Source organism: Mycobacterium sp. BMJ-28 (genome assembly GCF_054404835.1).
In genome coordinates this window covers 5489643-5603807 of the sequence record NZ_CM136783.1, presented here as the reverse complement: position 1 = coordinate 5603807, position 114165 = coordinate 5489643, and the positions used below count along the sequence as shown (strand labels likewise).

Here is a 114165-nt window from a genome sequence, read left to right as displayed (position 1 = left end):
AGAACGACGGTGATTCGTGGTGGTCGTGCACCTTGGCCAGCCGCGCCGGCAGCAAGCCCTTGCCGGCCAGCACGAACTGGTAGCGCGCGATGACGTTGTGGAAGGACAGCACGCAGGCGAACAGACTGCTCAGCAGTAGGACGTTGACGATGTCGCGGCCGACGGTGCCCAACATGTCGCCGGTGGTGTCCAGCAGCATATTGCCTTCGCCGGCAAGGGTTTTCTGCGCAACCGCAGCTACCTGATCCGGCCCGACGGCCACCACGAACGCCCACACGGTGATGGCGTAGAACGCGCCGATGATGATCACCGCGGCGTAGGTGGCGCGCGGGATGGTGCGCTCGGGATCGCGGGCCTCGTCGCGGAACACGGCGGTGGCCTCGAAGCCGATGAAGCCGGTGAGGGCGAACAGAATGGCGATGCCGATGGTGCCCTGGGTGAAGATCGCTGGTTCGAAGGACGTGAAGGTGACGCCGGCCGGGCTGGGCTTGGTGACCATCACCGCGTCCAGCACGACCACGATGCCGATCTCCAGGGCCAGCGCCACGCCCAGTACCTTGGCGCTCAGCTCGATGTGCCGGTAGCCCAGCACGGCGACGATCGCCAGTACCACGAACGAGTAGACGGGCCAGGGGATTACCGGACCGTGATAGTGGGCAACGGTGTCGGAGATGGCCCAGCCGATGTAGCCGTAGATGCCGATCTGGATGGCGGTGTAGGCGATCAGCGCGACCACCGCGATGCCCTTGCCCATGCGCTCGCCCAAACCGACGGTCACATAGGAGAAGAACGCCCCGGCCTCGGGGACGTGCGGCGTCATGGTCACGAACCCGATGCTGAAGACCAGCAGCACCAGGGCGGCGATCACGAAACCCACCGGTGCGCCTGCGCCGTTGCCCAGACCCATCGCCAGCGGCATGTTGCCGCCGATGACGGTCAGCGGGGCGGCCGCGGCGACCACCATGAAGACGATGCCGACGGGGCCCAGATGCCCGGACAGGCGCCGCCTCTGCGTGTCGGCCGGTGCTGTGGTCATGAGATCTCCTCGGTTCCAGAGGTGTTGAGGTGCAACGCGTTGCGCAGCAGATCGTGATCGATGGCGTGGGCGGTGAAACCGTGGTGACCGGTCATGGTGGTGGCGGCCACCATCGCGTTGACGATGGCCTCCTCGGTGGCCTCGATGGTGAGATCGAACAGCCGCGTCATCAGCTGCGGTGCGACCATCCGCAGCGGCACTTCCGGGTGTGCCGTGCCGGCATCTTCGTCCCACGCATAAGGCGGGATGCCGCGGTTGCCCGTCGAGAACGCGAGCATGAGGTCGCCGCTGTACTGCTCGCCGGTCCCGCCCAGGCGGCTCACGGCCAACGCCGAGCGTTGCGCCAGCCGGGTGCATTGATGGGGGAGCAGCGGGGCGTCGGTGCCGACGATGACGATGATCGAACCCGATCCCGGCTCGTACTGCTTGGGCAGGTCCGGCAGCGGCACCTGGTCGGCTCCGATGAGTTCACCCACCGGTACGCCGTTGATCCGGAGCCGCTCCCGGCGACCGTGATTGGCCTGGACCAGGACCCCGACCGTGTACCGCCCGACGGCCGTCTCGGTGATGCGGGACGCGGTGCCGATGCCCCCCTTGAAGCCGTGGCAGATCATCCCGGTGCCGCCGCCGACGTTGCCCTCGGCAGGCGGGGCCGTGGAGGCGGCCGCGAGCGCTTCGCGCGCGTGCTCGGGCCGGACGTGAAAGCCGTTGATGTCGTTGAGCAGGCCGTCGTAGGTTTCGCCGACGACCGGTAGCGACCAGTAGAGCCCTTCGCCGCGGGCGCGCACCTGGGCGGCCACCAGTTCGTCGCGGACGACGCCGACGCTGTGGGTGTTGGTCAACCCGATCGCGCTGGTGAGCTCGCCGGATTCGCGGATCCATTCCAGGCCGGTGAGCTCGCCGCTGCCGTTGAGGCGGTGCGAACCGGCGAACACCGGCTCGGTCCAGATGCCGTCATGCGGGACGACGACGGTGACGCCGGTGTTGATCCCGTCGCCCTGCAGGGTGGTGTGCCCGACCCGCACGCCCGCGACGTCGGTGATGGCGTTGGCCGGCCCGGTGGGGTGCTCCCCGATGACCACGCCGAGATCTCTGGCACGCATTACTTCTCCCGGGTTATTTTCCTAATCGGAAAAGAACTATGCGCCCGTGCGCTGCACCGCGCAACAGAACGGGCAAGATTGGTGCCATGGCCCGGCCGAACAAGCAGGAGGAGCGGCGTCGCGACATCATGGACGCCGCGATCGCACTGATCGAGCGACACGACCTGGCCACCCTCAAGCTCGCCGATGTCGCCGAGGAATTGGGGCTGACCACCAACGCGGTGCGCTACTACTTCAAGGACATGACGCAGTTGCTCTCCGAGTTGGCGCTGCGATCCGACGTCCGGTTCTACGACGAGCGGCTCCAGTTGCAGAGCTCATCGACCGATGCGCGTGAGCAGCTGGTGATGACGATGGCCGCCGGCCTGCCCACCGGGCCCGAGGACGCCGAGTGGCGTGCCATCTGGCGGGCGGTGCTGTCGGCCGGGTTCGAGCTGGACCAGCGCAGCGACGTACAGGGCATCTATCACCGGCAGGTCGGGCTCTACGCCGATCTGCTGTCGGCCGGGGAGGACAGCGGGGTGTTCCGGCTGCGGCACCCGGCCCGCGATATCGCCATGACGCTGATGTCGATGGAGGACTACTTCGGCTACCGGATCGCCGCGCGTGACCCGGACCTGAGCCGGGCGACCGCGCTGCGGCTGATGCGCCAGTACGCGGAGCTCGCAGTCGGGGTTCCCTTACCCGAAATATTCTGAGCTACACCGTATTCACCGACCGGCGAGCTGCTCGTCGAGTTGAACTGCTGCGGCCCGCCGGCCTCTGCATAGCTATCGCATATGTTCGTCCCACACCTCACCCATACCCACGTCGCATGATCGTCGGCATGACCAAGATGCTGACTGATTCCGCGGCCATCGAGGGTGACCTGTGCACCCGCTCGCGGCCCAGCCTGCTGGCCGATGCCGCCCGCCGCGGCGTCCCGGTCCTTGACGTCGTGGTGCCCGTGTACAACGAGCAGGCGGCCCTGTCGGGTTCGGTGCATCGGCTGCACCGCTACCTTGCCGACACCCTGCCCTACCCGGTGCGCATCACCATCGCCGACAACGCCAGCACCGACGACACGCCTCGCATCGCCGCCCAGCTCGCCGAGGAACTCGATGGTGTCCGGCTGGTCCGGTTGGAGCAGAAAGGCCGCGGCCGTGCGCTGAATGCTGTCTGGTCGACGTCGGATGCCCCCGTACTGGCATATATGGATGTCGACCTGTCCACCGACCTGGCCGCGCTGGCGCCTCTGGTGGCGCCGTTGATCTCCGGTCATTCCGATTTGGCGATCGGTACCCGGCTGGCACGTACGTCACGGGTGGTGCGCGGACCCAAGCGCGAGATGATCTCGCGCTGTTACAACGTGATCCTCAAGACGACGATGTCGGCGCGGTTCTCCGACGCGCAATGCGGTTTCAAGGCCATCCGCGCCGACGTGGCGCACCGGCTGCTGCCCTTGGTGGCGGACACCGGATGGTTCTTCGACACCGAATTGCTGGTGCTGGCCGAACGATCCGGCCTGCGCATCCACGAGGTGCCGGTGGACTGGGTCGACGACCCCGACAGCCGGGTCGACATCGTCGCGACCGCGACCGCCGACCTGTTGGGGATCGCCAGGATGCGCAAGAACTTCGCCTTCGGCCGGATCCCGGTCGACGAGGTGGCTGCGGATCTGTGCGCACCCCGGATACAGCCCGCCCCGGCCCGTGGAACGATCCACCAACTGGCCGTCTTCGGCGCGATCGGGGTCATCAGCACCCTGGCGTACCTGTTGCTGTTCAACGCGCTGCACACCGCAGTCGGTTCGCAGACGGCCAACTTCTTCGCCTTGCTGTGCACGGCGATCGCCAACACGGCGGCCAACCGGAGGTTCACCTTCGGCCTGCGCGGACGGCAGGGCAGAGCCCGTCATCACGGTGAGGGTTTGCTGGTCTTCGGCATGGCGCTGCTGATCACCGGCGGGTCGTTGGCCAGTGTTCATGCGCTGGTGAACCCGACCCCGCCCTGGCTCGAGTTGGGCGTGCTCGTCACGGCCAATCTGGTGGCCACCGTGCTGCGCTTCATCGTGCTGCGCTCCTGGGTCTTCCATCCGAACCGCTGATTCCAGCCGCCACGTCACCGGAGAGAAACAATGACTGCCACAGCCGATACGGCCGACAGCACTGCCGAAGCCGCAAAGCTAGGTGCCACGCCAGACCCGCGCTGGGCCAAGCCTGGCCTCATCGCGCTGCTACTGGCCACCGCCGTGTGCTGGATTATCGGGCTCGGTCGCAACGGCTGGGGCAACTCGTTCTACGCTGCCGCCGTCCAGGCCGGCACCGAGAGCTGGAAGGCATTCCTGTTCGGCTCCTCGGATGCGGGTAACTCGATCACCGTCGACAAACCGCCCGCGTCGTTATGGGTGATGGAGATCAGCACCCGCCTGTTCGGTATGAACTCCTGGGCCCTGCAGATACCGCAGGTGCTGCTTGGGGTGGCCTCGGTGGCGCTGGTGTATGCCGCAGTGCGAAGGACGTTCGGCCCGGGCGCGGGTCTGATCTCCGGGGCGGTGCTCGCGCTGACACCGGTGGCCACGCTGATGTTCCGCTACGACAACCCCGACGCTCTGCTGGTGTTCCTGATGGTGGCCGCGACCTGGGCGCTGTTGCGCGGCATCGACAGTGGCCGCACACGATGGATTGTGTTGTGCGGTGCTCTGATCGGGTTCGGCTTCCTGACCAAGCAGCTGCAGGTCATGCTGATCATGCCGGGCCTGGCGGTCGCGTACCTTGTCGCCGCTCCGCCCCGCTTGCGGACGCGAATCGTCCAACTGTTCGCCGGACTCGCGGCCGCCATCGTGGCGGCCGGCTGGTGGGTCGCGCTGGTCGAATTCTGGCCCAAGTCCGACCGCCCCTACATCGGCGGTTCGTCGAACAACAGCTTCCTGCAACTCACCCTCGGCTACAACGGACTCGGTCGGATCCTCGGCGGTGGCGCTGGCGGTGACGGTGGGATGCCTGCGGGTATGGGGCACGGCGGCCCGATGTTCGGGCAGGCCGGCATCGCGCGGCTGTTCACCACGGAATCGGGCACGCAGATCTCCTGGCTGCTGCCCGCCGCCCTGGTACTGCTCGTCGCTGGTCTCGCGCTGTGCGGACGTGCGACCAGAACAGACGCCAGGCGCGGCTCGTATATCGCGTGGGGCGGATGGCTGGTCGTGACTGCTCTCACGTTCAGCTACATGTCGGGGATCTTCCACGACTACTACACCGTTGCCCTGTCGCCTGCGGTGGCCGCGTTGGTGGGCATCGGCGTGACGCACCTGTGGCAGAACCGTAAAAAGCGTTGGGTGACTGCCATTCTGGCGCTGGTGGTCACACTGACTGCGGCATGGGCGTGGGTGCTGCTGGGCCGAGCGCCCGATTTCCTGCCCTGGTTGCGTTGGGTGGTCGTGGTCACCGGTGCCGTGGCGGTCATCGCGCTGCTCGCGTCGCTGATCCGGCCGGGCTTGACCGTCGCCGGTCGCGATCTCAAGGTGTTCGCGGCCGGGCTGGCCGTGGTCGCCGCCATGGCAGGACCGGTGGCGTACAGCATCCAAACGGTGACCACCGCGCACAGCGGCCCCGTCATCACCGCGGGGCCGTCGTCGAAGAACGGCGGGATGCCGGGCTTACCGGGCGGCGGTCCCGGTGCTCCCGGTGACAAGTCGGGTACTGCTCCGTGGGGCCCCGGCGGAGCCAAGGTGTCCGCCGAAGTGACGTCGCTGTTTTCGGCCAATGCCGGCGACTACAGATGGGTCGCCGCGACCAGCGGGTCGCTGGAAGCCTCGGATTATCAACTGGCCGCCGGTCATCCGGTCATGCCGATCGGCGGGTTCGGTGGAGGGGATCCGGCACCGACCTTGGAGCAATTCCAGGGATACGTCCGCGACGGACAGGTGCACTACTACTACCTGTCGTCACATCCGGGGATGCCGTCCTTCGGTGGTGGCACCGGATCGAAGTCGGAATCCGACAAGATTTCCGACTGGGTCAAGCAGCACTACACCGCGAAGACGGTGGACGGCGTCACGCTGTACGACCTCACAGCACCCGCGCACTGAGCTGTTGCTTTCCTAACTGCGCGCTAGACGCACCACAGTAGGCGCCCATGTCAATTGCGGACAATGGCGCGGTGAGTGCGCCACAAGACAGGGTTCCGCTGCCGGGGTGGGATGCCCCCAGCAAGCAGGTGGCCATGTGCCGTCCCGACGGATCACCCCTGCGGGCACTGGTGGTCGACGACGAGCCGGCATTGGTGGAGGTGATCGCCATGGCACTGCGTTACGAGGGCTGGCAGGTGGCGACGGCGGGCAACGGTGCGGCGGCAATTGCCACCGTCCGTCGGCATCCGCCCGACGTTGTCGTCCTGGACGGAATGCTGCCGGATATGGACGGTTTGGAAGTCCTGCAGCATCTTCGCGCCCAGAGACCGGATCTGTCCGTGCTGCTGCTCACTGCACGCGACTCTCTTGAGGAGCGCCTGGCCGGATTGACCGCGGGCAGTGATGACTACGTGACGAAGCCATTCAGTTTGGAAGAGTTGATCCTTCGCCTGCGCGCTCTGGTGCGCCGCGGTGGCGCGGCGGTCGTCGATGGTAGCGCCGAGATCGTGGTCGGTGATCTTGTCCTGGACGAGGACAGCTTCGAGGTCACCCGAGCCGGACAGCCAATCAACGTGACGTCCAGAGAGTTCGAGGTACTCCGACTCCTCATGCGCAACGCCCGCCGAGTTGTCAGCAAGAACGAAATTCTCGAACGGGTTTGGGATCACGACTTCGGGGGGCGAGTCGGCGTGGTGGAGTTGTACATTTCGTATCTGCGCAAGAAGATCGATTCCGGCGCGGCGCCGATGATTCACACTGTTCGTGGCGCTGGATACATCATCAAACCCGCGACTCGATAACGGCTTGTCAGCGCTGCGACCTCGTGGCATCGCCCGATGCCGGTTTCAAGATGTAACCGTTCAAGCGCAGCGTGTGGATCATCGGCGCCGCGCCCAGGTTGATCTTCTTGCGCAGACTGGAAACATAGAGTTCGACGATGTTGGAGCGCCCCGAAAACCCGTATGGCCACACCCTGGCCAGTATCTGCTGTTTGGTCAGCAGGCGGTGCGGATTTCGCATGAAGTACCGCAACAGCTCGAACTCGGTGTACGTGAGGGCAATAGCCCGCCCGGCGCGTGTCGCCTCCCGACCTTCCTCATCGAGTACCAGATCGCCGACCACCAGATCCGCCAGGCCGCCCTCGACTCCGTCGTTGCCGCGCGCCAACAAGATTCGCAATCGCAATGACAGCTCCTCCACGGAGAACGGTTTGGGCAGATACTCGTATCCGGTGGCGAACCGCGCGAGGCGCTCGTTGGCCGACCCTGTCGGCAGCAACATCAGCACCAGTAGGGCAGGCTGCTCCTGGCGCAACCTCAGCAGCAGTGACAAAGGGTCGGTGTCGGGAAGCTGCGGGTCCAGGACCACCACGTCGGGTCGGTGCTTGCGCGCCAGTGACAACGCCTCGGCCCCATCGTGTGCGGTGATGACCTCGGCTCCTTCCCAACTCAGCATGATCGACACGATCTCTGCGGCCACTTGGTCGTCATCGACGACGAGCGCGGTGATCGGAGCAGCTCCCCGAAGTGGGTGACGTTCCCGTGACCTCGGTCCGACCGAAGTCGGCGTGTTGTCGAAAGGGCGTGGCATCATGGGCTGAGTCTCAGCGGCACAAATCTGCGAATACCTTCGGAAAGCTGTGAATGAGTTAGGAATTGACTGCCTGACCGCAAATTCAAAGGCAGGGCATATGCCCGACACAGTTTTGGGCTAACTGCGTGGGTCACGATCTGCGGGTGAGAAAGTCATGAGCGTTGCGTCTCACGACGAGATGGTCGAACCTGCAAACGGCTTGTTCTGGCGTACCCGGCATCCCAGCAGTTGGTCGCTTCGCGTCCGTTTGGTGGCCGTCCAGGCGGTCTTGCTCGCGTTGGTGTGTGCCGGCATCGGCGCCGGAGTGTTGCTCGCGCTGAATCGTTTCCTGATGGATCAGCTCGATGACCAGGTGGTCGACGCCGGGTGGCGCTCCTCGATGTTGTACACCTTGGGCCCACCGCCGCAGGCCCCGAACGAACAACGGCCGTCCGGACCCGGTCCGTTCTTCCTCAACGCTCCCGGCCAAGCCAGCGGCACGGTTGGCGGTGTCTACCAGGACGGACGGGTACGCGATGCGGCGGTGATCACCGGCCGCGGGAACCTGCGTGCGCTGACTGCCGGCGCACGCGAACAACTCGGGATGCTCGCGGCTCAACCAGAATCGAGGATCCTCGACGGTCTGGGTCGGTATCGGGTGATCACCACACCGGGCCGGGGCGGTGAGGCGGTCATCACCGGGCTGCCCACCAAGTCGGTGGATGACACGCTCTTCGCGGTGGTCGGCATTCTCACCGTCATCGGGGTCGTGGCGTTGACGGCTGCGATCACGGCGGGGGTGTTGATCTTGCGGCGCCAGTTGGCGCCGCTGTCGGCGGTGGCCAGTACCGCACAGCGGATTGCGGACTCCGAACTGGACCATGGCGAGGTCACCTTGCCGAGGGCGCAGAGTTCGACCTCGGCGGGTTCGCGGCACACCGAGGTCGGCAGACTGAGTTCCGCCTTCGACCGAATGCTGCACCGGATCGGGGAGGCCATGGCCGCCAGGCATGCCAGTGAGACACGAGTGCGGCAGTTCGTGGCGGATGCCAGTCACGAGCTACGAACGCCGTTGGCCGCAATCCGCGGTTACACCGAACTGGTTCAACGCCAGTATGATTCGTCGCCAGATCAATTGGCTCACGCGATGAGCCGGATCGATTCGGAAGCCAAGAGGATGTCGAGGTTGGTGGAGGACCTGCTGCTGCTGGCCCGCCTCGATGCGGGCCGGCCGCTGGAGCACGTTCCCGTTGATCTCTCGGCTCTGGCCGTCGATGCAGTCAGTGACGCCCACGCGGCGGGCCGGGGGCACCGATGGGATCTGGAACTGCCGGATGAACCTGTCGTGGTGACCGGGGATGCGGGCCGCCTGCACCAAGTACTGGCGAATCTGCTGTCCAATGCCCGGGTGCACACTCCGGAGGGCAGCACGGTCACGACGGTGCTCGCCCGGGAATCGGATGCGGTGACCATCAAGGTCGTCGATGACGGGCCGGGTATACCCGAAGAACAACGGTCGGAGATCTTCGGCCGATTTGTGCGTGGCGACAGCTCGCGATCGCGCCGGGGCGGCAGCACAGGTCTGGGGCTGGCCATCGTCTCCGCGGTCGTCCAAGCTCATGGTGGGTCGATAACGGTCGAAAGCGTGCCGTCGGCCACCTCATTCACCGTCACCTTGCCGTTTCGCGGTGACGAGCCACCACATGACCAGGCGGCGGAAACCTGTTCTAGGTGAACACAAGTCGGAGATGGGTGTGAGGCACTTCGACGTGCCTCACACTTCCATCGCCGAACTCACAGGAAAGGAATGAGCCCACCGAACACGTTCGGTCCGGGGCCGGGTCCGCCCAGTAGGGGAGGTGGCGGAGGGCCGGCGCATGGCAGCAGCGGGATGCACAGCCCCGGCCCCGGCATCCCAGGCCCGGGCGGCCCCGGCGGTCCCGGGAACGCCGAGGCGACGCCAGATCCGAATTCGACCGCGCCTACGGTCAGCGCACCGAACATCACTGCGGTGCCGGCCATCAGCCGGATACGTGTGGTTGCTCCGTTCATCATCTGGTCCTTCGTTGTTGGTTTCGAGCGGACACGGGACACGCTAGGGGGTCAGTGTGAGGGTCGTGCTGACTCGGCTTAAGAATTCGATATGCGGCGAAATATGCTGTGCGCTAGCGCATTCTGGGTGCACGGCCAGTTCGCTCAAAGCGATGACATAGCGCGCATTTCGTGATGATGACGTGTCGTTAGTGTGACGAGTTGAGGCGAAAGTTACTGCTGTGCAACTGATGACGAAGTTGCAACACGTCCATGAAAAGGAGATTCGATGAGCGTTCGAAGGAACAATCTGGCTGCGGCCGCGACGGTCTGTGGTGGCCTGCTACTGGCCGGACTGGGGCTCGGTGCCGGCGTGGCCAATGCCGGGCCACCGCCGCCGCCGGGACCGGGAGGCCCGCCCGCACCCGCGCGCTGCCTGCCGCTGGTGCCGTGTCCGCCTGCTCCCGTCCCGCCGCCGCCCGGGCCGGGCGGCCCCGGTGGCCCGGGCTGGCGCTAGCACCGGTTGGTGTGGTGCGCGCGATCCTGCGTGCGCCACACCGCTCGGCCATCAGTCAGGTGGAGGGGTCAAATCGATGACCGCCGAATGCATATGGACATCACAGCTGGGCTGGGGGATCACCAAAGTTAGGCCGCTAGTTTGAGTTTCGTCCAGATGAAGTAACGAGAGGATGAGACATTGACCGTAAATCGTAGCGTCAGAAACGCCGTTGGATCGGCCGCGCTGATCGCAGGGCTGAGCATGGCGGCGGTGGGTATCGGTGCGGGTGTCTCGAACGCTGAGCCGCCTCCGCCGCCCCGTCCGCCGTGCGGGCCGGTGGGCGTTCCGTGCCCGCCTCCGCCACCGCCGCGCTAAACAGCGTGTAGAGGCCCCGGGCTCAGGGTGGTGCCCCCCCGCCCACCCTGAGCTCCGGTCGGCAAAAGCCAGCCACCTTTGCCCGTCAAGCTCTGCAGCACTGGATGTTTCGTCGCCGTCAGGCGTGGTGATGAACACTAGACACGCGGCCGGTCGTATCCGTTCGGATGCTCCCGCAGTCATCCCCAGGTCTTCAGAATGTCTGGTGCGACGACTGCGAGGACGAGGTTCACCGATGCGACGAGTCCGATGATGAGTTGACCACCGATCCACGTGCGGTATCCCCGGACCAACGGGACTAACGAGTCTGTCCAGCCACCGTCGACTGGTTCGTTGTTGCGTCGTCGCGCGAACGCGTAGCCGTGAACGGCTTCATGCTGTGGCCAGTGTTCGTTCTCGAAGTCTTCGAGCCAGTGCGCATCGAAGAGCTCGGCTTGGCGGTGACGCGCCATGAGAGTGATACATAGGTAAGTCACTACGAGTGACAGCAATGCGGCAATGACTCTGGCCACCTGTCTGCTTTCGCCACCGAGTTGGATGGTGAAAAGGAAGGCCTGCGCAGTGAGGCTGAGGATAGGTACTTGCCAAAGCAAGTTGTCCCACTGCAGGCGTCGAGCAGCGACAGTCGCGTACACCACTTCTCGTGACATTTGGCCGTTGGCCGAGTGGGTGGACGTCGGAATCGACGGTGGCCTCTTGCTGAAACCGAACATGCTCGTCTCTTACCCGTCCGCGGTCGAGTCAGCTTGGTCATGGTCTGATCTCAAGTCCGACTATTCGCCAACGGCAAGTTAGCAGGCGCTGAGCTTCGGCGGAGGGTGTCCGTCGTCGTGGACACTCGGTCAGAAGAATCGACTGATGCGTGGACAGATCATCGCCGCGGACTGGAAAGCCGATCTCATCCGGGCCGTTGAAGGCCATCATGGACTCGCGCGCCTGGATGCGTGGCGAGCATTAAGGCCTGAGGATCGAATTTGCGGGGAAGTACGGGATTGGTCCAAGCATGTGTGGAGCCGATGACGGGAATCGAACCCGCGTATTCAGCTTGGGAAGCTGATGTTCTGCCATTGAACTACATCGGCGTACCAGCGGTGCTGGTGATCTGGAAGGTTAGCACCGCCCTCGGCGACGGCCGCAACTAGGCCGCGGGGGCTTCGTTGGCGGGGTCGGTCTTGGTGTCGACGCCGGCGTTGGTTCCGGTCGTAGTGCCAGACGACGTTCCGGGCGTCGTACCCACGGACGTGGTCGTATCCACCGTGGTGGTCGTCGTGGTGCCGCCGACGGTGGGCGTCCCCGTCGTGGGGGTACCAACGGTGCTGCCGGCACCCGGGGTGTCCTCCACCTTCGATCCCGGCTCGAACTTGTTGCCGGTCTTGATCACGTCCTCGGTGGGTTTGGCAGTGGGCGTCGCCGAGGCGGTGGGCGTGGGTGCCGCAGTCGCCGTCGGGGTGGCGGTCGCGGTCGGCGTCGGCGTCGCACCGGTGGGCGCGGCGGGCTTGATCTCCGTCGCTGTTCTGAGCGTGACCACCGTCGTGTCGGCTGTGTTGGGCAGCGCCGCGACAGACAGCGCCGAAGCACCCGCCACCGACGATTCCCGTGCCAGCATGGTCGCGGGCTGGGTGGCCAGCGCCTCGGCGATTGTCTGCTGCGCGAACACGATTCCGTCGACGATCTTGCTTGCCCCCTCGCCGAGCCCCTGCGCGATCAGCTTCACACCACCGACAAGCGCGTCGATCACGTTGCCGATGTTGATGGGCAGCAGCGAGCCGACCAGGTTCTGCCCGGCGATGATCACCGACCGTGCGAAGTCGTCGAACCCGGCCACCAGCGCGGTGCCCAGGCCGATGAGTGCGGCAGGCACGGCTTGTTGCATCGCCTGATCCACCGCGAGCGAGCGCTGGTTGCGTTCGATGACCGAGGCCAGCAGTGGGCCGCCGATCGCGGTGATGGCGCCGGCGAAACCTTGCTCGATCGTGGTCAGTGCACCGAGCAGGTCTCCGGAGAACACCTGTTGAGTCAAAGTGCGGATGAAGGCCGGGGCGCCGCGCAACGCGTCACCGACACCCTCGCCGGCCTTGGCCCAGCCCACCGCGAGCGTCGCGACATCCCGTACCTGGTTGAGCACCCACTGCTGTAACGCCGGGAACTGCAAGATGTCGGCCACCGTGGCGGCCAACTGGATGTCGGGCATGTGCAGGCTGTGCACCACCGACGGCGCGGCGACCGACAGGACCGGCGGCGGGGCGGCGGGCGTCACGGTGATGACCCCGGCGGCGATCAGGGCCGCTGCCGGAAGGCTCAAACGTGCTGTCAGTGTGTGCATTTGGAAGCTCCTGACCTGGGCAGAACCTCAACGTACGCTGACGTTAGCGTCAATTATGTGAATTCGCTGAACATGACCTGCGGGCACGCGGTCTGCCACGTGCGGGCGGCGCCTGACTAGGCTCGTCCCGTGCTGCTCTCCGATCGCGATATCCGCGCCGAGATCTCTGCCGGCCGTCTGGCGCTCGACCCGTTCGACGACTCCTTGATTCAGCCGTCGAGTGTCGACGTCCGCCTCGACAACCTGTTCCGGGTGTTCAACAACACCCGCTACACCCACATCGACCCGGCGCAGCGTCAGGACGACCTGACCTCACTGGTCGAGCCGAAAGAGGGCGAGCCGTTCGTGCTGCACCCCGGCGAGTTCGTGCTCGGGGCGACGCTGGAACGCTGCAGCCTGCCCGACGATCTGGCCGGGCGGCTGGAAGGAAAGTCGTCGCTGGGCCGGCTGGGTCTGCTTACCCACTCCACCGCCGGTTTCATCGACCCCGGGTTCACCGGCCACATCACCCTGGAACTGTCCAACGTGGCCAATCTGCCCATCACCTTGTGGCCGGGCATGAAGATCGGCCAGCTCTGCCTGCTGCGGTTGACCAGCCCCGCCGAGAACCCCTACGGCAGCGCCGCGGCCGGGTCCAAATACCAAGGTCAGCGTGGCCCGACACCGTCGCGCTCCTACCAGAACTTCCTCAAGTCATAGCCTCTGCACAGCCTGCGATGGCATGGTGTGGTCCAGTGACGGCCGAGCTTTCGCGCCGATGCCCGAGTAGGGTCTATTAAGTGGTCTAGCTAACGCCATCGGGTGTAACGACGCCCCTGGTGAAGGCGATGAACTATCTAGTCGGCGCTTTGTGCCGTGTACGGCGGCCTCAGTGGACTGGGTAGCGCAGCAAACACTTTGGAGGGGTTAAGTGGACATCGTACTAGGTGTGTCTCTGACACCTACGACGGTGCGCATGGTGCTGGTCGAGGGTGAAAAGGCCGACGGAGCAACCGTCGATCATGACGTCTTCCCGGTATCGCCGTCGAACGATTCAGCAACGCCCAGTGCAGCCGATCAAGTGGTTCAGGCGGTGCTCGGCACGCAGGAGAGCGCCGAGGCCGGCGGCCATCACCTGGCCCACGTCGGCGTGACATGGACCGACCACACCGAAGCCGCGGTGCTGCGCGATGCGCTCGCCGCGCACGGCATCGCCGACGTCATGCTGGTGTCCGAATTGCACGCGGCCAGCGCGCTCGCCAAGGCCGCGGGTGCGGCGGTCGGGTACGCCTCGACCGCGCTGCTGTTCTTGGACCGCGACACCGCCACGCTGTCGGTGGTCAACGGTGACGACGGTTCCGTGGTCAAGGTGCTCAGCCGCAGCCTGCACAGCGCCGACGCGATGGCCGTCCTGGCCGAGATGGCGGCCGCTGTCGCCGGCCGGGAGTCCGCACCGCAGGGCATGTTCGTCGTCGGCTCCGGCGTCGATGTGTCCTCGGTCAAGGATCATCTCGAGCATCTGGTGGAGATCCCGGTCAGCGCGCCGGAGGAGTCCGAATTGGCGCTGGCCCGCGGGGCCGCGCTGGCCGCCGCCCACGCGCCCACCTTCGAGGCGTCGACCGTCGGGCTGGCCTACTCCCAAGATCCCGATGGGCCGACCGCGGGATCGGCGTACGCGGCGATGGCGGCCGCTGACACCCAGATGGCCATGCCGCCCGCGGACGCCCCGCTGTTCGTCGATGATGTCGACGCGGCGTTCGCGCAGGCGCCCGCGCCGGTGGAGGAAGACCGCAAGCCCTTCGTCCTGGTCGGCAGCGCCCTGATGTCGATTTTCGTGGTCGGCGTTGTGGCCCTTGCCGTTTCGCTTGCCGTCAGCATCCGGCCGACTGCCGATCAGCGCCCCTCTCCGGCGCAGAACGCGGTTGCGCCCAGTGCGCCGGCCGTCGCACCTGCACCGGTGCCCGAGGCCGCTCCGGTGCAGCCGGCCGCGCCGCCACCGCCGGCAGAGACGATCAAGGCACCCATCCCGGTGGTGCAGGAAGCGCCTCAGCCGCGCAAGGTGTACGTCGAGCAGGCGCCCGCTCCGGCGGCGCCAGCACCCGAACCGGCCGCACCGCCGCCGCCACCGCCCGCGGCGCCGGCACCCGACCCCGTCCCGGCGTACGTCCCACCGGTGGTGGCCCCGCCGGTGTTCCAGTGGCCGCGTCCGGTCTTCCGCGCGCCGTGGGATCCGCCCCCCAGGCAGCAGTACCCGGACAACGGTGACTACCCGGGTCAGTACCCGGGCGGTTCCAACGGCGGTTATCCCGGCCAGTACCCCGGCGGCAACGGCAACGGTGGCTACCCGGGCCAGTACCCGGGCGGCGGCAACGGCGGTTACCCCGGCTCGGGCAACCCAGGTGGCAACGGTGACTATCCGGGTCAGTACCCGGGCGGCGGCAACGGCGGCTACCCCGGCTCCGGAAACCAGGGCGGCAACGGCAATGGCAACGGCCACAACGGTCATGGCGATGACGGACCCAAGCGCGGCGGATCCGGCCCTTGCTTCCTGATCTTCTGCGCACCTCGCTGACGGTCGTATGCTGCAAGTCATGCGGCAACGAGTGCGTTGGCTGGCGTTACACGGGGTGGTGCGCGGGATTTCCGCGGTGGCGGCGCGACGGGGGGATCCGCAGGGGCGACTGATCGCCGATCCGCTGGCCCGCTCCGACCCCGGCGCCTTCGCCGACGAGATGCGCGCACTGGGCCGGGTGGTCCGCGGCCGGGCGGTGCTACTCACCTTCGACCACGGTGTTGCACAAGAGGTGCTGCGCTCGGAGGACTGGCGGGTCAGCTCGCTGGGCATCAACCTGCCCAAGCCGCTGCGCTGGGTCGTCGAGCGCACCTCCAATGACCTGTTGCACCCCATCGAGCCGCCGTCGCTGCTGTCCATCGAACCGCCCGAACACACCCGGATGCGCAAGCTGGTCTCCTCGGTGTTCACCACCCGGGCCGTGGCCCGGCTGCGCGAGCGCGTGCAGGAGCGGGCCGATCAACTGCTCGACGAACTCGGCGGCGACACCGTCGACGTCGTCGACCGGTACTGCTCGCAGCTGCCCGTCGCGGTGATCGGGGACATCCTCGGTGTCCCCGAACCGGACCGGCCGAACATCCTGCATTTCGGTGAACTGGCCGCGCCCAGTCTCGATATCGGGCTGTCCTGGGCGCAGTCCCGGAAGGTGGACGAGGGCATCGCCGGATTCGACAGCTGGCTGGGCGGCCATCTTCGGCAGCTGCGCCGCAACCCCGGCGAGGACCTGCTGAGCCAGATCATCGCGGCGTCCGACGGTGGTGCGGCCGGCGAACCGCTCACCGAACGCGAACTCAAGGCGCTGGCCGGGCTGGTGCTGGCAGCGGGTTTCGAAACGACGGTGAACCTGCTGGGCAACGGCATCCGGATGCTGCTGGACCATCCCGAGCACCTGGACACCCTGGCGTCCCGGCCCGAGCTGTGGCCGAACACCGTCGAGGAGATCCTGCGGCTGGATTCGCCGGTACAGATGAGTGCCCGCATCGCCGGTCGCGACCTCGACTTGCCCGGCACCTCGGTGCAGCGCGGCGAGCTGATCATCATCCACCTGGCCGGGGCCAATCGTGACCCCGCGGTATTCGCCGATCCGCATCGCTTCGACATCGAACGCGAGAACGCTGGCCGGCACCTGTCCTTCTCCGGCGGGCGACACTTCTGCCTGGGCGCGGCACTGGCCCGTGCCGAGGGAGAGGTCGGGTTGCAGACCTTCTTCGCGCGCTACCCGAACGCCCGGCTGGCCGGTACCGGCGTCCGGCGCGACACCCGGGTGCTGCGCGGATGGTCCACCTTGCCGATCGCCCTCGGCGACGCCCGGCCCGCGCTACGGTCGTAAACGTGGACTTTCGGGCCGCCCTGCTGGAGCAGACTCAACTTTTCGGCGAGGTGATCCGCCAGGCGGATCCGTCGACGCCCGTCCCGACTTGCCCGGACTGGACGCTGACCCAACTGTTCCGGCATGTGGGGCGCGGAAACCGTTGGAGCGCACAGATAATCACCGACCGGCTGACCGAACCGCTGGACCCGCGCGACGTCCGCGACGGCAAACCACCCGAGGATCCCGACGCCGCCATCGACTGGCTGCACGGCGGGGTTCAGCTGATCCTCGATGCCGTGGACCAGGTCGGGCCGCAGAAGGTGTGGACCTTCCTGGGGCCGCGCCCCGCCGGCTGGTGGATACGCCGCCGACTGCACGAAATGACCGTGCACCGCGCCGACGCCGACCTGACGGTGGGCCTGGACTACGGGCTGCCCGCGGAGCTGGCCGCCGACGGGGTGAGCGAGTGGATCGAACTGGCCACCGCGCGCGGGCTCGGGCTCGCACCGGGGCAGCGGCTGCACCTGCACGCCACCGACCAAGGGCTGGGCCCCACCGGCGAATGGCTGGTGGTCAACGACGACGAAGGCCTGGGCTGGTCGCACGCGCACGCCAAGGGCGACGCCGCGGTGCGCGGCTCGGCCCTCGACCTGCTGCTGGCCGTCACCCGCCGCCGCACCGACGGAGTCGAAGTCCTCGGTGACTCCGCCGTATGGGATGGCTGGCTGTCCAGCACGCCGTTCTAAAGTTGGCGGCATGAGTACATCCGAGATCGCGACCGTCCTCGCCTGGCACGACGCCCTGAACGCCCGGGATTTCGGCACCCTGGACCAGTTGTGCAGCGACGACATCGAGTTCGGCGACGCCGGTGGCGCGGCACAGGGCCGCACCGCGCTGCGGGACTGGGCACAAGGTCTGGGCGACACGGTGACGGTGGGCCGGCTGTACGTGCACGACGGCGTGGTGGTGGCCGAGCAGACGGTCAGCAGTGACGACGGCGCGGATGCCGACACCTTCGGCTCGGCGTTCCGGGTGGTGCACGACCACATCACCTCGGTGTTCCGGCACGCCACCCTGGAGGCGGCGTTGGCCGCGACCGAACTGTCGGACTCGGATCTGGTTTAGCGGCTCAGGCTTTCCCCGTCCGGGCCCGGTGTCGCGAGCACCGCGGCGATCGCCGTCGTCAGCGGTACCGACAAGGCCAGCGCAATCCCGCCCACCGCCGACCGGGCGACCTCGATGGCCACGCTCTCACTGGTCAGCACGTCACCGAGAGAGCGGTTGGCCACGCTGAACAACAGCAACAGGGGCAGGGCGCTGCCGGCGTAGGCCAGCACCAGGGTGTAGACGGTGCTGGCGATGTGATCGCGGCCCACCCGCATGGCCCCGGTGAAGATGGCCCGCCGCGACGTCGCGTGCTCGGCCAGCTCGAACGCCGTCGACGCCTGCGTGACGGTGACGTCGTTGAGCACCCCCAGGGATCCGATGACGAACCCGGCGAGCAGTAACCCGGTGATCGACACATGGCCCAGATACGCCGCGACCTCGTTGTTCTGGTCTTCGGAAAGGCCGGTCAGCTGGGCCAATTCGATTGCACCCCAGGACAACACGGCCGCCAACAGCAGCGCGGTCAGGGTGCCCAGCAGTGCCGCGCTGGTGCGCAGGCTGACACCGTGGGCCAGATAGATGACCGCGTACAGGATGGCAGAGGAGGCTACCAGGGCCACCGGAACGGCCGAGGCGCCGTCGCGCAGCGCGGGCAGCAGGAACACCACCAGCACGGCGAACGCCACCACGATGCCGACCAAAGCGCGTAATCCGCGCCAGCGCGCCACCGCGACGACCACCACGGCGAACGCCGCGGCCAGCCCGACCAGCGCCCAGGTCCGCTCGAAGTCGAAGAAGGCATAGGTGGTGGCGCCGGCGTCGTCGACCTGGCGGCTCAGCCGGACGTGATCTCCCGCGGCGAGCTGCGGCTGACCGGGCCCACCGCTGAATTCCAGCAGGGTGTCGGCCCCGGCGTTGGGGCCCGATTCTATGGACACCAGGGAGTGCACACATTGGCCGCCGCCGTCGGGTGCGTTCTGCGGTGTGCCGGTGAGCACAGCGCCGGTGGACGGGCTGCCGCAGTTGGCCACCCCGGAGGACAGCACCCGGCCGGCCTCGGTGGTGACCGCACCGCCGGAGGAGTTCTGGAACGGCAGCGGGATGGCGACCTTCTGCTGGCTCGGCCACAACCACACCGCCCCGATCACCGTGGCGACCCCGATGGCCACCAGCAGGCCGACCACGATCCGGGCGGCGAGTGGACCCAAGGGGGAGGGGCCGTCCAGCGAATGGGAATGCCCGTGCGAATGCGTCACCTGGCCAAGGGTAGGCGGTCGGCCTGAACCGTTACTGCCGGTAGCTCACCAGGAAGTTGCCCAGCCGCTCGATGGCCTTGGACAGGTCGCGCGCCCAGGGCAACGTGACGATGCGGAGGTGATCCGGTGTGGGCCAGTTGAATCCGGTGCCCTGGGTGATCAGGATCTTCTCCTGCAGCAGCAGATCCAGCACCAGTTGCTCGTCATCGTGGATCTCGTAGACCTCGGGGTCCAGCCGCGGGAACGCGTACAGGGCACCTTCGGGTTTGACGCACGAGACGCCGGGGATCTCATTGAGTTTGGTCCAGGCGACGTCACGCTGTTCCAGCAGTCGGCCGCCGGGTAGCACCAGATCGTCGATACTCTGGTGCCCGCCGAGGGCAACCTGAATGGCATGCTGGGCAGGCACATTCGGGCACAACCGCATATTTGCCAGCAGGCTGATGCCCTCGATGAAACTGGTGGCGTGTTCCTTGGGGCCGGTGATGACCAGCCAGCCGGACCGGTAGCCCGCCACCCGGTAGGCCTTGGACAACCCGTTGAACGTCAAGCACAGCAGATCGGGCGCAATCGATGCCATGGCCACGTGCTTGGCGTCGTCGTAGAGGATCTTGTCGTAGATCTCGTCGGCCAGCAGCAGCAGTTGATGCTTGCGCGCCAGATCGGCGATCTGCGTGAGGGTTTCGCGGGTGTACACCGCGCCGGTGGGGTTGTTCGGGTTGATCACGACGATCGCCTTGGTGCGGTCGGTGATCTTGGCTTCCATGTCGGCGATATCGGGATTCCAGCCCTGGGTCTCGTCGCACAGATAGTGCACCGGGGTGCCACCGGCCAGTGAGGTGGACGCGGTCCACAGCGGGTAGTCCGGCGCAGGGATGAGCACCTGATCGCCGTTGTCCAGCAGCGCCTGCAACGTCATGGTGATGAGTTCGGAAACGCCGTTGCCCAAGAACACGTCGTCGACGTCGAATTTGGGGAAACCGTCGACCAGTTCGTAGCGGGTGAACACCGCGCGCCGGGCACTGGGGATGCCCTTGGAATCGGAGTAGCCCTGCGCGGTCGGCAGCGCCTGGATCATGTCGCGCATGATCACGTCGGGCGCCTCGAAGCCGAACGGCGCCGGGTTACCGATGTTGAGCTTGAGGATGCGGTGGCCTTCGGCCTCCAGCCGTGAGGCGTGCTCGTGTACCGGCCCGCGGATCTCGTAGAGAACGTCCTGCAGTTTGGTGGACTGCGCGAACGTCCGCGGCCGCGGGTGCTGGCCGGTGTTCTGCCACGACAGCTGATTGGTGCTCACGCGGCTAATCCTCCCATGGGGCCGCAAACCGATTTCCCGGCCGAAGGTTGCGATTTGACGTCAGGGTAGAAGTTTCCTGGGGGTGCGGTGTTAGGTTCCTGAATCACTATGACGCCGATGACACGTTTGATGGGCGCGGCCTGCGCATTGACCGCGGTCGCCGCGCTGGGGTTCGCCGCGTCGGCGCATGCCGACCCGCCGCTGCTCAACGGCACCTATGCCGGCGGTGACGACGAGAACACCTGGACCATCGCCAGCACCTGCGGGCTGACCGGTTGCACGGGCTCGGTGGCCAGCAATCAGGGCTGGACCAGCCCGATGACCTTCACCGATGGCCGGTGGGATTTCGCGGTCACCAAACCCGACGGCTTCATCTGCGAGGACGGTAGTTACCAGCCGGCCGTCATTTCGATATCAGTCGATCCGGCAACACTGGGCGGGGTGATTTCCGCCGACTCGAATGGTGCCTGCCCGGGCGGCATTCTGAGCCAGACGCCGTTCCAATTGCGGGCCGTCTGACGCGATTTGTGGAGCCGCAGCCGTAATCATTACGGCTGCGGCTCCACAAATCGCCGAGAATTAGCGCTTGCCGGGGCGGCGGGCACCCTTGGCGATGCCCAGACCCTTCACCGGGGCCTCATCGCCGACGACGCGGTCGTTGTCCGAACCGTTCGACGACGGTGCGGCCGGCTCGGCGGGAGCCTCGGCGGCCGGTTCGGGCTCGGCCTTCGTCTCCGGCTCAGCCGCCGGGGCGGGGGCGGCAGCCGCGGGAGCCGCTTTCTTCGCACCGGGACGGCGGGCGCCGGACGCGATGCCGAGTCCGACGACCGGGGTCTCCGGCTTGGCCGGCTCGGCGGGCGTTTCGGCCGCAGGTGCCTCGGCGGCCGGTTGCGCTGCCGGGGCCGCCGCGGGGGCAGCGGCTTTCTTGGCGCCGGGACGCTTGGCTCCGGTGGCCAGGCCCAGGCCCTTGACCGGTGCGGCCGGAGCCGCGGGCTCGGCCGGGGCGCTCTCGGCGGCGGGCGCCGCGGGGGCGGCCGCCTTCTTCGCGCCGGGACGCTTGGCGCCACCGGCCAGTCCCAGCCCCTTGACCGGCGCGGCAGGTGCGGCCGGAGCCGCCGCAGCGGGAGCCGCGGCCTTGGCGCCGGGACGCTTGGCTCCGCCGGCGATGCCCAGACCGGTGACCGGCTTGGCGTCGGCGGCAGGCTCGGATCCTGCGGCCTCCTCGACCTTCTCCACCACCGGCGCGGCCACGGCGACCTTGGCCTCGGCTTCCGCCTGCGCGGCGGCCCTGGTCTCCGCACGGGCGGCCGAAGCCGCTGCGGCCGTGCCCTTTTCGGGCAGCGTGTAGATGCTGGTGTCCAACGAGTTCAGCAGCAGCTGCGCGACGTCGAGCACCTCGACCTTCTCGATGTCCCGCGCGGCGGCGACGTCGTCGACACCGTCGGTCATCATCACCCGGCAGAACGGGCAACCGGTGGCGATCGCCGAGGCGCCGGTGTCGATGGCCTCCTCGGTGCGCTCGGTGTTGACGCGCTTACCGATGTGCTCTTCCATCCACATCCGGGCACCACCGGCGCCACAGCACAGGCCGCGGTCGGCGTGCCGGGGCATCTCGGTGAGCTTCGCGCCGGCGGCGCCGACCAGCTCACGCGGCGCCTCGTACTCCTTGTTGTGCCGGCCCAGGAAGCACGGGTCGTGGTAGGTGACTTCCTGGTCGACCGAGGTCACCGGGATGAGCTTCTTGTCCCGGACCAGGCGGTTGAGCAGCTGGGTGTGGTGCACCACGGTGTAATTGCTGCCCAGCTGCGGGTATTCGCGGTTGATCGTGTTGTAGCAGTGCGGGCAGGTGACCACGACCTTGCGGTCGACGGCTTCCACGCCCTCGAACAGCTCATTGATGGTCTCGACGTTCTGCGCGGCGAGCTGCTGGAACAGGAACTCGTTTCCGGCTCGGCGGGCCGAGTCGCCGGTGCAGGTCTCGCCGGTCCCCAGCACCAGGAACTTCACCCCGGCGGTGGCCAGCAGCTCGGCGACGGCCTTGGTGGTCTTCTTGGCGCGGTCCTCGTAGGCGCCGGCGCAGCCGACCCAGAACAGGTACTCGAAACCGTCGAACGACTCGACATCCTGGCCGTAGACCGGGACATCGAAGTCCACCTCGTCGATCCAGTTGGTGCGGTCCTTGGCGTTCTGTCCCCAGGGGTTGCCCTTGTTCTCCAGGTTCTTGAACAGCACGCCGAGTTCACCGGGGAACTCCGACTCGACCATGACCTGGTAGCGGCGCATGTCGACGATGTGGTCGATGTGCTCGATGTCGACCGGGCACTGCTCGACGCAGGCGCCGCAGTTGGTGCAGGACCACAGCACGTCGGGGTCGATGACGCCGCCCTGCTCCAGGGTGCCGACCAGGGGGCGCAGCGCCTGGTCCGGGCCGGAGCCCATGATCCGCTCGAAGCCGGATTCGGGAACGTGGTCGTGCGAGTGCTTTTCGTCGTGCTTCTCGCCGCGCAGCTCTTCACCGAGGCCGCCCTCGGGGGTGTTCTCCAGCGGAGTTTCCTTGTCGCCCAGCATGTACGGCGCCTTGGCGAACATGTGGTCGCGCAGGTTCATGATCACGAGCTTGGGCGACAGCGGTTTGCCGGTGTTCCAGGCCGGGCACTGCGACTGGCAGCGTCCGCACTCGGTACACGTGGTGAAGTCGAGGTAGCCCTTCCAGGTGAAGTCCTCGATCTTGCCGCGGCCGAACACGGCGTCCTCGGCGGGATCGTCGAAGTCGATCAACTCGCCCTTGTGCTCCATGGGCAGCAGCGGCCCCAGACCGTCGGGCAGGCGCTTGAAGGTGACGTTGATCGGGGCCAGGCCGATGTGCAGGTGCTTGGAGTGCAACACGATGAGCAGGAACACCAGCATGACGCCGATGTGGCCCATCAGCGCGATGGTCTCGATCCAGGCGTTGGCGGTGTGTCCCAGCGGGGCCAGCAGATAGGCCATGCCGTCGGAGAAGAATGCGCCGTTCTGGTACGGGAACTCCTCGCCGAGGGTGTTCACCGCGGCACCACGGAAGATTGCGTAGGTCAGGATGACCAGGAAGATCATGAACAGGATTTCCCAGGCGCCGCCGGTGTGCGATCCGTAGAAGCGCGATTCGCGGCCGAGCTTCTTGGGTTCACGCGTGATGCGGATGATGGCGAAGACGATGATGCCGGCCAGCACCGCGAGGGCGAAGAAGTCCTGCAGGAAGCCCAGCACGGCCCAGCGGCCGACGAACGGGATGTGGAACTCCGGGTCGAACAGGACCCCGTAGGCCTCCAGGTACACCGACCCGAGGACGAAGAAGCCCCACATGGTGAAGAAGTGGGCGATGCCCGGGATCGACCATTTCAGCAGCTTCGACTGGGCGAAGACTTCCTTGTTCTGGTTCAGGAAGCGCTTGACCAGATCGTTCTTGCGGCCGCGCTCGTCGCCGACCTTCTGCCCCGAGCTGATCAGCTTGGTCAGCCACAGCACACGCTTGGCGGCGAACACCAAGACGATCGCGGTCATCAACAATCCAAGGATCAACCGCCCCGTCGTGAGCATGTTCTCCAGGTTGTTCTCCACCGCGCGCCTCCCGTAGTTTAAGTTACCCGCTGGTAACTTAAGGTGTGTTACTCGCCAGTAACTTAGGCTAGATGCCTGCTCATAGTTGCATCCGCCCGGGAAGCGCCGCTAGCAAGGCTGACCTAACTCACCATTTGTCACCTTGTCGGGGTCCGGACGGCGCCCTCCTGACATGGGTCCGCCGGTACCGCAAACCGCCCGATGTGGTGGTCACCACAACGCGCTCAGCCGGGGGTGCCGACCAGGGCCCGCAACATCGAGAGCATCTCCGACCGCGATTCGGCGCCGAGCCTGCGCCGGATGCGTGCCACGTGGTGCTCGACGGTCTTGGCCGAGATCAGCAGCTGATTGCCGATATCGCGATAGGGCATGCCCGCCACGACCAGCTCGGCGACCTCACGCTCCCGGTCGGACAACCGGGCCCAGGTCGGCGTCGACGACGCCGGTTGCACGGGCGTGCGCGCTGGACCGCTCGGCACATCCTGTTCGGCGACGTCGGATTTCAGGTCGCGCGCCAACTGCAGCATGGCGCCCGAGATCTTGCCGTCCGGTGTGTGCAGCGCGGCCTGGCTGGCCAGCCGGGTCGCATCCGAGGTCAGCCCGAAGCGGGTCAGCCCGCGCGCCGCGACGCTCACCTCGTCGGGGTCGACCTGATTGGCCAGCACCTTCAACCAACACCGGCCGGCGGTGGCCAGGCTGCGGGCGAACGGACTGTGCGCGGCCGCCGCAGCCAGCGCCTGACCGTGCGGGGCCACCGCGTCGGGGGAGTTGGCCAGGATCCCGGCGTGCACGCCGGCCCAGTGCAGCGGCACCGCCCACAGCACCGGCGTGCCCAGCGCATCCAACAAGGCGAAGGCCTCGTCGATGTGGCTTTGCACCCGGTCGACCTGGCGTAGACGTGCGGCGGCGACCCACAGTTCGCCCAGTGGCAGCACCGAGTAGATGTCCAGCGAGTATTCGGCGAGCACGTCCATGGCGGCGTACCAGTGCTTCTGCACCGCGCCACCGTCGCCGAGCCGGCGTGCGATGGCCGTCCGGAGGGCTGCCGCCCACAGCGCGTCGCGACGGTGCAGCGACTCCGGCACTGCCGCCGCGTCGGCGCCGGCCGTACTCAGCTGGCCGTCCTGCATGCGCACCCACCCCAGCAGCAGCCGGTGCCGGTGCGCGGTGAAGCCGTGATCGTCAGCCGAGTCGGTGGCCGCGGCGCGCGTGATGATGCTGCGCGCCCGCACCGCGTCGCCGCCGTGCAAGGCAGCGAGGGTGACCAGCGCGGCGGGGCTGTCGGGGGCGACCCCGGCGTCCGGGCGGTCGGCCGCGATCGACTGGCTCAGCCGCCCGATCGCGGCGGCGAACGGCTGGTCCAGGGTCTGCAGCAACCCGTCGGCGAGGCTGCGGGCCGCCCGGGCCGAAGATGTCGGCGGACCGCCGTCCTCGACGGCCAGTGCGGCCCGGGCTGCCGCCGCATCACCGGTGCCGATGGCCACGATCGCCGCGGCCGACGCGACGAAGGGATCCGGGTACGGCCCGAGCCAGCCGAACAGCTCGGCGGCTTGGCGGGCCGCGCCGTCATGCGCGGCGATGCTGGCCGCGATCCGGACCGCGGCCGCGCGCTCGCCCGCATCGGCCGAACCGAGCAACTCGTCGGCCAGTCGGGCCGCGGTCGCGCAGTCACCCGTCATGGCTAGGGCATCGGCCAGCCCCGCGCTGTGCGCCCGGGGACCCGCGCCTGCTTCGGCGGCGGCCCGATACAGCCGGGCCGCCCGCGCCGGCTGGCTGCGGTTGTCGGTGGCCAGGGCGACCAGCGCATCGGCGAGCAGGGTGTCCCGCAGCCCGTGCTCGGCCAACCGCAGCGCGAGATCTGTTGACAGAACGCCCATTTCGCTCTGCGACCGGAGCAAGGATATCTCGATCTCGTGATGCCGTGCAGATCCGAGGATTTCGGCGACCGCACGGTGCAGGATGCCCAGGAAAGGTCTGCGGTGCGCCGGGTCGATCAGCCCGGTGGCCCGGGCCCGGTCCATCAGATCCTGCGCGGCGCCGGCGTCGAGAGTCAGCGCGGCGGCGATATCGTCCGCCCCCACACCAGGGCTCAATGAACACAGCGCCACCGCGTCCAGCACCGCCCGGTCCATCCGGTGCAGCCGTTCCACCAGGGCCACGCGGGTGGCGGCACCGATGACGGCACCGGCGGATTCTCCGTCGGGTGCGCTGATGGCCCGCGCCACCGGGCCGAGTAGGAACGGCAGGCCGGCGGTGGCCGCGTGCACCGTGCGCACCAATTCAGTTGGGATGCCGGTGAATTGACTGGGCGGCAGTGGACCCAGTGTCGCCACCGGGTTTTCCCGGGCCAGCGCGGTGAACAGCGCGCTCAGCGGGCCGCGGTGGGCCAGCGGCTCGGCGGCCACGACGACGGTGCGTTCCGGTTGCGCGACGAGTTCGGCGAGGCGGGTCAGTGACGCATCGTCGAGCAGCTGCGCATCGTCGATGACGATTGCCGCCCCGCCGGTTTCGGGCTCGGGTGGCACCGAGGACAACACCGGGCGGTCCGCGCCGCGCAGGGCGGCGCGCACCTCGGCGACGAGCGTCGTCTTGCCCGTGCCGATGCCGCCGGTCACCAGCACCTTGCCCGGCTGGGTCGGCGCGTCGATCAGGGCGGCGATCGGATGACCAGCCATGTGTGGCTATTCGCCGCTGGATTCGAGGACCGTCGTCTGCGGTTTCACGGTGACCGCCGCCTGCGCCGTCGTCGTGACGGGCTCCGGCGCCTTGGTGGTCGTCGGGGGCGCGGCCGACGTGGTCGGCGGTTTCGTCGTGGTCGTGGGCGGCTGCGTGGTGGTGGTCGGCTGCGTCGTCGTCGTGGTCGGCGGCGTGGTGGTCGTGGTGGTGGTCGTGGTCGTCGTCGTGGTCGTTGTGGTGGTCGTCGTCGAGCTGGTGGTGGACGGGGTCGTCGTGGTGGTGGTGCTCACCGGCGGCGGCGGAGGTGGGACCTCCGATGTGGTGATGATGCCGTCGGACCCGGTCCTGGTCACCGTCTCCGTGGTCTGCGGGGCCGCGGTGCTCTCACCGGGCTGGGTGGAGAAGCTCGTCGCCGTCTCGATGACGGTGCCGCCGGGCCCGCTGGTGCCGGTCAGCGTGACCGCCAGGCCACCACCGGCCAACAGCACCGCCGCGGCGGCCGCCCCGAACAACAGCGGCGGGCGCTTGTACCAGGGCAGCGGCGCTGCGACGTCCTCGTGCTCGTCTTCCGGAGTGAACGCCACCTCCGGCCGGGCGTCGCTGAATCCGGTGGCGTAATCCGGCCCCTCGTACGGCAGTGGCTCACCGGTGGGAATCGGGTTGTCCTCGGACCAGGCCAGCCCCGGGGCCGCCGAAGTGGGCGGTGCGGCATCGCCGCCGGCCCACCCGGCCGCGGCTCCGGCACCGGCCCATCCCATGGTGGGGGCCAAGCCGGTCGGGGCGGCATCGGCGGGGGCGGCCGGCGCCAAACCCGTTGCGGCAGCGGCCTCGGAGGCCAACCCGGCCACCAGTGCCGCGCCGACGGCGGTGTTGACCTGCGCGTACGGGGTGGTGATCACCGGCGCCTGGAGTCGCTCGGACAGCCGCTGGGTGACCAGCGGAATGGCCGCGCCGCCACCCACGGTGGCCACGGCCGACACGCTGGAGACGGGAATTCTGTTGTGCTGCAACACTTCGTCGACCGCATTGAGCAGGCCGCCCAGCGGTCCTTCGATCAGCTGTTCCAGCTCGGGGCGGGTGACCCGGATATCGGAGGTGAAGCCGGGCAGGTCGGCGGACACCACGGCGGCGGTCTCGGCGGACAGCCGCTCCTTGGCGCGCCGGCACTCATCACGCAGCCTGCCCAGCGACCCCACTGCCGCGGTGCTGCCCGGGTCGGCGTTGCTCGCCTCGGCGATACCGGTGATGACATGGTTGAGCAGCGCCTGATCGATCTGATCCCCGGAGAAATCCGGGTAACGCTGCGTGGTGCCGATCGGCGCCAGACCCGCGCCCGCGTCGGCCAGCGTGATACTGGTGCCGCTGCCGCCGAGATCGATCAGCGCCACCACACCTTGGCCGGGCAACCCGGGACCGCTGCGCAGGCCGGCCAACGCGGCCACCGAATCCGGCACCAACGTCGCCGACGAGAGAGCGGGTTTGGCGCGCAACGCCACCTGCAGTCCGGCGATGGCAGCCGGGCTCCAGTGCGCCGGCGCGGCGATGGTGATGGGTGCGCCGCCGCCGACGGTGTGCGCCATGGCATCCAGGGCTTCGGCGAGCACCTGGTCGCCGCGATGCGAGGAGCCGTCGGAGGCCACCAGCGGGATGGGATCGCCCACCCGGTCCACGAATCCGCCCAGCACCAGACCGGGCTGATTCAGATTCGGATTCTCGCCGGGCACACCCACCTCGGGGGCGCGGTCGTTGAACAGTGTCAGCACCGCACGGCGCACGACCGGTGGCCGTCCCTCGCGGGCCGCCACCAGATTGGTCGTCCCGATCGACAACCCGAGCGAGTCGCCCATGTGATCTCCTTGTCGACAGCCGTGACGCCCCCACCTTAGTGGTAGCCGAGGCCGGTCGACGTCAATCCCCCTAACGTGTCGAAACCCCTAACGGGGCATCCCCTAATGCGGCCGAAGCGGAGGTGGGTTCGACACCGATTTGCGCCCCTACGTGCGCCGATAGCATCGACTCAACCCACAGAAAGGACGGTGACACGATGGCGAACGAACTGCTGGACTTCGTGATGTCGCTGGTGCGTGATCCCGACGCTGCCGCCCGTTACGCCGCGGACCCGCATCAGGCCATCGCCGATGCCCATCTGACCGATGTGACCACCGCGGACGTCAACCACCTGATCCCGGTGGTCAGCGAATCGCTCCCGTCGGCGGTGCCGTCGGCCGGCGCCGACCTCGGATTCGGTAACGCCGACAACGTCTGGACCAGTGGAGCCGCGACGGCGGCCTTCGATTCGTTCGGCGACTTCGGTGCGGTGAGCGATCACGTGCCGGTGGTGGTCACCGATGACCTGCACTCCGCCGTCAGCGACCTGCCCGGCAGCTTCGACCACGGTGTGCCGGTGACGGTCGACGACTACTCCGCCGACGTTCCGAACTTTGCTGTCGATCCGCACCCCGTCGATGACATCCCCGTCGTCGACACCGGCTTGGACACCCACTGGAATGACGCCGCCGGGGTCGATCACCACGCACCGCTCGAAGATGGCGGGTTCGACATCTTCGACTGACATTTCCCGGAAAGCCCGTCCACCTGCGCTTCAGCGCTCGGTGGGCGGGCTTTTTGGTGTCCGCTCACAGCACACCCCCAATATCCCCTAACCCCCTAATGGGGGCACCCCCTACACCCCTGATGGGGGCAATGAAGGGAGGGGTTCCGGCCCCGTTTCAGCCGGGGTGCGCACTCCATATCGTTGTTCTCAGTTCGCCGGACCACCCGGAAACGAGACCAGACAAGCATCAGAAAGCCACCAAGAAAGGCACTCCAATGACCACTCTCATCGACTACATCCTCGACCTGTTCCGCAGCCCGGACGTCGCCGCGGCCTTCGTGGCCGACCCCGACCAGGCCCTGCGCGATGCCGGCCTGCCGAACGTCAGCGCCGCCCAGCTCGCCTCCGTCGCCGCCAGCGTGGCACCGGCAGGCGTTGCACTCGGCAACGGCGACCCGGTGTACGGACTGCAGAGCGCGGTCTCCAGCTACCACAGCTTCGCCTCGCCGTTCTCGCCGCAGACCTCCTACACCTCGGCCCCGACCTTCGCGCCGCAGACCGACTTCGCCAGCCACAACAGCACCGATTTCGCCAGCCACAACAACGTGCCGCTGCTGAGCCCCAACCAGGACGCCGGCGCCAACGCCCAACAGGGCGCGTTCAACCTGGGTTTCGGTGACATCACCCTGTTCGGCAGCAAGACCACCACGACGACGACCGCCACCAACGGCGGCGTCGTGGTCGACGGCGACACCCACGGCAACGTCACCACCGGGCACGACAACACCATCGGCGACGGCAACACCAACGTCCACGACGTGCTGACCGGTAGCCACTCCCCGGTCATCGTCGGCGCCGGCAACCAGGTGCACGACAGCTCGCAGACCGCAGGCGGCGACGTCATCTCGCATAACAGCGGTCCCGTGATCAAGGACGTCGACACCAGCGGCGGCAACGGCGGCGGGGCGAGCGCCGGCGGCGGCATCCTCGGCGGCGGCCATGCCAGCGGTGGCAACGCCGGCAGCGGTGGCAGCATCGTGATCAACGACAGCCACGGCTCCACCAACACCACGTCCGTCGGCGGCAGCCAGACCACCGTCGGGCACGATCTGGGCAGCGGGAACACCAGCGTGGTCGACACTTCCAGCCACAGCACGACCACGACGACCACCACGGTCAGCGGGCACTCGACGATCGACAACTCGGTGCACGCCGACAGCTCGGTGCACGAGGACAGCTCGGTGCACACCACGGTGACCGACGAGTCGGTGCACCAGGCCGGTGGCATCAACACCTACGCCGACACCGACCTGCACAACAACACCACCACCAACATCGAACCGCACACCGATTTCCACGCGTTCTGATCGACACCACCGATGGCGGGGACCGCAAGGTCCCCGCCATCTGGCGCGCATACCGTGTGATGGTCAGGAGAGGACGACATGACACAACCTCAGGACCGCAGCGCTGCGGCCGGCCGGCCGGCCAGATCAGTCGAAGTGATCGTCGAACTGATCGACCACACCTCCAGGATCGCCGGCGCACACGACCGTGGCGACCTGGTGCAGCGCCTGCAGACCGCCAAGGACCGGATCACCGACCCACAGATCCGGGTGGTCATCGCCGGCCAGCTCAAGCAGGGCAAGAGCCAGCTGCTGAACTCGCTGCTGAACATGCCGGTGGCCCGCGTCGGCGATGACGAGAGCACCGTGCTGGCCACCGTCGTGTACTACGCCGAGACCCCGACGGCCCGGCTGGCGGTCGCCCGCCCCGACGGTGAACCGGAATTCGTCGACATCGACATGGCCGAGCTGCGCAACGACCTTCGCAACGCCCCGGCGGCCGGTGGCCGGGAGGTGTTGCGCGTCGAGGTCGGGGTGCCCAGCCCGATGCTCAAGAACGGACTGACCTTCATCGACACGCCCGGTGTCGGTGGGCACGGGCAGCCGCACCTGTCGGCCACCCTGGGTTTGTTGCCCGAGGCCGATGCGCTGCTGATGGTCAGCGACACCAGCCAGGAGTTCACCGAACCCGAACTGACCTTCCTGCGCCAAGCCGTCGAAATCTGCCCGCTGACTTCGATTCTGGCCACCAAAACCGATCTGTACCCGCACTGGCGCGAGATCGTGGCGGCCAACACCGCGCACCTGCAGCGCGCCGGGATCGATATCGGAATCACCCCGGTGAGTTCGGTGCTGCGCGGCCATGCCATCACGCTCAACGACAAGGAACTCAACGAGGAGTCCAACTTCCCGGCGCTGGTCGCCTTCCTGGGGGACAAGGTGATGTCCCGCGAAAACGACCGGGTACGCGACCATGTCGTCGACGAGATCCGCGCCGCGGCAGATCATCTGGCGCTGGCCGCGGATGCCGAGCTGTCGGCACTCAACGATCCCGACACCCGGGAGAAGCTGACGGCCGACCTGGAACGGCGCAAGCAGGAAGCTCAGGACGCGCTGGCCCAAACCGCGCTGTGGCAGCAGGTGCTCAACGACGGGATCGCGGACCTGACCGCCGATATCGACCATGACCTGCGAAACCGGTTCCGGCACATCACCGCTCACACCGAGAGGGTGATCGACGGGTGCGACCCGACCCAGCACTGGGCCGAGATCGGCGCCGAACTGGAGGAAGCCATCGCCACCGCCGTCGGCGACAACTTCGTCTGGGCCTTCCAGCGCGCCGAGGTGCTGGCCGCCGACGTGGCCCGCACCTTCACCGAGGCCGGTCTGGACGCCATCGAGGCGCTGCACGTCAGCGCCCGCGAGATGGGGGCCAACCTGGGCGAGTTCAAGGCACTGGCGCGCCTGGATGCCAAGCCGATCAAAACCGGCCACAAGATCGTCACCGGGATGCGGGGGTCCTACGGCGGTGTGCTGATGTTCGGCATGCTGACCTCGTTCGCGGGCCTGGGCATGTTCAATCCGCTGTCCTTGGGGGCGGGACTTCTGTTGGGGCGCAAGGCCTACAAGGAGGACATGGAGAACCGGATGATGCGGGTGCGCAATGAGGCCAAGACCAATATGCGCCGCTTCGTCGACGATGTCTCCTTCGTGGTGAACAAGGAGTCGCGAGACCGCTTGCGCGCCATCCAGCGTCAGCTGCGCGATCACTACCGCGGTATCGCCAACCAGACATCGCGCTCGCTCAACGAGTCGCTGCAGGCCACGTTGGCGTCGGCCAAGCTGGAGGAGAACGAACGCAACACCCGGATCAACGAGCTCGAGCGCCAACTCAACATCCTGCGACAGGTCATCGACAACGCCGACAAATTGGCCGCCGGCTGATTCCCCGTCGCATCGCCGGCCCGTTAGGCTGAATTTCGGACATGAGCACCAGCGACAACGTGCGCGCCATTCTCGGCGGCACCATCCGGGCGTACCAGGCCGATCCCGCGTACCGGGATCGGCCCGACGTGCACAACGAACTGCAGCGGATCGGCACCCGGCTCAACGAGCCGATGCGCATCGCGCTGGCCGGCACGCTCAAAGCGGGTAAATCGACCCTGGTCAACGCGCTGGTGGGGGAGGACATCGCCCCGACCGATGCCACCGAGGCCACCCGACTGGTCACCCGGTTCCGGCACGGCCCCATCCCGAAGGTGACCGCCAATCACCGCGGCGGCCGGCGGTCCAACGTGCCGATCGCGCGGGATCCCCACGACAGGGGCCTGACCTTCAGCTTCGACGGCCTGGACGCCGCGGACGTGGAGGACCTGGACGTGCAGTGGCCGGCCGCCGAGCTGATCGACACCACCATCATCGACACTCCCGGCACCTCGTCGCTGTCGCGCGATGTGTCGGCGCGCACGCTGCGGCTGCTGGTTCCCGAGGACGGCGTGCCGCGGGTCGACGCGGTGGTGTTCCTGCTGCGCACCCTCAATGCCGCCGATATCGCGCTGCTCAAGCAGATCGGTGAACTGGTCGGTGGCTCCGCAGGTGCGCTCGGGGTGATCGGGGTGGCCTCGCGCGCCGACGAGATCGGGGCGGGCCGGATCGATGCCATGCTGTCCGCCCGCGATGTGGCGACCCGGTTCACCGCCGAGATGGAGAAGACCGGCATCTGTCAGGCCGTGGTCCCGGTGTCGGGCCTGCTGGCGCTGACGGCACGCACCCTGCGCCAGAGCGAGTTCGTCGCGCTGGAGAAACTCGCCGGCGTGGAGCCGGCGGAGCTGACCAAGGCGATGCTGAGCGTGGACCGGTTCGCCAGGGAGGACAGCTCGCTGCCGGTGGATGCGGCGACCCGGGCCGCCTTGCTGGACCGGTTCGGCATGTTCGGCATCCGGATCTCCATCGCCGTGCTGCGCGCCGGGATCAGCGATTCGGTGGCCCTGGCCGACGAGCTACTGGAACGCAGCGGGCTGATCGCGCTGCGCGACGTGATCGACCAGCAGTTCGCGCAGCGCTCGGATCTGCTCAAGGCGCACACCGCGTTGCTGGCCCTGCGGCGGTTCGTCCAAGTCAACCCGATCTATGCCGGCAGGCAGATCCTGGCCGACATCGATCCCTTGCTGGCCGATGCGCACCCGTTCGAGGAATTGCGATTGCTGAGTCAATTACGTTCCCGGCCAACGACTTTGAACGACGAGGAGATGGCCTCACTGCGCCGCGTGATCGGCGGGTCGGGGACCGATGCGGCCAGCCGGCTGGGGCTGGATTCCGCGAATCCGTACGACGGCCCGCGGGCGGCTTTCGCGGCGGCGCAGCGCTGGCGGCGCCGTGCCGATCATCCGCTCAACGATCCCTTCACCACCCGGGCGTGCCGGGCGGCGGTGCGTAGCGCCGAGGCGCTGGTGGCGGAGTATCACGCGCAGGGCCGATGAGCGCCTGCGCGAAGAGCGACACACAAGGGTAATGGCCACCTACGGCGGCGGGTACAGCGTCCTGGTCTCGTTCAGCCGGGGCCGCCGGCGCGTCGTGGTCTCGTCTCCGGTGGTCGTAGTGTGCCTCGTCTGGGGTCCCTGAGACGGAGTCGTCGAGGTCGACGAAGTGGTCGAGGACGTCGTGGACGACGTGGTGGCGTCCGGATCGTTGATATCGGTGGTGGCCGGCGGGCTGGTGCTGGTGATCGTCTCGGTGGTGGTCGTGGCCGAGGAGGTGGAATGGTCGGAGAAGCTCGGCGTGACGAATTCCTGCGGTGCCTGCTCGGGCTGATCGAACTGGCGGGTGACGAACAATGCACCCAGAACGATCAGCGCCAGGGCGGCCAGGGCGGCGACGCTGGCGGCGGCCAGGGTGGACGTGCGCTCATGCCACTTACGCTCGCCCGTCACGGGGACCGATAGTAACCGCGCAGCCCGGGTACCTGCCGGGTCAACCGAGTTGGCCGATGACCTCGGAGGCGAAGAAGTCCAGGTGATCGAGATCTGCCATGTCCAGAACCTGCAGGTAAACACGCTGGACGCCGGCCGCGGTGAAGGCGCCCAGTTTGTCCACGATCTCTGCCGGGGTGCCCACGGTCGGGGAGTTACCGCGCATCTCGTCCAGCTCGCGCCCGATCGCCGCCGCCCGCCGGGACAACTGGGCTTCGTCGCGGCCGGTGCACAGCACGAAGGCCGCCGAGTAGGTCACCGAGTCCGGTGCGCGCCCGGCCGCGTCGACGGCCGCGGCCACCCGTTCGAACTGGGCGGTGGTGGCCTCCAGCGAATCGAACGGGATGTTGAACTCCGTGGCGAACCGGGCGGTCAGCGCCGGGGTCCGCTTCGGCCCCTTTCCGCCGATGATGATCGGCACCGGGGTCTGCACCGGCTTGGGCAGCGCGGGTGAATCCTTGACGGTGTAGTGCCCGCCGGCGAAGTCGAAGGTTTCGCCGACAGGTGTTTCCCACAGCCCGGTGAGGATCTGCAGCTGCTCGGTGAGCCGGTCGAACCGTTCGCCCAGCGGCGGGAACGGGATGGCGTAAGCCTGGTGTTCGGCCTCGAACCAGCCCGCGCCGATGCCCAATTCCACTCGGCCGCCACTCATTTCGTCGACCTGGGCGACGGAGATGGCCAGCGGGCCCGGATGCCGGAAGGTGGCCGAGGTGACCATGGTGCCCAGCCGGATGGTCGAGGTCTCCCTGGCGATACCGGCCAGCGTCACCCACGAATCGGTGGGGCCGGGCAGCCCGGTTCCGCTCATCGCCAGGTAGTGGTCAGACCGGAAGAATGCCGAATAGCCGAGCCGTTCCGCGGTCTGGGCTACGGCGAGCTGATCGCCATAGGTGGCACCCTGCTGCGGTTCGACGAAGACGCGGAAGTCGGTGGTTCCCATGCCCTCAACATTAGAGGCCGCGGCGGGCCGCCCGCACCGCGGCGACGGCGTCGTCGTCGCCGTGCAACGTCACCTGCGCGGGTTCGCGGCCGGCAGCGAACAGCAGCAACTCGCCCGGATCGCCGGTGACCGTCACGGCGGCGCCGCTGCCCGCACTGGCGAGCACCTTGCCGTCCGGGGTGGACAGGCTCACCCGGGCCGGCGACTTGGACAGCGTCATCCGGGCGAACTGGGCGACCTGACGTGCCAGCGAAGACACCGTCTCATCATCGAGAACCCTTGGCTGCCAGTCTGTTCCAGCGCGCCGCACATCCTCGTGATGAATGAACATCTCGGCGACGTTGACCAGGGCATCGAGCAGGATGAACGGGGAGTAGACCGGCGGACCGGAGGCGACCTTGTCGATCAATTCGGCCCAGTCGTTGGATGCGGTCACCTGCTCCTGCACCTTGGCGGTGTAACCGGCCAGGGCGGGAACCAGGATGCCGGGTGCGGCGTCCATCCGGCGCTCCCGCACCACCAGGTGGGCGGCGAGATCGCGGGCGGTCCAGCCTTCGCACAGGGTGGGTGCGTCCGGGCCGGCTTCGCGCATGGTCGCGACCAGCGCGGCGCGCTCGCGCCGTGCCACCGTCATCTACTGATCCCGTCGCTTCGCTCGCCCAGGGCATCGATCCCGTCGCTTCGCTCGCCCATTCAGAAGACCTCTACTCCCTCGATGCGCACCAGCATGCCGTGACCCGTGCCGTCATTGGTGAACCGGGTGCCGTCGGCGGACGCGACGATGGTCCAGTCCAGCGCCCGATAGGTTCGGTAGTCCAGGGGCACCGCGGGGATGTCGCCGAGATTGCCCAGGATCCAACGAACTTGGCCGTCGGAGGTCAGCCGCACGCCGTTGGCGGGTGCGCCGTCCACCTCGGGGGCATTCTGGAACTGCGCCTCGCATCCCACCTCTGCGGTGGAGATCTGACACCGGGTCAATCCCGACTTCGTCTCGATGAAGACGTACCCGTTCTGCGGGGCGAGGGTGTCGGTCCCCGGCGGCATCGCGGTGGCCGATGGGGATGGGGCCGCCGGACTGGACGGGCTGGGGGGAGCCAGCGTGCTGCGGCTGGGCCGTGGGGTCTGCACCGTCGGTTCGATACCGTCGGTGTTCGGCGATCCGGTGGGGTTGCCGTGGATGAAGTCGGAGCAACCGCTCACGCCGACCACGATTGCGGCCGCCCAGACCGCTGCTCGTATCCCCTGGCCCACACGTCGAGGCTACCGGCTGCACGGTCGCTGCTTTGGGAACGTTTGGTCGCGTCTCGGTAACTTCACAGTGTGCCGACCTAGGGTCGGCGGGATGTTCGGCAGACATGGCCTCCGGTTACTCGATCAGTTCCTGGACTCCCCGTTCTCCGGTCTGGCGCCCTGGGTGTGGATGGCCATGCTGGCCGGGCCCGGCCGGTTCGAGATGGCGGTCGCCGGCGCACTGGTGGTGTCGCTGCTGGTGCTCGCGCTGTGCTGGCGACGGGCAATTCCGGTACACGTGATCGAGTTCCTCGGCGTCTCCTATTTCGTGGCGCTGGCGGTCATCGGCCTGCACGCTTCCAGCGCGACGAAGGCCTGGCTGGAACTGTGGTCCGGCGATATCACCAATGCGCTGCTGGCCTGCTACGCCGCCGTGACGCTGGTGATCGGGCAGCCGTACACGATGGCCTACGCGCGCCACAAGGTGCCGCCGCAGCTTTGGGGCACAACACTTTTCGTGCGGACCAACATGGTGGTGACGGGTGTGTGGGCCGCCGCGTTCGGCTTTGCCGCGATCAGCGGCTTCATCGGCGACGCGCTGGTCCATGACACCGACAACTTCTGGACCGGCTGGGTTCTGCAGCTGGCTGCCCTGTGGTTCGCGGTGGCGTTCACCGAGTTCTTTCCCGAGCATGCGCGGGCCAGGGCGCGCGGCGACGCCGACATCCCGTCCTGGGTGCGGGTCATCGAGTGGGTGCCGACGTTCGTGATCGGCACCGGGGTGGCCGGTTGGCTGCTGCACGCGGTCCCCGACACGGGCTGCCTGGCGCTGGTCATCGTCGGGGCGGCGGGCGTCGCCCTGATTCACCGGCGACCGAAAGTTGCCGTTCCTACTGATGCAGGATGACGCGCGTCAGCTCCGACATCGCGACATGCGGCGGTTCATTGCCGAAGTTCTCGATGAGCTGCACCTGGATCTCGCCGACGATGCCACCGAGGACCGCGCCGACGGCGATCATGGTCGGCTCGTCGTCCTTGAACACCGGGCGCAGGATGGATTCGTACTCCTCGTTGGAGAGCTGGCCCATCTTGTCGATGATGGTGCCCTCCAGGTCCATGGCGCCGACCGCGTAATCCTGGGCGTGCTGCAGCGTGTCGGGCAGCCGCTCCAACACCATCTCCACCAGCGTGTTCTTCACCGCGTTGTAGCGCTGGGTGCCCACCGCGAACTTCACCAGCGGGGTGGCGATCCCGGTCTGGGCGTCGATGGCCGCGTCGACCTCCTTGGCGATCAACGAGAACACCTTGTCCGAACCCGGGCCGCGGAGCACGCCGTCGAACAGGATCTCCGGGGAGAACAGATCCTCTGACAGGATCCGGGCGTAATCCCGGGTGACGGTGTCGCGCTGCGCGTGCAGCAATCCCTGGAACGGGATGAAGCCCAGGATCTTGGTCGGCTTGACCGGCCTGAACAACATGTTCAGGGCGATGTAGTCGCTGATGAACCCGACGCCGAAGCCGAAAGCGGGCATGATCCACGGGTTTTGGAACAGCGCCCAGGCCACCATCTGTACCAGGCCGATGATGAGCCCGAAGTAGATGCCGCTGCGCCGCACGAACGCCATGGCATCGTCGCCGAGTCCGCGCATGAGTTTGTTGAGCTTGTCCTTGTTTTTCACCAGGGTCGTGATGGCCAGGTACTGCACATCGATATAGCGCGGCAGGTCGGCGCGCATCTCGTTGAGCATGTTCTCCACGACCTGGGGGATCGTGGTGTTGATGCGGGACTGGATCGCCTTGCGGCCCGCTTCGGGCAGTGAATCCCAGAGCCCGGGCCGGATCTGTTCGGCGATGTCGCGGGAGATTTCGTCGGCGGCCTGGATCAGCGGTTCGCGCAGCGCCTCGAAAGCCTCCTGGGCGTCGACCTTTGCGAGCATCTCCTCGGGTTTGAGGAGATTCTGGGTGAGCAGCTCGATGGTCTTGGAGCCGACCTTGCCGGCCCGGCGCGGCACGATCCCTTGCCAGCCGAACGGTCCGATGCCCTTGAATTCCTGGGGCCGGTACAGCATTTCCAGCGCGACGATCTTGGTGCTCCAGCCGACGAACGCGGCCACGAACGGCATGGACAGATAGATCAGCCAGTTGACACTGAAATCGGCCTTGATCTCCTGCCAGGTCTGGATTGCGAGAATCGTCTCGCTATTCATATGCGCGATCCGCCTTCGGCTTCTCGCTTGTCACGGACCGTCCTGTTGCATTGCTGCCTCCCACAACCCGCGTCCCAGTGCCGACAGGCTCAGGGTCTGCTTCTCCACCCGTGCGACCAGCGGCCCGCGGGACGCGCTCTTCACGGCCCGCAAGACCATGGGCTCGGCCATGAGTATTTCGTAATCGGCCTTCTTGGCCGGATCCTCCGGACCGATCTCAACCAGACCAAGTGATAGCAGATGGCCGACGTACTGCGGGACCATATTGGGCAAAGCCACATTGGCCGTGCGGCCGATCAAGCAGGCGTTCTCCAGCACCGGCTGCCCCGTGTTGCGGGATCGGGAGTAGACCTGCACCAGCGGGGAGGAAGTGCCGTCCGACAAGGCGCCGACGATGCGTGCCTCGTCGGCCACCAGCTGATCCAGTAGGCGGTGGAACAGTTCCACCTGACTGCCTGCGGTGCTCTGGTCCAGCGCGCGGTCGAGCAGTTTGCCCATCTTGGCGTTCAGGGATTCCGGTGCATCGGCGTTGGCCGACGGCACGGTTCGGGGCGCGGCCTCCAGTTGCTCCAGGCGGTTCTTCACCATGGTGGCCAGCTGCTCCTCGCCCCAGGTGGCGAGTTTGAACCCGACCTTGGCCGCGTCCAGGGCGCGGTCGGCGATGCCGAACGGATCGAATCGCTTCGGCACGATCGGACGGCGGCGCGGGGTGCGCAGGATGACGGCGAGATCACCGACCGGGGTGGCCAGCTTGAAGGCGCGGCGCTCGTGCCCGTCCCGGTTCTGCGGTTCGTCGTCGGTGACGTCCGGTTGATGTTTCGAGATGTCCTGCGCCATCGAACTCCCCAGGTGGGCCCGGTCAGCCGTGGTCGACCCTGACCGACGGTTGGTGATTACGGGCACGGTACCCGGTGGAACCGGGCGACGGACCGACCGGGCTTTGGCTATTGCGGCGGCAGCAGCGGTGGGCGGCACACGTTGCCCACCGGATCCCACCACCAGCCGTTGTCGCACGCCAGCGGCACGGTGGCGATCGCGGGGCGGCAGGTGCTGGCCACCGGGTCCCACCAGCCGTTCTCACAGTTGGGGATCGGCTCGGCGAAACCGACCGCCGGGGTCACCGCGGCGGTGAAGGCAAGCGGGGCGAACGCGGCGGTGACAATGACGGCGGCGCGGCGCACTGACGTGTGCATGGTTCCTCCCAAAGCCGTTCGGGCATCGCAAGGCTCACTGTACGACCGGGTTCCCGATGACATCAGCTCTTCGCGGCCGTTCACCCCGAGGCGCTGGACATCAGCTACGCACCGGGCTCCGTCGCCCCACCGTTGCGGCTGCCGCCCCGCCGGGCGGCCGGCTCGCCGTGTGCTGGACGCGGCTGCCTCAGGTACCTCACCCGCTGACAAGGCTCCCGGAGTCATTGTGCAGGAGTGCGATGAGCTGATCGCGGCTGTTGACGCCGACACGTTGGCAGGCCCGAAAAAGGTGGCCTTCCACCGAACGCCTCGACATGCCCAGCCGGTCGGCGATCTGCTTGTTGGTGAACCCCTGTGCGGCAAGGGCGATGATCTCGCGCTGGCGGGCGGTGACAGGCAGTCGGAGCGTGTCGGCGCGCAAGGCGGGCGTGTCGGCGCCGCAGGCGGCGGCCAGGCGTTGCGCAGTGGCCGACGCGGTCAGCGCGGAGCCGCGTTTCCCGGCTCGCCGGTAGGCGTCATTGCCCTGCGCGGCGGCGTCCGCGGCGGCGACCAGGTCGCCGAACTGTTGGTAGCGTGCGGCGGCGGCGAGCAGCCCGTCACCGTCGTCGGCGGCCAGTGCGACGGCGTGGGCCGCGGCCACCGGTGCGCGGGGGCCTTCGACGACGCCGGCGAGTTCGGTGAGCCGGACCGCGGTGGTGCGGTCTCCGAACTGGGTGGCCGTTTGGAGGAGCAGGACTTCCCATGCGGGTCTGCCGAGTTCAGCTTCCTGAGCGGCCGCGGTCGACAGGATCTCGACGGCTTCGGATACCGCGCCTTCGGCGGCGCACACCCAGGCATGGGTGAGCGACCGTTCGACGTGCCACCCGCGTGCCTCAGGGTCGGCGTCCCATCGTTGGATGGGGGCGAACTCTCGGTGGGCGTCCGAGGCCAGGCCGGCCATGGCGAGGGCGTCGGCCAACCAGAGCCGTGCGAATCGTTTGCGCATTCGTCCGCCATGGTCGGCGCCGGCGTCCACCAGTGACTCCCGGCACGCTCGCTGCGCGTTGGCCAACTCGCCACGGCAGATCGCCGATAGTCCGCCGACGAAGGCACGCCACGATTCGGCAACCTGCCAGGACCCCTCGAAAGGGATGTCGAGGGTGTCGCTGCGGATGCGGGTGATCGTCGCGTCGAGCTGTGCCAGTGCGCCGGCCGGCCGGCCGGCGTAGGCGTGCAGAAAGGACAGCGGAACCCGGAGGTGGGACACCTCGGGGTGCGCCTGGGCCAGCGCATAGCCGGCTTCGGCCGCAGCTTCGACCTCGGCGATGCGGCCCAGTCCGGTGAGGCCGCTGATCAAGGCGAAGGTGGACAACATGTAGGCCAGGTGATGGTCGGGCGTGCCGTTCACCACGGCATGTGCCCGTTCGACGGCATCCTCGGCATGGCCCCGCACCGCGGCGATCAACGCCCGTACGGCGCACGCGAGTGGAGCCGTGTTCTCGTCGGTGGACCCGACGTCGTCGAGCACGCGTTCGGCAGCACCCGGCCGGCCCAGGACGGATGCGAAGTTCAGTGCCCGCAGCATCGAGATCTGGACGCGCAGTGGGCTGTTCGGGTCGGACGCCAGCTCGGCGAGGACCCGCTCGGCGTCTTCGCCGCGCTCCTGCCAGGTCAGGGCCATCACCCGGGCGAGTTGGGCTTCGATGCCGCTGCCCGCGGCGACGGCATGCTGGGCGAGGGTGTCGGCGATTTGCAGGGCGAGCAATCGGATGGCGGCCCAGGTGGCGGCGCTCAGCAGGGCCGGATCGGGCGGCAGGTCGGAATCGATGGCCAGGACGGCCCGCCGGACCAGGTCACGGGGGTCGGCCGAATTCTTCCCGGCCAGCTCGGTGGCGATGGCGCCGCGCAGCCGACGCATCCGCAGCGAACCGGTGCGGCGCACCTCGCCGAACATGGGGTGGGCCAGCCGGACCGAACCGCCGTCGATGTGTACCAATCCGAGACTCTCGGCCTCGGCGAGTGCGCCGGGTTCGGTGACTCTCGCCAGTACGTCGGCGCTCAGTGGTTCGGCGACGACAAGGGCGTCGAGGACAGTGCGCACATTTTGGGGGGAGCGGGCAATGCCGGCCTCGACGAGCTCGGTCAGGGAGGCCGACAGTTGTGGACGCCCATCCCACAGCCACACCCCGGACTGCCGGGTGATCCGGCCCGCGCGGACCTCGCTGTCGATCAGATGCCGCAGATACAGCACATTGCCCTGGGTGTACTGCCACAACTGTTGGGCGCAGCGGGAATGTACCGGCCCGTCGAGGGCATGTTCGACCAGTTCGGCGAGAACATCTGCTGGAAGTGGTTGCAGTTCAAGGAGTGTCAGTAGCCCATCGGTCCAGATTGCGGTGATCGCATCAGGTGCCGGCTCGCCGGAACGGATGGTGAGGATGACGGTGGCCAACCCGCGGCTGACCAACTGGTGCACGGCGAACGCCGAAAGGTCGTCGAGCAGATGGGCGTCGTCGACACCGAGGATCACCTCGCCGTCGCCGATCAGGGTGCTGATCACCTCACGGACCCGGTGCAGCGGGTCGGGTCCGAAATCGCTGGCGATATCGGCGAACGCGCCGAGCGGCACGCTGCGGGCCGATGCAGTCCCGGCGATCCACCGGCAGGTGACCGGGGGCCGACTTAGTGCGGTGATCGCTTCGCGGGCCAGGTAGGTCTTGCCCACACCGGTAGTACCGGACAGCACGATGCCACGGGAACGCCGGCCGTCGCCGCGAACGGTGTCGATGATCGTCCGCAGTTCGGCTGACCGCCCGAGCAGTGGCCACTCCAGGATCACGACATGAGTGTGGCAGCAAGACGCACAGAATGTTCACGGAAATATCACAGCTTCACCGCGCATTGTCGAGTGCTACTAACCAATTGGGGTAGGCGTGTACTCCACCAGGCTGATCCGGCGCTGCCGATACTGAGCGGCGAGAGCAACGCCAACGGTGGAAGGGAATGACATGGACATTCGGGTAACGGCGGTCGGTGTGGCGGTAGTGGTGGTGGCCGGTCTGTCCGGGTGTTCATCGCAGGACAAGACGCCCAAGGAAGTGCCCGCGTCGAGCGGGGCCGCCGCATCGAGTGACACCAGGGTCACCATCGACGGGACGGACCAGAAGGTCGAGGGCACCGCCGTGTGCAGTGCGATGGGCGGCACCACGAACATCGCGATCGGTGGCGCCGCCACCGGGATCGCCGCGGTGCTCGGCGCCGGCGACTCCGTGACATCGGTGGGTTTGGGCAATGTCAACGGTGTCACCCTGGCGGTCGCCCCGGGCGTCGGTGAGGCCAAAGCTGTGAAGGACGGTAAGACTTACACCATCTCGGGCACCGCGACCGGTGTGGATATGGCCAACCCGATGCAGCCCGTCAACAAGCCCTTTGAGATCAGGGTGACGTGCCCGTAGCTGTCAGGTATCGGACAGCAGGGCGACGAGTGCGTCGCGGCTGTTGACGCCGACCCGCTGACAGGCCCGGAACAGATGCCCCTGCACGGAGCGCACCGACATGATGAGGTGGTCCGCTATTTGTTTGTTGGACAGTCCTTGTGCGGCGAGGGCGATGATCTCCCGCTGCCGAGCGGTAAGCGGTGAGGGCAGCACGCCGTTCGCGCGCAGGGCCGGGGTTTCGGCGCCACCGCATGCGGTCGCCAGACGCTCCGCGGTGGCCGAAGCGGTCTGCGCGGCCCCGCGCCGGCCCGCGCCCAGATAAGCGCGGGCGGCCTGGGCGGCGGCGTCGGCGGCGGCGATCCGGTCGCCGAAAGCCTCGTAGAGGTGGGCGGCGTCGAGCAGGCCGTCACCGTCGTCGGTGGACAACGCCGTCGCGTGGACAGCGGCCGCCGCCGCGCGGGGACCCTCCACGACGTCGGCGAGTTCGACGAGCCGGGCTGCGGTGGTGCCATCGCCGAACTGGGTGGCGACCTGCAAGAACAGCACCTCCCATCCAGGCCGGCCCCGCGTCTGCGCGGCGGCCTCGTGCAATATTGAAATTGCCTGTGGCACATGATCTTCTGAGGTATGCACCCACGCCTGGGCGATGGTGCGCTCTGGATCCCTGGCACACGCGTCGGGGTCGGCCGACCACCACGGAGTGGCCTCGAACTCGCGTCGGGCGTCGGCCGCGCGGCCCGACATGCCGGCCACCGTGGCCAACCACAGTCGCGTGAAGGACCGGCGCGTGCTCACACTGTCGGGTGTCACGAAATCGGCAAGGGACTCCCGGCACAATCGTTGCGCGTCACCGAGCGCGCCCCGGTTCACCGCGGACAGGCCCGCGACGAAGGCATGCCAAGATTCGGCCACCTGCCATGACCCTTCGATCGGCACATCGATGGTGTCGCGGCGGATGCGGGTGATGAGGGTGTCTGCCTGGGCCAACGCGCCCGCGAGGCGGCACATATAGGCGTGCAAGAACGTCAATGGCAGACGTAGATGGGACACTTCGGCCGCCGTGTCCGCCAGCGCGTACCCCACGTCGGCGATGGTGTGCACCTCTGAGATCCGGCCCAACTCGCCCAGCCCACTGACCAGCACCCAGATGGACAGCATCCGCGCAATCGCATCGGCGGCCGGGTCCTTGATGACGCTGCGGGCCAACGTGACTGCGGTATCGGCGTGTCCGCGATTCACTTCGATCGACGCCCGCAGCGCCAGGGCCGTTGCATCCACGATGGGATCACCCGGGATCACCTGTTTGTCGAGTTCGGCTTCGGCGCAGGAGAGTTGGCCGACGATCACCGCAAAGTTCAAGGCGCGCAGCAGTGCGATCTGAACCCGCAGCGGTCCGTCGGTTTCGTCGGCGAGTTCGGCGAAGACGGCCTCGGCCTGTGGGCCCCGTTCCTGCCAGATCAGCGCCATGGCGTGGGCGATCTTCGCCTCGAGTCCGCCGCCGGCGGCGACGGCGCGTTCGGCCAGGGACTCCGCCAGACGCATATCGGTGAGCTGGATGGCCGCCGACGTCGCCGCGTTGAGCAGCGCCGGGTCCGGTGGCAGATCGGATTCGAGGACGAGCATCACCCGGCGCACTGCATCCCGTGGATCCGTGCTCGGGTGGCGGGCCAACTCGGTGGCGATGCGCCCGTGCAGGCGCCGCATCCGTGGTGAGTCGGTGCGGCGGACTTCGCCGAGCATCGGATGTGCCAGCCGCACGGCTGGGGCGTCGATGCGCACCAGCCCAAGGGATTCGGCCTCGGCGATCGCCTCGGTGTCGGTCAGCTCGGTGAGGATGTCGATATCCAACGGTTCGGTGACCGCCAGGGCATCCAGGACATCCCGGACCGGTAGCGGGACCTGGCCAATCCGTGTCTCCAGCACCTGGGCCAGGGTCGGGGACAGCCGTGGTTGGCCGTCCCACATCCACACGCCGGAATGCCGGGTGATGCGGCCCGCGTCGACCTCACTGTCGATCAGGTGACGTAGGTGCAGGACGTTGCCCTGGGTGTACTGCCACAACCGGTGTGCGCACAGCGAATGCACCGGGCCTTCCAGCACATGCTCCACCAGGGCCGCGATCTCTTCGGCCGACAGTGGTTGCAGCTCAAGGCGTTCCAGATATTGATCCTTCCAGATCGCGGTAATTGCATCGGGCACCGGTTCGCCCGAGCGGATGGTCAGGATGACAGTCGCCAGCTGCCGGGTGACCAACTGGTGCACGGTGAATGCCGACAGGTCGTCGAGCAGGTGGGCGTCGTCGACGCCGATCACCACGTGGTCGGGGTCCGCGCCGCCGATGAGCCCGTCGATCACCTCGCGGATCCGGCGCAGCGGATCGGGGCCGAAATCCCCGGCGATGTCGGCAAACGCCCCGAGTGGGACGCTGCGCGCCGAGGCGGTCCCGAAGATCCAGCACCGACGGGCACCGGGTGGGCCGCTGCCGGCCGCGGCCTCCCGGGCGATCCGGGTCTTGCCCACTCCGGCGGGCCCCGAAATCACGATGCCGCGAGATCGGATGGAATCGCGCTGCGTGGCGTCGGCAACGATGCGCAACTCTTCTGCCCGGCCCAGTAGCGGCCACTCGTGGTTCACCGGCAGAGTTTAGCGATCCACAGCCGAATCTTGCTGCGGTGCGCCGAAATTTCGCTCGTCCCGTAGTTCGGCGTCCTCAGCCGCGGCCAGCTTCGCCTCGGCAATCGTCATCAGTATGGTAAGTGCGGCGACGTCGACACCGATGCACTGGGCGATCAGGGCATCGTCGATACCGGCGTCACGCAACCTCAGGGCGATGCTGTACGGCAGTGGGATGCGCGCCAGCGACGCAGCGTGCGGACCGTCCACCGACTCTCCTTGTGCTGACTGGTGATTCAGCCGTCCGCGCCGTCGGGGCCGGTGCCGCCCGGTGTGTTGGATGCGCCGCCGGTGGCCGCGCCGCCCCCGCCGCCGGTACCGCCCGGGCTGCTCGTGCCGCCGGTTCCGCCAGTGCCCCCGGTGCCGCCCGTTGCGCCGCCAGTGATCGCCGGTATGGAAGTCCCCGGAGGTCCCTGGATGGCGTTCACCGTCGCGGTCCCGCCGCTCCCGCCATGCCCGCCGGCGCCGGTACCGGTGGTGGCAGTGCCACCGCTCCCGCCATGGCCACCGTCCCCACCCGTTGCGTTCTTGTGAAAGCTGGTCGCCGGTCCGCCGTCTCCGCCGTCCCCGCCGGGGCCCGAATGCCCGGAACTGCCGCCTGATCCGCCGCTGCCGCCGGTGGCATCGCCTCTGGTCCCGAAGGCGTACTCGGTGGCGATGACGTTGCCGGTGGAGTTCGACGTGGTGACTGTTACGGAGCCGTCTGTCGTCGCCAGCGCGTCGCCGCCGTCACCTCCGTTGCCGCCGCCCGCGGTCCAGGTGTTAGTGGGGCCCGGCGACGCGTTTCCGCCGGCGCCGCCGGCACCCGCGATGGCGTTGGCGTTGTTGCCTATCACGTCGCCGCCGTCGCCGCCGTCACCGCCTTGGTAGTCGCCGTTGCCGCCGTCGCCGCCCTTGCCGCCAGTGGCATCGCCGGCCGCAAGTGTGGTGGTGGTGATAGTCACGTCACGGTTGGTGGTGATCGCGGTGACGACGCCGAGGAGATGGCCGGGTCCTGGATCGGGCGAATACACCTCGGCAATCCCGCCGTCTCCACCGTCGCCGCCGACGGAATGACTGGTGCCGCCGTTGCCGCCGTCGCCTGCGGTAGCGAAACCGCCTCCGGCGCCGGCGCGGCCGCCGTCGCCGCCCTGGCCGGCAGCGCCGTTGGTGGTGGCGCCGCCGGTACCGCCGTCGCCGGCGACAGCGTTGCCGGCCTGCATGGTCTGCACACCGGTCTGGGGATCGGTGGTGATGACGCCCTGACCGGTCGCGTCGCCGCCGTCTCCGCCGTCGCCGCCGTTGGATTTCCCGATACCGAAGGCGTGACGCCCGAGCCCACCTTGGCCGCCCTGGCCGCCGGTGGCGGTGGCGCCGAAAGTGGATGCGTCGCCACCGTCACCGCCGTCTCCACCGGAGCCGAAGACGCTGCCGCCATTGCCTCCTCGCCCACCGTCCGTCGCGGTGGCTTTGCCCGACGAGAGGATGGCGGAGTATCCGTCGCCGCCGCGACCGCCGTAGCCGATGAGCCCGGCGTTGCCACCGGCGCCACCGGGTAATCCGGCGGTGTTCGAATTCCAGCCATCGCCACCGTTACCGGCGAGCAGGCCGCCGTGGTAACCGTCGGGGTGGAAGATGGTGCCGTCCATCCCGTTGCCCACGAACAGGTTCAGCAGCGGGATTCTCCCGGCGAGATCCAGTGCCGAATTGTTAAGCAGAGGGTTGGCCGATGCGGTGAGTCGCGCGGCCAGTTGCGCTGTCGGGCCGTCTCCCAGACCCATCACCGGCATCGCCGTAGCACACGGTGACACCAAAAACTCTGCACTGCAGAGTGATTGGGCTTGCGGTTGGGCGACGGCAGTGGGTGCGGCGAACAGTGCCGCAGCCGGGGCCGCTGCCAGCAGGCCTGCCCCGGCGAAAAGCGCGACGCTGCACGCTGTGGTGTGGCGCGTCTTGTGGTGCCGGGCCATGGCGTCCTCCGTGACGTGGTGGTGTTCTCCTCTTGAGTGTGGGTATCACCGGCCGCAGCTTCTGGGGTAGCGACGTACCCCAAAAGCTTTGATCGTCTAATATTCCCGCCCGGTGTGTGCGCATCGGGCAGGCCTGCACGTGGTCGGCTGCGGGTTTCGACGCGGCCCTATTGGCGATGGAATCTGCACATTGGGATCGGTAGCGGGGTTGTCGCCCTGATCATTGGGCCATGAATACGACCAAGGCGGCGCCCGCGTTGCTCTCGATCCTGGCGGCCGGTCTGATGGTGGCATGCTCGGCAGAACAATCCACCCCGGACGCCGTGACGGTGACAGTCACGACGTCGGCGACGCCGGCACCGTCCTCCCCGGCACAGGCCCCGTCCCCGGTCACGGTGACCGCGGCCCCGTCCACGCCGCCGGTGGACGCGCCGCCGGGACCGTGCACCGACGCCGACCTCACGGTGTCGCACAAGGACCTGGAAAACCAGGGCTCGGAGTACCGGCTGGTGCTGCTGTTCACCAACACGTCGGCGCGTCCGTGCACGCTGTCCGGATATCCCGGTGCCGACATCGTCAACGAGACCGGTCCGGTGGCCCACGTCGAGCGGCGCCCGCAGAACGCGGCGCCGCACCTGATGCTGCAACCGGGCGAGGTGGCCACCGCCGACCTGCAATCCAGCGACACGCACCCGGCGAGCGGCGACAAATGCCCGCGGTGGGGCTCGGTGGTGGTGATCGCCCCGAACACCTTCGCACCCCGCGACCTGGGGGTTGGCATGCCCTTGTGCAGCCCGCTGATCAGTTCGGTGACCTGACCTGGCGGCGTGAAACCGACGAAATGGTTGCTCCACGACCGCGGTGAGCGGGCCATTTCGTCGGTTTCTGTAGGAAGTCGCTGATCTTGTCGGGGTGCCGTTGCTCCCACCTGAGGATTGTCAATAGCGTGCCGGTGGCCGATTCCCACTAACTTGTCGGAATCCGCAGAAGTAACGCTCCTGCTTGGGGCGTCCGGGTCGTAGCCACGACGGGTGCGATCCCGCTGCGAGGTGCGCTCTGTTCCCCTTCGACGTGCGGGGGACCATATCCGGAAGCAATTTGGGGTTCGGTGACCGGGGCGCCAGCTCGGACGGCTAGTCACACCTGATGCGAGAGTGCGGCAACCGCAATCCTCGCGATACCGTCGAGCTCGTGCCGTGACTCGCCATCACGAGCGCGGTGCGCAAGCCCGCTCAGAACTGTCATCACGTAGCTCGCGAGGGCTGCCGCGTCGGTGTTGCCGTCGAGGTATCCCCTTGATATGTCGGCTTCGATCTTCGCCCTGATCAGGTCGACATAACGTTTGCGGAGATGCGCCATCGAGGTTCGTACTTCGCCATCTGCGGTGCCCGCGTCGCCAGTGATGACCAAGCATCCCGGAGGCTCACCGCTGCGGGTGTAGCGACCTGGGGCCTCCGTCAGAATCCGCCGAAGGGCAAGCGCAGCACTGGGCTCGTCGGCCAAGGCGGCTTCGACAAAACCTCCGTACTCGCGATCGTAAACGCCGACCGCCTCATCGAAGAGTGCCCGCTTGCCGCCGAAAGCGTTGTACAAGCTCGACTGCCCAATTCCTAGCTCGTTACTGAGATCACGTACCGACGTCGCTTCGTAACCGCGACGCCAAAAGAGGCGTATCGCTCGATCCAGAAGCTCTGCACGGTCAAAAGCACGTGGTCGTCCACGCACGGGAGAAGCCACAATCTTCAATTTAGATCACTCGCTACAAATATGCTACGTTCATTTTGCTGCAGTCGCTACAGAATTGGGGTGGTCATGATGAGGCTCGATGGCAAGATCGCTCTGGTCACAGGCGCGTCCCGAGGGATCGGGCGGGCGGTGGCATTGCGCCTCTCGCATGCGGGTGCACAGGTGGCGGTGCATTACGGCGCTGATGCCGACTCCGCGCACGACGTGGTCCAGGCGATCCGGGCGCGCCATGGGGAGGCATTCGCGATTCAGTCAGACCTCGGCACTCCGGGTGCCGCCGCACAGTTGTGGTCGGCGTTCGATGAACAGGCGCGCGGAGTCGATGTCATCGTCAACAACGCCGGCACCCTCGGCACCAAGGCGGCATTCGCCGACATCGTGGAATCGGACTACGACACCGTTTTCGCCATCAACACCAAATCTCCATTCTTCATCGTCCAAGAAGGCCTACGACGAATGCACCGCAATGGCCGAATCATCAACATCTCCACCTCGCTGACACACGGAGGTCGCAATCCCGACCTGCTGGCATACGCGATGTCGAAATCCGCGATCGACGCCTTCACGGCTACGCTCGCAAAACACCTGGGCCCGCAGGGCATCACAGTCAACGCTGTCGGTCCGGGTGCCACCGCCACCGCCATGAACGCTGCCCGACTGGCCACTTCGGACGGGCGCGACGAAATCGCGGCACGCTCTCCACTTCACCGAGTTGCCGAGCCCGAGGACATTGCCGACATCGTCGGATTCCTCGCCTCCGACGACGCCCGGTGGATCACCGGACAATGGATCGACGCCACCGGAGGAGCCCTACTTTGACACCTCACAATCTTTACCACCGGGGCCCGAATCAAACCGTCATCATGGTCCCGACTGAGGTCAGTCATTCCTGGTACCGGCGATGCGCCCTGGGGCCAGACCGGTCTGGCAATGTCGTCAGCGTCGGGTTGCGCTACGGGCGTTTCTTGGTGCGAGGCGCACGTTCATAGTCAATTCGAGGGGGAAATCCATGCGACATTCGCTAGTGGCCTTTGCCGGCGTAATCGCCGCCACCTGTCTGACCAGCTGCCACAGCGTTCCGCTGCCAACACACGGTGCGGCCAGTTCAGCGCCGACGGAGTCGCCGAACGGCGATGGACGCTCGCCGGCGGCCTACTTCAAAGTCGGTGACTGCCTCAAAAACTTGCCGCAAAACGGCTCGAAAGTGACGATCGTTGACTGCGCGAATCCGCACCTCGCCGAGGTTTATGCGGTACTGCCACTGCCCGATGGCAACTTCCCAGAAGGGGTCGACGCCAACACCTCGAAGCAGAAGTGTGGCGCGGTGGCTCGCACCTTTGCCACGCCCGAAGAAGGCCTCGATCCGACCATGCGTACCGTCGTCAAATTCCCGGATGAAGCGTCCTGGGGTATCGGCGACCGGTCGATCACCTGCTTCTTGGCGTTCGACACCGCCCGAACGGGAGCATTCGGCTCCGGGCGCTGGATCAAGTAGCCGGTCTCTAGATTGAGACTTCAGGCCCGGAGACGGGACTGGCATTTGCCGACGGGCAGGACCACAAGGTGAACCGCCGCCGCCATCGTCACCGCGCTGGTCTGGTGAGAGGCCTTCTCACAAGCGGGGTTGGTTACAGGCCTTCCCCAGAGGACACCAGGGGGCAGTTGCAAGTAGCAATGCGGCGACTCGGATCCTGTCTCCCTTCGGAGAATCGATGGTTTCGTCCGCGATGATCGTTCGACGCCGCCCGCTCGTTATTGCTTGCGCTCAAACGCCCCCCTGACGGCCGTGGCATCGAAGGCGTACGGGGCCTGGCCGGTCACGAGGTACAGATATACCGCGACCCGGACGATCACGTTCAGAGCGCTGATGATGCTGCTTGCCAGGACCGTCGACGCGACGCCGACGATGGTCACCGCGAACCAGAACACGGAAAATCCCTGGGTGGTCACAAAGACGTATCCGACACCGCCCATGACAGCCAGGCTCGTTGTCACCAGATCGTCCAGGTGGATGCCCGCCGGGGTCACGTCCTTGCCCCAGGTCGTCTCCACCAGCTGAGTTGAGCGCTTCTGCGCACTCCTCGGCCCGATGTGTTCGAAGGTGACCAGCGGGACGACGAAGAACGCGGCGACGTCCCACGTTGCGCCGGTGATCCGCTCCTCAAGCTCGCGTCCCAGCACGCTGGACCGCGCCGTGGTCAGAAAGACACCGACGGTGCCCCTGATGACCGTCCACCCCAGGACTGAACCGATCAGCCGGATCGCCGTCACCACACCTTCGACGACGGTGACGTCCTCACCGCGCAGCGACCGCGCCGCGCACGCGGCCAATGCGACATTGAAGAAGGTTCCGATGAACAGCGTGAGAAACAACATCAACGCGGTGGCTACCCAAAACACCGTACTGTCCGGGTCGATGACCCCGCACACACCGGTGCTCATCGCAACGGCCGTCCACAACGCAACCAGTGCCCCCAGAGAACTGAATGCGGACAACCCCGACAGGATGGCCAACGACCTGTGCTCGCGCACCACCGCCCAACTCTGCTTCCTCAACGCCCAGCCGCGCGATATCGCGCTCACGGATATCTCCAATCAAGGTTCGCCCCGGATCGGCTGTCGATCCGAGGTCGGGTGGACCACTGAGCAGTCAACCTGAACTTCTTCGTCACGGCCTGGTCCCGAATCAAACGGTCATCCTGGTCCTGCCTGAAGTTGACATTCCCAAGGGCCGAACATCGAGGCCGTTCTCGGTGGTGCACGTCGTTGCTGCGTGCGGAGGGAACTAAGGGCAGCGCCCGGGCGCGAGCTTCGACATCGAGCGAAGCGCAGTCATCGCTGTGGTTTCCAGCGTTGCGATGTATTCCAGGAGTTCGCTCGCGTCCGCGAGATGTTTCGAATCGCCTGTGACACCTGCAGTTTCGATGAGCTTGGCCGCCCTGGTCCACAGGACCGCCGATTCGGCGAAGCCGTCTATACCTTGTTGCAAGATGTCCGCCCCTGGCATGTCTCGAAGTAGGTGTTGGCATTCGGTCAAGAAGTCGCGGTAGAGGTTGCGGAACAGCGCTCCTCCGGTGCCTGCTCGTTCCATGAGTGTTGCGATCACCGGCAGACTTTCGCTGGGGTTTTCGACTCGGTCGAACCAAGACTGAATTCGCGTGGCCGCCGTGCCGATGCCGCGGCTCCCCAAGCTGGAGATCGGGGGCGTCAGGAATGCCTCTGCGCACGCCGATATCGCGGGGACGATTGCAGGGAGGACATACTCGCAGGGATCGGTGTCCGATGCCAGCAGCTCGACCGTGAAGGATCGGTGCCTGGCAGACATTGGACCACGCGCAGCTCGCGCTCTGGCCAGGCTATCCAGGCTCGTGGTCACGGCCCCGCCTTGCTGGGCAGTGTCGACGAGATAAGCCCGCTCAGTGTCATATCCGTACATCGCGACAACGTGACCCGCGAAGTGCTCGCGTGATCCGAAGTATTCCAGCTCGTGACTGTCGAGCTGCAGTCCTACGGGATTTCCTTGGTCGATCGAGGCACGAACCTGGTCCCAGGCCTTTCGCGGGGAAGTGGTCTCCTGCACGCGAAGTGTCAGTCCCAGTCGCGTGGCCAGGTTCTGAGTGAGGGCAAAGGGTTTCACCCTGCCGCCCAGGAAGGGCAATTCTTGCTGCTTGGAGTCCCAGTAGATGAAGGACAGTCCTGCTCCCAGCCCGAACAGCATCGGTTCGGACAGCTCGAGCCCGGCATGTTTCGCGAGCACGCCGAGCGCAGTCGTCTCGCAGTGCGAGCCGCCTGTCGGCGAGACACCGTGAATGATCGTCTTGTCGGGATGCTTGTCGAGCTTGGAACTGTCACTCATGTTGTACCTGGACTCGGTTGGCAAGCCACGACCTTTCTGCTTCCAGGAGGTTGAGGGAGTAGGAAAAGACCTCATGCGCAGGGCGTGGGAGGGGAGCTTGCGCTGCCTTGGCCTTCGCTGCGGCTACGATTCGCGTCTCGACCTGGGTCAGCCGACTGCGCAGCGCCTCGCTGTAGTCGGGCTCTGCTATCAGCGGTAGGTTGGCCAGCCCGACGAGGATCGGATGCGGGACTGCTCGCAGATCGGCGATGAATTCAAGGGCTTGAGCTGCCGCAACTTGCCGTCCTTGCGTAGTGGCGTGAAGCACTCGTCGGGACTTCGCCCCAGAGGGATGGCCGTGGTCGGAAATGAGGCCACGGTCTTCTAGCTTGGTCAATACGTAGTAGATCGACGAGAACCCGATGTCCGTCCACCGCCTGATACCGCGTTCCTCGATCACCTGTTCCAAGTCGTAGCCGTGGCGGGGGTGTTCAACGATCAGGCCCAGCACCGTCAGTTCGGCAGGAGTCAACTTCACTGGAGTATTCTAGCGCTAGAATAATTGCCCACAACGGCTACTGAGCTTCGTTGTCCGGCGGTGGATTCGGATCGATCTGATGCGTGGGGCCCGGGGCGCGAAGGGTCATCGATCGTGCCGGGGCTTCAGTGAAGCCTCCGATGCGCAAGCAATGCACTTGTGTGAGTCCCGTGCGGCGTGGAGGGGTCCATAACCGCGTCGTGGTTGTGGCTCGCAGCGATCGCGAATCGACCGATCACGGACCAACCGGTTCCGTCGAGGTGGTCTTCGGACTTGGCCGGGTGTGGCAGCGCTCAGCGCGTGGCCCCCGGCTAGAGCTGTAAGGGTGTCGTCGCGTTTCTGCGCATTCGCGTGCCGATGGGAAACGCGTATGGCGTCAGGACGTGAGTCGGCCCCGCGCCGGCGTTGCTGGAGCGTTCGAGGTAGGCACGGGGCTCGCGGCTTGGTAGCACTGCCACTGCCGTCCGGCGGCGTCGACCGTTGTCGTTGCCGCCTCGTTTCCGGCGCGCTGTGTCCCGAATTGGCTTTGCATGATCATCGCGGTGGCGCAGTCGGAGCCGTAGGCCCACGCGGCCAGGCTTCGGTTGCTGCACCCTTGGCGGATGTCACAACCCGGCGGTGCCTCAGGCCGACACGTTGATGACTTTTCGACACGCTCGGTCCGCGGGAACAATTCTGGCGGGCAGCCCGTTGATCCATTCGACAACTTGAGTGACACAGACTCAACTCTGGCTTGACAGGCAGCCGCCGAAGAGTGCAGGCTTGAGCGAGGTTCACTCAGATCCTTACAAAGCTAATCAGGAGGCAGTAACTATGGCTCGTGCGGTCGGTATCGACCTCGGGACCACCAACTCCGTCGTCGCAGTGCTGGAGGGTGGCGACCCCGTCGTCGTCGCCAACTCCGAGGGCTCCCGCACCACGCCGTCGGTCGTCGCGTTCGCGCGCAACGGCGAGGTGCTGGTCGGTCAGCCCGCCAAGAACCAGGCAGTGACCAACGTCGACCGGACCATCCGTTCGGTCAAGCGTGAAATCGGCACCGATTGGTCCGTGGAGATCGACGGAAAGAACTACACGCCGCAGGAGATCAGCGCCCGCATCCTGCAGAAGCTCAAGCGTGACGCGGAGGCCTACCTCGGCGAGGACATCGCCGACGCCGTCATCACGGTGCCCGCGTACTTCAACGACGCCCAGCGCCAAGCCACCAAGGAAGCCGGCCAGATCGCCGGCCTCAACGTGCTGCGCATCGTCAACGAGCCCACCGCGGCCGCGCTGGCCTACGGCCTGGACAAGGGCGAGAAGGAACAGACCATCCTGGTCTTCGACCTCGGTGGCGGCACGTTCGACGTCTCGCTGCTGGAGATCGGCGACGGCGTCGTCGAGGTGCGCGCCACCTCCGGTGACAACCACCTCGGTGGCGACGACTGGGACGACCGGATCGTGGACTGGCTGGTGGAGAAGTTCAAGTCCACCTCCGGTATCGACCTGACCAAGGACAAGATGGCGATGCAGCGGCTGCGTGAAGCCGCCGAGAAGGCCAAGATCGAACTGAGCTCCTCGCAGAGCACCTCGATCAACCTGCCCTACATCACCGTCGACGCCGACAAGAACCCGCTGTTCCTCGACGAGCAGCTGACCCGGGCCGAATTCCAGCGCATCACCCAGGATCTGCTGGACCGCACCCGGGCGCCGTTCCAGCACGTGATCAAGGACGCCGGCATCTCCGTCGGCGAGATCGACCACGTGGTGCTCGTCGGTGGCTCGACGCGTATGCCCGCGGTCACCGACCTGGTCAAGGAACTCACCGGCGGCAAGGAGCCCAACAAGGGCGTCAACCCCGATGAGGTCGTCGCGGCCGGTGCCGCGTTGCAGGCCGGTGTGCTCAAGGGTGAGGTGAAAGACGTTCTGCTGCTTGACGTCACCCCGCTGTCCCTGGGTATCGAGACCAAGGGTGGCGTGATGACCAAGCTCATCGAGCGCAACACCACCATCCCCACCAAGCGCAGCGAGACCTTCACCACGGCCGATGACAATCAGCCTTCGGTGCAGATCCAGGTGTTCCAGGGTGAGCGCGAGATCGCCTCGCACAACAAGCTGCTGGGCTCCTTCGAACTGACCGGCATCCCGCCGGCCCCCCGCGGCGTGCCGCAGATCGAGGTCACCTTCGACATCGACGCCAACGGCATCGTGCACGTCACGGCCAAGGACAAGGGCACCGGCAAGGAGAACACGATCAAGATCCAGGAGGGCTCCGGCCTGTCCAAGGAGGAGATCGACCGGATGATCAAGGATGCCGAGGCGCACGCCGACGAGGATCGTCAGCGCCGCGAGGAGGCCGACGTCCGCAACCAGGCCGAATCGCTGGTCTACCAGACGGAGAAGTTCGTCAAGGAGCAGCGTGAAGCCGAAGGTGGATCCAAGGTTCCCGAGGAGACGCTGACCAAGGTCGACAGCGCGATCGCCGAGGCCAAGACGGCCCTGGCCGGTACCGATATCGCCGCCATCAAGACGGCGATGGAGAAGTTGGGCACCGAGAGCCAGGCGCTGGGCCAGGCCATCTACGAGGCCACCCAGGCTGAGCAGACCGGTGGCGAGTCCGGCGGTTCGGCCGCCGACGACAACGTGGTGGACGCCGAGGTAGTCGACGAGGATGACAACCGGGAGACCAAGTGAGTCAAGACGATTCGCACGAGCCGGTGACCATCACCGACAAACGGCGCGTCGATCCGGTCACCGGTGAAGTTCGTGAGCAGGAGCCGTCCTCCCCAGCCGAAGCTGGGGAGGCGGCCCCCGCCGAGGCCGCGCCGAGCGATGAGAAGGTCGCCGAGCTGACCGCCGATCTCCAGCGGGTGCAGGCGGAATTCGCCAATTACCGCAAGCGCGCCCTACGGGATCAGCAGATCACCGCCGAGCGCGCCAAGGTCGGCGTCATCACCCAGTTGCTGGGGGTGCTCGACGACTTGGAGCGGGCCCGCAGCCATGGTGACCTGGATTCCGGACCGCTCAAGGCCGTCGCCGAGAAATTGGTGAGCACCCTTGAGGGGCTTGGGCTTTCGGCTTTCGGTGCCGAGGGCGATCAGTTCGACCCGTCACTGCACGAGGCCGTGCAGCACGAGGGGGACGGATCCAACCCGGTGCTCGGCACCGTCATGCGCCAGGGCTACAAGGTCGGTGACCAGGTGGTGCGCCACGCCATGGTCGGTGTGGTCGACACGGTGGCGAATGCAGCGCCAAACACCGAACAACCCGCAGAATCAGAGAACTAGGCACCGTAAGGAGGTGACGCATGGCCCAGCGTGAATGGGTCGAGAAGGACTTCTACAAGGAGCTCGGCGTCTCCTCCGACGCCACCAAGGACGAGATCAAGCGCGCCGCGCGCAAGATCCTGGCCGAGAACCATCCCGACCGCAATCCCGGTAACACCGCGGCCGAGGACCGCTACAAGGCGGCGTCCGAGGCCAAGGAAGTACTCACCGACGACGCCAAGCGCAAGGAGTACGACGAGACCCGTCGGCTGTTCGCCAGCGGCGGGTTCGGGCGCCGGGGTGCCGCCAGTACGGGTTCATACGGTGGATTCGGTGGCGAAGGCGCGGACTTCAACCTCGGTGATCTGTTCGACCAGGCCGGCCAGGCCGGTGGGGCCAACATCGGTGACCTCTTCGGCGGCCTGTTCGGCAGGGGCGCGCAGCAGCCCAGGCCGAGCCGGCCCCGGCGCGGCAACGATCTGGAGACCGAGACCGAGCTGTCGTTCATGGAGGCCACCAGGGGTGTGGCGATGCCGTTGCGGCTCACCAGCCCGGCCCCGTGCACGAATTGCCATGGCAGCGGGGCACGTCCGGGCACCAGCCCGAAGGTGTGCGCGAACTGCAACGGCGCCGGTGTGGTCAACCGCAACCAGGGCGCGTTCGGATTTTCCGAGCCGTGCACCGAATGCCGCGGCAGTGGGTCGATCATCGAGCACCCCTGTGAGGAGTGCAAGGGCACCGGGGTGACCACCCGAACCCGCACCATCAACGTCCGGATCCCGCCGGGCGTCGAGGACGGACAGCGTATCCGGCTGGCCGGCCAGGGTGAGGCGGGCCTGCGCGGCGCGCCGTCGGGCGACCTGTACGTCACCGTGCATGTCCGGCCGGACAAGGTGTTCGGCCGCGACGGCGACGACTTGACCGTCACCGTCCCGGTGAGCTTCCACGAGTTGGCTCTGGGCACCACGCTTTCCATTCCGACCCTGGAGGGGAAGGTGGGCGTGCGGGTGCCCAAGGGCACCTCGGACGGCAGGATCCTGCGGGTGCGTGGACGCGGCGTGCCCAAGCGCTCCGGCGGCCATGGTGATCTGCTGGTGACCGTCAAGGTCGCGGTGCCGCCGAGCCTGGAAGGCGAAGCCGCCGAGGCGCTGGAGGTCTACGCCAAGGCCGAACGCGCCAGCGGCTTCGACCCGCGGGCGGGATGGGCGGGCAGCCTGTCATGAGTAAGCAGAGTGACGCCCGGACATTCCTCATCTCGGTGGCCGCCGAGCTGGCCGGTATGCACGCGCAGACCTTGCGCACCTACGACAGGCTCGGCCTGGTCCGCCCGGAGCGGACGTCCGGGGGTGGCCGTCGCTACTCGCAGCATGATGTGGATCTGCTGCGCGAAGTTCAGCGGCTGTCCCAGGACGAAGGCGTCAACTTGGCCGGGATCAAGCGGATCATCGAGCTGACCAACCAGGTCGAGGCGTTGCAGGCCCGGATCGTCGAACTGTCCGCCGAGCTGGAACGGGTGCGTAAACCCAGCACGGCGGTGGTGCTGTGGCAGCCCGCAGCGGGCCGCCGGCGACATCAGGCCTGAGGGCAGGATTTGGTTGGGTTACCCCAACAAATGGACTAACCCTTTACGAAAACGGTCCAGTCAGGGCAGGATTTGGTACATGGCCGAACTCTCTCCTGAACTGGGCCGTTTTCGCGTGCTGAACGCCAAACCCGTCAATCTCGATGGTTTCAGCGTGGCCGCCCCCGAGCTCGGGCTGGCCGCCATGCGCAGCCCGTTCGACCCCGAACCGTCGCTCGTCATCCGCGACGGCCGGGTCGTCGAGCTCGACGGGAAAGCTGCTGGATCTTTCGATGTGATCGACGAATTCATCGCCGAATACGGCATCGACCTGGCCGCGGCCGGGGAGGCGATGGCGCTCGACGACGTCACGCTGGCGCGGATGACCGTCGATATCAACGTGCCCCGCGCCGAGGTGGTGCGGCTCATCGGCGGCACCACCCCGGCCAAGCTGGCGCGCGTCGTCGCGGTGCTCAGCCCGGCCGAGATGCAGGTCGCCATGACCAAGATGCGGGCCCGCCGCACCCCGAGCAACCAGGCGCACGTCACCAATCAGCTCGACGACCCGCTGCTGATCGCCGCCGACGCGGCCAGCGCGGTGGCCTACGGATTCCGCGAGGTCGAGACGACAGTGCCGGTGCTCGGCGATGCGCCGTCGAACGCGGTGGCGCTGCTGATCGGCTCCCAGGTCGGAGTGCCCGGCGCGATGGCCCAGTGCTCCATCGAGGAAGCGCTGGAACTGCGGCTCGGGTTGCGCGGCCTGACGAGTTACGCCGAGACCATCTCGCTCTACGGCACCGAACAGGTCTTCACCGACGGGGACGACACGCCGTTCTCCAAAGCCATCCTCACCTCAGCCTATGCATCGCGCGGTCTGAAGATGCGGGTCACCAGCGGTGGCGGCGCCGAGGTACTGATGGGCGCGGCCGAGAAATGCTCGATTCTCTATCTCGAATCGAGGTGTGTCTCGCTGGCACGGGCACTGGGCTCTCAGGGCGTGCAGAACGGCGGCATCGACGGTGTCGGTGTGGTCTCCTCAGTACCCGATGGCATGAAGGAACTGCTTGCCGAGAACCTGATGGTGATGCTGCGCGACCTGGAATCCTGTGCAGGCAACGACAATCTGATCTCCGAATCCGACATCCGGCGCAGCGCACACACCTTGCCGGTGCTGCTGGGCGGCGCCGATTTCATCTTCTCCGGGTTCGGATCGATCCCGCGTTATGACAACGCATTCGCGCTGTCCAACTTCAATGCCGATGACATGGATGATTTCCTTGTCCTGCAACGGGACTGGGGTGCAGACGGCGGATTGCGCACGGTCAGCCCCGAGCACCTGGCCCGGGTGCGCCGGCGGGCCGCCACAGCGGTGCAGGCGGTCTACCGGGACCTCGGCCTGGCCGATTTCGACGACGACCGGGTCACGGCCGTAGTCGTGGCCAACGACTCACGCGACCTGCCGCCCGGTGACCCCAAGGCCGTCGCCGAGGCCGCGGCGGCCATCGAGGCCCGGCAGCTGACGGTGTTCGACGTGGTGGCCGCGCTGCACCGGACCGGCTACACCGAGGAGGCCGAAGCGATCATGGCGCTGACCGCCGAACGGCTGCGCGGTGACCAATTGCAGACCTCGGCGATCTTCGACGAACAGATGCGGGTGCTGTCCAAGATCACCGATCCCAACGACTATCGCGGTCCCGGAACGGGTTACCTGCCGACCGAGGCCCGCCGGGCCGAGATCGACAACATCCGGCAGGCCCGCACCAGCGCCGAACTCACCGCCGACCAGGCCGAGCATCAGGGCCATATCGTGGTGACCGAGACCGAGGAGGCCCGCCAGGGCACCAACCCGCGCGAGGTCTGTATCGGGCTGTCGCCGGCACTGGGCCGCTCCGTCTGGCTGACGCTGTGCGGGCTGACAGTCGGCGAGGCGATCCGTCAGCTCACCGCCGGGCTGGAGGAAGAGGGCTGCGCCCCCCGGTTCGTCCAGGTGCGCTCCACCATCGACGTCGGGCTGATCGGTCTCACCGCGGCCAAGCTGTCCGGCTCGGGTATCGGAATCGGATTGCAGGGCAAGGGCACTGCGCTGATCCACCGCCGAGACCTGGCGCCGCTGGCCAACCTCGAGCTGTTCAGTGTGGCCCCGCTGCTCACCGCGCGGAACTACCGCGAACTCGGCCGCAACGCCGCCCGGCACGCCAAGGGCATGGCGCCCGTGCCCATTCTCACCGGAGGCACCGATGAATCCATCTCCGCGCGCTACCACGCCCGCGCCGTCGCGCTGGTCGCCCTGGAGCGCGCGGCCAGCGAGCCCGGTGCCGTTCCGGTCACGGTGCAGGTGACGCGGGCATGACCGAGGAATTCACCGTCGACGCGGCCGTCAACGGCAGGCTGAACTTGTCGGACCTGCAGATGGATCCGGCCACGCTGGCGCATCAGGCCGTGGTGGCCGAAGAGCACGGCAATCCGCAGCTGGCCGAGAACTTTCTGCGCGCAGCCGAATTGGCACTCATCGACGGCGAAGAGGTGATGGCCCTCTACGAGGCGCTGCGCCCGCACCGCTCGACCGCCGATGAGCTGGAGGCGCTGCGGGTGTCGCTGCAGAATCGCGGCGCGCCCCGGTGTGCCGCGCTGGTCGCCCATGCCGCCGTCGTTTACGCCAGGCGGGGCCTGCTGCGGTGACAGTGCCGGATCACCGTCGCGCCGCCGTGGTGGCCGGGATCGACATCGGCAACCACACCACCGAGATCGTGCTGGCGCGGGTGGCCGCCGGTCGCATCGAACCTGTCGCGCACGGCCAGGCGCCGACCCGCGGACGCAAGGGATCTCGCGACTCGCTGGACGGGGCGGCGGCGCTACTGGCCCGCGTCGAGGTGGAGGCCGGGGTGACCGCGGATCAGCTGGTGCTCTCGGCGATCCGGCCGGTCGACACCGCGACGGCGCCGCTGCCCCCGGCCACCTCACCTCGTGCGCCGGTGCTCAGCCTGCGCCGCCCCGCGGCGAGCACGCCGGCCGGTGCCGGTTACGGCGTCGGCCGCCATGTGCCGGTGCGTGCGCTGACCGGCCCGCCCGCTCCGGACCCGGTGGTGGTCTCGGTCGGGCCGTCCATCGATTACGAGGAAGCCGCACAACGTATCTGCGATGCGGTGGCCGGCGGCTGGACGATTGCGGGGGTGCTCGCCGACGAGGACGATGCCGTGTTGATCGCCAACCGCATCCCGGTGCGGGTGCCCGTCGTCGACGAGGCCGACACCCACCTGCTGGAGCCGGATGTGCTGGTGGCGCTCGAAGTGGTCGCCGACGGCAGCGCCTACCGCTCGCTGGCCGATCCCATCGCGCTGGCCGCCGCACTGCGCATCGACCCCGGCGAACTGCCGTGGGTTGCCGAGTTCACCCGCGAACTGGCCGACGCCCCGGCCATCGCGGTGACCCGGCGTACCCGGGCCCCGCAGCCGCCCGCACCCGACGACGACTACGTCGACTGCGTGGTCGAGGGCGCTAGTGTGCGGTTCACTCCCGAGCAGGCTTATCCGCTGCTGCGAACCGAACCGCCCGGCACCGCGGTGCGGGTACGGCTGCGAGCGCTGAAGTCGGCCGAGCACGGAATGGCCGTCGACGACGCATATTTCACCGATCTGGCCGCGATCGACAACGGCGCCTGGTTGCGTCGCGGGGTCGCCGAAACCCGCGGTGCGGTGGTCGCGCTGCTGGCTGCCGACCATGTGGCCGACGCCGCCGACACGATGGCCGAGCTCACCGGCCGGCCCTCGTGCACCCTGTCAGCGGAACCCGCCGCGGCGGCGCGGGGTGCGTTGAGCACACCGGGTCTGCCCGAAGATGTCGTTGTCTGCGATATCGGCGGTGGCACCATCGATTTGGTGGGCGCCGGCCGGACCGTGACGGCGGCGGGTGCGGGGGAGACGATCACCTCTGCGGTGGCCCGGGTGCTCGGCATCCCGCGGGCGCTGGCCGAACGGGTCAAACGCAGTCCGGCGCTGCGGGTGGAAGGGCCGCACCTGGCCCACGAGGAGGACGGCCGCCGGGTGTTCCTGGATCACCCGGCCGGCGCCGACGCCATCGGACGGTTGTGCACCCGCGGCAGCGCCGGACTGGTGCCGTTCTCTCGCACCCTGGCGGCCGAGGAGTGGCGCAGCTTGCGGCTGGCCGTCAAACAGGCGACGGTGGCGGCGAATATCGTGCGGTGCCTGGCGGTGTTCGACCGGATGCCGGCCGTGCTGGTGCTGGCCGGCGGCGGCGCGCTGGACGACGAACTGATCCGCACCGTCGGCGAGGCCCTGCGCGGCACCGGTGCGGGCACGGTGGTGGGCCGGGCCAATATCGACGGGGTGCACGGTCCCCGGTACGCGGTGGCGTCCGGCCTCGTGCACCTGTATGCCGCCGCGCTCAGCTGACCCGAATGGTGAACCGCGCCGTCTCGGGGTGGCCGGCGGCGGCAACCCGGTAGTCCCCGCGGCGCAGCGCGTCGGTGGTCGCGGCCATCGGCTCGATGGCCACCAAATCGTCACCGTCCGGGGCGAAGAGCTGTGCGGCCGGGTAGCCGTGCAGGTAGGTCACCTCGAGGCGCCGCCCACCGCCGGACAACGCGAACACCGAACCGTCGGTCACCCCGGTGAACCCGTCGTCGAGCGTGCGTGTGCCCAGTGGTTCCGCCCCGGCCGCCCAGGGTTGCTGTGCACCGGTTGGGATGCCGCGTTCGTCCACCGGCAACCGTTGCAGCGCAGGCGTTTCCAGCACCCACTCGGCGCGGGGCACGCCGGGGATCTGCAGGTAGGGGTGGTAGCCGAAACACAGCGGCACCGATGCCGCGGTGGTCGCGGCGACCGTGGTGGACACCGTGAGCGTGCGGTCGGCCAGGGTGACGTCCTGGGTGAGCACGTGGGGAAAGGGGAACGCGGCCAGCAGGTCGGGGTGGCTGCCGTAGTCGAGCACAGCCGTCAGGCGGCTCGGGGTGCGTTCGGTCACCTGCCAGCCGGGGTAGGCGGCGAGCACCCCATGGATGGGTAGATCGTTGGCGTCCCCGCGCACCCGGTCGGTGCCCAGCGCCAGTGTCACCGTCGTGCCGCCGGCCTGATAGCTCAGGCCGCTCAACCGGTTCGCCCACGGATACAGCAGTGGGATTCCCATCGTCTTCCCATTGCTCACGTAGGCATCCAGGCCGCGGCGCTGCCCCAGGAATTCGATCCCGTCCTCGGCGAGTGAGGTGCCGATCATGCCGGCGCCGGGCACGAAAGTGGCGGTCAGTGCGGACGACGGATCGGTCAAGGTGATGCTCTCGAACGCCGAATCGGACGGGGTCACCGTGGCATCCTCTCTCAGTGCAGCGGATCGTGCTGGATACGTTCGGGGGGTGCGCCTTTGGCGATCAGTGCGGCCTTGGTGGCGGTGACCATATCGGGTCCGCCGCACACGAGGATCTGCCGGTCGCCCCAGCCGCCGTACCGGGTCACCACGTCGGCGAGCAATCCGTTCTGGCGCACGTGCAGTCCACGCGGCGGTTGCACGTCGGGATAGTCGGCGGCCCACGGTGGGTCGGTGGCGAACTCCGACACCGGTGTCACCGACAGCCACGGATTGGTCGACGCGATCTCCCACAGGGTCCGCAGATCGTAGAGATCACACGGGAATCGGCCACCGAAGAACAGGTGCACCCGCGGATTGGTGCCGTATCGGCACAGATCCATGATGAGCGTCCGCAGCGGTGCCAGCCCGGTACTGCCCGCGACCATCAGGACGTCTCCGCCGTCGCGGTCGACATGCAGTGCGCCATGCGGATTCGACAGCCGCCAGCGGTCACCCGGTCTGGTTTCGCCGACGATCGCGGTGCTCACCATGCCGCCGCTGACCGACCGGACGTGGAATTCGACGGCGCCGGCCGGGTCGGCGGGGATGGACGGGGACAGGTATCGCCAGCGCCGCGGCCACTGGGGCACCTGGACACTCACATACTGGCCGGGGTGGTAGCTCAGCGGATGATCGAGCTGTAAGCGGATCATCGAGACGTCTCGGGTGACGCGGATGTGGTCGATGACGGTGCCATCGTGATGCGGCCGCCCGCCTGCGGCGTCGGCGGCGCCGCGCATCACCCCGACCAGCAGCCCCACCGTGTCCGTGGCGGCCTCGGCCACCCTGGTGTCCCACCGGTCGGCCAGTTCGGTGCGCAAGGTGGCCAGCAGTGCGTTGCCGAGGGTGTCGTAGTGCGCCCCGGTGACGCCGTATTTGCGATGGTCGCGGCCCAGCTGGGCCAGGAAGGCCACCGGTTCGTCGGCGCGTTGGGCGATCAGTTCGGCCAGCAGCCAGCTCAGCGCGTGGGCGAAACTGTCGCGTTGGTGCGCCAGATCGGGCGGGAAGAGATCACGCGCCGACATGTCCATGGCAAACCAGCGGTTGTAGAACCGGCCGACCATCGCGGGGTCGACCGCAACGCGCAGTGTCTGCAGCGCGTCGCGGTCGTCGAGTCCCACGTGCGATGAGTGTAGTTAGCTCCGCAGGTGTGAAGGCCGGCGAACGGCGGCGATCATGATGAGCGCCGCGCCGGCCGCTGCCCAGCAGGTCAGCACGATGATGGCCGTGGTCGCCCCGGATCCGGAGAAGTACGCGCAGGACCGCAGCAGGGTGGCGGTGGCGCCCTGGGGCAACAGCTGGCCGAGGGTGCCCCACCCGCTGGGCAACATCTCCGGCGCGCTGGTCAGCCCGGACAGCGGGTTGCCGATCAGCAAGGCCAACACCGCGCCGGTGGCCAGCCCGGCCTTGCCGAGGAGCAGGCCCAATCCGAGCATGAACAGCAGGGCGGCCGACACGCCCAGCGCCAGCCCTGCCGCCACGCCCCAGAAGTTGGTCTCGATGGAGCCGAACGCGTAGCGCAACAGCGCCGCGGTGGTGACGCCCATCAACCCGCCGAACGTCACCGCGGTGATCGGTGCGGTCCAGCGGGCGTTCTTGAAGAGCAGTACCAGGGCGACCGCGGGCAGGATGCCGGCCAACGTGATCGGCAGGGCGGAGGCCGCAAGGCCGGCGCCGCGCGGATCCTGTGCTGTGGGTGGCGCGAGATCCACGGTATGCAACGGCGAACCGGTCTTCTGGGCCACCCCGGCGCCGAGTTGACCGAGCAGCTGTGCGACGGCCGGACTGGCACCGCTGGCGGTGAACAGTGTCGGCTCGGCCCCGAACGACAGTCCGCCGTACACCTGGCGGTTCAGGATCGCGCCGCGCAGCGCCTGCTCACCCGGGTAGTAGGTGACCGCGAAGGCGCCGGGCGCCTGCTGTTCCAGTACATGGGTCAGCTGGCCGGTGGCCGCCTGCGGCCCGGCGATGCCGATCGGGATGTCGTGCGGACGGGACTTGGCCGCAGGCAGCGCGAACGCGACGGCGAGGATCGCCAGCACGGCGGTCAGGGCGAGCACCAGCCCGAGGGCGCGAGCCGGCGTGGGTGGCTGACGGTCTGGCGCCCCGGCGTGCCGGGGAAGGGACTGGGTGGTCATGGCAACCTCATTTTCATCGTCTGTTGAAATCTGTGCGGCCGAGCGTATCCGGATCGCGGCATTATTTCAACAGCAATTGAAATGTTACTGTCGGATATGGCTCCACCAGCGAAGACGGTTCCCAGGCGGGGGCGGCGTCAGGGCGAACCGGTATCTCGGGAGGCCGTACTGGCCGCCGCCAAGGAACGTTTCGCCGCCGACGGCTACGAGAAGACGACGCTGCGTGCGATCGCCCGCGACGCTCATGTCGACGCGTCGATGGTGCTGTATCTGTTCGGATCCAAGGCGGACCTGTTCCGCGAGTCGCTGCGGCTGATCATCGACCCGGCCGTGCTGGTGTCCGCGATGTCCGATGGAGAAGGCGACATCGGGGACCGGCTGGTGCGCCAATATCTGCAGATCTGGGAATCGCCCGACAGCGCCGCAACCATGGTGGCGATGCTGCAGTCGGCCACCTCGAATTCCGATGCGCACGACGCGTTCCGGGGCTTCATGCAGAACTATGTGCTCACCGCGGTCTCGGGCGCCCTAGGGGCGGACACCCAGCCCCGCCTGCGCGCCATGCTGGCCGCCACCAATCTGGTCGGGACCGCGCTGTTGCGTTACGTGATGAAGGTGCCGCCGCTGGCGGACCTGCCCGCCGATCAGGTGGTGACGTTGATCGGGCCGACCGTCACCCGCTACCTGACCGCCGATGCCGACGAGCTGGGACTGCCGGCGTCCTAGTCGGCTACAGGCCGTGAATTCCCTTGTACAGCAACAAGACACCGATCACGATGAGGATTGCCGCCACCAGAGTGCCGTGCTGGCGCTCCATCCAATCTTTCAGCCGGGTCAGCGGTTGGCTCAGCCGGTCGCCCGAGACCGCATAGGCCAGGATCGGCAGCGCCACCGTCGACGCCGCGGCCGCCACGAAGAGGATCACCGCGATCCAGGCGTAGGCGCGGCCCAAGCCCGCCGTTCCGATCGCCAAACCCGCTGCGGCGCAGATGAACAACACCTTGGGATTGACAACGGCCAAGACGGCGGAGGTGACCAGCGCCCGGCCCGGGGTGAGATCGGCCATCTTGCGCATCCAGCCCGGCGAATGCTCGGACCGGTTGCGGGTGAACCAGCGGTATCCGCCGAACACGATCAGCAGCGCGCCCACCACGATCCGTAACCAGGATGCCCAGGCCGGCGGCTTGTCCAGGGTGCCCAGCAGATCGGACACCTCGACGAAGATCGCCGTCAGCACCCCGGTACCGAGAAGCCACCCGGCCAGGAATGCCAGGCCCGTCTCGCGGGGCCGCGCGGTGTGCAGCGCCAGAACCGCCGGGATGATGGTCAGCGGTGACAGCGCGATCACCAGCGCAAGTGGGATGAGCTCGGTCAGCGTCGAGCCGAAGTTCCCGGGCATAGCGCAGAACTTAACACCGAACCCGCGGCGCGGGTGACGGCAAACTGGCAATAGTGTCAAAAAGTGGGGCCGCCGGCGGGGCCGCCCGCTAGTCTGCGGTATGCAGACTCGGGGTGCCGCGCGACGGTTGATGGCGCTGGTCGTCGTGGTCTTGCTGGTCGTCATACCGACCGCGTCCTGCGCCGGCACCAAGGTGGCTCCCGCGCCGCGGGCCGGGACGAACGCAGGGCCGGACGGCAAACCCGCCCCGTTCCGTGAACCGGTCCGGCTGCAGGCCACCGACGGGGTGTTGGAGGTGCGGTTGTCCGCGCATCAGGGCACGGTCGCGCTGGACACCGTGAAAGAACCCGTCACCAATTTCCTGGTGTTCGGCTACGACCTGATCAAGGGTGCCAGTTCGGACGGCTCCACCAAGGGGGACAACCTCTATCCGGGACCGACCCTGCACGTCGATCCCGGCGAAAAGCTGATCGTGCACTACGACAACGATCTTCAGGGCCTGACCATCAAGGATTTCTACGACCCGGCGATGACCCCGAAGGGCGGGGAGGTGCCGATCTACCCGCCACAGCTGGCCGAGGCGCCGCTCAATCTGCATACCCACGGCCTGCACGTCAGCCCGTCGGGCAACGCCGACAATGTGCTGTTGAGCATTCCGGCGGGGATGGGCAACACCTACACCTACGACGTGCCGGAGAACATGCCCAACGGGCTGTACTGGTATCACAGCCACCGCCACACCATGACGACGCAGCAGACCTACCTCGGGTTGGCCGGGTTGCTGGAGATCGGAAGCTCCGACGGCAATCTGCCACTCGTCACGCAGAACCGTATTCCGGTGCGCGACATGGCAATTCAGTACAACTATGTCTTCGACCGCAACGGCAGGGGTCATCAGCTGAACAACTACAGCTGGGGACAGTGGGTGAGCACCCTCAAGCCGCCCGAAGGCAACCAGTTGGCCGACGGTACCTATCGGCCCAGCCTGGCCCCGGTCAACATCGCCGACACCGCGATGGGGGCCAAGTACATTGCGCCGTGGTGGTCAGGTCCGCTGTCGCCGAAGAACAACCGCGGCCAGACCAATTTCATGCCGTCCAACCTGATTGCCTTCCACGGCCCGGGTGTCAAGGTCGACGAGAACCCGGCACTTCCGGAGAATCAACGCGACGTGCAGTACACCGTGAACGGCCAGTTCCAGCCCGAACTCAAGATCAGGCCGGGCCAGACGGAGATCTGGGCGGTGGCCAACATCAGTGACATCTCCTACATGACGTTGCGGCTGACCGAGACCGCGACGGGCAACCACCCGAAGTTCGCCATCGTCGGACAGGACGGCAACCCCTACACCCAGGTCGGCAAGCCCGTCTACGGTGACGGCACGACGCTCGACATCCCGCCCGGGTCGCGTTACGCCATCGCGGTGACCATGCCCCAGCGAGGCGACCTGGTCCTGGAGTTCCCGCCGGACCCCAAGGCCACCGAGATCACCGATCCCGCTGTGCTCTATACGAACAACGGCACCGAGAACACGCCGGCCGTGCTCGGCAACCTGAGCGTGGATCCCAAGTACATCAGCTACGCCGACGGCTTCTTCGTGTTCCCGACCCAGACGCTGATCCGCGCCACACCGGATACCAGCGGGCCGGGGCAGACGACCGCCTTCGAACAAGGCCAGAATTTGGACGCCTACACGTCTTTCGTCGATACCTCGGTGATGACACCCGCCATCAGACGAGAGCTGACGATCACCGATACCATCGGCGGTGACAAGGCCAGCAACAGCGATCCCAAGGCCGTCATCTATTTCTTCGAACCCGCCGGATTCCCGAATGTTCCGCTCATCCAGCCGAGGCTCAATTCGGTCGAGGAGTGGAAGATCACCAACCAGAACAACGACGCGCACCCGATGCACATCCACGTCAACGACTTTCAGGTGATGGAGATCGACGACCCACACCAAGGCAAGACGGGCGTGCAACCGTGGGGCCTGGACAACGTGAATGTGCCGGCGCCGGTGTTCAACGACATGCACGTGGTGAGCACGCCCGCCACGCTGTCGCTGCGCCAGGAGTTCCTGGAGTACATCGGGACCTACGTGATCCATTGTCACCGGCTCAACCACGAGGACAACGGGTTGATGGCGACCATCAACGTCATCCCGGAAGTATCGAGCTATGCGGTGGCGGTTCCCGGCGGTAACGGAAAACCCGGATCGGTTCAGGTCCGGGATGCCAATGGTGACAAGGTCTTACAGACGGTGTACCCGTTCCCCGGCTTCGAGGGTACGCCATCGGTGGCGATGGCCGATGTCAACGGCGACGGCATCCTGGACCTGGTGGCCGGCACCGGGAAGGGTACGGCACCCGAAGTGGCGGTGTACGACGGCAACAACACCCGCGAGGGACTGTTCAAGACCGAGATCGCCCGGTTCGCGCCGTTCGACGCGGATGTCGCCGGTGGAATCAGCGTAGCCGGGGCGGATATCGACGGAAACGCACTGGCGGACAACATCATCGTCGCCACCGGGCCGGGCCGGGAATCGCAGGTGAAGGTGTTCTCGTCGAAACTGCCCGAGCGCGGCAGCGCACCGGAGGTGTTCTCGGCGTTCACCCCGTACCCCGGATCCAGCTCCGGCGTCACGTTGGCCACCGGCATGGTGGAATCGGGGTCCGGCCGGGAGAGCATCGTGACCGCCCCCGGACCCGGTGAGCCGCCGCTGATCAAGTCGTTCCGGTGGGACCTTTACACACCCACCGCGCGATCACAAGCCAACGGCACCACTCCGCAACAGCATTCGGGAAAGCCGAGTGAGCCGCGGATGACATCCCAGTTCCTGGCTTACGACGAGAAGTACACCGACGGTGTCGCGCTGTCGACCGGGTGGGTCGCGGGCGCCGAAGGCGGATCGAAGAGCATCGTCACCAGCCAGCTCGGCGGTGACGGCAAGGTGCTGGTGTGGTCGGCAGGGTCGCTGCTGGACGGTCAGCCGTCGATGTACCTGGACAACCCCAACCACCACGAGGAGAACGTGGATTACCGGCAGATCGCCTCGTTCACCCCCTTCCCGGACGGCGGCGCGACGGTGACGACCAGCAGCACCGGCTACGGCGCCGACATCCTGGTTGCGGGTGCGCCCGGCGAGGTCCGCAAGTACACGCTGGCCCGGCCGGCTGCCGATGCGAAAATGCTGGCGCCCAGGCTGATCACCACCTTGTCGCCCATACCGGGGGTGATGGCCGCGGTACCGTTGGGCGGCCGCTAAGGCAGGTGCCAGAACACCCGCGTCACCAGATAAACGCCCACCGTGGAGGCGGCCAGCGCGGCCGCCACGATGCCGAATCCGCGCCAGTTCGCCTTCGCCGCGGCCGCCCCAGGCGGCGGGCGCAGCCAATTCTTGAGCAACGGGTTGACGTAGTACGGCATGGTCACGAACGTCATGATGAAGCTGGACAACAGATTCCCGATGAGCAGGCCGAGCCAGAGCGGCATCTTCAGCGGGGACAGCGCCAGCGACAGCAATACCACGGTGGGATACAGGCCCACCCACACCGCGATCGAGGTTTTGACATCCGAGGGCGGGGCAGCGGGTGCGCCGTGCTCGTCGAAGGCGAACCAGCTGCCGAACGAGTTGTCGATGGTGCGGGCGTGGAAGTCGGAGAACCGCGCGCCCTCGGCGAGGAGCCGGCGACGTTCGGGCGAGATGAGCCAGGCGTCCAGATCATCGGCGTTCTCGTACCGGTACAGCGCCGTCCACTCGTCCTGCACGCCGGCGACCGGACGGAACAGCTCCGTCCCGCGGAAACCCCGGAACGCGCTTTCTGCCAGCCGGAGTCGCTCCTGCCAGGCCAGGAAATCCTCGACGTTCTCCGGGCTGACCCGGTGGCTGACCACCACCGTCACCAGCGGATCGGTCGGGCGGGCACCGCCGCCGATCACCTGCTGAGTGCCGGGACCGTCGAAGTAGTCGGCGCCGGCGGCGAGGCGGTCCTGACGGCTGGCGCTGTTGATCCAGGCCTGCACGTGGGCCACCGAATCGAACCGGTACACCACCACCCAGTCGGGCTGCACCGCCGTGGGCGGGTTGACCTCTGCGGCCAGGAAGCCCGGGTACTGTGCGGCCACCTGATTCAGGTCCTGTTGCCAGGCTTCGAAGTCGCGCTCACAACCGGCACGCACCCGCTGGCCGATGATGACGGTGGCCGCCATGTCGGTGTTCATCTTGGCATCCATCGGTTCAGGTTTTCGGGATCAGGTCGCGCAGGCGCGCGAAGATCCGCTCGGGGGTCAGGGGCAGGTCGCGAAACCGTACCCCGGTCGCGTCGTGCAGCGCGTTGGCCAATGCCGGCGCCACCGGATTGATACAGCATTCGGCCATCCCCTTGGACCGCATGGGTCCCACCGAATCGGTGGACGCGACCAACAGCACCTCGGTGCGCGGGGCGTCGGCATAGGTCGGGATGCGATAGTTGCGCAGGTTGGGGTTGGTCGTCACACCGTCGGCGTCCACCTGATGATTTTCCGTCAGGACGAAGCCCACGCCCTGAGCCACACCGCCTTCCACCTGGCCGCGGACCTGGGCCGGGTTGATCACCACCCCGGCGTCGGTGGCCTGCACGCTGTACAGGATGCGGATCTCACCGGTGACGCGGTGCACCGCGATGCGGAAGCCGTGGGTGTTGGAGGTGACGCTGCGCGGCGACCCGTAGGCCTTGCGTGCCTCGGTGAACCGGATGCCGCGTTCGCGCCCGGCCGTGAGGATGTCGGCCAGCGACAGCCAGGTGCCCGCACAGTGCACGCCGTCATCGCGCAACACGCAGTCGGCGACGGGCACGTCGGTGTGGGCCGCAGCGAACGCCAGCAGGCGGTCGCGCAGGGCGGCCGCGGCCCGGTCCACCGCGTTGCCTGCCACGAACAACCCGGCGCTCGCGAAGGCCCCGGTGTCGAAACCGGTGCGGTCGGTGTCGGATTGCACCAGGACGATGCGCTCGGGTGTGCTGCCCAGTCGGGTGGCGGCGATCTGCACATGCGCGGTGGAGGTGCCCTCGCCGAATTCGACTGTGCCGACCGCGATCTCGTACCGGCCGTCCTCGCGCAGGGTGGCCCAGGCCTCCGAGATGTGCTCGGTGGGCGGGGCGGTCTCGTGCAAGGAGGTCGCGGTGCCCACCCCGACGAGCCAGTCCTGGCCCAGTACCTGGACATCGGAGTTCCGACGTAGCGCGGCGTCCACCAGGTCGATGCACTGACCGATACCGTCCTCGGTGAACTCGACGTCGTCGGGATGGTCGTCGACGGCCAGTAGCGGATCCCCCGGCCTGACAATGTTGCGGCGGCGCAACTCGAGCGGATCGAGTCCGAGTTTCACGGCCAGTTCATGGATGGCCGACTCCACCGCGAACGCGGGCTGTGTCATTCCGTAGCCGCGCAGCGCGCCGCTGGGCACGGTGTTGGTGTATACCGAATAGGCATCGAATTTCTTGTTGGCGCAACGGTACAACGCGATGGCGGCCGCCGCGGCGAACAGTGTCTCGCCACCGTGATTGCCGTACGCACCGGTGTTCGACACGTTGCGGAACGCCAGCGCGGTCAGGGTGCCGTCGGCCTTGGCGCCGAGTTTGACGGTGATCTTCATCGGATGCCGCGGTGAGGCGGTGGTGAACTCCTCCTCCCTGGTGTACTCGAAGCTGACCGGACGGCCGGTATCCAGGGTGGCCAACGCCACCAGATCCTCGGAGATCAGCTCCTGCTTGCCGCCGAACCCACCGCCGACGCGGGCGCAGAACACCCTCAGCTGATCCGGGCGCAGTGAGAACAGGTGCGACAGTTTGACCTTCGCGATGGACGGTGACTGCGAGGCAGTGCGCACGTTGAGCCTGCCGTTGTCCATCCAGGCGATCGACCCGTGCGTCTCCAGGTGCACATGCTGGACCCGGGGGGAGAAGTAGGTACCTTCGTGGATCACCTCGGCGTCGGCGAATGCTCGCTCGGTATCGCCGATTTCACCGTGCAGCTCGAGCAGGATGTTGCGGTCCTTGTCGTGCGCGAACGGATCGTCGTAGCTGTGCAGCCGGGGCGCGCCGTCGGTCATCGCCTCGTCCGGGTCGAACACCGCGGGCAGCACCTGGTACTCGACGGCGACCTGCCGGCACCCCTCCTCGGCGGCGGCGATCGTGTCTGCCAGCACCGCCACCACCCGCTGACCGACGAAGCGCACCACGTTGTCCAGGATGTAGGTGTCGTCCGGGTCGACCAGGTGGTCGGTGTGGATCGCTGTGCTGTAACGCTTGCGGGGAACGTCTTCCCAGGTATAGACGCGGTGCACACCGGGCACGGCGAGGGCTGCCGTGCTGTCGATGGACGTGATGCGGGCATGAGCGTGCGGCGAGTGCAGCACCTTCAGGTGCAGGAGCCCGTCGATGGCGGTGTCCATGGTGAATTCGGCGCGCCCCGTCACCACGGCAAGCCCGGCGGGCGCCCCCACACTGGTGCCCACCGCGTCACCGGGTTCGGCCTCCTCGATCGCCGCCCGGCCGGCCACGGCGTCCTCGATGGCGCGATAGCCGGTGCAGCGGCACAGATTGCCCTTCAGCGCCCGCGGCAGGTCGTGCTTCTGCTCCTCGGTCAGCGCGGCGGTGGTCATGATCATCCCGGCCGTGCAGAACCCGCACTGGAAGCCCGGCGCATCGAGGAAACTGCGCTGCACGGGATGCAGTGCGTCCGGGCCGCCCAGCCCTTCCACCGTGGTGACCTCGCGGCCGTCCGCACGGAATGCGGGCGTGATGCAGCTGTGCACCGGATCGCCGTCCAGCCACACGGTGCAGGCACCACAGTCGCCGGAATCGCAGCCCTTCTTGACCCCGTGCCAGCCGGCCGAACGCACGAAGGTGCGCAGGCATTGGCCGGGGCGGGGCTCGGCGTCGTAGGACTGCCCGTTGACGGTGTAGGTCACGACCGGAGCTCCTGGACGATCTCCCGGGCGAAGTGTTCGCTCAGGTGTTTGCGGTGCTCGGGGGTGCCGTTGGCGTCGGCGAACCAGATGTCGTCACCGAGTTCGTCGATACGGTCCCGCACCGTCGCCGGGCCCGCGTCACCTGCGAAGGTGAGCTGCACCGGGTGTGTGGTGCCCGCAGTGAGGGTGAGCAGCACCCCGCCCTCGGCGTCCAGGGTGCCGACCAGGAACACGGTGGAGCGACCCAGCTTGGTCAAGCTGAACCGGCGGTGGACAAACCGCCTACCCAATGCGTGTTCGGGGATGTCGACGCGGCGCAGTAGTTCGCCGGGAGCCAGGCCGTTGCGATTGTTGCCGGTGACGAATCCGGCTGCGGGCACGGTCCGTTCGGTGCCGTCCGGCGCCTGCAGCAGGTAGTCGGCTTCCAGTGCCACCGTCAGGGTGATCATCGGCCCCGCGGGTAGGGACATGCAGATGTTGCCGCCGACGGTGGCCGCGTGCCAGATCTTGAACGAGGCCAAGAACGCTTCGCAGCTGACGGGGATCAGCGCGCCGGCCGGCCACCGCGCGGGTGGGTTGAATGCGTACAGATCGCGGATGGTGCACATGGCGCCGATGTGCAGTCCTGCGCCGGATGTCGAGAGCTCGTCCCAACCCAGCGGGGCCAGATCGATGAGCCGGCGCAGCCCCGGCTGCGGATCGGAGAACAACCAGGTGCCGCCGGCCAGCCAGGCGTCGCCCGGGCGCCACAGCGCGCCGGGCGGGTGGCTGGGTTGCCGGATGACATCGGTCACCGTGTTGAGATCCAAAGGTGGGCTCCTTAGGCCGAGTGAGGGCCCCCGTTTGGCGCTGACACTACGGACCCGCAGCTGGCCGGGTGCCGGTTTTACCCACTTGTCCGGCGATCCGCGGGTCCGCGTGGTCCCCTGGAGACCGTGAGTCACCTCCACTACGGACACATCTTCCACATCGCGGGCAGTCCGGCCATCACCGATTCCGCGAGCGCACTCGTATCGATTCCCGACGGTGCGCTGGTGATCGATGGTGGTGGCCGGATCGCATTCTGCGGCAGCAGAACCGAAATCCCGGCCGAATACGCGGCGGCAGTGGTGCACGACCACGGGCACGGGTATCTGCTGCCCGGATTCGTGGACACCCACATCCACTTCCCGCAAACCTACGCCGGCGATTCGTACGGTGGCGGGCAACTGCTGGAATGGCTCACACAGTGCATCTTCCCTGCGGAGTCCCGGTTCGCCGATCCGGAGTTCGCGGCCAGGGCCGCCGTCGAGTTCTGCAACCGGCGGATCGCGGCGGGTACCACCGCGGCCATGGTGTTCGGTTCGGCGTTCCCGCACGCGCAGGACGCACTGTTCGCCGAGACACACCGGCGCGGGCTTCGTATCGTCAGTGGACGGGGTATCCAGACCGTCGGCCCCGAATCGGCGGCACCGCTGCTGACCTCGGAGACCGACGCCATCCGGCTCACCGCCCAGGAAATCGACAAGTGGCACGCCGCAGACACCGGTGCCGTGGACACCGCGCTGCTGCACGTCGCCGTGGTACCCAGGTTCTCCCTTTCGGTGACGGTCGAGACCTTGAAAAGCCTTGGCGATCTGTATGATTCGGTTCGCGATCGCGGTGTCTACCTGCACAGCCATCTGAACGAGAACAACCGCCCCGGGTCCGGCGAGATCGACATGACCAAGTCGGCCTATCGGGTGAATTCGTATCTGGACACCTACGACGGCAAGTTCCTGCCGGGCTCGGCGGTCGGTGGTTCCAGCTTGCTGGGCCGGCGGACCATTCTGGCGCACGGCGTGCACTGCACCGACGAGGAATTGACCCGGATGGCCGAGACCGGCACCTCCATCTCGCACTGCCCGGTATCGCAGCTGTTCCTCGGATCGGGCACCATGCCGTGGCGGCGCACCGTGGCTGCGGGCGTGAACCTCTCGGCCGGAACGGATTTCGGCGGTGGCGACGAATGGCTCATCCCGCGCGTGCTGGGCGACGCGTTCAAGGTGCACATCTCAGAAGACGGAGCGGCCGGTACGTCTCTGCACCCGGCCGAAATGCTGTTCCTGGGCACCCTCGGCGGGGCCAGGGCACTGGACATGGAGAATCGGTTCGGCAACTTCGATGTCGGCAAGGAGGCTGACTTCGTCGTCGTCGACCCGGCCGGAACCCCTGCCCTTGCCGGGGCGCTGACCGAAGGAGTGCGGTCGGCGGATCCCGAGCTGGCCCGCGACCAAACGCTTTTCGCATTGCTGATGGGTATGCGGGAGTCCTCGGTCGCCGGCGTCTACGTCCAGGGCCGGCACCTCGACCCGGGTTAGAGAGGACGTCATGAGTGCCATCGTTGTCACCATCTTCCACCGCCCCGACGACCCGCGGACATTCGACGCGTGGGCCGAGGAGCTGCTGGACACCGCCCGCGCCGCACCCGGATTCGTCGACGCGGTCGTGTCGGTGCATGCCGATCCGCGCCTTGCGCCGGCGATCTCGGCGACTTTCGCCGCCGAGGTCCAGTTGCATGCCTGGCTGGACGGTCCGGTGCGGACCGAATCGATCCGTACCGGACACCGCCTCGGCGTGCACCCCTGTACCACCGATCTGGTGGTGGTGGAAGGCGAGGTCACCCCACCCGGGACAGCGGTGTTCCGGCACAGTGTGGTCGAGGGCCGGGAGGCCGACTTCATCACCGCGCAAGGCGATCTGACCGAAGCCAGCTCGCAGTTCTCCGGGTACGAGGGCACCGTGGTCCTTCCGCCGGGCGCCGGCCCGCAGTGGATGACGCTGATCCTGTTCCGCACCGAGCGTCTGCTGTCGGGCTGGCTGAAATCCCCGCAGCGCAGCAACGCGCTGCCGTCCCTGCGTTCGGCCCTGGATGACGATTTCTCCACCTTCTCGCACACCACCCCGCTGGGTACCACCGTCCGGTTCGAGAACGGCGAGACCGAGATGACGCCGAGCTGGAAGACGGCGATGCTCGTGCTGATGGTGCTGTACCCGACGGTGATGCTGTTGACGCGGTTCCTCGGCCCGGTACTGGACCGGATCGGGGCGCAGCCCTGGCTGGCGATGTGGCTGAGTGAGGTGGCCAGCGTGTCGCTGCTGCAATGGGTGCTGATGCCGTTTGCGGTGGCGCGGATGCGCCGCTGGCTGGACCCCGTCGACGGAGCCGGGCGGGTGGTGACGGCGCGGGGCACCGCGGTGGTGCTCGCGGTCTACGCGGTGACGCTGGCGGTGTTCGCCGGCATCACCTGGCTGCAGTTCTGGGATTATCCGGACTGAGCTGCGCCGGGCCGATCAGAACTCGCACCACTTCCAGGCGCCGCCCTCGCGCTGGAACGTGATGTCGTCGGGGTCTTCCCCCTGGTTCTCGATGACCGACGTCGCGGTATCGCCGGTGACGTCGAGTTCGGTGATGGTCAGCTCCAGCCGTCCGGAGTCGCTGCGCGCCTCGCGCAGCGCATCCTCGCCGAACTCACTCTGGCCGCGCATCTCGTCGCACATCAAACTCCGCAGGTTTGCATAGTCCCCGGCATTCCAGGCCTGCTCGAACTGGTCGACGACTTCGGCGATCTGGTCCGCGGCCGACCGTTGCCGCGCGTCCGGGGGCGCCGCGGCAGTCCCCGGAATCGCCCGGGCACAACCGGTGAGGGTGAGCAGCAGGGCGGCGGTGGCCAAGCCCACGGTCGACGGAGTGCGGCGCATCGAACCAGTGTCCGCCGATCAGGGCCGAATCCGTGGGAACTCGAATCGATTTGCGCCCAGGTCGCCGACAATCCGGTTGAACCGTCGTCGCCGTTTCAGTGCTCTCTGAATTCGTTGTGGCCGAGGCTGTCGACGAACCGCGGCCCGCTGGCCTCGAGCTCGCGCCGGTACCCGGGTGCCCAATCCCCGAACGGGTGGTGCGCCAGATACTCGTTGCGGAAGCGGTCGTCCTCGGACACCTCGGTGGCGCAGAACTCCGGTATCGACAGGTCGACGACGGGCCCGCCGCGTTCGACCTCGGAGAGCACGAGCGGGGCGTTGGCACCCAGGAACTGGTCGATGACCCAGCCGTCTTCGCCCAGCCAGACCGAGTAGCGGATCTTGGCGACGACATGTTCGGCGCGGCGCACGATCTGGCCCGCGACCATCGGATCGAGCTCCCGCTCGGCTTCGTAGCGGGTGCCCCCGGCCGCCGGTCCTTTGGCGGTCATGGTCCCGATCACCTCATCGCCCAGCAGCTGCACCAGCTCGGCGGGTGGTTTGTGCACGTCGCCGACGGCCGGCCCCTGAACCCGGACGCGTACCGCGTACCCGTCCGCGGCGAACAGGTAGGCCTGGACGATCAGGGCGGGGGTCGGGTCCGACGCCGCGATGGCGGGAAGCTCGTGCACGACGAACTTCCGCTCGAATTCGAAATCGCCGAAGCCAGACATATCCCGACGCTAGTCCCGTCCCTTGAGGAATGCCGCGATTGGCGGTGTCGTGCACCCCGTGTCCGAAACCGTCGGACAGCGGCGGCGAAAAAAGGTAGAGTTGAGCGGAACAGACTCAACCTTGACGACGTTGAACTTGCCGACAAGCATTTTCCCTACCCCTTTTCTGAAGGAAACGGAGGCCCCCGCGTGGATTCGTTCAATCCGACCACGAAGACCCAGACGGCACTGACTTCGGCGCTGCAGGCGGCGACCGCCGCGGGCAACCCGCAGATCACGCCGGCCCATCTGTTGATGGCGCTGTTGACGCAGAACGACGGCATCGCCGCGCCCCTGCTCGAAGCGGTCGGAGTCGAGCCGGCAACCATCCGGGCCGAGGCCGAGCGCCTGATCGCCCGGCTGCCCAGCGCGAGCGGTTCCAGCTCGCAACCGCAGCTCTCGCCCGAGGCGATCGCGGCGATCACCGCCGCGCAGCACCTCGCCACTGAGATGGACGACGAGTACGTCTCCACCGAGCACCTGCTCGTCGGCCTGGCTACCGGAACGTCCGAAGTGGCCAAACTGCTGAGCAACAAGGGCGCCGCCCCGCAAGCGCTGCGTGAGGCGTTCACCAAGGTGCGCGGCAGTGCGCGGGTCACCAGCCCGGATCCGGAGGGCACCTACCAGGCGTTGGAGAAGTACTCCACCGACCTGACCGCCGCCGCCCGGGAGGGCAAGCTGGACCCGGTCATCGGGCGCGACACCGAAATCCGTCGCGTCGTCCAGGTGCTGAGCCGCCGCACCAAGAACAACCCGGTGCTGATCGGCGAACCGGGCGTCGGCAAGACAGCGATCGTCGAAGGCCTGGCCCAGCGCATCATCGAAGGCGACGTACCGGAGAGCCTGCGTGACAAGACGCTGGTCTCGCTCGACCTCGGTGCGATGGTCGCGGGCGCGAAATACCGCGGTGAATTCGAGGAGCGCCTCAAGGCCGTCCTCGACGACATCAAGAACTCGGCCGGACAGATCATCACGTTCATCGACGAGCTGCACACCATCGTCGGCGCCGGTGCCACCGGTGAATCGGCGATGGACGCGGGCAACATGATCAAGCCGATGCTGGCGCGCGGTGAGCTACGGCTGGTCGGTGCCACCACCCTCGACGAGTACCGCAAGTACATCGAGAAGGACGCTGCCCTGGAGCGTCGCTTCCAGCAGGTATTCGTCGGCGAACCGTCGGTCGAGGACACCGTCGGCATCCTGCGCGGCCTGAAGGACCGCTACGAGGTGCACCACGGCGTCCGGATCACCGACTCCGCCCTGGTCGCCGCCGCCACGCTGAGCGACCGCTACATCACGTCGCGGTTCCTGCCGGACAAGGCGATCGACCTGGTCGACGAATCCGCGTCGCGGCTGCGGATGGAGATCGACTCCCGCCCCGTCGAGGTCGACGAGGTGGAGCGCCTGGTGCGTCGTCTCGAGATCGAAGAGATGGCGCTGGCCAAGGAGGAGGACGCGGCATCCAAGGATCGCCTGGAGAAGCTGCGCGCCGAGCTCGCCGACTACAAGGAGAAGCTGGCCGAGCTGACCACCCGGTGGCAGAACGAAAAGGGTGCCATCGACATCGTCCGCGATCTCAAGGAGCAGCTGGACCGGCTGCGCGGCGAAGCCGACCGGGCCGAACGTGACGGCGACCTGGCCAAGGCCTCCGAGCTGCGCTACGGGCGCATCCCCGAGGTGGAGAAGAAGCTCGACGCCGCGCTGCCCGTCGCCGAGGCCCGCGAGAACGTGATGCTCAAGGAGGAGGTCGGACCCGACGACATCGCCGACGTGGTGTCGGCGTGGACCGGCATTCCCGCCGGCCGGATGCTTGAGGGCGAGACCGCCAAGCTGCTGCGGATGGAGTCCGAGCTGGGCAAGCGCGTCGTCGGTCAGCGCAAGGCCGTGCAGGCCGTTTCCGACGCGGTGCGCCGCACCCGTGCGGGCGTCGCGGACCCGAACCGGCCGACCGGCTCGTTCATGTTCCTCGGGCCCACCGGCGTCGGGAAGACCGAGCTGGCCAAGGCGCTGGCGGAGTTCCTGTTCGACGACGAGCGGGCGATGATCCGCATCGACATGAGCGAGTACGGCGAGAAGCACTCGGTGGCCCGGCTGGTCGGTGCGCCGCCCGGGTACATCGGCTACGACCAGGGCGGTCAGCTGACCGAAGCGGTGCGCAGGCGACCGTATTCGGTGGTGCTGTTCGACGAGATCGAGAAGGCGCACCCGGACGTGTTCGACGTGCTGCTCGCGGTGCTCGACGAGGGCAGGCTGACCGACGGTCAGGGCCGCACGGTCGACTTCCGCAACACCATCCTGATCCTGACGTCCAACCTGGGCGCCGGGGGTTCCGAGGAGATGGTGATGGCCGCGGTGCGCTCGGCGTTTAAGCCCGAGTTCATCAACCGGCTCGACGACGTCATCGTGTTCGACGGCCTCAATCCCGAGGAGCTGGTGTCGATCGTCGACATCCAGTTGGCGCAGCTGCAGAAGCGGCTGGCGCAGCGCCGCCTCGTCCTCGAGGTGTCGCTGCCGGCCAAGAAGTGGTTGGCCGACCGTGGGTTCGACCCGCTGTACGGCGCTCGCCCGCTGCGCCGCCTGGTGCAGCAGTCGATCGGCGATCAGCTGGCGAAGATGCTGCTGGCCGGCGAGGTGCACGACGGCGATGTGGTGCCGGTGAACGTCAGTGCCGACGGCGCCGGCCTGATTCTGGGCTGAGGGCGGCCCGGTTGGCCACTTGTGGCTCGGACTCGCGTGAAAGACGAGCCACAAGTGGCCACTGGGATTGGTTGTTCGCGCACGTAATCGGGTTGTGACCTCAACGAGTTCGAGACAACGGGGTCCCAGCAAGTAGGCTGGGACCCGATGGTGCCTCTCTGGTTCACACTGTCCGCACTCTGTTTCACGGGTGCGGCCGTGTTGTTGTATGTCGATATCGACCGCCGGCGCGGGTTGGGCCGGCGGCGTAAGTCGTGGGCGAAGTCGCATGGCTTCGACTACGAGCACGAATCCAGCGAAATTCTTTCCCGCTGGAAGCGCGGGGTGATGTCCACGGTCGGCGAGCACGTCACCGCCCGCAATGTGGTGCTCGGCCAGATCCGCGGCGAGGCGGTGTTCATCTTCGATCTCGACGAGGTGGCCACCGTGATCGCCCTGCACCGCAAGGTCGGCACGAATGTCGTCGTCGATCTGCGGCTCAAGGACATCAAGGAACCCCGCGAGAGCGATATCTGGCTGCTCGGTGCGATCGGCCCGCGGATGGTGTACTCCACAAACTTGGACGCCGCCCGTCGCGCCTGCGATCGCCGGATGGTGACGTTCGCCCACACCGCGCCCGACTGCGCCGAGATCATGTGGAACGAGCAGAACTGGACGCTGGTCGCCATGCCGATCACCAGCAGCCGCGCCCAGTGGGATGAAGGCCTGCGCACCGTCCGCCAGTTCAACGACCTGCTGCGCGTGCTGCCGCCGATCCCGCAGCCCGGGCGCAACGGCGTCGGTGCGCACGCCGGCCAGCCCGCGCTTGCCCGCCGCAACGGTTCGCCGAGCCGTCCGCTGCTGCCCCGGCCCGCCGAACTGCCCGCCGGCCGCGGCGACCTGCCGCCCGGCCGCGCCGACATCGGCCGTTATGTCGACCAGCGCACACCGGTGCGCAATGGCCGGCAGTCCCCGCACTATCAGCGGTAGCGGCCAGTGCCACGTCCCGTCGCGCTGATCACCGGGCCGACGTCGGGTATCGGTGCGGGCTTCGCCCGTCGCTACGCCGCCGACGGGTATGACCTGGTGCTGGTGGCCCGCGATATCGCCCGCCTGGAAGAACTCGCCGCCGAACTGCGCGATCACGCAGGTGCCGGTGTCGAGGTGTTGCCCGCAGATCTGGCCGTCGAAGCCGACCGGCGCAAGGTCGCCGACCGGCTGGCCGCCGGGGTGCAGGTGCTGGTCAACAATGCCGGGTTCGGCACCTCGGGCGAATTCTGGAAAGCCGACTACGCCAACCTGCAATCCCAGCTCGACGTCAACGTCACCGCCGTCATGGCGCTGACCCACGCCGCGTTGCCGCCCATGCTGGCCGCCGGCGCGGGCACCGTCATCAACGTGGCCAGCGTCGCCGGGCTGCTGCCCGGGCGCGGCTCGACCTACTCGGCGTCCAAGTCCTGGGTGATCGCCTTCTCCGAAGGGCTGGCCAACGGGCTGGACGGCACCGGGGTGAGCGTGCACGCGCTGTGCCCGGGCTTCGTACACACCGAATTCCACGATCGCGCGGGTATCGAGATGTCGGGCACCCCGTCGTTGTTCTGGCTGGAGGTGCCCGACGTGGTGCGCGACTGCCTGGCCGCGGTGGCCAAGGGCGAAGTGGTGATCGTGCCCGGGCTGCAGTACAAGGTGTTGACCGTGGGGAGCCGGCTGGTGCCACGAAACCTGGTGCGCGGCTTGACCAAACGGGTCGGTAAGGGCCGCGGGCGGACCTAAATGCGGATGAGGACCGTGTTGGCGGCAGTGCTGGCGCCGATGCTGACGGTGTTGGTCGCGGCGTGCTCCGGCGGTGACGCCGCGGGCGGTCCGTACGGCACCCAGCAGGCGCGGATCGGCCAGTCGCAGACCATTCTGGGCTGGAACGTTTCGATGGCCAACCTGCGTTTCGACGCCGACCGGGTGCTCGTCGACATCGATGCCGCACCGGCCCAGCCCGGCGCCGCACATGCCAAACCCGACAGTCTGCGCGTGGGTCTGTACGGTGCGCTGGCTCACCCGATCGAATCCAACGCGATCGGTGGCTGCGCCGACGCGACCAACCTGAGCCTGCAGCCCGTCACCGCTGCCGACCCCGAACATCTCAGTGGCACAGTCTGTCTGGGGCCGCTGCGGGACCAGAGTCAGGTCCGCGGGGTGTATTTGTACTCGCCGCAGGAACGGATCCCGAAGACGACGGTGGCGTGGCCCGCGGCGTTCCCGGTCGGGCTGGTGCCCACCGGAGACAGCGAGGCGGGCCTGGTGCTGCAGTCCACCAGTGTGGACGGATTCCGGGCCGACGGTACCCAGCTCATGCCGACCGCACTGGGCGATCCGAGCGCGTTTTCCGGCAACGGGTACATGCTGATCGGTTTGTCCGTCGACGGCGCCGCGCAGCGCTACCGCGACGATTCGGCCAAGCGTGGCGGGCCGCTCATGGTGCTCACCGGTCCCACACTGCCGGGAAACGGCCTGTCCCATGCCTGCGCGGCCTACGGGTCCTCGCTGCTGGTGCTCCCCGAGGCCTCGCTGGATGCGGTGGCCATCCGCGCGTCGATGTGCACCCAGGGTGAGATCAACGCCGCGCTGCTCTACCCGACCGTGTCGGTGGTGGGGACGCACGCGGCGCTGTGGACCACCGGGTGACCGGCCCCACCGAGTGGGGTGAGACGCCCGGAGTCGGCCCCTGGCAGGGTCCGCTGCCGGCCGGGGACGACGCGGCCCGCTACGACCCGGAGTTGTTGCGCGACGGCGACAAACGCAACGTCGTCGACGCCTACCGGTACTGGACCCGGGACGCCATCATCGCCGATATCGACACCCGCAGGCACGCCCTGCACATCGCGATCGAGAATTTCGGTAGTGACGCCAACATCGGCACCGTCGTGCGCACCGCCAACGCGTTCGCCGTTCACACCGTGCACATCGTCGGCAAGCGCCGGTGGAACCGGCGCGGTGCCATGGTGACCGACCGCTACCAGCGACTGCAGCACCACGACAGCACCACCGAATTGCTGGATTTCGCTGCCCGGGCAGGACTGACGGTCGTTGCCGTGGACAACGTTCCTGGCTCGGTACCGTTGGAAACCGTTGTGCTGCCCCGTGATTGCCTGCTGGTATTCGGGCAGGAGGGCCCGGGTATCACCCCGGAGGCCAGCGCAGGGGCCGGGCTGACCGTCTCGATCGCGCAGTTCGGGTCGACCCGCAGCATCAACGCCGGGGTGGCCGCGGGAATCGCGATGCACGCATGGATTCGCACCCATGCCGACGTATCGGCGGCCTGGTAGGGACCGCTTAGGGCAGGATCTAGGCATGGATCAGGTGTGGGCCAACCGTGCAGCCAGTTCCGAAGCCGCCATCGCCAAGCGACACCTGAAAAGGCTGTGGGGACTGCCCGGCACGCAGCTGGCAGTGGTGGCCTGGCCGGCGACCCGCAAGCAGAAATCGTTCGGCACCTGGCATTACTGGTGGCAGGCGCACCTGCTGGACTGTCTGGTCGATGCCCAGCTGCGTGATCCGGCGCCGGCCCGGATCGCCACCATCACCCGGCAGATCCGTGGGCACCACCTTCGCAACCTCAAGTGGACCAACGACTATTACGACGATATGGCCTGGCTGGCGCTGGCCTTGGAGCGCGCCGGCCGGCTGGCCGGAGTGCACCGCGACAGCGCGTGCAAGAAGCTCGCCGAACAGTTCCTCAACGCCTGGGTGCCCGAGGACGGTGGCGGTATCCCGTGGCGCAAACAGGACCAGTTCTTCAACGCCCCGGCCAACGGGCCGGCGGGCATCTTCCTGGCCCGCTATGACGACCGGCTGCGGCGCGCCCAGCAGATGGCCGACTGGATCGACGAGACCCTGATCGACCCGGAGACCCACCTGGTGTTCGACGGCATCAAGGCCGGCTCGATGGTGCGCGCGCAATACACCTACTGCCAGGGCGTCGTACTGGGCCTGGAGACCGAACTCGCCGCGCGCACCCAGGACCCCGAACACGCGCCGCGGTTGCACCGGCTGGTGTCCGCGGTGCGCGAGCAGATGACCACCGACGGAGTCATCCAGGGCGCAGGTGGGGGAGACGGTGGCCTGTTCAACGCGATCCTGGCCCGGTACCTGGCGCTGGTGGTGACCGATCTGCCCGGTGACACCGCCGAGGATGACACCGCCCGCGCCACCGCGCGGGACGTGGTGCTCGCCTCGGCGCAGTCGGCGTGGGATTACCGCCAGACCGTCGACGGGCTACCCCTGTTCGGTGCGTTCTGGGACCGCTCGGCCGAATTACCCACGGCGGCAGGCGCGGACGCGCAATCCATCGAGGGCGCGGTGAATGCTTCCGAGATCCCCGAACGTGACCTGTCCGTTCAGCTGTCCGGCTGGATGCTGATGGAGGCGGCACACGCGATCACCGCGGGCGACTGAGGGGCAGATCAGATGGTTTCGGGTGTGTTCTTGGCGGCCTTGCGCCGCTTGTACCACTCCCAGATCATCGGGGCGACGGACGCCACCGCGATCAGGATGAAGATCGGCTCCAGCAATTTCTGGATGATCTCGAACTGGCCCAACCCGTAGCCCAGCAGCGTCAGGCCGACGCCCCACAGCACCGCGCCGATGATGTTGTACAGCGTGAACACGCCGTACTGCATCTTCGCCGCGCCCGCGGTGATCGGCGCCAGTGTCCGCACGATGGGGACGAAGCGGGCCAGCACGATCGCGAACGGCCCGCGCTGCTCGAAGAAGGCGTGCGCCTCATCGAGATACTTCTGTTTGAGCACCTTGGCATTCGGCTTGAACATCGCGGTGCCCAGATAGCGGCCGACGACGTAGCCGACCTGGCCGCCGAGGATCGCGGCGATCGGGATGGACACCAGCAGCTGCCACAGCTGGAAGTTGGCGTTGACGTCCGCCCCGTGCGCGGCCGTTCCCGCGGCCAGCATGCCCGCCACGAACAGCAGCGTGTCACCGGGCAGGACTGGGAACAGCACGCCGGATTCGATGAACACGACGACCAGGATGCCGACCAGGGCCCAGGTGCCGAATTGCTCGATCAGCTTCAGCGGGTCGAGAAAGTCCGGCATCAGCGCCAGGTTGGTGGTGGTCATGAGGCCCAAAGATACCGGCCGGAACTCACCGACGGCTGGACCGCGGTGACCCGAAGACGTTCACGGGCAGGCGACGGCGAGCTGGTAGGTGGTGGGGACGATGCGCGCGGGGTTCGTCGAGTCGGTCCCGTTGCCGGAACCGGTGACGGTCACGGTGGCGCCGTTGCGGTAGGCGGTGGGCGCCTCTTCGGACACGTCGGCGGCATAGCCGATGGAGATGCCGCCGAGATCCCCGATGGTCACCGACCGGACCGAGGGCATGTCGTCGTCGGTGATCACCACCGTGACGCCGAGCGCGGTCTCGCCGATGGTGAACCTGCTGAACCCGTCGTTGCTGGAGCACACCACCGGGCCGAGGGGCCCGACATCGTGCCCGTTGACGATGAGCTGGGCCTGGCCGGGCGCCAAGGCGGTGGCCAGTACCGCGACGGGGGGAGCCGCGGGTGGGGGCGCAGTGGTCGACGTCGGCGCGGGGGCGGTGCGCGGTGCGCAGGCGGCGGCCAGCAGCACGGCGCCCGACGCCAGATAAGCGAGAGCCGGACCGATATGCACCCACGCAACGCTAACCGAGACGGCCGCCGCGGTCCGGCTTCGCCCTGGTTCGAAGGGCCCCAGTGCCAGCGGACGTGCAACTTGTCATACTGACCGGGTCAGCCGGACAGCCGAGAGGAACTTTGCAATGCCCATCGCCACGCCCGAGGTCTATGCCGAGATGCTGGGCCGTGCCAAGGAGCACTCCTTCGCGTTCCCCGCCATCAACTGCGTCGGCTCCGAGAGCGTCAACGCCGCCATCAAGGGCTTCGCGGACGCGGGCAGCGACGGCATCATCCAATTCTCCACCGGCGGAGCGGAATTCGCCTCCGGCCTGGGAGTGAAGGACATGGTCACCGGAGCGTCGGCGCTGGCCGAGTTCGCCCACGTGGTGGCCGCCAAGTACCCGATCACGGTCGCACTGCACACCGACCACTGCCCCAAGGACAAGCTGGATACCTTCGTCCGCCCGCTGATCGCCATCTCGGCCGAGCGCGTCGCCAAGGGCCAGAATCCGTTGTTCCAGTCGCACATGTGGGACGGGTCGGCCGTGCCGATCGACGAGAACCTCGAGATCGCGCAGGAGCTGCTGAAGCTCACGGCGGCCGCCAAGATCATCCTCGAGGTCGAGATCGGTGTGGTCGGCGGTGAAGAGGACGGCGTCGAGGCCGAGATCAACGAGAAGCTCTACACCAGCTCCGAGGACTTCCAGAAGACCATCGACGCGCTGGGCCACGGCGAACACGGCAAGTACCTGCTGGCCGCGACGTTCGGCAACGTGCACGGCGTGTACAAGCCGGGCAACGTGGTGCTCAAGCCCGAGGTGCTGGCCGAGGGTCAGAAGGTGGCAGCGGCCAAGCTCGGCTTGCCCGAGGGCTCCAAGCCGTTCGACTTCGTCTTCCACGGCGGGTCGGGCTCGCTGAAATCCGAGATCGAGGATTCGCTGCGTTACGGCGTGGTGAAGATGAACGTCGACACCGACACCCAGTACGCGTTCACCAGGCCGCTGGCCGCGCACATGTTCACCAACTACGACGGTGTGCTCAAGATCGACGGCGAGGTCGGCAACAAGAAGGTCTACGACCCCCGCAGCTACCTGAAGAAGGCCGAGGCGTCGATGACTCAGCGTGTCATCGAGGCCTGCAACGACCTGCACAGTGCCGGCCGGAGTGTGTCGGCGGGCTGATGCCCTTCGCGGTTTCGGCGCGCTCACCCGCGGGTGAGCGCGCCGAAATCTAGGAGTTCTGGCAGATCTTCCACTGCTCGTCGCGGAACTGCAGATCGAAGCTGCGGGTGGAGCGGGTCTGCGGCGCATATGCCATGAACGTGGTCACGTTGGCCTCGGCGTGGTCGTCGTGCACGATCACCTGGTCGATGCTGGCCACCACCGGGTACTGCTTGGCCGCGGCCACCCTGGCGTGGGTCTCGGCCCAGGCCTTGTCGTTGTACTGCACGTAGTCGTCGCGGGTGGCGCCGCAGGTGATCGAGCGCAGCGTCGCCAGATCGCCCTTCTGGATCGCACCGTCGAAGTTGCCGATGGTGCTGCGCACCTGGTCCTCCCTGGACACCGCGGGCGTGCTCTTGCGGGTCAGCAGCACGGTGCCGAGGATGGCCAGCGCCACCAGTGCCGCGATGACCAGCACCACCGCGATGACCCAACCCCAGCTGCGCCGCGCCCGAACCGGCTTGGCGGACTCGATGCGGGGCGGAATCACTTGTGGCGCAACGTTTTTTGGTCCATCACTGGTTTGTGCCGCCATCAGTTCGGTGGCGTCGTCGACGGAGAAGATCTCGGTCGGGGGCTCGGGCACCGCGTCGATGATCTGGGTGGATCCGTCGAAGCCGGACGGCGCGGTGAACCGGCGCTCGAGCCCGTCACCGTCGGGTGTGCCTTCTCCTGTTCGGCTGGCGGATTCCTGCTCTTCGTCCGGCCCTGTTGGGTTCGACATCCCTACTGCGGTCCTCCCTTGCCGACGCTACTGCGTAAGCCTAGCGATTGGCGGTGAACACCCGCACGGCACAATGGGTCATATGACGCGGATGGGTGATCTCCTAGGGCCGGACCCGGTGTTCTTGCCGGGCGACGTAGAGGCCGAAGACGAGCTCGACGCGGGGGAGAACCCCGCGATCGTGGCGGCCGCGCACCCCAGTGCGTCGGTGGCGTGGGCGGCGCTGGCCGAGGAGGCGTTGCGCGACGACAAGGCGATCACCGCCTATGCCTACGCCCGCACCGGCTATCACCGCGGCCTGGATCAGCTGCGCCGCAACGGCTGGAAGGGTTTCGGTCCGGTGCCTTACCGCCACGAACCCAACCGCGGCTTCCTGCGCTGCGTGGCGGCGCTGGCCAAGGCCGCCGACGCCATCGGGGAGACCCCCGAGTACGCGCGCTGCCTCGATCTGCTCGACGACTGCGACCCGACCGCCCGCACCGAACTGGGCGTCATCTAGTACTGCTAGTACTGCGCTTCGCAGTGGCACCCGGACTGGTCGGGTGGTTCCACCTGGATGGTGGCATGGGCCAGTCCGCGTGCCGTGAGCACCGCCTTGGCCTCATCGAGCACCTGGGCGGATTCCCTGGCGCTGGTCAGGTGGGCGGTGGCCATGTCCTTGCCGGGCACCAGTGTCCACACGTGCAGATCGTGCACACCGGTGACGCCGTCCACGGCTTCCAGCGCGGTCCGCAGTTCGTCGACGTCGATGTGGTTCGGTGACGACTCGGACAGGATCCGAAGCGCGGCCCGGGCCAGGGCGATGGCCCGGGGCAGTACCCACAGCGCGACCAGCACGGCGACCACCACGTCGGCGTAGGGCCAGCTGGTGGTGACGGTGACGATCCCGGCGATCAGCACACCGACGCTGCCGACGGTGTCGGCAACGACCTCCATGTAGGCGCCCTTGACGGCCAGGCTGGCCTCGGATTGGGAGCGCAGCAGCAGCACGACCACCGCGTTGGCCAGCAGGCCCACCAGCGCCACCACGATCATCGGCATGCCGGGCACATCGGGTGCGTCGCCGAGCCGCTCGAACGCCTCGTACAGGATGAATCCGGCGACCCCGAGCAGCAGGACGGCGTTGGCGACGGCGGTGAACACTTCCGCGCGGTGCCAGCCGTAGGTGCGGGCGGGCGAGGTGGAGCCGCGCCGGGCCAGCAGGACCGCGGTCAGCCCCATGAACATCGCGACCAAATCGGTGAGCATGTGGCCGGCATCGGCGAGCAGGGCGATCGAGTTGATCGACAGCGCGGTGACGAGTTCGACGACGAAGAACGCCGAGAGGATCACCGCGCCGAGGATCATCCGGCTGACGCGAGCCTCGCCGCCATGGCTGTGGTCATGTCCTGCGCCCATGGCCGTGAATATATGCGCAGAATCGCATATGTCGCAAGTGACTAGACCCAGGCCGACCAGAATCGGGTCAGCTGGCCGCCGATGGCCACCAGCCGCTGCGGCACCCCGGACAGGTCGACGAACCAGAACACCCCCGAGAAGAACCACTGGTTGAGCTGGGGGACCAGCAGCACGACCAGCAGGATAACGAAACCCCACTGCTTGGCCGGTTCCAGCGCCCGGCGGTTGTCCTCGCTCAGATGCGGCTCAAGCGCGCCGTAGCCGTCCAGGCCGGGGATCGGCAGCAGGTTCAGCAGCACCGCCGTCACCTGCAGGAAGCCCAGAAACGCCAGGCCGGACCAGAACACCCCGTGGTCAGGGTCGAAGAACATCGCCGTGGCCGCCAGCAGGAGCACGGCCAGCAGTGCGTTGGCCGCCGGACCGGCCAGGCTGACCTGCGTGCGCTGACGCGGGGTCATCCAGGAGGTCCGCACGTACACCGCACCGCCCGGCAGTCCGATCCCGCCGATCGCGATGATCACCAGCGGCAGCACGATCGAGAGCAGCGGGTTGGAGTACTTCAACGGGTTGAGTGTCAGATAGCCGCGGACCTCGACGTCGCGGTCGCCGAACCGCCACGCGGTGTAGGCGTGGCCGAACTCGTGCAGGCACAGCGACACCACCCAGCCGGCCACCACGAGCACGAAGACCGCGACGTAGGACAACGGGCTGACGTTGTCCCGGCAGAACCAGGCCAGGCCCCCGCCGGCGGCCGTGAGCGCCAGGATCGCCAGGAAGACCGGGCTGGGGCGCACGGATTGATGCAGGGGCCGGATGTTCACCCCACGAAAGCTACCGGCCTGCAGCAATCCCCGTCGCTCCGTTCGCCCCAGCCCGTCAGCCGACCCGCAACCAGCCCTGCGTATGCCGGTAGAACGTCGAGCGCCGGACCGGGCGCGGGACCGCTATGCCGTCGCGCACCACCAGCGCCCCGGTGGTGCCCAGCTGCACGGCGCGCCCGGTCACCCACTTTCTGGGCCGCATCCGGGAGCTGAGCACGCTGGCCCGCAGGCCGGGGTGGACGTCGATCGGCTCGATCCGCACCGCCGTGGCGGTTCCGTCGAACAGCACGGTGTCATCCACGATCGCCTCGCCCTCGATCTGCCGGACGGACTCCCCGGGTGGCAGCCAGAACGCGGCCCCGGCCAGGACGGTGCCGGTCTCGTCCCGGATCAACGGGACTCGCCGGGCCTGTCCGGAACGGGCCCGGCGACCGGAACGGTAGCGAGGGATGACGGCGACTTCGATATCGAGCCGGTCGGCCTTCAGCAGCCGGCCGAGCACCGTCGCGAGGTCCGCTGCCGAGCCCGCCACCAGCAGCCGCTGCGCCGCGAAAGCGGTGTCCACATCGGTGGGATCCACCACCGTCACCGCAGCGCAATCGGCCAGTCCGCGCGGTATGCGACGGCCCCCGAACAGCAGCAACGTGACGTCTGTGGTGGTCGACACCTCTGTTATGGCTCCGCTCGGATATGGTGGGTCACCGGCTGCATCACTTTAAGCGGGAGAAATGCCATGCCGGCAATCGTGCTCATCGGGGCCCAGTGGGGCGACGAGGGCAAAGGTAAAGCCACCGATCTACTCGGTGGACGTGTGCAATGGGTAGTTCGCTACCAGGGCGGTAACAACGCGGGTCACACCGTGGTGTTGCCGACCGGGGAGAACTTCGCGTTGCACCTCATCCCCTCGGGCATCCTCACCCCGGGCGTCACCAATGTCATCGGCAACGGTGTCGTGGTGGACCCGGGCGTGCTGCTCAAGGAGCTGTCGGGTCTGGAGGAGCGCGGCGTCGACACGTCGGGCCTGTTGATCTCCGCCGACGCGCATCTGCTGATGCCCTATCACGTCGCCATCGACAAGGTGACCGAGCGATACATGGGCAGCAAGAAGATCGGCACCACCGGCCGTGGGATCGGGCCCTGCTACCAGGACAAGATCGCCCGGATCGGGATCCGCGTCGCGGACGTACTCGATCCCGACCAGCTGTCGAACAAGATCGAGGCGGCCCTGGAATTCAAGAACCAGGTGCTGGTCAAGATCTACAACCGCAAGGCGCTGGATCCCGACGAGGTCGTCACCAGCCTGCTGGAGCAGGCCGAGGGCTTCAAGCACCGGATCGCCGATGCCAGGCTGCTGCTCAACCAGGCCCTGGAAGCCGGTGACACCGTGCTGCTGGAGGGCTCGCAGGGCACCCTGCTCGACGTCGACCACGGCACCTATCCGTTCGTCACGTCGTCCAACCCGACCGCCGGCGGCGCCGCCGTGGGCTCCGGTATCGGGCCGACGCGGATCACGACCGTGCTGGGCATCCTGAAGGCCTATACGACCCGGGTGGGCTCGGGTCCGTTCCCGACCGAGCTGTTCGACGAGCACGGCGCCTACCTGGCCAAGACCGGCGGCGAGGTCGGTGTCACCACCGGCCGCCCGCGGCGCTGCGGTTGGTTCGACGCCGTGATCGCGCGCTACGCCACCCGCGTCAACGGCATCACCGATTACTTCCTGACCAAGCTGGACGTGCTGTCCAGCCTGGAGACGGTGCCGGTGTGCGTCGGCTACACCGTCGACGGCAAACGCACCGACGAGATGCCGATGACCCAGTCCGACATCGCCCGCGCCGAGCCGATCTACGAGGAGCTGCCGGGCTGGTGGGAAGACATCTCGCAGGCCCGTGAGTTCGATGAGCTGCCTGCCAAGGCGCGCGATTACGTGCTGCGGCTGGAGGAGCTGGCCGGGGCCCATGTGTCCTGCATCGGGGTCGGTCCCGGCCGGGAGCAGACCATCGTGCGCCGGGACATCCTGGCGTGACCGATTTCGGCTTGGATCCGCGGCGAGCGGATCCCGACTACGACCGGCACGGCGGTTTCCCGATCTTCGAGGCCGCCGACCCGGGCCCGGGCTTCGCGCGGTTCCTGACCGCCATGCGCCGGGCTCAGGATCTGGCGGTGTCGGCGAATCCGGACAGCGACACCTGGTCCGCCGCGGCGGACCAGGCCGAGGAACTGGTCGAGCTCCTCGAGCCGTCCCAGGCGCCCGAGGGGGCCGGCCCGGCGAACCGGGTGCCTTCGTTGCCCGGTGCCGGCAGCCTGCTGATGCCGCCTTGGCATGTCACCAGGTTCGAGGCGGACGGTGTGGAGTTGACGGTGCAGTTCAGCCGCTTCCACGTGGGCGGGAACCGCGCCGTGCACGGTGGAGTGCTGCCGCTGCTGTTCGATTCGGTGTTCGGCATGGTCATCCACGCCGCCGGACGGCCCATCAGCCGAACCGCGTTCCTGCACGTCGACTACCGCAACGTCACCCCCATCGACACCCCGCTGATCGCGCGCGGCTGGATCCGCGAGGCCGAGGGGCGCAAGGCGTTCGTCAACGCCGAATTGCGCGACGGCGACCAGAAACTGCTCGCCGAAAGCAACGGTCTGATGATCAGATTGCTGCCGGGGCAGCCATAACGCTCTTTACGTGCTACCGTCAATCGCGCGCATTTTGGTTGCCGCGCTTGTAAATGAGGGAAGTAAGTTCAATGGCACAGGGCACTGTGAAATGGTTCAACAGTGAAAAAGGCTTCGGCTTCATCGCTCCCGATGGTGGGGCTGCCGACGTTTTCGTTCACTACACGGAGATCAGCGGAAATGGTTACCGCTCGCTCGAAGAGAACGCTCGCGTTCAGTTCGAGGTAGAGCAGGGCGCGAAAGGCCCTCAGGCGGTTGGCGTTTCGCTCATCTGAGCGACGAGACCAAACTTCAGAGAGCTGGTGCGGCTTCGGCCGTACCAGCTCTCTTCTCGTTTGGGCCCCGGTACGGGGCTCAGGCGCTTTCCCGGCACCAATTGGCGCTCTCGGCCTTGGCCGCCAGGAAGACCCGTTGTGCCGAGCGGGCCGGCTCTTTGGTCTGGTCGGGGCTGAGAGCCACCAGACCGGCGGCGATTCTGAGCACCAGAACGGCCAGTGCGAGCGAGGTATTGCTCGGGATCACCAGTAGGTTCGCGTGCCCCTGCGCACCGGTGACCGACATCAGCCGCGGGCGGCGGGCACCGGCCACCGCGGAGGCGCCCAGCGCGACGATATGAAGATCTGGGGCCCCTTGGGCTGCCGACCAGTTGATGCGGATGTCGGCGATATCGCCCAGCTTCGGGCGCAGGGCCGAGACCAGCTCGGGCAGTTCGGCGGCGAAGGAAGCTCCGCGCGGCCACCACGCGCCGTCGACATCAGAGCCGAGTTCCGCCGCGAGAGTCAGGCGTACCGACCGTGGTGTCCGCCGGGATGCGGTGGTCACGATGCACTGTGGGGCGAGTTGGAATCATCCGAGAAAGCGATCGGCGCGACGTCGTCCCGGTTGTCCTCGCACGCCTCGACGGGCTGCTGCAGATGCGAAAAAAGTGAGTTCGGATTCACGCGTATTCCTAGCGGAGTTGGTCGTGCCCATCCAGCGCAGGACGCACAACACGCCGAAATTAAGCGGGGTGAGTGTCTGAGCCTCGTCGGCTTGGATTCACTCCACGCTACACCGAAGGGACAGATGTGAGACACTGGTGGCACTTGAGCGCCCACGGGCCCCGCGGAGTACCCGCGTCTTCCCCCTGGCAGCCCTTCGCTTTTTGCCCCCGGAAACCGGGGAGCTTTCGACCACCTGGAGTTTCAACCCATGACCTACATGAATCGCGCTTGCCGTAGCCCTGGCTGCACCTCGATCCCGGTTGCCGGGAGCCGCCATTGCGGCCACCACGGCATCATCAAACACATCGTGAATCCACTGCAGAGCTAGATTTACGCGCGGCGCACGCCGCCGGATGCGAACATTGGCGCGGTGACGACGCCACCCCCATTGCACCGCCTGAGTACCCCGCGGGCCGCGGCGGTCGCCGGTGTGCTGTTCGCCTTGTTGTTCACCACCGCACTCGTGCTGTTGTGGACGGCGGTACCGGCAGGTGGCGCCCCTGGTTCGCAATGGTCTTCGGTGGGCAGCGGCCGGATCAAACTCGCGGCGACACTGATGCCGTTCGCCGGCATCGCTTTCCTGTGGTTCATCGGGGTGGTGCGGGACGGTTTCGCGCCGGTCGAGGACAAGTTCTTCGCCACCGTGTTCCTCGGTGCGGGCCTGCTATTCCTTGCGATGGTGTTCGCAACCACCTGTGTCGGAATGGGCTTGGCGCACAGCAGCGCTCACGTGATCGATCCGGCGGCGCGCGACGAGGTGGTGTCGTTCGCGACCATGCTGCTGACCGCACTCGGCAGGACCTATGCCTTGCGGATGGCGGCGGTCTTCATGATCTCGCTGGCCACCATCTGGCTGAAATCCGGTGTGATGCCCCGTTGGCTGGTGTGGACGACCTACACCACGGCGGCGATCCTGCTGGTGGGCGCCGACACGTCCATCTGGCTCACCCTGGTGTTCCCGGTGTGGGTGCTGGTGGTGAGTCTGATGCTGCTGGCGCGCTCCGGATTGATCCACCTGCCCGACGCCATCGATTGAACCGCAATCATCCATGGCTGCAACATGATTCGTCAGTGCCCGGGTGTCTGTGCCTACGGCACCTCGCGCAGTGCGCTGGCCGGGCAGAGCTTGACCGCTTCCCGGGCTCGCGCCTCCTGCCCGGCGGGCACCTCGTCGGCGAGCAGCACCACCACGCCGTCATCGTCCTGATCGAAAAGGGCGTCGGCCACCATCACGCAGTTGCCCGCGGCAATGCACGCGTCCCGGTCGGCGTCGATGTGCATGGTCACCTCACCCCTTCTCGTCCGTCCACGTCACTGGTAGCGACCGTAGTCCGTAGATGAAATTGAAGGACCGGAATTCGACACCGTCGAGGTCTCCGGCCAGGGCCAGGCCGGGGAACCGGCGGAACAACGCCGGCAGCGCGATTCGCATCTCCATCCGGGCCAGCGGGGCACCCAGGCAGTGGTGAACACCATGCCCGAAGGCGAGGTGGCCCGGTGCCCCGCGGTGCAGATCGAGAACGTCGGGATCCGTCACGAACGACGGATCCCGATTGCCCGAGGGCAGCGACGCGAACACCAGGCTGCCGGCCGGGATCGGCACGCCGGCCACCTCGACGTCGGCGGTGGTGAACCGGGGAATCGCGTGTTGCACCACCGACAGCCAGCGCAGCAGTTCCTCGATCGCCGGCCCCACCGCATCGGGTTGGTCGCGCACCAGGGCCAGCTGATCGGGCTGGCACAGCAACGCGAGCGTGCTCAGGCCCAGCATGTTGGAAGTGGTCTCGTGCCCGGCCAGCAACAGCAGCCCGGCGATGCCGACCAGTTCGTCATCGGTCAGTTCGGTGCCGTGTTCGCGGATCAGCATGCCCAGGATGTCCTCGCCGGGTGCGTTCCGGGCGGTGGCAACCAGGCCGTGCATGTAGTCGCGACTCTCCCGTTGCAGCGCCATCCGCTCGGCGATCGGCAGCGACAGGTCCAGCTGGCGGCCCGACCGCTCCTGGAAGGAGGCGCGATCGGCGTACGGCACGCCGAGGAGTTCGCAGATCACCAATGATGGTATGGGCAAGGCGAATTCGTCGATCAGATCGACGGTCGGGCCGGCGGCGGCCATCGCGTCCAGACGTTGCTCGACGATCTCGGCGATCCGCGGTTCCAGCCGTTTCATCCGCCGGATGGTGAATTCCGGGGTGAGCATCCGGCGCAGCCGCTGATGCTCGGGCGGATCCTGGGCCAGCAGATTGCCGGCCCGCGCGCTGGCCTGTTCCTCTGCCGAGACCTCCTCCGCGCCGGGCAGCGTGAAGCCGGGCGGGCGCTGGTTGGAGAAATGTTCGTGGTCGGCCAGCACGGCCTTCACATCCTCGTGCCGGGTGACCAGGAAGACGGTGTTGCCCAACGCGCTCACCACCTGCTGCACGCCCACCGAATCCCGGATGGCGCCGAGTTCGGGTATCGGGTCGAAGCCGTTGCGCCGCATGTGCACCGGCGGCAGGGCCCGAGTCGCGCTGTCAGTCATGATTGAACGTTACGCGCCGAACAGAAAGTCCTTGATCAAGGCGTTGACGACGGCCGGGTTCTCCAGCGCCGCCAGGTGGGCCACCCCGTCCAGCACTGCCGTTGCGGCGCCCGGGATGGCGTCGGCCATCGCCAGCGTCTCGGCCGGGGAAAGGTGGCGTCTTCGGCGCCCGCGACCACAAGTACCGGGGTGCGCACGTTGCCCAGCAACGCACGTTGATCCGGGCGGCGCGGCACTACGCTGCGCACCGCCCACGACGCCGAACGTACGTCGGCGCGCGCGGCGGCGGCCCGGACGAATGCCACCACGTCGGGACGGGTGGTCATGGTGGTCGGCCCGAGGAAGGCCTTGAGCACCTCGCGGGTCAGCGGGCCGCGGATACCGCCGAGCAGCCGGGCGGCACGCAACAGCAGTCCGTATTCCAGCCGCTGGCGCCGGCCGGCCGCCGAGGCCGTGCAGTTCATCAGGACGGCGTGCCCGGCCCGGTCGGGATGCCGGGCGGCGAACGTGCCGCCGATCATGCCGCCCCAGGAATTGCCGACGAAATGCGCGCGCTCGATACCCAGGCCGTCCAGCAGGTCGACGACGGTGCGGGCGCAGTCGGTGAAAGTGAATGGGGCGGTGAGCTTTTCGCTGCCACCGTGGCCGGGCGGATCGATCAGCACCACCCGGTGCCCGGCTCCGAAGGCTTCGGCCTGCCCGGCCCACATATCGCCGGTCATCAGCAGGCTCGGCCAGAACAGGATGGTGTCACCGGTGCCACGGGTCTGCACCCGTAGCCGTCCCAGCGTCGTCGGCAGTGACAGCTCGTCCATGACCGCCACGTCAGCTGCCTATTCGCTGCGTTCGGAGATGGTCGACAGCAACGAATGCACGATGTGCACCGCCGCGTGGGCCACCTGGGTGGTGTAGAGGGTGAAGTCGATGTCCGGGTCGCGTCCGGCGAGGTCGGACAGAGCGCGTATCACCAGCCAGGGCACGCCGAACGCGGTGCAGACCTGAGCCACCGCCGCGCCTTCCATCTCGATGGCTGATCCGCCCAATTCCCGGTGCAGGCGGTCGCGGGTGACCGCGCAGTGCAGGTAGGCGTCACCGGACACGATGGTGCCGAAGGTGATCCGCGGTGCACGGTCCTGGCCGCCGGCCTCCGCGTCGAGAATCGGCAGCAAGACGGCCGACAGTTTGCGTTTCACCCGCCCCAGCAGATTCCCATCCACTTCGAAGCCGAGTTCATCGGTCGGGTTGAAGAACCGCACGTGTCCCGGTTGGTAGAGCGAAAGTCGTTCCTGTTCAATGATTCCGGAATCCATGGCGACGATCCTCTCGGCGACGACGATGTCGCCGATGGCCAGTTCCGGGCTCAGTCCACCGGCGACACCGGTGAAGATGACGGCGTCAGCGCCGAAGTTCAACAACAGCGTGGTCGCCGTCGCGGCGTTCACCTTGCCCATCCCGGACTCGGTGGCCACCACCCGATGCCCGTCGATGGATCCTTCGACGAATACCCACTGCGCCACCTCGGTGTGCGTGGCGTCCTGCATGAGCTCGACGAAACTGGCGAGCTCATCGGGGATCGCGCACAGTACGCCTATGGTCATGCCAGCCACGCTAGCGGTCGGCGTGCAGCCCCGGCCACCAGATGCGCGGCCCGATCAGGGTGAACAGAGCCGGGATGATCACGGTGCGCACCACGAAGGTGTCCAGCAGGATGCCGAGGCCGACGATGATGCCCAACTGGGTCAGCACGATCAGCGGCAGCACCCCGAGCACGCAGAACACCGCCGCCAGCACGATGCCCGCGCTGGTGATGACGGCACCGGTGGCCGACACCGCCCGCACGATGCCGCCGGAGTTGCCGAATTGCCGGGTCTCCTCCTTGGCGCGGGTCACCAGGAAGATCGTGTAGTCGACACCGAGGGCCACCAGGAACAGAAAGGCGAACAGCGGAGTTCCGTTGTCCAGCGCCGGGAATCCGAACAGGTGCACGCTGGCCCAACCGCCCACGCCCAGTGCCGCCAGCGCGGACAGCACCGTCACCGCCACCAGCAGCAACGGCGCCAGGGCGGAACGCAACAGGACGAACAACACCGCCAGTACCACGGCCAGGATTGCCGGGATCACCACCAGCCGGTCGCGTTGAGCGGCGGCGGCCGCGTCGCGTGCGTGGGCATCCGAGCCGCCCACCAGGGCGGCCGCGTCGGCGCCGTGCACCGAATCGCGAAGCGCATCGATGATGGTGAAGGCCCGCTCCGAGGCCGGCTTGGCGTCGAGCACCACCGACCACTGGGCCAGCCCGGATGCCGACTGCCCCGCCGGGACGGCGGAGGTGACGCCCGGCGTGCCGGTGATGGCGCGGGCGACCGCGCCGGCGGAGGCCGTCGGCGCGATGACCCGGGTGGGATCGGTCAGCCCGCTGGGGAAATGGGCGGCCAGGGTGTCGTAACCGGCGACCGATTCGGCCTGCACCCGAAACTGCTGGGTCTGGGACAGTCCGACGGGCGTACCGAACAGCCCGGCACACAACACGCCGAGCGCTGCAAGCGCCGCCGTCGCGACCACGGCCGGCCGGCGTGCGACGGCACCGGCGATCCGATGCCAGATGCCACTCTCGGTAAGGGGTTTGGTGTGCGAGTCGGTCACCGGGATGAACGGCCAGAACAACCGGCGCCCGCACAATCCCAGCAGCGGCGGCAACACCAGCAGCACGCAGACGGCGGCGACCACCAGGCCGGCGGCGGACTGCACGCCCAGGCTGCGGTTGCTCGGCGCCGAGGCTAACAGCAGAGTCAATAGCGCCAACACCACGGTGGCGTTACTGGCCAGGATCGCCGGCGCTGCGGCGCGCAACGCCACCCGCAGCGCTTCCCGATGATCTGAGAAGCGCTGCAGTTCTTCGCGATAGCGCGAAATCAGCAGCAGTGCGTAGTTGGTGCCCGCGCCGAACACCAGCACGCTGGTGATCCCACCGGTCGATCCGTCCGGGCTCAGCCCCACCCCCGAGGCGACGGCGGTACCGACAACACTGCCGACCCGGTCGGCGAACGCGATCACCAGCAGTGGCGCCAGCCACAGCACGGGGGAGCGATAGGTGACGATGAGCAGCAGCGCCACCACCGTCGCCGTCACCGCGAGCAGCGTGATGTTCGCTCCGGCAAAGGAATTGGCGATATCGGCGCCGAAGGCGGGGCCGCCGGTCACTTGGGCCCGCAGACCGTCGGGCAGTTTCGAGGTCGTGGCGGTACGCAGGTCCCGTACCGCGTCGTTGAGGGCGAAACCGGACAAGTCGGCCGGTAGTGGGGCGACCACGACCGCGGCCTTGCCGTCGCCGGACACCGTGGCGCCGGGGCCGGCCGCGGCGATGTCGGCGGGCGAGAGGGGGCCGTCATCGGTGCGGGTCACCACGATGATGGCCGGGGCCTGATCGCCGCCGGGGAATTCGGCGCGCGCGGCGTCGGCGCGGGCGGCCTCGGCGTTGGCCGGCACGGCCACCGGCGATTGGGACGACGAGTCGCCGGAACCGAGCAGCGCCATCAGCACGCCGGAGGTCAACACCACGATCAGGGCCAATACCCCGGAGAGACGGCTGGGCATGGATCGAATATTTCAGAAACTTAAATATTAATCAACTGTAGGATGCCGCGTATGCCGAGACCGGACCGTGCCTCGCTGGAGGCGCAGATCTCCGTCGATGTGCGGGCGCTGACGGCCCAGTCCGAGCAGATCGGCAGGACGTTCGCCAGCCAGAACAACGTGAGCGCCAATGATTTTCGGGCGCTGCTGCACGTCATGGTCGCCGAGTCGGCCGGAACGCCGTTGACCGCAGGGGAACTGCGCAAGCTGATGGGCACCTCAGGGGCGGCCGTCACCTATCTGGTGGAACGGATGATCGCGTCCGGGCACCTGCGCCGCGACACCGATCCCGCCGACCGCCGCAAGGTCATCCTGCGCTACGACGACCACGGGCTGGCCGTGGCCAGGAATTTCTTCACCCCACTGGCCGAGCTCAACTCGCGGGCGATGGCCGATCTGCCGGACGAGGACCTGGCCGCGGCGCATCGGGTGATGGCCGCCGTGCTCGGCGCCATGGCGCAGTTCACCGCCGGTTGAGCGTCGCCTCTTCCAGGTCGAGGCCACGCAACACCGAGCGCAGCACCTCGTCGTCGATATTGCCGGCGTCGCGTTCGGCGATGAACGTCGCGCGTTCGGCGGACAGCATCTCCAGGCGCAGCCGGCGGAACGCCGAGGCCGGGCTCTCGCCGAGTTCCTCCTCGCTGCGGCCCAGCCGTTCCCATGCCGCGTTGCGCCGTGCGGTGTTCCACTTCCGCAGCACCGCCGCGGCGCCGTCGCGCATGGCGGACCCGCCGGCGCGTTGTTCTTCGAGGAGTTCGTCCAGCCGGTCGGCGGCGGCCCGGGCCGCCTTGTCCTGCGCGGCCGCCTCGGACAGCGCGTCCTGTTGCGCGTCGTCGCTGCGTACGCAGAAGTGCCGGATCACCCAGGGCAGCGTCAGGCCGTGCAGCAGCAGCGTGCCGACCACCACCACGAAAGTCAGGAACACCAGCTGCGGACGGCCGGGGAAGGCATCCCCACTCAGGGTGGTCAACGGCACACCGAAGGCCGCCGCCAGCGACACCACCCCGCGCATCCCGGCCCACGCCAGTACGAACACCTCGGCCGGGCCCGGCCGGGGTTCGTTCTCCCGGACCCGCCGGAACAGCAGGCGCGGGGTGTATGCGAACACGAACACCCACACGATCCGCACCACGATCACCGTTGCCAGCACCGAGATCGAGGACACCGCGATCTTCACGAACGAGATGCCGGTGAGCTCGTGCACCACCTCGGGCAGCTGCAGCCCGATCAGCAGGAAAGCGAAGGATTCCAGAATGAGCTGCAACGCCTTCCACACCGCGTCGTCCTGCAACCGGGTGGCATAGCCGGCCAGCGTCGACCGCTGCCCCAGAATCAGTGCGGCGACCACCACCGCCAGCACACCGGAGCCGTGGATCTCCTCGGCCAACAGATAGATCACGAACGGGGCGATCAACCCGATGGCGCTCTCCACCAGCGGGTCGTCCAGCCGGGACCGGACGAACGCGATGAGCAAGCCGACCGCGAGGCCCACGACCAGCCCCCCGGCCACCGCCAGCCCGAAGGTGGCCAGCCCCGTTCCCCAGGACGCCGACGCACCGATGGCCGCGGCCAGGGCGACCTTGTAGGCGGTCAGCGCGGTGGCGTCGTTGAGCAGGCTCTCGCCGCCCAGCAGTGTCATGATCTGGCGCGGTAGTCCGAGCCGGCGGCCGACGGCGGTTGCCGACACCGCGTCGGGTGGCGCCACGATGGCGCCCAGGGTCAGCGCCGCGGTGATCGTCAGCTCGGGGACCGTATGGAACGCCACAAACCCGACGGCCAGTGTGGTGGCCAGCGGGAGGCCGACGGCCAGCAACCCGATCGGGCGGATGTGCTGGCGCATGGTGACGTAGCTGCTCTCCAGCCCGGCCGACCACAGCAGTGGCGGCAGGATCACGTTGAGCACCAACTCGGGGTCCAGCTCGACCGATCCGAACCCGGGGATGGCGCTGGCCGCCAGCCCGGCGACCACCAGCGCCAACGGAGCCGACACATCGAAGCGGCGGCTGACGCCGGCCAACAGCACCGCGGCCGCCAGCACCGCCAGCAGTGTGCCTTCCATTTCGGCAACCCCCTTGCCGGACGGTGCTCGTCAACGCCCGTCCGTATCCTTGATCAATATGCTGAAGAGATCACGTCGGCGCGAATCTGGAGGCTCAGGAGCGTCGGCGGCTCCCACCCCCAAAACGTGTGAACACCTTCAGTCCGCGGTGGGCATCGTAGAGCCGGAACCGCTGACGCCGGGACGCTGCCAGGAATGCGACGAGGACGGCGAGCACGCCTGGGCCCACCTGCGCATGTGCCTGACCTGTGGGCACGTCGGGTGTTGTGATTCCAGCCCGCATCAGCACGCCGCCGCGCATTTCCATCAGACCGGTCACGCGGTCATGCGCTCGGCCGAACCGGGCGAATCCTGGCGGTGGTGCTACATCGATATCCGGTTGGGCTGACGATCTGGCAGGGTGGGTTGGCAATGACTGAGGACGTGAAGCAAGCCGGCAATATCGCCGTACCCGTCGTGATGCTGCTCGGCTCCGGCGAAACCAGTCGTGAACTGGCGCTGGCCTTTCAACGGCTGGGCGCGTTCGTGGTCGCGGTGGACCGGTACGCGGACGCTCCGGCGCATGCGGTCGCCGACCGCGCCGTGGTGGTCAAGATGAACGATCCCGAGGCGCTGACCGCGGTGATCGACAAGGAACAGCCGCATTTCGTGGTGGTCGAATCGGGCGTGGTCGCCACGGATGTGCTGATCGCCGTCGCCGAGGGCACCGACGACTTCCCGGTGGTGTTCCCGACGCCGCGAGCCACCCGGCTGAGCCAGGACCGCGAGGGCCTGCGCCGGCTGGCCGCCGATGAACTCGGCCTGCCCACCGTCCCGTTCTGGTTCGCCGGATCGGCCGAGGAACTGGCCACCGTCGCCGAACATGCCGGTTTCCCGCTGACCGTGACACCGGTCGAGGGCGCACCCGGTGACGGCCGATCGGTGCTGCTGCGTCCCGAAGATGTCGAACCGGCCTGGCACCGGGCCGTCGCCGCCGGGCACACCACGCACAACCGGGTGCTGGCGGAGACGGTGGTCGACATCGACGACGAGGTGACGCTGCTGACGGTGCGCACCACCGGACCGACCGGGCCCGCCGTGCACTTCTGCGAGGTCATCGGCCACCGCACCGCCGAGGACGGCACACTGGCCACCTGGCAGCCGCACCGGCTGGCACCTGCCGCGCTCGATGCCGCCAAGTCGATCGCGGCACGCATCGTCAACTCGCTGGGTGGGCGCGGCGTCTTCGCGGTGGAACTGCTGGTCCGCGGCGACGAGGTGTACTTCTCCACGGTGCGGCCCCGGCCCGACGACACCGGCCTGCTGACCGTGCGCACCCAGCGGTTGTCGGAGTTCGAACTGCATGCCCGCGCCGTGCTGGGCCTGTCGGTGGACACCATCATGGTGTCGCCAGGGGCGGCCGAGGTCGCTTACGGCGGGGCGGACACCGGCGGCGCAGCGGTCAGTCGGGCGGATGTCCTTGCCGTACTCGCCGAAGCGCTGGCCGTCGCCGAGAGTGATGTCCGACTGTTCGACCGGCTCGACGAGTCCGACGGCCGGTACCGGCTGGGCGCCACCCTGGCCACCGCGCCCGACGTGACGGTGGCCCGGGACCGAGCGCAGCGCACGTCACATGTGCTGCGTAAGCTCTGGCAGTCGTGAGCGACCAGGACGAGAGCAGCACCGACCGCTCGGTGGCACCGTTCCTGGGCGCCCTGGTGATCATCGTCGTTGTGATCACCGGAATTTTTTTGTTCAACCGCCACAGCGGCGACGGTGGTGACCCCGAGCAGATCGGCAACGCCGTGTCGGGACAGAACGATGCGCTGCAGCGGCAGAGCTACCCGGACTTCGTCGGGTACACCTGCACCGCGCAGCACGGAAAACAGGAAGATGTCCTTGCCCGGCAACGTGATTCGGTGGCCAAACGGGGGGAACGCTACGTCGACGGCGTCGGCAACGTGGTGGTCGACGGTGATCGTGCCACCACCAAGGTGACCTATCACTTCAAGGACGCGCCGGATGCCTTGGTCACCGTGGACATGACGTTGGTCCGCGAAGACGGCGCGTGGAAGGTGTGCGCGGCCGGCCCGGCCTAGCCCTTGGTGCCTGCGGGGTCCGGCCACTATTACGGTATTAGGTGTGTCCACACCCGAAGACCAGCGCTACGCCGGAGACATCACACCGGAGCAAGCCTGGAAGCTGCTCGCCGAGGACCCGGCCGCCGTCCTGGTCGACTGCCGTACCGAAGCGGAGTGGCGTTTCGTCGGAGTGCCCGATCTGACCGAGTTGCGCCGCGATGTGGTGTACGTCGAGTGGAACAAGACCGACGGCAGCCACAACGACGCATTCGTCGCCGACCTCACCAGCGCCGGCGTCGCGCCCGCGCAGCGGCCGGTGATCTTCCTGTGCCGATCCGGGAACCGGTCCATCGGCGCGGCCATCGCCGCCACCGAGGCGGGTCTGGGACCCTCCTACAACGTGCTCGACGGGTTCGAGGGCAATCTGGACCAGAACCGCCACCGCGGCGGTACCGGCTGGAAGGCCGTCGGGCTTCCATGGAAACAGAGCTAGGGGCAGTTCGATGAGTGAGGTTCCATCCGTCCGGATTCCGGCGCCGTTGCCCGACGGCGTCAGCCAGGCCACCCTCGGTGTTCGCGGCGGGCTGCTGCGGTCCGGTTTCGAGGAGACCTCCGAAGCCCTGTACCTCACCTCCGGCTACGTCTACGAGTCGGCCGCCGGCGCCGAACAGGCGTTCACCGGTGAGATCGACCGGTACGTGTACTCGCGCTACGGCAACCCGACGATCTCGATGTTCGAGGAGCGGCTGCGTCTCATCGAGGACGCTCCGGCGGCCTTCGCCACGGCCACCGGGATGGCCGCGGTGTTCACCGCACTGGGCGCGCTGCTGGGTGCGGGGGACCGGCTGGTGGCGGCCCGCAGCCTGTTCGGGTCCTGCTTCGTGGTGTGCAACGAGATCCTGCCGCGGTGGGGTGTGGAGACGGTGTTCGTCGACGGGGATGACCTGTCGCAATGGGAGCAGGCGCTGAGCACACCCACTCAGGCCGTCTTCTTCGAGACCCCGTCCAACCCGATGCAATCCTTGGTCGACATCGCCGCGGTGTCCGAGCTGGCTCACGCCGCCGGCGCAAAGGTGGTGCTGGACAACGTGTTCGCCACCCCGCTGCTGCAGCAGGGCCTACCGCTGGGTGCGGATGTGGTGGTGTACTCGGGTACCAAGCACATCGACGGTCAGGGTCGGGTGCTGGGCGGCGCGATCCTCGGCGACAAGGAATACATCGACGGTCCGGTGCAGAAGCTGATGCGCCACACCGGTCCGGCGATCAGCGCGTTCAACGCCTGGACGATGCTCAAAGGTCTTGAGACGCTGGCCGTCCGGGTGGACTACTCGAACCGTTCGGCGCAGCGGGTGGCCGAATTCCTTGAGGCGCAGCCGGGTGTAAACTGGGTCAAATACCCCTTCCTGGAATCACATCCGCAGTACGACCTGGCCAAGCGGCAGATGCGGGGCGGGGGCACCGTGGTCACGTTCGAGCTCGATGGCGGCAAAGACCGCGCCTTCCAGGTGCTCGACAGACTTCAGGTCATCGACATCTCCAACAACCTGGGTGACGCCAAGTCGCTGATCACCCATCCGGCCACCACCACGCACCGGGCGATGGGGCCGGAGGGCCGGGCGGCGATCGGTCTGGGCGACGGGGTGGTGCGCGTGTCGATCGGGTTGGAAGGCACCGAGGACCTGATCGCCGACCTGGACCGGGCGCTGGGTTAACGCGTGTCCAAGCGTGGAGACGCGAAGAAGGCCCGCCGGCGCAAACGCCTGGCCGCCACCCGCCGGGTTCCCGATGCGGTGATGGCGCAGCTGGCCGCCATCCCGGATGGCGTCGTCGCCGACCTGGCCGAGTTCGACGAACGCATCACCGAGCGCGGCTGGGCCTTCGACGAAGAAGAGTCCAACGACGACTATGCGGTCTGGTTCTTCGAGCCGTCCGGCGCCGAGGTCGCCGACGGACTGCCGGTGACGTCGCTGTGGCTGGACGCGACCGAGGACGGCGCGATCGTGCGGGTGGTGCTGGTCGGCACCACCCTGCAGTACCCGTTCACACATGGTCAGCTGTTCGAACAGCTCGACCGCATCGAGTCCTACCGCAACGGTGACGCGGCCCCGGAGTTCGGCTAGGGTAGCCGTCCCATGACGCTCGTCGCGGGAATCGACTCCTCCACCCAGTCCTGCAAGGTGCTCGTCTGCGACGCAGATACCGGGCGTGTCGAACGTGTGGGCCGGGCCAGCCATCCCGACGGTACCGAAATCGCCCCCGCCGCATGGGAATCCGCGGCCGCCGCGGCACTCGAGGCGGCCGGCGGGCTGGGTGACGTCGCGGCGGTGTCGGTCGGTGCCCAGCAGCACGGCATGGTGTGCCTGGACTCCGGCGGCCAGGTGGTGCGACCCGCGCTGCTGTGGAACGACACCCGCTCGGCGGGCGCGGCAGCCGATCTGGTGACCGATCTGGGCGGTCCGCGGGCTTGGGCCGAGGCTGTCGGAGTGGTCCCGCTGGCCGCCATCACGGTCGCCAAACTCCGCTGGCTGGCCGACCACGAACCGGCCAACGCCGACCGCACCGCGGCGGTGTGCCTGCCGCATGACTGGCTGACATGGCGGCTGCGCGGGCAGACCGGACTGGACGGTTTGGTCACCGATCGCAGCGACGCCAGTGGCACCGGGTATTTCGACGCGGCCACCGACGCCTACCGCACGGACCTGCTGGAACTGGCGCTGCGCGGGCGGCGGCCGGCGTTGCCGCGCGTGCTGGCCCCGGAGGCGGGCGTACCCGCGGGTGAGCGCGTGTTCGGCGCCGGCCTCGGCGACAATGCCGCCGCCGCGCTGGGTCTCGGGGCCACCGAGGGCGACGTCATCGTCTCCATCGGCACGTCGGGAGTGGTGTCGGCGATCGCCGCCGCGCCGGTCCGCGAGACCGGGGGCTTCGTCGCCGGCTTCGCGGACGGCACCGGCAGGCACCTGCCGCTGGTGTGCACCCTCAACGGCGCGCGGGTGCTCGACGCCGCGGCCACCCTGCTGCGCGTGGATCACGACGAATTGTCCCGGCTGGCGCTGGCCGCCGCACCCGGCAGCGAGGGTTTGGTGATGGTTCCGTACCTGGAGGGTGAACGCACCCCGAACCGGCCCGAGGCCACCGGTGCGGTGCACGGACTGCGGGTGGGTAATGCCACCGCCACCAATCTGGCGCGCGCCGCGGTGGAGGGGCTGCTGTGCGCCCTTGCCGACGGATTGGATCACCTCACCGCGCTGGGTGTGCCGGTCCGGCGGGTACTGCTCATCGGCGGCGGCGCGAAATCCGAGGCGCTGCGCGTGATCGCGCCGACGGTGTTCGGGTTGCCGGTGCTGGTGCCGGACCCGGCCGAATATGTCGCACTCGGTGCGGCGCGCCAAGCCGCATGGGCGGCGACCGGCGCACTGCCGCAATGGGATTCGGCGCCCGCGCAGTGTCACGAGGCCACCGCGGTACCCGCGGTGCGGGAGCGGTACGCCGAGGTTCGCGACCTCACCGAGGGTTGTCGTGTCTGATGTGACGCTGCGGCAGCTGCGCTACTTCGCCGTCCTCGGCGAGGAGCTGAACTACCGTCGCGCCGCCGAGCGCCTGTTCATCACCCAGCCGGCGCTGTCCACCGCGATCAAGGCGCTCGAGCACAGTTTCGGGGTGGTGCTGTTCACCCGCAGTACCCGCGAGGTCGCGCTCACCGAACTCGGTGCCGCGTGGCTTCCCCAAGTCCGTAAGGCCATCTCGGGTGTGGAATCGGTGATCGACGACCTCGTCACCCTGGCGCAGCGGGATCGCCGGATCCGGCTGGGCTACCTGATCGGCACCGGCGCCGACCTGCTTTTCCGGCTGGCCCGGCACTTCGAGGCCGCCGAGCCCGATATCCGTTTGGAGCCAAGGGAGTTCGACTTCAACGACCCAACGGCTGGGCTTGCCGACGGCACCAGCGAGGTCGCCATCATCCGGCCGCCGGTGGATCTGCCGGAGCACCGGATGTTCATCCTGGACGCCGAATCCTGGGTTGCCTGCCTGCCACGCGATCACCGCCTCGCGCACCGCACCGAGCTGTCGATCACCGAACTGCTCGACGACCCCATCGTGGTCGCGCCGGCAAGCGCCGGATGCTGGCGGGACTATTGGATGGCGATGGATGTCCGGTCTGCGCCGCCCACCATCGCAGCGGTGGCGGCGACGTACGAAGAGGAGACGACCACGATCGCCCGGGGGCTCGGCATCAGCTTCACCAGCGAGGCCAGCGCGCGGCTGTATGACCGGCCGGGTATCGCCTACGTACCGATCGTCGACCGGCCGCGCAACTACACGGCACTGGCCTGGAACCCCACCACGCTGAGCCCGGAAGCCGCCGCACTCGTCAGTCACGTCCGGGAGCAATGGAGCTTCGGCGAGGGTGAGGCCGGCGAGCGCTCAGCAACTGATTACTGACCGACTGATAACCGCAAGTTATCAGTACATCAGTTATTAGAACTTCCGCATACCTGGTCAAGGGAGTTTTCTTGGGGCACTGCACGTGAACCGACACCGCCCTTCGTCTGGAGAACCCATGACCGATGTAGCGTCCACCGCCGACGCGAAGGCTGCGCAACCCGCGAACACCGAGGATGCCAAGCTCGAGCAGTTCGGCTATACCCAGAAGCTCGACCGTTCGGTCGGCAAGCTCGCGTCCTTCGCCATCGGCTTCGCCACCATCAGCGCCACCACAGCCGTCTTCACCGGTTTCGGTGCGGGTTACTTCACCGCCGGCGGACCATTCGTCTGGACCCTGCTGGTCGCCGCCGCAGTGTTCGTGATCTGGACACTGATCGCCGCGGACCTCACCGCCAAGATCCCGTTGGCCGGCTATTCCTACCAGTGGACCAGTCGTCTCGTCGGCTCGACGATGTCCTTGTTCACCGGCGTACTGGCGCTGGCCGGCTGGATCTGCGGCATGACCGGTGTCGGCTTCATCCTGTCCGGCTATCTGGGCAGCCTGTTCGGCTGGAACATGAGCCAGACGGCGCAGATCCTGGTCGCCATCGGCGTGATGGCCGTCTGCATGCTCATCAACCTGTACGGTGTGCGGTTCGCGACGATGGTCAACAACATCGGCGTGAGCCTGGAATTCGTCATCACCGTCGGCGCAACGATTCTCGTCGCCATCGTCGCCTTCTCCTCGCCGGACAACCACCAGTCCATCTCGGTGCTCTTCACCGGCGGCACCTCCGATGGCAGCACCCCGTACGTGCTGGCCTGGCTGGCCGCCTCGCTCGGCCCGTTCTTCGGCCTCATCGGAGTGGAGGCCAGCGCGGACATCGCCGAGGAGACCATCAACGCCCGCCACGTCATTCCCCGCACCATGTTCTACGCGCTGACTGCCTCGATCGTGATCGAGTTCGGCATGTACGTCGTCTACGTGCTGGCCATCAAGGACGCCGGGGCGGTCGAGGCCGCGTCGGCGGCCCCCATCGAGGAGATCATCACCCAGCAGGTCGGCCCGGTCATCAGCAAGATCGTCGTCGCCGTGGCGCTGACCAACGTGCTGGCCTGCATCCTGGCCAACATCCTGGTCGCCACCCGGCTGACCTACTCGATGGCCCGCGACAACATGCTGCCGTTCTCCCACATCTGGCGGCACGTGTCCCCGTCGAACCGGACGCCCACCTACGCGGTGCTGGGCATCTTCGGTTTCTCGACGGTCCTGCTGCTCTCGGCACTGGTCAGTGAGAAGGCGTTCTTCCTCATCCTCGGGCTGTCCTCGCTCGCGGTCTGCGCGATGTACCTCCTGCAGGCCATTGCGGTGATGATCGCCACCCGCCGCGGCACCATCCCGACCGCCGAGCCGGGAACGTTCGACCTCGGCAAGGCCCGGGTTCCGGTGGCTGTGCTCGCCTCCATCGCTTTCACGTTGGTGTGCGCGGCCCTGATCTTCCTGCCGCAGTTCGCAGGCAACGGCTACGTCTTCTTGGGCCTCGTCGTGATCACCGCGGTCTGGGCCGCCACCGGGCTGCGCAGGCGGTTGGCCACCGGCGAGGCCGGACCGGACTTCGCCAAAACCCACGTCTCCTGAATTTCGATCTCTACCAAAGGAATACACCTGATGACCGTCACGACCAGCCTCACCAGTAACCTCGTCGCCGTCGAACCCGGTGCCATCCGCGAGGACACCCCGCCGGGCTCGGTGATCCAGTACAGCGACTACGAACTGGACACCTCCAGCCCGTACGCGGGCGGGGTGGCCTGGATCGAGGGTGAATACATGCCCGCCGAAGAGGCCAAGATCTCCATCTTCGACACCGGCTTCGGGCACTCCGACCTGACCTACACCGTCGCGCATGTCTGGCACGGCAACATCTTCCGGCTCGGTGACCACTTGGACCGGCTGCTCGACGGGGCCCGCAAGTTGCGGCTGGACGCGGGGATGTCCAAGGACGAGCTCGCCGAGATCACCAAGAAATGTGTGTCGCTGTCGCAGCTGCGGGAGTCGTTCGTCAACCTGACCGTCACCAGGGGCTACGGAAAGCGCAGGGGCGAGAAGGACTTGTCCAAGCTGACCCATCAGGTGTACATCTACGCCATCCCGTACCTGTGGGCGTTCCCGCCCGCCGAGCAGATCTTCGGCACCACCGCCATCGTGCCGCGCCACGTCCGCCGGGCCGGGCGTAATACCGTCGACCCGACCGTCAAGAACTACCAGTGGGGTGACCTGACCGCGGCCAGCTTCGAGGCCAAGGATCGCGGCGCGCGGACGGCCATCCTGCTCGACTCGGACAGCTGCGTCGCCGAGGGTCCTGGCTTCAACGTCTGCATCGTCAAGGACGGCAAGCTGGCATCCCCGTCGCGGAATGCGTTGCCGGGCATCACCCGTAAGACCGTCTTCGAACTGGCCGACCAGATGGGCATCGAGGCGACCCTGCGCGATGTCACCAGCCACGAGCTTTATGACGCCGACGAGTTGATGGCCGTCACCACCGCCGGTGGCGTCACGCCGATCAACTCGCTGGACGGCGAGCCCATCGGGAACGGCGAACCGGGCCCGATGACCGTGGCGATCCGGGACCGGTTCTGGGCGTTGATGGATGAGCCGTCCCCGCTGATCGAAGCGATCCAATACTGAGATGAGCCCGGAAGCGGTCATCGACCTGGCGGCGGTGGCGCACAACGTCGGGGTGATCGGGGACCGCTCCGGCGCCGAGGTGATCGCGGTGGTGAAGGCCGACGGCTACGGCCATGGCGCGGGCGAGGTGGCCCGGGCCGCGCTGGGGGCGGGAGCCACCGAACTCGGGGTCGCCACGGTGGGGGAGGCCCTGGCGCTGCGCCGGGCGGGAATCACGGCGCCGGTGATTGCGTGGTTGCACACGCCGTCAACGGATTTCGCGGCCGCGGTCGAGGCCGGTGTCGAGGTGGTGGTCTCCACACCCGCCCAGCTGGCGGCGGTCATCTCGGCGGCCCGCACGCTGGGCCGGACCGCCACGGTGGGCGTCAAGGTCGATACCGGGCTCGCGCGCGGCGGGGTGTCCGAACGTGACTGGCCCGACATCTGTGTGTTGCTGAAAGACGATGCGCTGACGCTGCGCACGGTGATGTGTCACCTGGCGCGCGGTGACGAACCCGGGCATCCGCTCAATGCGGCTCAGGCCGCCGGGCTGGATGACGCCGTGGCGCACCTGACGCGCGCGGGGCTGCCGCCGCGACGGGTGCACATCGCGAATTCGGCTGCCGCATTGACCGATCGGAGTCTGTGCCGGGACGTTGTCCGGACGGGGATCGCACTCTACGGCTGCAGCCCGGTGCCTGCGCTCGGCGATTTCGGGCTGGTTGCGGCGATGACGCTGACCGCCGAGGTGGCCCAGATCCGCAGAATCGCTGGTGGACAAGGGGTCTCGTACAATCATCGGTGGGTTGCCCGGCGGGACACCACGGTTGCCGTGCTGGCGTGCGGATACGCCGACGGGGTGCCCCGCGCGCTGAGCAACCGGCTGCCGGTGCTGATCAACGGCCGTCGATTCGACGGTGTCGGCCGGATCTGCATGGATCAGCTGGTGGTGGACCTCGGCCACGACGGCGGTGGCGTGACCGAGGGGGATCGGGCCGTGCTGTTCGGTGGCGCCGGCGCGACCGCCGCGGACTGGGCCGAGGCAACCGGCACCATCGACTACGAAATCCTCACCGGCATCGGCGGGCGCACCACCCGGCGTTACT

At 67.6% G+C, this 114165-nt stretch carries 104 protein-coding genes, 1 tRNA gene and 1 pseudogene (3 of these 106 only partly in view); 56 read left to right on the top strand and 50 right to left on the bottom strand.

The genetic code is table 11. From position 1 onward, the window contains the following. Together ACXPWS_RS27815 and ACXPWS_RS27810 are read right to left on the bottom strand one after the other, a co-directional pair. A protein-coding gene (locus tag ACXPWS_RS27815; RefSeq protein WP_458709742.1) for an APC family permease crosses the window boundary here: on the bottom strand, nt 1-1036 show its 5' portion. The gene continues 386 nt to the left of window position 1, outside the view; 1036 of the gene's 1422 nt are visible here — the first part of the coding sequence; its start codon is at nt 1034-1036; its stop codon lies off the left edge, out of view. Beyond that, entirely contained in the window at nt 1033-2139 is a 1107-nt protein-coding gene (locus ACXPWS_RS27810; RefSeq protein WP_458709741.1) for a DmpA family aminopeptidase, read from the bottom strand. Before ACXPWS_RS27810 ends, ACXPWS_RS27815 begins: the two co-directional genes overlap by 4 nt. 86 nt (nt 2140-2225) lie before the next feature. On the opposite strand from ACXPWS_RS27810, the gene ACXPWS_RS27805 reads away from it, so the two are divergent. The 4 genes from ACXPWS_RS27805 to ACXPWS_RS27790 all read left to right on the top strand — a co-directional run bounded on the left by ACXPWS_RS27805 (nt 2226) and on the right by ACXPWS_RS27790 (nt 7047). Continuing rightward, on the top strand, nt 2226-2837 hold the full coding sequence (locus tag ACXPWS_RS27805) for a TetR/AcrR family transcriptional regulator (RefSeq protein WP_458709740.1): 612 nt from the start codon (nt 2226-2228) through the stop codon (nt 2835-2837). 128 nt (nt 2838-2965) lie between these two features. Then, on the top strand, nt 2966-4225 hold the full coding sequence (locus tag ACXPWS_RS27800; protein ID WP_458709739.1) for a glycosyltransferase: 1260 nt from the start codon (nt 2966-2968) through the stop codon (nt 4223-4225). Between the two features lie 30 nt (nt 4226-4255). Next, entirely contained in the window at nt 4256-6205 is a 1950-nt protein-coding gene (locus ACXPWS_RS27795; RefSeq protein WP_458709738.1) for an ArnT family glycosyltransferase, read from the top strand. A gap of 134 nt (nt 6206-6339) precedes the next feature. Beyond that, on the top strand, nt 6340-7047 hold the full coding sequence (locus ACXPWS_RS27790; protein WP_458713719.1) for a response regulator transcription factor: 708 nt from the start codon (nt 6340-6342) through the stop codon (nt 7045-7047). A gap of 7 nt (nt 7048-7054) precedes the next feature. Here the strand turns inward: ACXPWS_RS27790 and ACXPWS_RS27785 are convergent, their stop codons facing one another. Next, nucleotides 7055-7840, bottom strand: a complete 786-nt coding sequence (locus ACXPWS_RS27785) for a response regulator transcription factor (RefSeq protein ID WP_458709737.1) — start codon at nt 7838-7840, stop codon at nt 7055-7057. Nucleotides 7841-7994: 154 nt separating this feature from the next. Here ACXPWS_RS27785 and ACXPWS_RS27780 point away from each other — a divergent pair, with 154 nt between their 5' ends. After that, the gene (locus ACXPWS_RS27780; RefSeq protein ID WP_458709736.1) at nt 7995-9554 is read left to right on the top strand and encodes a sensor histidine kinase; all 1560 of its coding nucleotides are present in this window, start codon (nt 7995-7997) and stop codon (nt 9552-9554) included. Between the two features lie 59 nt (nt 9555-9613). Here ACXPWS_RS27780 and ACXPWS_RS27775 read toward each other — a convergent pair whose 3' ends face one another. Beyond that, on the bottom strand, nt 9614-9871 hold the full coding sequence (locus ACXPWS_RS27775) for a hypothetical protein (RefSeq protein ID WP_458709735.1): 258 nt from the start codon (nt 9869-9871) through the stop codon (nt 9614-9616). 268 nt (nt 9872-10139) lie between these two features. Between ACXPWS_RS27775 and ACXPWS_RS27770 the strand changes: the two genes are divergently transcribed. Continuing rightward, nucleotides 10140-10367: a hypothetical protein gene (locus ACXPWS_RS27770; RefSeq protein ID WP_458709734.1), complete on the top strand. Its 228-nt coding sequence runs from the start codon at nt 10140-10142 to the stop codon at nt 10365-10367. 536 nt (nt 10368-10903) lie between these two features. Here ACXPWS_RS27770 and ACXPWS_RS27765 read toward each other — a convergent pair. The 3 genes from ACXPWS_RS27765 to ACXPWS_RS27755 all read right to left on the bottom strand — a co-directional run bounded on the left by ACXPWS_RS27765 (nt 10904) and on the right by ACXPWS_RS27755 (nt 13047). Beyond that, nucleotides 10904-11437 (bottom strand): hypothetical protein, encoded by a 534-nt coding sequence (locus tag ACXPWS_RS27765; protein ID WP_458709733.1) that lies wholly within the window; start codon nt 11435-11437, stop codon nt 10904-10906. Nucleotides 11438-11732: 295 nt separating this feature from the next. After that, nucleotides 11733-11806 (bottom strand) — tRNA-Gly (locus tag ACXPWS_RS27760). Between the two features lie 56 nt (nt 11807-11862). Then, entirely contained in the window at nt 11863-13047 is a 1185-nt protein-coding gene (locus ACXPWS_RS27755; protein WP_458709732.1) for a hypothetical protein, read from the bottom strand. A gap of 129 nt (nt 13048-13176) precedes the next feature. On the opposite strand from ACXPWS_RS27755, the gene dcd reads away from it, so the two are divergent. The 5 genes from dcd (at nt 13177) to ACXPWS_RS27730 (ending at nt 18035) form a co-directional block, all read left to right on the top strand. Further along, nucleotides 13177-13746 (top strand): dCTP deaminase, encoded by a 570-nt coding sequence (gene dcd, locus ACXPWS_RS27750; RefSeq protein WP_458709731.1) that lies wholly within the window; start codon nt 13177-13179, stop codon nt 13744-13746. Nucleotides 13747-13957: 211 nt separating this feature from the next. Further along, nucleotides 13958-15598 (top strand): DUF7159 family protein, encoded by a 1641-nt coding sequence (locus ACXPWS_RS27745; protein WP_458709730.1) that lies wholly within the window; start codon nt 13958-13960, stop codon nt 15596-15598. Between the two features lie 19 nt (nt 15599-15617). Continuing rightward, nucleotides 15618-16928 carry a cytochrome P450 gene (locus ACXPWS_RS27740; RefSeq protein WP_458709729.1) on the top strand — a complete coding sequence of 437 codons (1311 nt, stop codon included), beginning with the start codon at nt 15618-15620 and terminating at the stop codon, nt 16926-16928. Between the two features lie 2 nt (nt 16929-16930). Then, nucleotides 16931-17656: a maleylpyruvate isomerase family mycothiol-dependent enzyme gene (locus ACXPWS_RS27735; RefSeq protein WP_458709728.1), complete on the top strand. Its 726-nt coding sequence runs from the start codon at nt 16931-16933 to the stop codon at nt 17654-17656. Between the two features lie 10 nt (nt 17657-17666). After that, entirely contained in the window at nt 17667-18035 is a 369-nt protein-coding gene (locus tag ACXPWS_RS27730) for a nuclear transport factor 2 family protein (protein ID WP_458709727.1), read from the top strand. On the opposite strand, the gene ACXPWS_RS27725 is transcribed toward ACXPWS_RS27730, so the two are convergent. Continuing rightward, nucleotides 18032-19273 carry a YibE/F family protein gene (locus tag ACXPWS_RS27725; protein ID WP_458709726.1) on the bottom strand — a complete coding sequence of 414 codons (1242 nt, stop codon included), beginning with the start codon at nt 19271-19273 and terminating at the stop codon, nt 18032-18034. The genes ACXPWS_RS27730 and ACXPWS_RS27725 overlap by 4 nt on opposite strands. 31 nt (nt 19274-19304) lie before the next feature. Next, complete coding sequence (locus ACXPWS_RS27720; RefSeq protein ID WP_458709725.1) at nt 19305-20597, bottom strand: pyridoxal phosphate-dependent aminotransferase; 1293 nt, start codon at nt 20595-20597, stop codon at nt 19305-19307. 90 nt (nt 20598-20687) lie between these two features. Here ACXPWS_RS27720 and ACXPWS_RS27715 point away from each other — a divergent pair, with 90 nt between their 5' ends. Further along, on the top strand, nt 20688-21089 hold the full coding sequence (locus ACXPWS_RS27715; protein ID WP_458709724.1) for a hypothetical protein: 402 nt from the start codon (nt 20688-20690) through the stop codon (nt 21087-21089). A gap of 60 nt (nt 21090-21149) precedes the next feature. On the opposite strand, the gene ACXPWS_RS27710 is transcribed toward ACXPWS_RS27715, so the two are convergent. The 3 genes from ACXPWS_RS27710 to ACXPWS_RS27700 form a co-directional block, all read right to left on the bottom strand. Further along, nucleotides 21150-24146, bottom strand: a complete 2997-nt coding sequence (locus ACXPWS_RS27710) for a heterodisulfide reductase-related iron-sulfur binding cluster (RefSeq protein ID WP_458713718.1) — start codon at nt 24144-24146, stop codon at nt 21150-21152. A gap of 245 nt (nt 24147-24391) precedes the next feature. Further along, a complete protein-coding gene (iniR, locus tag ACXPWS_RS27705) occupies nt 24392-26842 on the bottom strand; it encodes an isoniazid response ATPase/transcriptional regulator IniR (protein ID WP_458709723.1) in 2451 nt (816 codons plus the stop codon). A gap of 6 nt (nt 26843-26848) precedes the next feature. Further along, nucleotides 26849-28690 (bottom strand): Hsp70 family protein, encoded by a 1842-nt coding sequence (locus ACXPWS_RS27700; protein WP_458709722.1) that lies wholly within the window; start codon nt 28688-28690, stop codon nt 26849-26851. Nucleotides 28691-28887: 197 nt separating this feature from the next. Here ACXPWS_RS27700 and ACXPWS_RS27695 point away from each other — a divergent pair, with 197 nt between their 5' ends. From ACXPWS_RS27695 to ACXPWS_RS27680, 4 genes are all read left to right on the top strand, one after another. Beyond that, the gene (locus ACXPWS_RS27695; protein WP_458709721.1) at nt 28888-29415 is read left to right on the top strand and encodes an Rv0340 family IniB-related protein; all 528 of its coding nucleotides are present in this window, start codon (nt 28888-28890) and stop codon (nt 29413-29415) included. A gap of 257 nt (nt 29416-29672) precedes the next feature. Beyond that, a complete protein-coding gene (locus tag ACXPWS_RS27690) occupies nt 29673-30764 on the top strand; it encodes an IniB N-terminal domain-containing protein (RefSeq protein WP_458709720.1) in 1092 nt (363 codons plus the stop codon). Between the two features lie 78 nt (nt 30765-30842). Beyond that, a complete protein-coding gene (locus ACXPWS_RS27685; RefSeq protein ID WP_458709719.1) occupies nt 30843-32687 on the top strand; it encodes a dynamin family protein in 1845 nt (614 codons plus the stop codon). Between the two features lie 41 nt (nt 32688-32728). Next, complete coding sequence (locus ACXPWS_RS27680; RefSeq protein WP_458709718.1) at nt 32729-34222, top strand: dynamin family protein; 1494 nt, start codon at nt 32729-32731, stop codon at nt 34220-34222. Between the two features lie 39 nt (nt 34223-34261). On the opposite strand, the gene ACXPWS_RS27675 is transcribed toward ACXPWS_RS27680, so the two are convergent. From ACXPWS_RS27675 to ACXPWS_RS27660, 4 genes are read right to left on the bottom strand one after another with little or no spacing between them, the layout of a single operon-like run. Then, the gene (locus tag ACXPWS_RS27675; protein WP_458709717.1) at nt 34262-34672 is read right to left on the bottom strand and encodes a hypothetical protein; all 411 of its coding nucleotides are present in this window, start codon (nt 34670-34672) and stop codon (nt 34262-34264) included. Between the two features lie 40 nt (nt 34673-34712). Further along, complete coding sequence (locus tag ACXPWS_RS27670; RefSeq protein WP_458709716.1) at nt 34713-35651, bottom strand: LLM class F420-dependent oxidoreductase; 939 nt, start codon at nt 35649-35651, stop codon at nt 34713-34715. 10 nt (nt 35652-35661) lie between these two features. Then, the gene (locus tag ACXPWS_RS27665; protein ID WP_458709715.1) at nt 35662-36285 is read right to left on the bottom strand and encodes a TIGR03085 family metal-binding protein; all 624 of its coding nucleotides are present in this window, start codon (nt 36283-36285) and stop codon (nt 35662-35664) included. A 59-nt stretch (nt 36286-36344) separates the two neighbouring features. Beyond that, nucleotides 36345-36902: a hypothetical protein gene (locus tag ACXPWS_RS27660; RefSeq protein WP_458709714.1), complete on the bottom strand. Its 558-nt coding sequence runs from the start codon at nt 36900-36902 to the stop codon at nt 36345-36347. A 91-nt stretch (nt 36903-36993) separates the two neighbouring features. Here ACXPWS_RS27660 and ACXPWS_RS27655 point away from each other — a divergent pair, with 91 nt between their 5' ends. Further along, nucleotides 36994-37788, top strand: coding sequence for a hypothetical protein (locus tag ACXPWS_RS27655; protein ID WP_458709713.1), 795 nt, complete (start codon nt 36994-36996; stop codon nt 37786-37788). Here ACXPWS_RS27655 and ACXPWS_RS27650 read toward each other — a convergent pair. From ACXPWS_RS27650 to ACXPWS_RS27635, 4 genes are all read right to left on the bottom strand, one after another. Further along, nucleotides 37772-39088: a DUF445 domain-containing protein gene (locus ACXPWS_RS27650; RefSeq protein ID WP_458709712.1), complete on the bottom strand. Its 1317-nt coding sequence runs from the start codon at nt 39086-39088 to the stop codon at nt 37772-37774. The genes ACXPWS_RS27655 and ACXPWS_RS27650 overlap by 17 nt on opposite strands. Before the next feature lie 30 nt (nt 39089-39118). After that, on the bottom strand, nt 39119-39925 hold the full coding sequence (locus ACXPWS_RS27645; RefSeq protein WP_458709711.1) for an Abi-alpha family protein: 807 nt from the start codon (nt 39923-39925) through the stop codon (nt 39119-39121). A 107-nt stretch (nt 39926-40032) separates the two neighbouring features. Next, on the bottom strand, nt 40033-40281 hold the full coding sequence (locus ACXPWS_RS27640; protein ID WP_458709710.1) for a hypothetical protein: 249 nt from the start codon (nt 40279-40281) through the stop codon (nt 40033-40035). Nucleotides 40282-40477: 196 nt separating this feature from the next. Continuing rightward, on the bottom strand, nt 40478-43099 hold the full coding sequence (locus ACXPWS_RS27635) for a LuxR C-terminal-related transcriptional regulator (protein ID WP_458709709.1): 2622 nt from the start codon (nt 43097-43099) through the stop codon (nt 40478-40480). 169 nt (nt 43100-43268) lie between these two features. Between ACXPWS_RS27635 and ACXPWS_RS27630 the strand changes: the two genes are divergently transcribed. Continuing rightward, nucleotides 43269-43715 carry a lipoprotein LpqH gene (locus tag ACXPWS_RS27630; protein WP_458709708.1) on the top strand — a complete coding sequence of 149 codons (447 nt, stop codon included), beginning with the start codon at nt 43269-43271 and terminating at the stop codon, nt 43713-43715. 3 nt (nt 43716-43718) lie between these two features. Here ACXPWS_RS27630 and ACXPWS_RS27625 read toward each other — a convergent pair whose 3' ends face one another. From ACXPWS_RS27625 to ACXPWS_RS27615, 3 genes are read right to left on the bottom strand one after another with little or no spacing between them, the layout of a single operon-like run. Continuing rightward, complete coding sequence (locus ACXPWS_RS27625; protein WP_458709707.1) at nt 43719-46331, bottom strand: LuxR C-terminal-related transcriptional regulator; 2613 nt, start codon at nt 46329-46331, stop codon at nt 43719-43721. A gap of 9 nt (nt 46332-46340) precedes the next feature. Then, the gene (locus ACXPWS_RS27620) at nt 46341-46580 is read right to left on the bottom strand and encodes a hypothetical protein (protein ID WP_458709706.1); all 240 of its coding nucleotides are present in this window, start codon (nt 46578-46580) and stop codon (nt 46341-46343) included. Between the two features lie 26 nt (nt 46581-46606). After that, complete coding sequence (locus ACXPWS_RS27615) at nt 46607-48319, bottom strand: PGRS repeat-containing protein (protein WP_458709705.1); 1713 nt, start codon at nt 48317-48319, stop codon at nt 46607-46609. A 230-nt stretch (nt 48320-48549) separates the two neighbouring features. Here ACXPWS_RS27615 and ACXPWS_RS27610 point away from each other — a divergent pair, with 230 nt between their 5' ends. Further along, the gene (locus tag ACXPWS_RS27610; RefSeq protein WP_458709704.1) at nt 48550-49137 is read left to right on the top strand and encodes a DUF4232 domain-containing protein; all 588 of its coding nucleotides are present in this window, start codon (nt 48550-48552) and stop codon (nt 49135-49137) included. Nucleotides 49138-49456: 319 nt separating this feature from the next. On the opposite strand, the gene ACXPWS_RS27605 is transcribed toward ACXPWS_RS27610, so the two are convergent. Then, nucleotides 49457-50044 carry a TetR/AcrR family transcriptional regulator gene (locus ACXPWS_RS27605; RefSeq protein WP_458713717.1) on the bottom strand — a complete coding sequence of 196 codons (588 nt, stop codon included), beginning with the start codon at nt 50042-50044 and terminating at the stop codon, nt 49457-49459. 87 nt (nt 50045-50131) lie between these two features. Here ACXPWS_RS27605 and ACXPWS_RS27600 point away from each other — a divergent pair, with 87 nt between their 5' ends. Further along, a complete protein-coding gene (locus ACXPWS_RS27600) occupies nt 50132-50884 on the top strand; it encodes an SDR family oxidoreductase (protein WP_458709703.1) in 753 nt (250 codons plus the stop codon). 205 nt (nt 50885-51089) lie between these two features. Further along, nucleotides 51090-51560 carry a septum formation family protein gene (locus tag ACXPWS_RS27595; protein WP_458709702.1) on the top strand — a complete coding sequence of 157 codons (471 nt, stop codon included), beginning with the start codon at nt 51090-51092 and terminating at the stop codon, nt 51558-51560. Between the two features lie 257 nt (nt 51561-51817). Here ACXPWS_RS27595 and ACXPWS_RS27590 read toward each other — a convergent pair whose 3' ends face one another. The 3 genes from ACXPWS_RS27590 to ACXPWS_RS27580 form a co-directional block, all read right to left on the bottom strand. Then, the gene (locus ACXPWS_RS27590; protein WP_458709701.1) at nt 51818-52648 is read right to left on the bottom strand and encodes a DUF6159 family protein; all 831 of its coding nucleotides are present in this window, start codon (nt 52646-52648) and stop codon (nt 51818-51820) included. Nucleotides 52649-52850: 202 nt separating this feature from the next. Further along, nucleotides 52851-53921, bottom strand: a complete 1071-nt coding sequence (locus ACXPWS_RS27585) for a BtrH N-terminal domain-containing protein (RefSeq protein WP_458709700.1) — start codon at nt 53919-53921, stop codon at nt 52851-52853. Further along, nucleotides 53914-54438 (bottom strand): PadR family transcriptional regulator, encoded by a 525-nt coding sequence (locus ACXPWS_RS27580; RefSeq protein ID WP_458709699.1) that lies wholly within the window; start codon nt 54436-54438, stop codon nt 53914-53916. The genes ACXPWS_RS27585 and ACXPWS_RS27580 overlap by 8 nt, the downstream gene beginning before the upstream one ends. 813 nt (nt 54439-55251) lie before the next feature. Here ACXPWS_RS27580 and dnaK point away from each other — a divergent pair. The 7 genes from dnaK (at nt 55252) to ACXPWS_RS27545 (ending at nt 63650) form a co-directional block, all read left to right on the top strand. Beyond that, complete coding sequence (gene dnaK, locus ACXPWS_RS27575) at nt 55252-57108, top strand: molecular chaperone DnaK (RefSeq protein ID WP_458709698.1); 1857 nt, start codon at nt 55252-55254, stop codon at nt 57106-57108. After that, complete coding sequence (gene grpE / locus ACXPWS_RS27570; RefSeq protein WP_458709697.1) at nt 57105-57701, top strand: nucleotide exchange factor GrpE; 597 nt, start codon at nt 57105-57107, stop codon at nt 57699-57701. Before dnaK ends, grpE begins: the two co-directional genes overlap by 4 nt. Before the next feature lie 20 nt (nt 57702-57721). After that, on the top strand, nt 57722-58903 hold the full coding sequence (dnaJ, locus tag ACXPWS_RS27565; protein WP_458709696.1) for a molecular chaperone DnaJ: 1182 nt from the start codon (nt 57722-57724) through the stop codon (nt 58901-58903). Beyond that, complete coding sequence (locus ACXPWS_RS27560) at nt 58900-59262, top strand: heat shock protein transcriptional repressor HspR (RefSeq protein WP_458709695.1); 363 nt, start codon at nt 58900-58902, stop codon at nt 59260-59262. Before dnaJ ends, ACXPWS_RS27560 begins: the two co-directional genes overlap by 4 nt. A 79-nt stretch (nt 59263-59341) precedes the next feature. Continuing rightward, nucleotides 59342-61591, top strand: coding sequence for a propanediol/glycerol family dehydratase large subunit (locus ACXPWS_RS27555; protein ID WP_458709694.1), 2250 nt, complete (start codon nt 59342-59344; stop codon nt 61589-61591). After that, nucleotides 61588-61920 (top strand): diol dehydratase small subunit, encoded by a 333-nt coding sequence (locus tag ACXPWS_RS27550; RefSeq protein WP_458709693.1) that lies wholly within the window; start codon nt 61588-61590, stop codon nt 61918-61920. The genes ACXPWS_RS27555 and ACXPWS_RS27550 overlap by 4 nt, the downstream gene beginning before the upstream one ends. After that, a complete protein-coding gene (locus ACXPWS_RS27545; protein ID WP_458709692.1) occupies nt 61917-63650 on the top strand; it encodes a diol dehydratase reactivase ATPase-like domain-containing protein in 1734 nt (577 codons plus the stop codon). Before ACXPWS_RS27550 ends, ACXPWS_RS27545 begins: the two co-directional genes overlap by 4 nt. Here ACXPWS_RS27545 and ACXPWS_RS27540 read toward each other — a convergent pair. From ACXPWS_RS27540 to ACXPWS_RS27530, 3 genes are read right to left on the bottom strand one after another with little or no spacing between them, the layout of a single operon-like run. After that, on the bottom strand, nt 63643-64557 hold the full coding sequence (locus ACXPWS_RS27540) for an aldose 1-epimerase (protein ID WP_458709691.1): 915 nt from the start codon (nt 64555-64557) through the stop codon (nt 63643-63645). The two genes, ACXPWS_RS27545 and ACXPWS_RS27540, sit on opposite strands and share 8 nt — an antisense overlap. A gap of 14 nt (nt 64558-64571) precedes the next feature. Beyond that, nucleotides 64572-65720: an FAD-binding oxidoreductase gene (locus ACXPWS_RS27535; protein ID WP_458709690.1), complete on the bottom strand. Its 1149-nt coding sequence runs from the start codon at nt 65718-65720 to the stop codon at nt 64572-64574. 15 nt (nt 65721-65735) lie between these two features. After that, complete coding sequence (locus ACXPWS_RS27530) at nt 65736-66737, bottom strand: ABC transporter permease (RefSeq protein WP_458709689.1); 1002 nt, start codon at nt 66735-66737, stop codon at nt 65736-65738. Nucleotides 66738-66833: 96 nt separating this feature from the next. Between ACXPWS_RS27530 and ACXPWS_RS27525 the strand changes: the two genes are divergently transcribed. Beyond that, the gene (locus tag ACXPWS_RS27525) at nt 66834-67463 is read left to right on the top strand and encodes a TetR/AcrR family transcriptional regulator (protein WP_458709688.1); all 630 of its coding nucleotides are present in this window, start codon (nt 66834-66836) and stop codon (nt 67461-67463) included. A gap of 4 nt (nt 67464-67467) precedes the next feature. Here the strand turns inward: ACXPWS_RS27525 and ACXPWS_RS27520 are convergent, their stop codons facing one another. After that, the gene (locus ACXPWS_RS27520) at nt 67468-68136 is read right to left on the bottom strand and encodes a GAP family protein (protein ID WP_458709687.1); all 669 of its coding nucleotides are present in this window, start codon (nt 68134-68136) and stop codon (nt 67468-67470) included. Between the two features lie 100 nt (nt 68137-68236). Here ACXPWS_RS27520 and ACXPWS_RS27515 point away from each other — a divergent pair, with 100 nt between their 5' ends. Beyond that, nucleotides 68237-71401, top strand: coding sequence for a multicopper oxidase domain-containing protein (locus ACXPWS_RS27515; RefSeq protein ID WP_458709686.1), 3165 nt, complete (start codon nt 68237-68239; stop codon nt 71399-71401). On the opposite strand, the gene ACXPWS_RS27510 is transcribed toward ACXPWS_RS27515, so the two are convergent. From ACXPWS_RS27510 to ACXPWS_RS27500, 3 genes are read right to left on the bottom strand one after another with little or no spacing between them, the layout of a single operon-like run. After that, nucleotides 71398-72357 carry an antibiotic biosynthesis monooxygenase gene (locus ACXPWS_RS27510; protein ID WP_458709685.1) on the bottom strand — a complete coding sequence of 320 codons (960 nt, stop codon included), beginning with the start codon at nt 72355-72357 and terminating at the stop codon, nt 71398-71400. The genes ACXPWS_RS27515 and ACXPWS_RS27510 overlap by 4 nt on opposite strands. 16 nt (nt 72358-72373) lie before the next feature. Next, a complete protein-coding gene (locus ACXPWS_RS27505) occupies nt 72374-75085 on the bottom strand; it encodes a molybdopterin-dependent oxidoreductase (RefSeq protein ID WP_458709684.1) in 2712 nt (903 codons plus the stop codon). Continuing rightward, the gene (locus ACXPWS_RS27500; RefSeq protein WP_458709683.1) at nt 75082-75894 is read right to left on the bottom strand and encodes an FAD binding domain-containing protein; all 813 of its coding nucleotides are present in this window, start codon (nt 75892-75894) and stop codon (nt 75082-75084) included. The genes ACXPWS_RS27505 and ACXPWS_RS27500 overlap by 4 nt, the downstream gene beginning before the upstream one ends. Before the next feature lie 126 nt (nt 75895-76020). On the opposite strand from ACXPWS_RS27500, the gene ACXPWS_RS27495 reads away from it, so the two are divergent. Beyond that, a complete protein-coding gene (locus tag ACXPWS_RS27495) occupies nt 76021-77424 on the top strand; it encodes an amidohydrolase family protein (protein WP_458709682.1) in 1404 nt (467 codons plus the stop codon). 10 nt (nt 77425-77434) lie between these two features. Then, on the top strand, nt 77435-78382 hold the full coding sequence (locus ACXPWS_RS27490) for an antibiotic biosynthesis monooxygenase (RefSeq protein ID WP_458709681.1): 948 nt from the start codon (nt 77435-77437) through the stop codon (nt 78380-78382). A gap of 15 nt (nt 78383-78397) precedes the next feature. On the opposite strand, the gene ACXPWS_RS27485 is transcribed toward ACXPWS_RS27490, so the two are convergent. Together ACXPWS_RS27485 and ACXPWS_RS27480 are read right to left on the bottom strand one after the other, a co-directional pair. Next, nucleotides 78398-78805 (bottom strand): nuclear transport factor 2 family protein, encoded by a 408-nt coding sequence (locus ACXPWS_RS27485; RefSeq protein WP_458709680.1) that lies wholly within the window; start codon nt 78803-78805, stop codon nt 78398-78400. 95 nt (nt 78806-78900) lie between these two features. Continuing rightward, nucleotides 78901-79518: a CYTH domain-containing protein gene (locus ACXPWS_RS27480; RefSeq protein ID WP_458709679.1), complete on the bottom strand. Its 618-nt coding sequence runs from the start codon at nt 79516-79518 to the stop codon at nt 78901-78903. A 189-nt stretch (nt 79519-79707) separates the two neighbouring features. Here ACXPWS_RS27480 and clpB point away from each other — a divergent pair, with 189 nt between their 5' ends. The 6 genes from clpB to ACXPWS_RS27450 all read left to right on the top strand — a co-directional run bounded on the left by clpB (nt 79708) and on the right by ACXPWS_RS27450 (nt 86682). Beyond that, nucleotides 79708-82254 carry an ATP-dependent chaperone ClpB gene (clpB, locus tag ACXPWS_RS27475; RefSeq protein ID WP_458709678.1) on the top strand — a complete coding sequence of 849 codons (2547 nt, stop codon included), beginning with the start codon at nt 79708-79710 and terminating at the stop codon, nt 82252-82254. Nucleotides 82255-82401: 147 nt separating this feature from the next. After that, nucleotides 82402-83223 carry a trehalose monomycolate transport factor TtfA gene (gene ttfA, locus ACXPWS_RS27470; RefSeq protein ID WP_458709677.1) on the top strand — a complete coding sequence of 274 codons (822 nt, stop codon included), beginning with the start codon at nt 82402-82404 and terminating at the stop codon, nt 83221-83223. Nucleotides 83224-83229: 6 nt separating this feature from the next. Beyond that, the gene (locus ACXPWS_RS27465; RefSeq protein ID WP_458709676.1) at nt 83230-84006 is read left to right on the top strand and encodes an SDR family NAD(P)-dependent oxidoreductase; all 777 of its coding nucleotides are present in this window, start codon (nt 83230-83232) and stop codon (nt 84004-84006) included. Continuing rightward, nucleotides 84007-84912 (top strand): hypothetical protein, encoded by a 906-nt coding sequence (locus tag ACXPWS_RS27460; RefSeq protein WP_458709675.1) that lies wholly within the window; start codon nt 84007-84009, stop codon nt 84910-84912. Then, nucleotides 84909-85553, top strand: coding sequence for a TrmH family RNA methyltransferase (locus ACXPWS_RS27455; RefSeq protein ID WP_458709674.1), 645 nt, complete (start codon nt 84909-84911; stop codon nt 85551-85553). Before ACXPWS_RS27460 ends, ACXPWS_RS27455 begins: the two co-directional genes overlap by 4 nt. Before the next feature lie 25 nt (nt 85554-85578). Next, a complete protein-coding gene (locus ACXPWS_RS27450) occupies nt 85579-86682 on the top strand; it encodes a glycoside hydrolase family 76 protein (RefSeq protein ID WP_458709673.1) in 1104 nt (367 codons plus the stop codon). An 8-nt stretch (nt 86683-86690) separates the two neighbouring features. Here ACXPWS_RS27450 and ACXPWS_RS27445 read toward each other — a convergent pair whose 3' ends face one another. Beyond that, on the bottom strand, nt 86691-87362 hold the full coding sequence (locus ACXPWS_RS27445) for a VTT domain-containing protein (protein ID WP_458709672.1): 672 nt from the start codon (nt 87360-87362) through the stop codon (nt 86691-86693). 60 nt (nt 87363-87422) lie between these two features. Next, the gene (locus tag ACXPWS_RS27440; protein WP_458709671.1) at nt 87423-87914 is read right to left on the bottom strand and encodes a lipoprotein LpqH; all 492 of its coding nucleotides are present in this window, start codon (nt 87912-87914) and stop codon (nt 87423-87425) included. 127 nt (nt 87915-88041) lie between these two features. Here ACXPWS_RS27440 and fbaA point away from each other — a divergent pair, with 127 nt between their 5' ends. Then, nucleotides 88042-89079: a class II fructose-bisphosphate aldolase gene (gene fbaA, locus ACXPWS_RS27435; protein ID WP_458709670.1), complete on the top strand. Its 1038-nt coding sequence runs from the start codon at nt 88042-88044 to the stop codon at nt 89077-89079. A 49-nt stretch (nt 89080-89128) separates the two neighbouring features. On the opposite strand, the gene ACXPWS_RS27430 is transcribed toward fbaA, so the two are convergent. Further along, nucleotides 89129-89842, bottom strand: coding sequence for an Rv0361 family membrane protein (locus ACXPWS_RS27430; RefSeq protein ID WP_458709669.1), 714 nt, complete (start codon nt 89840-89842; stop codon nt 89129-89131). Nucleotides 89843-89924: 82 nt separating this feature from the next. Between ACXPWS_RS27430 and ACXPWS_RS27425 the strand changes: the two genes are divergently transcribed. Continuing rightward, nucleotides 89925-90341 carry a DUF3151 domain-containing protein gene (locus ACXPWS_RS27425; RefSeq protein ID WP_458709668.1) on the top strand — a complete coding sequence of 139 codons (417 nt, stop codon included), beginning with the start codon at nt 89925-89927 and terminating at the stop codon, nt 90339-90341. A 5-nt stretch (nt 90342-90346) separates the two neighbouring features. Here the strand turns inward: ACXPWS_RS27425 and ACXPWS_RS27420 are convergent, their stop codons facing one another. From ACXPWS_RS27420 to ACXPWS_RS27410, 3 genes are read right to left on the bottom strand one after another with little or no spacing between them, the layout of a single operon-like run. Beyond that, nucleotides 90347-91240 carry a cation diffusion facilitator family transporter gene (locus ACXPWS_RS27420; RefSeq protein ID WP_458709667.1) on the bottom strand — a complete coding sequence of 298 codons (894 nt, stop codon included), beginning with the start codon at nt 91238-91240 and terminating at the stop codon, nt 90347-90349. 41 nt (nt 91241-91281) lie between these two features. Further along, the gene (locus ACXPWS_RS27415; protein WP_458709666.1) at nt 91282-92061 is read right to left on the bottom strand and encodes a site-2 protease family protein; all 780 of its coding nucleotides are present in this window, start codon (nt 92059-92061) and stop codon (nt 91282-91284) included. Nucleotides 92062-92116: 55 nt separating this feature from the next. After that, complete coding sequence (locus ACXPWS_RS27410) at nt 92117-92737, bottom strand: peptidase M50 (RefSeq protein ID WP_458713716.1); 621 nt, start codon at nt 92735-92737, stop codon at nt 92117-92119. A gap of 57 nt (nt 92738-92794) precedes the next feature. Here ACXPWS_RS27410 and ACXPWS_RS27405 point away from each other — a divergent pair, with 57 nt between their 5' ends. The 3 genes from ACXPWS_RS27405 (at nt 92795) to ACXPWS_RS27395 (ending at nt 95000) form a co-directional block, all read left to right on the top strand. Further along, nucleotides 92795-94084, top strand: coding sequence for an adenylosuccinate synthase (locus ACXPWS_RS27405; RefSeq protein ID WP_458709665.1), 1290 nt, complete (start codon nt 92795-92797; stop codon nt 94082-94084). Then, nucleotides 94081-94725 carry a PaaI family thioesterase gene (locus ACXPWS_RS27400; protein WP_458709664.1) on the top strand — a complete coding sequence of 215 codons (645 nt, stop codon included), beginning with the start codon at nt 94081-94083 and terminating at the stop codon, nt 94723-94725. The genes ACXPWS_RS27405 and ACXPWS_RS27400 overlap by 4 nt, the downstream gene beginning before the upstream one ends. Before the next feature lie 71 nt (nt 94726-94796). Further along, on the top strand, nt 94797-95000 hold the full coding sequence (locus tag ACXPWS_RS27395; RefSeq protein ID WP_458709663.1) for a cold-shock protein: 204 nt from the start codon (nt 94797-94799) through the stop codon (nt 94998-95000). A gap of 79 nt (nt 95001-95079) precedes the next feature. Here the strand turns inward: ACXPWS_RS27395 and ACXPWS_RS27390 are convergent, their stop codons facing one another. After that, nucleotides 95080-95547 carry a DUF5994 family protein gene (locus ACXPWS_RS27390; protein ID WP_458709662.1) on the bottom strand — a complete coding sequence of 156 codons (468 nt, stop codon included), beginning with the start codon at nt 95545-95547 and terminating at the stop codon, nt 95080-95082. A gap of 531 nt (nt 95548-96078) precedes the next feature. Here ACXPWS_RS27390 and ACXPWS_RS27385 point away from each other — a divergent pair. Further along, a complete protein-coding gene (locus ACXPWS_RS27385) occupies nt 96079-96744 on the top strand; it encodes a hypothetical protein (protein ID WP_458709661.1) in 666 nt (221 codons plus the stop codon). Between the two features lie 53 nt (nt 96745-96797). Here the strand turns inward: ACXPWS_RS27385 and ACXPWS_RS27380 are convergent, their stop codons facing one another. The 5 genes and pseudogenes from ACXPWS_RS27380 to ACXPWS_RS27360 form a co-directional block, all read right to left on the bottom strand. Further along, entirely contained in the window at nt 96798-96989 is a 192-nt protein-coding gene (locus ACXPWS_RS27380; RefSeq protein ID WP_458713715.1) for a ferredoxin, read from the bottom strand. A gap of 7 nt (nt 96990-96996) precedes the next feature. Continuing rightward, nucleotides 96997-98223, bottom strand: coding sequence for a cytochrome P450 (locus ACXPWS_RS27375; RefSeq protein WP_458709660.1), 1227 nt, complete (start codon nt 98221-98223; stop codon nt 96997-96999). A 9-nt stretch (nt 98224-98232) separates the two neighbouring features. Then, nucleotides 98233-99038, bottom strand: a pseudogene (locus ACXPWS_RS27370) (alpha/beta fold hydrolase). Nucleotides 99039-99056: 18 nt separating this feature from the next. Next, the gene (locus tag ACXPWS_RS27365) at nt 99057-99821 is read right to left on the bottom strand and encodes a 5'-methylthioadenosine/adenosylhomocysteine nucleosidase (protein WP_458709659.1); all 765 of its coding nucleotides are present in this window, start codon (nt 99819-99821) and stop codon (nt 99057-99059) included. A gap of 10 nt (nt 99822-99831) precedes the next feature. Next, nucleotides 99832-101814 (bottom strand): MMPL family transporter, encoded by a 1983-nt coding sequence (locus ACXPWS_RS27360; protein WP_458709658.1) that lies wholly within the window; start codon nt 101812-101814, stop codon nt 99832-99834. Between the two features lie 51 nt (nt 101815-101865). Here ACXPWS_RS27360 and ACXPWS_RS27355 point away from each other — a divergent pair, with 51 nt between their 5' ends. Next, nucleotides 101866-102330 (top strand): MarR family winged helix-turn-helix transcriptional regulator, encoded by a 465-nt coding sequence (locus ACXPWS_RS27355; RefSeq protein WP_458709657.1) that lies wholly within the window; start codon nt 101866-101868, stop codon nt 102328-102330. Here the strand turns inward: ACXPWS_RS27355 and ACXPWS_RS27350 are convergent. Further along, nucleotides 102317-103912, bottom strand: a complete 1596-nt coding sequence (locus ACXPWS_RS27350; RefSeq protein ID WP_458709656.1) for a Na+/H+ antiporter — start codon at nt 103910-103912, stop codon at nt 102317-102319. The genes ACXPWS_RS27355 and ACXPWS_RS27350 overlap by 14 nt on opposite strands. 61 nt (nt 103913-103973) lie before the next feature. Here ACXPWS_RS27350 and ACXPWS_RS27345 point away from each other — a divergent pair, with 61 nt between their 5' ends. From ACXPWS_RS27345 to alr, 11 genes are all read left to right on the top strand, one after another. Further along, entirely contained in the window at nt 103974-104300 is a 327-nt protein-coding gene (locus ACXPWS_RS27345; RefSeq protein WP_458713714.1) for a UBP-type zinc finger domain-containing protein, read from the top strand. Nucleotides 104301-104323: 23 nt separating this feature from the next. After that, nucleotides 104324-105553 carry a formate-dependent phosphoribosylglycinamide formyltransferase gene (gene purT, locus ACXPWS_RS27340; protein ID WP_458709655.1) on the top strand — a complete coding sequence of 410 codons (1230 nt, stop codon included), beginning with the start codon at nt 104324-104326 and terminating at the stop codon, nt 105551-105553. After that, nucleotides 105550-105990, top strand: a complete 441-nt coding sequence (locus tag ACXPWS_RS27335) for an Rv0361 family membrane protein (protein WP_458709654.1) — start codon at nt 105550-105552, stop codon at nt 105988-105990. Before purT ends, ACXPWS_RS27335 begins: the two co-directional genes overlap by 4 nt. A gap of 43 nt (nt 105991-106033) precedes the next feature. After that, nucleotides 106034-106465: a rhodanese-like domain-containing protein gene (locus ACXPWS_RS27330; protein WP_458709653.1), complete on the top strand. Its 432-nt coding sequence runs from the start codon at nt 106034-106036 to the stop codon at nt 106463-106465. Between the two features lie 10 nt (nt 106466-106475). Then, nucleotides 106476-107684: an O-succinylhomoserine sulfhydrylase gene (locus ACXPWS_RS27325; protein WP_458709652.1), complete on the top strand. Its 1209-nt coding sequence runs from the start codon at nt 106476-106478 to the stop codon at nt 107682-107684. A 3-nt stretch (nt 107685-107687) separates the two neighbouring features. Further along, nucleotides 107688-108092, top strand: coding sequence for a hypothetical protein (locus tag ACXPWS_RS27320; protein WP_458709651.1), 405 nt, complete (start codon nt 107688-107690; stop codon nt 108090-108092). A gap of 12 nt (nt 108093-108104) precedes the next feature. Next, nucleotides 108105-109496, top strand: a complete 1392-nt coding sequence (locus ACXPWS_RS27315) for an FGGY-family carbohydrate kinase (RefSeq protein WP_458709650.1) — start codon at nt 108105-108107, stop codon at nt 109494-109496. Continuing rightward, nucleotides 109489-110412: a LysR family transcriptional regulator gene (locus tag ACXPWS_RS27310; protein ID WP_458709649.1), complete on the top strand. Its 924-nt coding sequence runs from the start codon at nt 109489-109491 to the stop codon at nt 110410-110412. The genes ACXPWS_RS27315 and ACXPWS_RS27310 overlap by 8 nt, the downstream gene beginning before the upstream one ends. Nucleotides 110413-110530: 118 nt before the next feature. Continuing rightward, nucleotides 110531-112033, top strand: coding sequence for an APC family permease (locus ACXPWS_RS27305; protein WP_458709648.1), 1503 nt, complete (start codon nt 110531-110533; stop codon nt 112031-112033). A 30-nt stretch (nt 112034-112063) separates the two neighbouring features. Further along, on the top strand, nt 112064-113080 hold the full coding sequence (locus tag ACXPWS_RS27300) for an aminotransferase class IV (protein WP_458709647.1): 1017 nt from the start codon (nt 112064-112066) through the stop codon (nt 113078-113080). Between the two features lies 1 nt (nt 113081). Further along, nucleotides 113082-114165, top strand: the 5' portion of a protein-coding gene (gene alr, locus ACXPWS_RS27295) for an alanine racemase (RefSeq protein ID WP_458709646.1). Its footprint extends 50 nt past the window's final position; the window shows 1084 of its 1134 coding nt (coding positions 1-1084); its start codon is at nt 113082-113084; the stop codon falls past the right edge of the window. Beyond that, nucleotides 114161-114165, bottom strand: the 3' end of a protein-coding gene (locus ACXPWS_RS27290) for an SDR family oxidoreductase (protein ID WP_458709645.1). 856 nt of this gene lie beyond the right edge of the window; only the last 5 of its 861 coding nucleotides appear in the window; its start codon lies beyond the right edge, outside the window — the gene reads right to left on this strand; its stop codon occupies nt 114161-114163. The two genes, alr and ACXPWS_RS27290, sit on opposite strands and share 55 nt — an antisense overlap.

Excerpts from the sequence above, each read along its gene's own strand:
- ACXPWS_RS27695 (WP_458709721.1), top strand. The coding sequence starts at position 28,888 with ATGGCGAACGAACTGCTGGACTTCGTGATGTCGCTGGTGCGTGATCCC.
- ACXPWS_RS27730 (WP_458709727.1), top strand. The coding sequence starts at position 17,667 with ATGAGTACATCCGAGATCGCGACCGTCCTCGCCTGGCACGACGCCCTG.
- ACXPWS_RS27450 (WP_458709673.1), top strand. The coding sequence starts at position 85,579 with ATGGATCAGGTGTGGGCCAACCGTGCAGCCAGTTCCGAAGCCGCCATC.
- ACXPWS_RS27645 (WP_458709711.1), bottom strand. The coding sequence starts at position 39,925 with ATGGCGCAGGACATCTCGAAACATCAACCGGACGTCACCGACGACGAA.
- ACXPWS_RS27485 (WP_458709680.1), bottom strand. The coding sequence starts at position 78,805 with ATGCGCCGCACTCCGTCGACCGTGGGCTTGGCCACCGCCGCCCTGCTG.
- ACXPWS_RS27430 (WP_458709669.1), bottom strand. The coding sequence starts at position 89,842 with ATGTCGAACCCAACAGGGCCGGACGAAGAGCAGGAATCCGCCAGCCGA.
- ACXPWS_RS27610 (WP_458709704.1), top strand. The coding sequence starts at position 48,550 with ATGAATACGACCAAGGCGGCGCCCGCGTTGCTCTCGATCCTGGCGGCC.
- ACXPWS_RS27765 (WP_458709733.1), bottom strand. The coding sequence starts at position 11,437 with ATGTTCGGTTTCAGCAAGAGGCCACCGTCGATTCCGACGTCCACCCAC.
- fbaA (WP_458709670.1), top strand. The coding sequence starts at position 88,042 with ATGCCCATCGCCACGCCCGAGGTCTATGCCGAGATGCTGGGCCGTGCC.
- ACXPWS_RS27300 (WP_458709647.1), top strand. The coding sequence starts at position 112,064 with ATGACCGTCACGACCAGCCTCACCAGTAACCTCGTCGCCGTCGAACCC.
- ACXPWS_RS27615 (WP_458709705.1), bottom strand. The coding sequence starts at position 48,319 with ATGGCCCGGCACCACAAGACGCGCCACACCACAGCGTGCAGCGTCGCG.
- ACXPWS_RS27305 (WP_458709648.1), top strand. The coding sequence starts at position 110,531 with ATGACCGATGTAGCGTCCACCGCCGACGCGAAGGCTGCGCAACCCGCG.
- ACXPWS_RS27680 (WP_458709718.1), top strand. The coding sequence starts at position 32,729 with ATGAGCACCAGCGACAACGTGCGCGCCATTCTCGGCGGCACCATCCGG.
- ACXPWS_RS27780 (WP_458709736.1), top strand. The coding sequence starts at position 7,995 with ATGAGCGTTGCGTCTCACGACGAGATGGTCGAACCTGCAAACGGCTTG.
- purT (WP_458709655.1), top strand. The coding sequence starts at position 104,324 with ATGACTGAGGACGTGAAGCAAGCCGGCAATATCGCCGTACCCGTCGTG.
- ACXPWS_RS27325 (WP_458709652.1), top strand. The coding sequence starts at position 106,476 with ATGAGTGAGGTTCCATCCGTCCGGATTCCGGCGCCGTTGCCCGACGGC.
- ACXPWS_RS27785 (WP_458709737.1), bottom strand. The coding sequence starts at position 7,840 with ATGATGCCACGCCCTTTCGACAACACGCCGACTTCGGTCGGACCGAGG.
- ACXPWS_RS27770 (WP_458709734.1), top strand. The coding sequence starts at position 10,140 with ATGAGCGTTCGAAGGAACAATCTGGCTGCGGCCGCGACGGTCTGTGGT.
- ACXPWS_RS27525 (WP_458709688.1), top strand. The coding sequence starts at position 66,834 with ATGGCTCCACCAGCGAAGACGGTTCCCAGGCGGGGGCGGCGTCAGGGC.
- ACXPWS_RS27585 (WP_458709700.1), bottom strand. The coding sequence starts at position 53,921 with ATGAGTGACAGTTCCAAGCTCGACAAGCATCCCGACAAGACGATCATT.
- ACXPWS_RS27480 (WP_458709679.1), bottom strand. The coding sequence starts at position 79,518 with ATGTCTGGCTTCGGCGATTTCGAATTCGAGCGGAAGTTCGTCGTGCAC.
- ACXPWS_RS27690 (WP_458709720.1), top strand. The coding sequence starts at position 29,673 with ATGACCACTCTCATCGACTACATCCTCGACCTGTTCCGCAGCCCGGAC.
- ACXPWS_RS27460 (WP_458709675.1), top strand. The coding sequence starts at position 84,007 with ATGCGGATGAGGACCGTGTTGGCGGCAGTGCTGGCGCCGATGCTGACG.
- ACXPWS_RS27550 (WP_458709693.1), top strand. The coding sequence starts at position 61,588 with ATGACCGAGGAATTCACCGTCGACGCGGCCGTCAACGGCAGGCTGAAC.
- ACXPWS_RS27315 (WP_458709650.1), top strand. The coding sequence starts at position 108,105 with ATGACGCTCGTCGCGGGAATCGACTCCTCCACCCAGTCCTGCAAGGTG.
- ACXPWS_RS27740 (WP_458709729.1), top strand. The coding sequence starts at position 15,618 with ATGCGGCAACGAGTGCGTTGGCTGGCGTTACACGGGGTGGTGCGCGGG.
- ACXPWS_RS27795 (WP_458709738.1), top strand. The coding sequence starts at position 4,256 with ATGACTGCCACAGCCGATACGGCCGACAGCACTGCCGAAGCCGCAAAG.
- ACXPWS_RS27810 (WP_458709741.1), bottom strand. The coding sequence starts at position 2,139 with ATGCGTGCCAGAGATCTCGGCGTGGTCATCGGGGAGCACCCCACCGGG.
- ttfA (WP_458709677.1), top strand. The coding sequence starts at position 82,402 with ATGGTGCCTCTCTGGTTCACACTGTCCGCACTCTGTTTCACGGGTGCG.
- ACXPWS_RS27365 (WP_458709659.1), bottom strand. The coding sequence starts at position 99,821 with ATGACCATAGGCGTACTGTGCGCGATCCCCGATGAGCTCGCCAGTTTC.
- ACXPWS_RS27775 (WP_458709735.1), bottom strand. The coding sequence starts at position 9,871 with ATGAACGGAGCAACCACACGTATCCGGCTGATGGCCGGCACCGCAGTG.
- ACXPWS_RS27555 (WP_458709694.1), top strand. The coding sequence starts at position 59,342 with ATGGCCGAACTCTCTCCTGAACTGGGCCGTTTTCGCGTGCTGAACGCC.
- ACXPWS_RS27805 (WP_458709740.1), top strand. The coding sequence starts at position 2,226 with ATGGCCCGGCCGAACAAGCAGGAGGAGCGGCGTCGCGACATCATGGAC.
- dnaK (WP_458709698.1), top strand. The coding sequence starts at position 55,252 with ATGGCTCGTGCGGTCGGTATCGACCTCGGGACCACCAACTCCGTCGTC.
- ACXPWS_RS27490 (WP_458709681.1), top strand. The coding sequence starts at position 77,435 with ATGAGTGCCATCGTTGTCACCATCTTCCACCGCCCCGACGACCCGCGG.
- ACXPWS_RS27685 (WP_458709719.1), top strand. The coding sequence starts at position 30,843 with ATGACACAACCTCAGGACCGCAGCGCTGCGGCCGGCCGGCCGGCCAGA.
- ACXPWS_RS27510 (WP_458709685.1), bottom strand. The coding sequence starts at position 72,357 with ATGAACACCGACATGGCGGCCACCGTCATCATCGGCCAGCGGGTGCGT.
- ACXPWS_RS27395 (WP_458709663.1), top strand. The coding sequence starts at position 94,797 with ATGGCACAGGGCACTGTGAAATGGTTCAACAGTGAAAAAGGCTTCGGC.
- ACXPWS_RS27665 (WP_458709715.1), bottom strand. The coding sequence starts at position 36,285 with ATGACGGTGGCACGGCGCGAGCGCGCCGCGCTGGTCGCGACCATGCGC.
- ACXPWS_RS27710 (WP_458713718.1), bottom strand. The coding sequence starts at position 24,146 with ATGCTCACGACGGGGCGGTTGATCCTTGGATTGTTGATGACCGCGATC.
- ACXPWS_RS27405 (WP_458709665.1), top strand. The coding sequence starts at position 92,795 with ATGCCGGCAATCGTGCTCATCGGGGCCCAGTGGGGCGACGAGGGCAAA.
- ACXPWS_RS27800 (WP_458709739.1), top strand. The coding sequence starts at position 2,966 with ATGACCAAGATGCTGACTGATTCCGCGGCCATCGAGGGTGACCTGTGC.
- ACXPWS_RS27755 (WP_458709732.1), bottom strand. The coding sequence starts at position 13,047 with ATGCACACACTGACAGCACGTTTGAGCCTTCCGGCAGCGGCCCTGATC.
- ACXPWS_RS27715 (WP_458709724.1), top strand. The coding sequence starts at position 20,688 with ATGACACGTTTGATGGGCGCGGCCTGCGCATTGACCGCGGTCGCCGCG.
- ACXPWS_RS27790 (WP_458713719.1), top strand. The coding sequence starts at position 6,340 with ATGTGCCGTCCCGACGGATCACCCCTGCGGGCACTGGTGGTCGACGAC.
- ACXPWS_RS27355 (WP_458709657.1), top strand. The coding sequence starts at position 101,866 with ATGCCGAGACCGGACCGTGCCTCGCTGGAGGCGCAGATCTCCGTCGAT.
- ACXPWS_RS27420 (WP_458709667.1), bottom strand. The coding sequence starts at position 91,240 with ATGGGCGCAGGACATGACCACAGCCATGGCGGCGAGGCTCGCGTCAGC.
- ACXPWS_RS27655 (WP_458709713.1), top strand. The coding sequence starts at position 36,994 with ATGTTCGGCAGACATGGCCTCCGGTTACTCGATCAGTTCCTGGACTCC.
- ACXPWS_RS27530 (WP_458709689.1), bottom strand. The coding sequence starts at position 66,737 with ATGACCACCCAGTCCCTTCCCCGGCACGCCGGGGCGCCAGACCGTCAG.
- ACXPWS_RS27650 (WP_458709712.1), bottom strand. The coding sequence starts at position 39,088 with ATGAATAGCGAGACGATTCTCGCAATCCAGACCTGGCAGGAGATCAAG.
- ACXPWS_RS27630 (WP_458709708.1), top strand. The coding sequence starts at position 43,269 with ATGGACATTCGGGTAACGGCGGTCGGTGTGGCGGTAGTGGTGGTGGCC.
- ACXPWS_RS27600 (WP_458709703.1), top strand. The coding sequence starts at position 50,132 with ATGATGAGGCTCGATGGCAAGATCGCTCTGGTCACAGGCGCGTCCCGA.
- ACXPWS_RS27425 (WP_458709668.1), top strand. The coding sequence starts at position 89,925 with ATGACGCGGATGGGTGATCTCCTAGGGCCGGACCCGGTGTTCTTGCCG.
- ACXPWS_RS27700 (WP_458709722.1), bottom strand. The coding sequence starts at position 28,690 with ATGGGCGACTCGCTCGGGTTGTCGATCGGGACGACCAATCTGGTGGCG.
- ACXPWS_RS27560 (WP_458709695.1), top strand. The coding sequence starts at position 58,900 with ATGAGTAAGCAGAGTGACGCCCGGACATTCCTCATCTCGGTGGCCGCC.
- ACXPWS_RS27520 (WP_458709687.1), bottom strand. The coding sequence starts at position 68,136 with ATGCCCGGGAACTTCGGCTCGACGCTGACCGAGCTCATCCCACTTGCG.
- ACXPWS_RS27515 (WP_458709686.1), top strand. The coding sequence starts at position 68,237 with ATGCAGACTCGGGGTGCCGCGCGACGGTTGATGGCGCTGGTCGTCGTG.
- ACXPWS_RS27445 (WP_458709672.1), bottom strand. The coding sequence starts at position 87,362 with ATGACCACCACCAACCTGGCGCTGATGCCGGACTTTCTCGACCCGCTG.
- iniR (WP_458709723.1), bottom strand. The coding sequence starts at position 26,842 with ATGGCTGGTCATCCGATCGCCGCCCTGATCGACGCGCCGACCCAGCCG.
- dnaJ (WP_458709696.1), top strand. The coding sequence starts at position 57,722 with ATGGCCCAGCGTGAATGGGTCGAGAAGGACTTCTACAAGGAGCTCGGC.
- ACXPWS_RS27360 (WP_458709658.1), bottom strand. The coding sequence starts at position 101,814 with ATGCCCAGCCGTCTCTCCGGGGTATTGGCCCTGATCGTGGTGTTGACC.
- ACXPWS_RS27375 (WP_458709660.1), bottom strand. The coding sequence starts at position 98,223 with ATGACTGACAGCGCGACTCGGGCCCTGCCGCCGGTGCACATGCGGCGC.
- ACXPWS_RS27670 (WP_458709716.1), bottom strand. The coding sequence starts at position 35,651 with ATGGGAACCACCGACTTCCGCGTCTTCGTCGAACCGCAGCAGGGTGCC.
- ACXPWS_RS27350 (WP_458709656.1), bottom strand. The coding sequence starts at position 103,912 with ATGGAAGGCACACTGCTGGCGGTGCTGGCGGCCGCGGTGCTGTTGGCC.
- ACXPWS_RS27380 (WP_458713715.1), bottom strand. The coding sequence starts at position 96,989 with ATGCACATCGACGCCGACCGGGACGCGTGCATTGCCGCGGGCAACTGC.
- ACXPWS_RS27640 (WP_458709710.1), bottom strand. The coding sequence starts at position 40,281 with ATGCACACGTCAGTGCGCCGCGCCGCCGTCATTGTCACCGCCGCGTTC.